This window comes from Dyadobacter luteus, from assembly GCF_003383615.1.
Lineage (GTDB): Bacteria > Bacteroidota > Bacteroidia > Cytophagales > Spirosomataceae > Dyadobacter > Dyadobacter luteus.
In genome coordinates this window covers 1-115,343 of record NZ_QNUL01000009.1, presented here as the reverse complement: position 1 = coordinate 115,343, position 115,343 = coordinate 1, and the positions used below count along the sequence as shown (strand labels likewise).

The window sequence follows — 115,343 nt, the reverse complement described above, 5'->3', positions numbered from 1 at the left end:
CTCCACCTACCGGCATTTCAAAACAGTAATTATTTAATATGAAAACAATTTCTATTGTAAACGATTGCCCGAAAAGGGCAATACAGATTTGTTGTGTCCTTTTTGTTGTGATCTTATGTAGCGTAATGCCGTTGTACGCACAGACTTTACAGGTAAAGGGACGTGTTGTTCAGGCATCCGATAAGCAAAGTGTACCCGGCGTAAGTATCCTTGTGAAGGGAACCAATGTAGGAACGCTGTCCGATGCGGATGGTAGATATGAGCTGGGCGTACCGGCTGGCGGGGTGCTTGTTTTTTCTTCTGTAGGTTTTAGCACACAGGAAATTGCTCCCGGAAGCCGCACAGAATTAAATGTCGAGTTTTCAGAAGATTCAAAGGCTCTTAGTGAAGTGGTTGTGACTGCTTTAGGGATTAAAAAGGAGTCGCGTACTGTGGGATATACCACTCAGGATGTGGCAGGAAGCGAATTGGTAAAAGCAAGGGAGTCCAACCCGATCAACTCACTTACAGGTAAAATCGCAGGACTCACTGTGGGGATTTCTTCTGAAATGCTTGCCAGACCTCAGTTGGTTTTAAGAGGAAATACCGATGTGCTTTTCGTTGTGGATGGCGTTCCGATCAATTCGGATACATGGAATATTTCTCCGGACGACATTGAAACTTACACAGTTTTGAAAGGGCCGAATGCTGCCGCTCTTTACGGCTTCAGAGGACAGAACGGAGCCATACTGATCACTACCAAAAAAGGCAGCAAGGATAAAAGAGGTTTCTCTATCGAGTTGAATTCCAGTACGATGCTCGACAAGGGATTTGTGGCATTGCCCCAGGTTCAGAATGAATACGGTGCAGGATCCAACTACAAATATAAATTCGGAGACGGTCCTTACGATGAAGGCGGTACCGACCGCCGCCCCAATGTTTGGGGGCCAAGATTCGAAGGGCAGGGAGTGGCGCAGTACGACAGTCCGATCGGTGCAGATGGCAAGCGTACCCTCACTCCATGGATTGCGCGGGGTGCGAACAATTTCCAGAACTTTATGCAGACAGGCGTGCTGACCAACAACAACATCGCCATTTCTTCATCCGGAGAAAAGTCTGATATGCGCATGTCACTTTCGCATACTTTTCAGAAAGGCACATCTCCGAACACACAATTGCAATCCGTGAATTTCAACCTGTCGGCGGGTTATGATTTTTCATCGAAAATCCGTCTGGAAGGTAATATCAATTTCAACCGTCAGTTTACCCCCAATTTCCCAGATGTGTCCTACGGACCTAACAGCTATACCTACATGTTTATGGTGTATGGTTCTGCACATTGGGACCAGGCAGATATGCGTGATTATTACAAAACGCCTGGTAAACCGGGAGTTCAGCAGTATTTTCAGGAATACGGGCGCAACAACAACCCTTACTTTATGGCACATGAGTGGCTGCGCGGACATTACAAAAATGATGTATACGGCTTTGCAAAACTGAATTATAAAGTCAACGATTTTATCTCCCTGAGCGCAAGAACGCAGATCACGACCTGGAACCTGCTCAGAACCGAGAAACTGCCCACGTCGATGATTATTTACGGAAGAGATTTGAAGCAAGGGGATTATCGTGAAGACCGCCGGAATTTATTTGAGAACAATACCGATGTTTTAGCCACGCTCAACAAAAATATTACTCCCGACATCAATGTCTCAGCTGTTGTGGGTGGTAATATTCGTAGTTTCAACTACAACTCTTCTTATGCAAGTACCGATTATCTGATCGTTCCGGGCGTATACAACCTGAGCAATTCAAAGAATCCTAAGCTGGCCTACAATTTCCAGTCGGATATGTCGGTGCTGAGTGCTTATTACAGTGCGGATTTCTCCTATAAAAATCTGTTAACACTTTCTACAACAGGCCGCGTAGATAAGCTCTCAACGCTGCCAAAAGGAAATAAATCTTACTTCTATCCGTCAGTATCTGCCAGTACGGTAGTATCTGATTACATCAACATGCCCCAGGTGATTTCGTTTGCGAAACTGCGCGCATCTTATGCCAATGTGAAGGGCGGACTAACGAATTCAACGATAGGAGCGGCGTATCTTCCATCAGGACAGGCGCGACCACTGGAATATGGATCTGAGTATTATACTTCCTACGACGGTCCGAGTTATGCCAATCAAAATACGTATACGATCAAAAACCTGTATAATAACACACCGTCAGCGGATTACACAGGAAATCTGGCCAACAGCAGTTTGCACGCTTATTCGGTTGAATCTTACGAGGCAGGTATTGATATGAAATTTTTGCGTAACAGGTTGAGTCTGGACGTGACTTATTTCCAGAACGATAACGGTCCCCGTATTTTCCAATTGGGTGTAGATCCTGCCACAGGACATACATCAAGGAATATCAATGGTTTGGTGACAAGAAAAAAGGGGCTTGAAATTTCATTGAGTGGAACACCAATCAAGACTGCGAATGGACTCAACTGGACTGTAATGGCCAACTATTCTTCTTATCAGGAGCGTATCAAGGAGATTTACGAAGGAGCCAACCAGATACTTTTGAAAGATCATTATTACCAGATCGGCGACAGACTTGATGAGATTTACGCTTATCAGCTGGTAAGAGACCGTGAGGGAAATGTGATTCACAATAGCGGAGGATTGCCACTTACATCGCCTACAGGTACTACCTATAAGCAGTTTGCAGGTCATTCCAACAGCAAGTTTGTTTGGGGCATCAATAACAGGTTTTCTTACAAAGCGTTGAGTCTGAGTTTTCAGTTTGACGGACGTGTCGGCGGAAAAATTCTGGACGAAGTCTGGAAAGATGGCTACCAGTCGGGCCGTGGTGCAGATTTGACCAAAGGTGCATTCGGCGAGGCGAGAATGAAGGAGTGGGAAGGTGTGAAAACAAGCAATGTACTTACGGGTGCATATGTAGGCCAGGGTGTGATGCTCACAGGTGGAAGTCCTGCTTTCGGCGAGAACGGGCAGATCACCAACTATGACGAGCTGGAATTTGCACCCAATACCAAAGCGGTACGTGTACAATCCTATGCGTTGGAATTGTACAATCTTTCGACTCCATTCTACATCAGCCGGTCGTATCTGAAACTGCGTGAGGTGGTGATTGGCTATTCAATTCCAGCCAGAATATTGGGTAACTCTTTTGTGAAAGGTGCTTCAGTGTCGCTGATCGGACGTAACCTGTTGTACTTCGCTGCACGCAAGGACATCGACCTGGATCAATATCCATCTGCTGATATTGTAAATCCTCCGCTGCAGTCGCCTTCGACACGCAAATTCGGTATCAACCTTAATGTAACATTCTAAGTAGTGATTCGAGTGAATCAGAAAATTTAACCGATTGAAAATGATGTTCAGAAAATATAAAATAGCTGCGGTTTTACTTTCAGGCCTGTGTCTGGGAAGTTGCCAGAACTTTGATAGTCTCGAAGTAAACCCCAATGTAGCGGGTGAAGATAAGCCTGTTCCTTCGGATTATCTGCTGGGGCGTATTTCCTATGAAATTTACAACGGCGGAGGTGTTACAGACGGTATTTCAGGGAATGTATTCGAAGGACCGTGGGGGCAGATCATGCGCTGGAATCAGTATACAGTTTCCAATGATTCTTATTACGGAGGGCAAAATACCTACAACTGGACCAATACGGCCTCCACTTACGCAATTTTGAAAAACGTGATAAAAATGGAGGAGCAGGCTCAGAAAACATTGGGACAAGAGAAGAATGCTTATGCTGCTCTGGGTAAATTTTTCAGGGCTTATCTGTTTGTATGGTATACCCAACGAGTTGGAGATATTCCCATGACAGAAGCCGGACTGGGTCTTGATAATCTTACGCCTGTCTTCAATACGCAAAAGGAGGTATACGCTCAGTCGCTTAAATGGCTCGACGAGGCAAATACTGAACTGGCAATATTGATTCCACAAAGAGGTATATCCACTGCGGCTGCCATTTCCGGGGACATTTATTTCAACAATGATCTTACCAAATGGCAGAAGGTAGTGAATGCCTTTAAGATGCGCGTTCTGATAAGTCTGAGCAAGCGTGCCACAGATAATGCTGATCTGGCAGTGAAGGAAAAATTTGCTGAAATGCTTTCCAATCCGGCAAAATATCCACTAATGTCTGGTAATGAGGATAATATGTCTTTCAGGTTTAATGCCAACTACAACCAGTATCCGCTCGGACCGGCGAGCTACTATAACAACAGAACGAATATCGGGGCTCCGTATATGGATCTGCTCACTAAATTCAAAGATCCGCGTGTATTCGTAGTGGCTACACCAGCCCCGGCCTTGCTTACGGCGGGAAAAACGGTTGCAGATTTTTCAGTATATAAAGGCTCCAATCCTGCGCAGGTATTGCCCGACTTATCAGCGGCTTCTACGGCAGGTGCATATTCCTTTATCAGTTATGCCCGTTATTACAAGGATTTTGTAGGGCCCGAAGCTTATACTATTGTAGGCTATCCGGAGTTGTGTCTGAATATTGCAGAGGGTATCAACCGGGGGTGGGCGCAGGGAAGTGCTGCTCTTTATTATACCAAAGGAATCACTGCTTCTCTTAAAAACTATGGAGTAGAAGGACAAACCACTGTGACGGTTGGAGACGTGGCCGGGGTTACATTGGGAACGGTGGATGTGAACGTGGCCGGTTTTCTGGCGCAACCCGAGGTGGCCTATAAAGGCAACAATGCTGACGGACTTAAACAGATTCTTGAACAGAAGTACATTGCATTTTTTCAGAATTCAGGTTGGGAGGCATTTTACAATCAGCGCCGCACGGGAGTTCCTGCTCTTTTGGAAGGAACAGGCACTAATGCCACTGGTAAAATCCCCCGCAGGTGGTTGTATCCTGCTGATCAGAAAAACTTCAACAGTGAAAATGCTGCGAAGGCAATCCAGAGCCAATATGCTGGTCAGGACAATTTGTATGCGGATATGTGGCTGGTAAAGTAAGCCAGCATAACTAAGGAAACAGGAAACGGGGTGGGCTTCGTATTTGGAAGCTCATCCCGTTTTGCGTGGAAAATCAGTTTTTTGCCAAATTTGAATGCATTTTGAGTAAACGTATTGCAGTTTTTGGTTTACTTAGTAACACAAAGCGAATTGTGTTTCAACCTAAAAACTGATAAAATGCTTATAGAAAGGCGTGATTTTCTCTCGACATTAACTCTGGCTGGCGCAGCGAGCCTGCTTCCTGGCACAAATCTGCTTGCGTCCATGATTCCCAAAAAAGAAAAACTGGGTATTGCGCTGGTGGGACTCGGCTATTACAGTACTGATCTGCTTGCACCGGCTCTTCAACTGACTGAGAAATGTTATCTGGCTGGAATTGTGACCGGAACACCATCCAAAGCACAGGCGTGGAAAGAGAAGTATCAGATTCCGGATAAGAATATCTACAATTACCAGAATTTTGATCAGATCAAAAATAATCCTGACATAGATATAGTGTATGTGGTGCTGCCACCATCTATGCACAGGGAGTTTGTGGTGAGAGCAGCAAAGGCAGGGAAACATGTTTTTTGTGAAAAACCAATGGCTCCGACTGTAGCGGATTGTCAGGCGATGATTGAAGCCTGTAAAGCCAATAAAGTAAAACTGGCCATCGGTTACCGCTGCCAGCACGACCCGAATATCCAGGCCGTTATGCAGGTTGCAAAAGACAAGCGTTTTGGCCCTGTCAAAATGATCACCAGCGCTGCGGGCTATTTTGATGCAAGAACCACCCACTGGAAACAAAATAAAAAACTGGGTGGCGGTGTGATGGGCGACATGGGCGTGTATGCTTTGCAGGGGGCAAGGCTTGCTACAGGTGAAGAGCCCATCAGTGTAATAGCTCAGGCGTCAACAACACGTCCGGATATATACAAGGAAGTGGAAGAGACAATGATGTTTATGCTGGAATTTCCGAGTGGGGCAAGGGCTACCTGTCAGACAAGTTTTGGAATTAACATGAATTACCTGCAGGTCAACTATGAAAAGGGCTGGCTAAAACTGGAGCCGCAGTCATCGTACTCGGGCAATAAGGGAAGTATGTCAGATGGGACGATTATAAACTTTCCACTCAAAAGTCAGCAGGCTAAACAGATGGACGAGGATTGCGCAGCGATTATCAATAACACAGATTTAATAGCGCCTGGTGAAGAGGGACTTCGGGATATCAAAGTGGTCGAGGCGATCTACAAGTCAGTTGCTACTGGTAAAAGTGTAAAGATCTAACTTGATTAATAGTCTTAGCGACAGCACGATTTTCCAAAAATGCTGTCGCTGCGGCTTTATCATTGGTTGAAATTTTTGATGGGATCAGTGCTGTTACACAGTTTAGGAATGATCATTTAACTTTCCATTCTTAATTGCTCATTCTTAATTCTTCATTGCGCCCATCGGTACAAATAAGGAGCCTTATTCGCCTTGCCGGTAAACTTCTTCTCTAAGCGTTCCAGTACATTCAAGTCCAGGATTTTCTTCTGGAAATTGCTGCGTAAAAGTGTCTTGTTTAGCACCACTTCGTAAATCTGCTGCACCTCATTCATTGTAAATGTTTCAGGAAGCAGATTAAAAGCAATCAGTTTTTGATCCAGGTTTTGCTGCAAACTCACCAGCGCTGCTGCTACAATCTGGTTATGGTCCATAATCATCGGGGGCAGATTCTGGATGTCGTACCATTCTACGGACGCGTCGGCTTCCATTTTCACCGGGATCACTTTCGTAATGTCTACAAGTGCATAATAGCCGATAGATACAAACCTTTTGGTGATCCATTCCAGCTCTTTTCGGTTAAAATGTTCAGCGACAAAGGCCTCTCCATTTAGCTCGGTAAGCCTGTCCCAAAAGCTCAGGTTACTTCTGTCTGTCTCTCCGAAAACCCTGAACTGCTCCAGATAAATGTCCTTGATGCCCGTGCGTTCTTCAAGGATGCGCCTGGCTGCCTGGTCTATACTCTCGTCCTGACGTACAAAGCCGCCCGGTAGTGACCAGAAGTCGCCTTTGAAAATCAGCTTAGGGGATAATACTTTCAATTGGTTCTGACTGAATCCGAAAATGACACAGTCTATCGATAGTTGTGGGATGTGATCGCTCGCGCGCAATGATATCATGGGTTAGGAATTAATGAACGGGCAATTTACTATAAAAACAGCTTTTTTGACACTGTATTTAAATTGTAATATGTAAATATATAAATGAAAAAAAATTATTGTATATAATTTATACAATAATGATCAGATCGTTTAACTTTGCTTTTGAATATCAAATCAATCTTATAAAACCATGAAATTTTACAGAATAGCAGGGCTGCTGACCAGTTTGTGCCTGATGATGCTCACTGGCTTTGCTCAGAGTCCGAAATACAATCTGCTGGTTTTCTCCAAGACAGCAGCTTTCAGGCATGAGTCCATTGAGGCCGGAAAGAAAGCACTTTCCAAAATGGGTGATGAAAAAGGATTTACAGTAACATTCAGTGAAAATTCGGATCTGTTTACCGAAGCGAATCTGAAGAAATACAACGCCGTTGTGTTTCTGAACACAACAGGTGATATACTTAATAACGAACAGCAGATTGCTTTCGAGAGATATATACAAGCTGGTGGAGGTTACGTAGGTATTCACGCCGCTACAGATACAGAGTATGACTGGCCGTGGTACGGAATGCTTGCAGGGGCCTATTTCCTTTCTCATCCCAGTACACCGAGTAATGTACAGAAAGGGAAATTTACTGTTGCTATGAAGGATCACTGGGCTACGAAAGGTATGCCTGATCAGTTTGAGCGTACCGATGAATTTTACAGTTATAAGAACATTTCTCCCAAAATCAATGTGCTGCTTACCCTGGACGACAAAAGCTTCATAGGTGGTGCCAATCCTGATTTTCACCCGATCAGCTGGTTTCAGGACTTTGATGGCGGAAGATCCTTTTACACCGGCATGGGGCATACTGATGAAACTTTTGCCGAGCCCCTTTTCCTGAACCACCTATGGGCAGGGATACAGTATGCCGCGGGAGGAGAAAATCCTAAAGCACTGGATTTCAGCAAAGCGCGTCCTGAGGAGAACCGATTTTCCAAAGTAGTTTTGGCGGAGAAGCTTGACGAACCCATGGAGCTGAGCGTGCTGAATGATGGCAGAGTTTTGTTTATTCAGCGTAAAGGAGAAGTGAGGCTGTATAACAGTAAAACCAAAGAGCTCAAAACGATTGCGAATATTCCTGTAAGTGTGAAGTATGTAAGCAAAGAAGGTAAGGAATCAATGGGTGAGGATGGTTTGCTGGGATTGAGCAAGGATCCTGATTTCGCTAAAAATAACTGGATTTACCTTTATTATTCTGATCCTAAGGAATCGAAAAATGTACTGGCACGCTTTGAGCTGAAAGGCGATGAACTGTTGATGGATTCCAAAAAGGTAATGCTTGATATCCCGACACAGCGCGAAGAATGCTGCCATACCGGAGGATCCATTGCGTGGGATAAGGCAGGGAACCTGTATTTGTCTACAGGTGATAATACCAATCCGCACGGTTCGAATGGCTACAGCCCAAGCGACGAGCGCGAAGGACGCAGCGCCTGGGATGCTCAGAAATCTTCTTCGAATACCAATGATTTGCGTGGGAAAATTATCCGTATCAAACCGCAGACCGACGGAACCTACACCATTCCTGAGGGTAATTTGTTTCCAAAGGGAACTGCGCTGACAAGACCTGAAATTTACACAATGGGGCACCGCAATCCTTTCCGTATTTCGGTGGATCAGAAAACAGGCTATTTGTATTGGGGTGAAGTGGGACCGGATGCTGCCAAACCTGACTCTTCCCGCGGAGCTGCCGGTCATGATGAGGTGGGCCAGGCAAGAAAGGCGGGTAACTTTGGCTGGCCGCATTTTGTAGGCGACAATAAAGCCTATAACAAATATGATTTTGAGAAAGAGAAATCGGGTGAACGCTGGAAAGTGGATGCGCCGACCAATACTTCACCTAACAACACAGGACTGAAAACTTTGCCTGCAGCCCAGAAAGCATTTATATGGTATCCTTATGATGCTTCACCTGAGTTTCCACTTGTGGGTGCAGGCGGACGAAATGCTATGGCCGGACCTGTTTTTTATTCTGATGATTTTAAAAATGCAGCGCGCTCTTTTCCTAAGTATTATGATGGGAAATTCCTGAGTTATGACTGGATGAGAGGCTGGATCATGTCTGTTACGATGGACAAAGAAGGTAACTTCAAGTCAATGGAACGGTTCATGCCAAGTTATTCCTTTTCGAATCCGATGGATATGGAGTTTGCTGAAAATGGCGATTTGTATATGCTTGAATATGGTTCGGGATGGTTTACGGCTAACGATGATGCACGTCTGATCTATATTGAATATAATGGAGGTAACCGTAAACCTAAGCTAGAACTGGCGGCTAATAAACTGGGCGGTTCGGCTCCTTTCAATTTGAAATTGACCTCAAAAGGAACTCAGGATCCCGATGGCGATAACCTGTCTTATTCCTGGAAAATCAGCTCTAAGAATGGTTTCAATAAAGTAGTCAATACGCCGGATGCCAATTTGACACTAACCAAAATGGGTGTGTACAAAGCAACCTTGACTGTGAAAGATGGAAAAGGTGGTTCAGCTTTTCAGTCGGTTGATATTACAGTAGGCAATGAAGCTCCGGTATTGGATATTGAATTGTCAGAAAACAACAAAACGTTCTTTACACCGGGAAAAGATTTTAGTTATGAAGTGAAAGTGAGCGATAAGGAAGATGGAACCTTGGGTAAAGGAATTGATGCAGAAAGTGTAGCATTTAACATCGATTACCTCGCTGAAGGATATGACAAGGTTGCGATTGCTCAGGGACATCAAACGGCGGACGCAGGCGCACTTTTGGCGACGGGCAAAAAACTAATTGAGGCCAGCGACTGTAAAGCTTGTCACAGTGTAAGCACCAAATCGATAGGACCTTCCTACAAGGATATCGCCAAAAAATACAAAGGAGATCAGTCAGCCGTAGAAAGGCTTACCAAAAAAGTAATTGCCGGCGGTGGCGGCGTTTGGGGCGAAACGCCTATGGCAGCGCATCCGCAACTGTCGACTGCTGACGCTTCAGAAATGGTGAAGTACATCACGAGCCTTTCGAGCGAAAAGGCGGGTTCACTTCCTTTAAAAGGCAGCTATACAGCCAAACTTCCCGACGGAGATAAAGGCAAAGGTGTGTTTATCGTTCGCGCTGCTTACGAAGACAAAGGTGCGAAAGGATTGCCATCTTTGAAATCTGAAAAGACGGTGGTATTACACAATGCGAAAGTGGATGTTCATGCATTCGATGCCTATGAGAATGTAAACAAGATGTCGTTTGGAGGAAACAATCTGGCGATTCCATCACGCTCGGGCGCTTATATGGGTATGAAGCAAATGAATCTGAAGGGTGTCTCTGAGCTGTTGGTGCTGGCAACAGCTCCCAAGGCGCAACTGAATGCAAAAGGTGGCAAGGTCACGCTTCATTTGGATAGCCCTTCTGGTAAGATCATCGGAGAGTCTGAGTTTTTGGAAGCATCGGATAAAGCAGGTTTTACTCCGACACCACTTCGGATCAAAATTAAAACAGATGCGTCACTGGCAGAAAAGCCACATGATGTTTACGCAGTATTTACAAATCCTAATGAGCCATCGGGTAGTCTGATGGTGGTGATGGGAACCGAGTTTATATTGGGTACGGGAAAATAGGTCCGCACCTTTAAAGATCGAAAATAGCACCCCGAGTATATTTGTAAATAAGTTAAATGAGTTGAAGACCTGGCGGGCATTGCTTGTCAGGTCTTTTATTTGGCATCAGCCTACCGTCATTATTGTCGATTTTACAGTTATTTATTATTGTTTGTTAATCAGTGGGTTACAAAGTATGCGGCGTGATGTTTGGGTATGAATAAAAAAAGTAAAATTCTTCCGGCATTCCATCAGTAGAAAAATAGGGGCATGTGATTATTAGGGTTTATTTTAGTATTCATCCAAAAATTGGGCAGGTGAACAGCTTGTCCCGATGTGAAAAAGCCCATGTTTTACAAGAAATTAGGATTACAGATTGCCCTTGCCGCCTTTTGCGCATGGGATGCAAGTGCCCAGACTGCGGCTGCTTATAGCTGGAAAAATCTTCCCAAAATCCAACAACCCGTCTTCAAAAAAGATACTGTTCGTATTACCGCTTTTGGCGCAGTAGGCGATGGTCATACGCTGAATACCAAAGCGATCAACGAAGCGATCAGTACGATCAGCAAAAAGGGTGGTGGCGTTGTGCTTGTATCTCCTGGTTTGTGGATCACGGGACCTGTAGTACTTAAAAGCAATGTGAACCTGCATATTCAGGAGTCGGCTACGCTTCTGTTTACTACCGATAAAACGCAGTATGGACTTGTTGAAGGTTCGTATGAAGGAAAAAGTGCTGCCAGAAACGAGTCTCCGATTTCAGGGTTAAATCTTGAAAATATAGCTATAACAGGTAAAGGCGTTGTAGATGGTAACGGGGATGCGTGGAGGGCTGTTCACAAAAGTCAGCTGACTGAAAGCGAGTGGAAGGAAAAAGTGGCATCTGGCGGTGTGTTGAAAGATGATGGTAAAACCTGGTATCCAAGCGAGCAGTTCAAGCAAGCCAGTGTGCAGAATAAAAGTATGCTGCTTACACCCGGCACTACTCCGAAGGATTTTGCCCACATGAAGGATTTTCTGCGTCCGAACCTTGTCGTACTCAACAACTGTAAAAAAGTACTGCTTGAAGGCGTAACTTTTCAAAATTCAGGTGCTTGGTGTTTGCATCCTTTGATGTGTGAAGACCTGACAATGAGAAATGTGCGTGTTAAAAATCCTGATTATGCGCATAACGGAGATGGGATGGATATCGAATCCTGCAAAAACTTTTTGATAGAAGGTTGCGTGCTCGATGTTGGAGATGACGCAATCTGTATCAAATCAGGTAAAGATGAGGAAGGCAGAAAACGTGGCAAACCAACTGAGAATGGTGTGATCAGAAATAACATTATTTACAAAGGTCATGGTGCTTTTGTGATCGGCAGTGAAATGAGTGGTGGAGCAAGAAACATCTTCATTGAAAACTGTACGTTCATGGGAACCGATAAAGGGCTTCGTTTCAAATCGGTGAGAGGACGGGGCGGCCTGGTTGAAAACATCTATGCGAGAAATATTTTCATGCGCGATATCGTTCAGGAAGCTATATTTTTCGACATGTACTATTTTGTCAAATTCGCAACGGACGGGGTGCGCGATATGAGTCCGGTTGTCAATGAAGGTACACCCGTTTTTCGGAATATGCAATTTGAAAACATTGTTTGTAACGGAGCGCAGAAAGGGGTATTTATCAGAGGTTTACCTGAAATGCCTATCCGCAATATTACAATGAAAAACATGACTTTAAGTGCAGATAAAGGCATTGAACTTACTGATGCTGATCAGATCAGTTTTGATAATGTACAGCTGATCACAAAGCAAGTGAGCCCGATTATTTTCAGCGATAACAGTACCAATATTTCTTTAAGCGGAATCAAATACGATAGCAGCGATCTGCTGATTTCAGTTACAGGAGAGCGGAGCAAAAACCTGAAAATCGATAAAACGGATTTATCAAAATCAAAGAAAGTAGCTCAGTTTGAGAAGGGGGCAGAGGAAAAAAGTCTGACACTTGTAAAAGGAAAGTAACCCGTTTTTATCGCTATCATCGTATGAAACATATCGTTATGGCTGGCGCTTTTACTCTGGTGATGACCGGAGTATCTGCTCAGCAAACAGTGAGTAAAGTGCAGAATGCCGATGCACCTGTATCCAAAGTATGGGTGTCTGATTCAGGCAACGGAACATTCAAAAATCCTGTACTGAATGCCGATTATTCAGACCCGGATGCGTGCCGGGTAGGAGAGGATTTTTACATGATCGCGTCAAGCTTCGATGCCGTACCCGGACTTCCGATTTTGCATTCCAAAGACCTGGTGAACTGGAAGTTGATCGGTCATGCGCTGCATCGCCAGCCGCCCATTGCGCATTTTGAAAAAACACAGCATGGTAACGGCGTGTGGGCGCCGGCGATCCGCTACCACAACGGAGAATTCTATATCTACTATCCTGATCCCGATTTTGGTATATATCTTACAAAAGCCAAAAACGCAGCCGGGCCTTGGAGCGAGCCGGTATTGGTTGAGGCAGGATTGGGTTTGATTGATCCCTGCCCTTTGTGGGATGACAACGGCAAGGTGTATCTGGTACATGGCTGGGCCGGGAGCCGCGCTGGTATCAAAAGCGTGATAACTGTGAAAGAAATGAATGCAGCCGGAGACAAAGTTTTGGATCAGGGTGCGATTGTGTATGATGGCCATGAGCTGGATCCTACAGTAGAAGGGCCTAAGTTTTACAAGCGTAACGGTTACTATTACATTTTTGCACCGGCTGGCGGCGTTTCAACGGGTTGGCAACTTGTACTCAGATCTAAAAATGTGTGGGGCCCATACGAACGTAAGGTGGTGATGGACGAGGGTAAAAGCGGCATCAACGGGCCTCATCAAGGCGCATGGGTGGATACCAAGCCTGTGAACGGGAAATCGGAAGACTGGTTTTTACATTTCCAGGATAAGGATATGTACGGGCGTGTTGTACACCTGCAGCCTATGAAATGGGTAAACGACTGGCCGGTAATCGGAGCGGATGCGGACGGAGACGGAAAGGGCGAACCTGTGCTGGTGTACAAAAAACCGAATGTGGGTAAAACCTATCCGATTGCTACTCCGCCGGAATCGGATGAATTCAATTCTGTCGCTTTGGGTAAACAATGGCAGTGGCAGGCCAATCCGAAAGGTATCTGGTTGTCGACCAGCAATACAGGATCTCTCAGGCTCTATTCTCAGAAAATACCCGAAGGTGCTGCTAACCTATGGTCTGTACCGAATGTATTGATGCAGAAATTCCCGGCTGAAGAATTCACAGCTACTACCAAGCTATCGTTTAAGCCTAATGCTAAACTTGTTAACGAAAGGACTGGGCTTGTTGTGATGGGGCAGAGTTATGCAGGGCTGGTGCTGAAAAGTGAGAAGGATGGTATAGCGCTGGTGAGTGTTGTTTGCAAAAAAGCGATTAATGACAAGCTTGAGAAGGAGACCACACTGGGGAAATTCAAATCAGGTGAAGATGTCTATTTAAGAGTAAAAATCGAAAAGAAAGGTTTGGCCCGTTTTAGTTACAGTCGCGACGGAAAACAATTTGAACAGGTAGGAGAAGCATTTCAGACTGAACCCGGAAAGTGGATCGGAGCGAAGGTAGGGATATTCTGTACCCGTGATACGCAGATAAATGATTCAGGTTACGCTGATTTTGACTGGTTCCGAATCGAGCCCTGATCACTTATTTTAACAGGCGAAGTGACGTCGGCTGGTGGTTTGCAATACGCAAGCGGCCAGCCGATTTTTTTGTTTCTGTTTGGTGAGATTGCAACAATATCCTGTAGACTGTGAAGTGTTTTTAGTCGGATTTGAATAGCTGTGTCAACGAAAATTGAATAGTATATACGTTGTTTTGTTTATTTTCAATATAAATATTCAATGAAACGGGCTGTTTTTTTGTGATTTAATTTGGTGCGGAAAATTTAAGACTCTACTTTTGGACTATAAATCATTTTTAGTCTAAAAATGAAAGTCAAAAGTGAAATACTAAGGTGTAAAATTTTGTCGGCTGCGGACTGCCTTTTTCAGAAATACGGTCTGAACAAGACTACTATGGAAGACATCGCAAGAGAGGCGGGTAAAGGAAAAAGCACCTTGTATTATTATTTCAAAAGTAAGGAAGAGATTTTTGATGCCATTATTCAGGACGAAAAAAACAAATTTTTTGACCAGGCCCAGAAGCTGATTGCTGCTGCTCCTTCGGCTCGCCAGAAAATGGAAGAATTTTGTAAGTCCCGGCTCCTGCGTATCAAAGAGGTAACCAATCTGTATGAGGTAATGATCAATGAAGTGCGTGAGATGCTTGGAAACGGTCAAATGACGGACCCGACACTCAAATACCGGACAGAGCACAATGAGAAGGAAATCAGGATTTTGAAGGGTATTCTACAATATGGTGTTGCCACAAAGGAGTTTAGGTTTTTTACTGAAAAGGAGCTGGATATCATGGCCTTTGTATTGATGAGTGCCAATCATGGCCTCGAACTTGACCTGATTTTATACAACCGTGTTGATGACGTAGATGGCAAGGTAAATTTTCTCAATGAGATGATGATGATAGGTATCATGCGGCAGTGAAGATATTTTTTTGCCCGTTAGTCGACTAAAAAACAATTTTATTCTATAATTCTAATTATTAACACATCTGAAAATGAATATTACCTTGAAAAGATCTGCTCTTCCGCTACTGGTAGGAGGGGTATTGATCGCCTGCGGACAAAAACAGGAAGAAAAGCCAAAAGACACTTCACCCGTTAAGGTGACAGTACAGCAAATCAATTCTGGGAGCGAAGCTGAGCAACTCAGATATTCCGGTACGATTGAAGCTGAAAATCAGGTTCAATTGGGTTTTGCAGTACCTGGTACGGTCGCATCCGTATTGGTTAACGAAGGGCAAATGGTTTCTGCCGGACAGTTGCTTGCCGTTCTTGATCCTACAGAATATGACAATGCGCTTTTGATTGCGTCTGCCGGTCTGGAACAGGCAGAAGATATGTATACCCGTCTGAACGGTTTGTATGAAAAAGGAAGTTTGCCTGCCAAAGATTTTATAGATATCAAATCCAAACTTGCACAGGCAAAGGCCAACCGTAACCTTTCTCTGAAGCGTGTGAAGGATACAAAATTGTACGCCTCTATGTCGGGTATCATTACTTCGAAAAACATTGAGAAAGGTGCTATGGCAGCACCGGGCGCTCCTGCTTTCACCATTATCAATACATCCAAAGTATACGCAAGGGTATCGGTACCTGAAAGTGAAATCGGAAAGATTTCAAAAGGACAGACTGCCAACGTCTCGATCGCTACGATTGGTCAGCAACTGACAGGAAAGATCGCCATTATCAATCCAATGGCCGATGCTGCTACTAAATCTTACAGCGTAAAAATACAGCTTCTTAACGGACAAGGGAAGATACTTCCAGGCATGATAGCCGATGCCGAGATTGCAACAGGTCAGAGTGTGGATGCGATTACTGTACCTACCAAGGCTGTGATTCGCGATGCCGACGACATTACATATGTATATGTGGCTAACGGCGATAACAAGGTAACACGTAAGCGCATCACAGCCAGTGGACTGAAAGGTGACGATGTAGTGATCAGCGATGGTCTGCAAAGTGGTGACCGTGTAGTGGTAACCGGTCAGACTAAACTGAAAGACGGAGCCACCGTTAGCCTGTAAGGGAGCGGAGTTTTTAAGTCAAAATTTACTTTATATCTACATGTAAATTGAAGGTTCACCCTATCATTTACAATAAAAGCTAACGGCCAATAGCTCACAGCTAATCGCTTTCAAACATGAAAAAACGTACATTAAACTTTATAGAAGCCGCTATGAAGTACAAGCAGGTTACGCTTGTTGTAACCACCTTGCTTGTATTACTTGGGGTGAATGCCTTGCTGAATATGCCCCGAAGCGAGGATCCGAAAATTGACATGCCGGTGGGGATGGTGATGGCATTTTATCCTGGAACCGATGAGGTGCAGATGGAGAAGCAGGTGACCAACAAAATTGAGCAGTACCTGTTTTCTTTCGAAGAGATCCGTAAAGAAAAAACCAAATCCGAAACCAAGGACGGACAGGTTTTTATCACTGTTGAATTGCATACCACTGTGAAAGACAGGAAGAAATTCTGGAGTTCTTTGCAGCATGGTTTGAATATGAACATGGCCGGGGTGCTTCCGAAGGGGGTTATCGGGCCTATCGTGAACAGTAACTTCGGTGATGTGGTTGCGCAGATGATCACTGTATCATCCCCTAAAAGAAGTTATGCGGAAATTGAAAAGTATCTGGATAATCTGGAAGATGGATTAAAAACAATTCCTACCGTTTCCAAGATCAACCGCTCGGGAGGTCAGAAACAGCAGATTTATGTGACGGTCGACGATCTGAAGATGCGCCAGTACGGTTTTGATATATCTGCTATTGTAGGAGCGCTTCAAACCCAGAATGTGACAGGATATACAGGTGAGCTCACGGTTGCCAATAACAACGTACCTGTGTTTGCAAGTACCCGCTATAATACTGAAGCTGACGTCGCCAATCAGATCATCTATACCAATCCGAATGGTACGGTGGTGCGACTGAAAGATGTCGCTAACATTGAAAGACGTTACGAAGAAACGTCCTCGTATATCCGTGTGGGTGAGGATAAAGTGATGATGCTTACTGTGGAAATGCAGCCCGGTAATAATATTGTAAAGTTCGGTCAGGAAGTGGAAGCCAAAATGGCTCAATTACAAAGTACCTTCCCCGACGATGTGAAAGTAGAAGCGATCGTGAACCAGCCGGAAGTGGTGGGTAAAAGTATCAGTCACTTTATGGTTGAGTTTGGTATTGCCATTGCTACAGTACTGGTTGTGATCATGCTGCTGATGCCATTCCGTATTGCAGCCATTGCTTCTCTTGCAGCGCCTATATCGATTGCGATCACGTTTGGTATTATCAACATTATCGGAATTGAGCTGCATCAGGTAACGCTGGTGGCTTTGATTATTGTGATGGGGATGGTGGTAGATAACGCGATTGTGGTTGTAGATAATTACATTGAAAAACTCGATGAGGGAATTACGCCATGGACCGCCGCCTGGCAGGCAGCAACCCAGCTTTCGTTACCTATTTTCACGGCGACGCTGGCAATTATTTTCGCTTTTGCCCCGCTTGCCTTCTTTATGAATGGTATTGCCAAAGACTTCATCGCGGCTTTGCCCGTAACGGTTGCTGTGGCTCTTACAGCATCGATGGCCGTAGCACTTTTGGTAACTCCGTATACGTGTTATCTGTTCATTAAGAATGGTTTGAAACATAAAGTATCTGACCGTCCACCGAAACTGACTATTCTCGACAGACTACAGAACGGCTTTAACAAAGTGGTTGAGCTTTGTTTCCGCAATCCGAAATCTACCATTGCGGTTGCTATTGTATCTGTGGTAATGGCATTGGTGGTAGCAGGCAACGTAGATCAGGAATTCTTCCCGACTGCCGAAAGAAATCAGTTCAACATGGAGGTATGGTTGCCGACAGGAACTTCACTGCCGGTTACTGAGGAAGCTGTGAAGAAACTGGAGAAAATGTTGAAGGAAGACAAACGTGTGGTGAGTGTAGCCAGTTTTGTCGGAGGAAGTTCTCCCCGTTTCCATATTACCTATGCACCGGAAGTACCTAGAAGAAATTTTGCCCAGATTTTCATTACAACGGTCGATGACGACGCAACCAATGAGATGGCAAAAGAATATCTCAAAAAACTGGACGGGTTTTTGCCGGATGGAGAGATAAAAGTAAGGCAGCTGAGTATGCAGGCAACTTCCCCGATTGAAGTACGCGTCATTGGTGAAAATATCCATGATCAGAAAAGAGTGGCTACTCAGGTGGAAGAGATTCTCAGAGGGGAGCCGGGCGCCAACTTTATCCGCAATGATTATGATACCGATAACTTCGGTGTTACAGTAAATATCAAGGATGATGTTGCAAGTCGTCTGGGTGTATCCAAGCAAGCGATTACCCAAACATTGGGAGCCCAATTGAAAGGTTTCAGTGCTTCCACATTGTGGGAAGGAGATAAGCCGGTTGATATTTTCCTAAGACTGGACGCAAATAGCCGGAAAGATTTCAACGATCTTTCAGATCTGTACATCAGTACGCAATTTGGTGGTAAAGTGCCATTGAAAGAAGTTGCAGAACTCGTACCGGGGTGGCATACAGGAAAAATTGCACACAGAAACGGTCTTCGTACGCTCACTGTAACCTCTGAAGCTCAAAACGGAATCCGTGCTTCAAAAGTGCAGGCCAATATCGAACCAAAAATCGCCGCGCTTGATATTCCTGAGGGTATCCAGATCCAATACGGTGGAGAGATTGAAAACAGCGGAGAAAATCAACCCGGTATGGGTGCATCCTTGGGTGTGAGTTTGATCCTGATTTTCCTGACACTTTTGTTTCAGTTCAAGAATTTTAAGAAAACGCTTATTATCCTTGCAACTTTTCCATTGAGTTTATTGGGGGCATTCCTGGGGCTTTTTCTTACAGGCAATCCGATGGGGATGACCGCTTTCATGGGAATTATATCTCTGATTGGTATCGTAGTGCGGAATGGTATCATCCTGGTCGACTATGCGGATGAGCTGGTGAATGACCACGGTTACACGATCAAAGCAGCAGCGTTGGCAGCGGCGAAACGCCGTATGCGTCCGATATTCCTGACGTCCTCAGCAGCAGCGGTAGGTGTAATTCCAATGATTCTTGGCAAGTCTCCGATGTGGGGACCGCTGGCGAGTGTACTGGCATTCGGACTGATGGTGTCAATGGTACTTACACTATTTGTAGTTCCTGTACTGTACTTCCTGTTTGTAAAACCTGAGCCGGTAGAAGAGGAGCTTGTGCAGCCAGATGCCGACGATCATATTCAATACCGACCATCCCACGCATAAACCAAGGAAATAATCATGAATGCATATATTAAATCAGGTTTTGCAGCGGCTCTGTTGATGCTTGCTCAGCAAGTAACAGCGCAAAGGTCTGTTACGCTAGAGGAAGTCAGAAGACTGGCTGTTGAACAAAACAAAAAAATAAAACAGGCGCAGCATCAGATTGATGCTGCAAGAGCTGCCCAGGATGGAACCAAAGGGTTGGATAAGCCCGCCATCGACGGTTCAATTGCAGCGTTTCATGTGGGCAAACCGTTGAGTAATCTTTTGCCTGCAGTAGGTGTGAGTCCGTCGCTGACAGTGACACAACCGATTTACGCGGGAGGTAAAATCAAGATTGGACGGGATTTAGCTACAAAAGGTGTACAGATTCAGGAAGCCCAAAAGGCGCTTACCGAAACGGAAGTGCTTTTGAATGTAGACAAAGCGTACTGGCAGATTGTGAGCCTGAAGGAGAAAATCAAACTTGCCGAAAAGTTCGAAGCATTGCTTGAATCTTTGAGTAAAGAGCTAACCAACTCGTATGACGCAGGTATGATCTATAAAAATGATCTGCTGCGAGTGCAGGTACAACGAAATGAAACAGAGCTTAATATCAGTAAAGCAACAGACGGTCTGGAGCTTTCCAAAATGAATCTTGCTCAGATTATCGGAGCGCCGTTGGATTCGGATCTGATGCCGGCGGATTCTGTAGTGGGAACATTTGATGCCATAACTGCCGGATCTGCTGCTACCGCTATTGAAGGACGTGCCGAGATAGCATTATTGAAAAAGGTAGTTGAGCTGGAAGAACTTCAGGAGAAAATGCTCAAAGCTGATTTTCGTCCGACTGTAGGTGTGCTGGCTGGTGGTTTTGTTGGTATTGGTAAAAAAATGAATATCGAAACCGGTGGCAACAGTATGGCATCCTATTTCGGAATGCTTAGCGTGAACATTCCGATCTGGGATTGGGGACAAAAGGCTAGTAAGGTTAAAGAGCAAGGTTTTAAGCTGCGTGCGCAACAGATCCAGTTGGCTGAGACCAAAGAGTTGCTCTCGCTGGAAATTCAAAATGCCTATCTGAGCTTGAACCAGGCAGCCAGAAAGATCGAACTATCTGGCGCTTCTCTGCAGCAGGCCGAAGAAAATCTCAGGTTGAGCAACGACCGCTTTAAAGCAGGAACAGTGACGGGGCAGGATGTGCTTGAAGCGCAGACCTTGTGGGCCCAGGCCAACAGCAACATCATTGATGCTCGTATTGAGTACAAAGTGAGCGAAGCTGTCTATAAAAAGGCAATAGGTGAAAATCTTAATTGATGGGGTTATTTGTAGTGTGACTTTCCGGAGGGGCTTTGTCTCTCCGGAAAGCTAATGACGTGTGAGATGGAGGAAACATTAAAGGATATTATTTTCAGATTGACAGGATTACCACTTTCCGCATTTGCTGACCATGCCTTGTTGGAACACGATTTGGGAATAAATCAGGTAAAGATGAAGGTGCTGATGCAGAGGCTGGATACAGCTTTTGGACTACAAACAGATACGAATATCTGGTGTGTATTTCAACGGGTGGGAGATATCAGGAGCTATGTGGCTGATCAATTGGAATCAAAAGGATAAACACTTCTCAACAAACTTAACTATAGCTTTCAGACATGACGACTGAAGAAAGGATACTGAACCGCTCCTCCGAACTTTTTGCCCAGTTCGGCATTAATGTAGTGCGTACGGATGATATCTCAACGGATTTGGGCATTTCAAAGAAGACCTTCTACAAATATTTCGTCAGCAAGGAGCAACTGGTAGTCAGGGTGATGGAGGATATGCTGGAAAGGTCATCCTCGGAAATGGACCAACTGGTGAATTCGTCAGAGAATCCTATTGAGCAGACTTGTGCGCTCTGGGATCTGATCACAGCATTTCGGAAAAAGCATAATCCCAATTTTATCAGAGATATGCAAAGGAGTTATGCCAGGGCATGGGAACTGGTGGAAAACTTCAGGGCTGGTTTGGTAAAAGATGTATTGATTCAAACGCTGAAAAACGGAATCGGAAAGAACTTCTACCGGCAGGATCTGAACAAAGAGGTGGTAGCCACGCTCTGGCTGGATCTGTCTTCTCAGGAAAATCAGATTCCTGGTTCTGACGAAGAGATTAAAAATCTTTTTATCAGGGGGTTACTGACTGCCGAAGGATTCAGAAGTTACGCCTGCTTATGTAATCACAACTCCTAACAAAGTGATCACAGGGGATTTTTGCAGCTATTTTCCTGTGGATCATAACTTCTCAAATTATGGAAAAATCAGATGTGAAATGTGTCGAGGGTTTTATTGAAGAGGTCTGGAACAACGGCAGACTTGATATGTTGAATCAATATTTGCATCCTGCTTTCAGAGATTTTTCCCAACCTTTTTTTGCTGTACAAAATGCAGCTGGTTTGAAAATGTATCTCCGGCAGCTCAACGGCGATTTTATTCATAAAACAGAAATTCTGGACGTGGATACGTTTGAGGATGTGGTGACATTAGAAGTGAGGTTAGTGCTGCAACTGAAAAGTTCAGATTGTGCTCAAGAAGAATGTGAGCAGTTGCTGGTAATCGAGGGAGAACGCCGCTTCACCATGCGCGACAATCTCATTTATGATCATAAAGAGCAACTTGCACTCCTGTCAGAAGTTGCTTTGAAAGCAGAAAAAATTTATTAATCCCCGTTGCCCATAGCAAGCTTAGTAGCTCTACAGACGGCTGCATCTAAGTTTTTCTGATCTTGTTTTGCAAAAATACCAGGGTAGGTAAGTGCTTTTGGAATGTCAACTGAAAGGTCAATTTTATTTTGTTCAACACAATAGCAGCGATTGTCTGTCATAAGCTTTTTACCAAGATATAGCTGCTCGGTTTGTCCTGGGGTGGGTATCAGTAATGCTTTTTTATCAAGTGCAGCCAGGTCCATCAGCGTAGAATAGCCGCTTCTGCATATCACCAGCCCGCATTGCTCGATGATGATGCCCAGTTTCTCAGCATTCAGGTGCGTGTAATAATCCAAATGAGCCGGCAAGTTTTCAGGTTTGTTCCCTGACGGGTTTCCGGCTACCAAATGAAAGTGATAACCTGTCAACGTTCCGATCTGAGTGAGCAACTTTTCTTCCAGTAGTGTCCGCATCGGTTCGGGGCCGGACAACAGAATCAGTATCTGATTATTATCGCTGCTTTGTTGGGGATGAGGTTTTTTGGTGAACTGAGATTGCAGACCAATGTAGGTAGCATTCGAAGGCACGAGTTTTGGATGAGCAAGTTTTCCTCCCAGATTATTATCTCCTTCATTGTCCACCACCCAGCACGTATCAAATTTCTCCAGTACTTTTTTATGTAGCCTCAGCATTATTTTATCAGCGAGTGTTCCTGTTCCGCTCAGGATTTGCAACTGATGCGTCATGATAATGGAGTGCAATCCGTCTATCTTCAATCCGTATCTGTTGTCTGAAATAACAAAGTTGAAACTGTGTTTTTTCTGAATCTGTTTCAACCAATTCCGCTCATTTCTGATTGCATTCAGAATTTTTGGAATCTGGGTCAGAATACGAAAAACAAAGCCAGCTCCTGTTTTGCTGTAAGTGATATTATAGCCTTTCAGAGGCAGCATATTCAGCTCAGGAAAGTTAGACTGAAGCAACATAGCAGATTTTCCCTCACCGGCCAGTGTAACGTTATAACCGTTCAGCAGTAGCTGTCTGATGATAGGTATACATCGCGTAGCATGTCCGAGTCCCCAGTCGAGTGGGGCTACGAGTACTTTTAATGGCGGTTTGGGTTGAGTCACTGGTATAAAATAAAATCCGATCCCTGAAGTCTGTTAAGGTTTTCAAAGATCGGAATATTGCCGGTAATCAGGCTATCATTAACCGTTAAAGATGTTTTTAAGCCGGCTTTTTACTTTTGACGAAAAATGCGACGATCAACGAAGTGAGCGTGCCCATGGCTAACGCGCCTATTAATCCCTGGGTAACATAGTTTTTAAAGTTGAAGAAAGCCTCAGCTTCTGCACGGGTTTTGTGATAACCGGTTTTGACAGAATATTCAATCACGTTCGGGAAAAATTCAGGTGTGATCACATAGGTCGTTATCCACTGTGTAGCAGGACTGAAAATGGTGACGATAACTGTAATGATCAATCCCGAAATCACGCCTTGCTTGTAGCTCATCTGTCCGTGATAAAACCTGCGTTTTTTGTCCTGAAGGGCCAGTACATAAGTCCATATTGCCGGTATCATAAATCCCATCGTCAGGTATTGCTGTTTGTCGATGTGTTCGGCATGTAAACCTGTGACTTTTTCCAATACCATCCACAAGAGCGAGACGATAATGAAAATCACAGCCCATTTGATCTCAATGTAATATTTCTCCATAGTTCGACAGATTAGGTTTTTACAGAATTATCACATCAAGTTATAAATTTCTCTGAAGAGTTTTCTATGTTTCAGACAGCCTTTGCCAAAGTTCTGATGTCGCCAATTTCAAGAACTTGTTTGGGGTAGGTAGTGAGCACTGTGTTGATCATTGCCTGACTAACCTCGTTAAGGGTCAGAGATTGTTTCGGGAAAAGATAAGGGTAAATGGCGATAATAGGTTTGAAAAACCAGCGTACATTTTTCTGCCCTTTAACTGGCTTCATAAATCCTGGACGAAAGTTGTACTGGCCCCGAAAGGGCAGGCGCATCAGTGCATTTTCTGTTTTTCCTTTTACATTAGCCCACATTACTTTTCCTTTTTCAGAGCTGTCGGTGTGCGCTCCGGTCACGAAATTGAAGACCATATCCGGATTGATATCGGCCAGCACTCCCGCGAAATGAAGGGTGGTATCATAGGTAATTCTGGTGTAATCCGCTTCATTCAGGCCCACAGAGCTTACACCCGCACAAAAGAAACAGGCATCGTAACCCTGCAGCTCCTTTCTGAAATCCTGTGCGCTGAAAAAGTCAGCGATCAGTAATTCTTTGAGTTTGGGATGCTGGTAATCAACATGTTTTCTGCTGACGATCAGAACCTGCTCTACTTTGTTGTTTTGCAGGCATTCGAGCATGACGCCTTCGCCTACCATTCCGGTTGCTCCTGTAATGATCACTTTCATCAGATATTTTTTTAAACAGTCAACGTTCGAAAATTGCTTATGCAAAAAACAGAAATTTGTTAAATAATACTATTTTAGGATTTTTAAATCTCTATGCTTCATCAGTTTCCCTTTTATCTGGCCATTTTGATGGTCATTGTATTTTTGGTCATGCTGGCCAATAAAATAAAAGTCGCCTATCCGATATTGCTGGTTTTGGGTGGACTATTGATCAGCTTTGTGCCTGGTATTCCCAGGATTCATATTGATCCCGAGCTCATTTTTATCATTTTTCTTCCTCCGCTGCTTTACGAAGCGGCCTGGGCCACTACGTGGAAAGAGCTGTGGCGCTGGCGCAGGATTATTGGCAGCTTTGCCTTCCTGATCGTATTTCTTACTGCTTTTGCAGTGGCGGTGGTGTCCAGTAAATTTATTCCCGGTTTCACACTTGCGCTCGGTTTTCTTTTGGGTGGGATCGTATCCCCCCCGGATGCAGTTAGTGCGGGAGCAATCCTGAAATTTGTAAAAATCCCCAAACGGCTGGCGTCTATTCTGGAAGGGGAGAGTCTTTTGAATGACGCTTCCAGCTTAATTGTTTTCAGATTCGCGCTTGTCGCTGTAGGTACCGGACAGTTTGTCTTCGAACAGGCATTTGTCAGTTTTACTTGGGCAGTTTTGGGTGGTGCAGTCATAGGTTTGGGAATTGCGTTTGCGTTTTATAAGACACATAAGCTGCTGCCCACTGATGTGAATATGGATATTGTTCTGTCATTGGTGACGCCGTATGTGATGTACATTGCGGCGGAGAGCGCCGAGACATCGGGCGTCTTGTCGGTAGTATGCGGTGGATTATTTTTGGCGCAACAGCGTCACAGATTTCTCTCCAGTAGTAGCCGCCTGAGAGCGATCAATGTATGGGAGTCTCTTGTCTTTATATTGAACGGGCTGGTGTTTATGCTGATCGGACTGGATTTACCTGAAATCACAGAAGGGCTCGAAGAAGTGAGTATACTTTCTGCGATAGGATATGGTGTTATGATCACCGTATTACTGATCGTTGGCAGGTTGCTGTCAGCTTATGGGGCTGTTGTTTTTACCCAGTTCGCCAGGAGGTTTATTACTGTTGCAGAGCAGGGACATCCCGGCTATAGGGGTCCGTTTCTGCTGGGTTGGGCAGGAATGAGAGGAGTGGTTTCCCTGGCTGCTGCACTATCCATACCGCCGTATCTTGCGGATGGAACTCCGTTTCCTCAACGCAACCATATACTTTTTATTACCTTTGTCGTCATATTACTCACGCTTGTTATTCAGGGACTTACTCTGCCGGTTTTTATTCGAAGGTTCAATTTGAAAGACACTGATCATGATTTGTCTGAAGAAGAGGAATACCATCATTTGCACCGGAGATTGGCAGATGACAGCCTTGTTTATCTTAAAAACAGAGAAGTCGCTGATGATGCAAATCAGTTTGCTGTGGGTAAAATGCTGAAGCAGCTAGAAAACACCAATACGCTGCTTGATGACGAACAGCTAACCCGGGAATGCAGGGAGGTGTACCTGCACATGCTGGACGTGCAACGATCATGGTTAAAAGAATGGAACAAGGCGTATACCACCAATGACGATGCTGTAAGACGGCATTTGCACAGGCTGGATGTAGAGGAGGAAAAAATCAGATTTATGTAGACATAAAAAGTAAATATTTATCGTCTCCCTTCCGCCATTTCTTTCAGTATCTGAAGAGCAGCAGGGAATGCCTTATTCATCTGATCTCCATATTCTTTTTGATTGTCCAGCTGAACCCTTAAACGCGTTCCTGCTGGCGTATCGGTAAGGAAATAACTTTCTCGGCTGCCTGTCCATATTTCTGATTCAGCATCAAGAGGTTGTTCCTCTTTGTTCTTCAGGTTGCCCAACAGGTTAAAAGTGAGTTGTTCGTTTTCTGCATAAATGAGAATGTCGCTGTACAAACCTTCACCCGTTGGCGAGAGCAAGTGAACTCTCTTGCCCTGACCAAATTCACCCTCAAAATAGGATCCCGCCATAAACGGACTTGTCCATTCCTGGTAGCTTTCTTTTCCCCACAATAACTCCCAGACGCGTTCTTTTGGAGCTGCAATATCAGTCTCGAAAATCAACTTCTCAATTCCGTACAAATAGTTACGTAATGAGTAACCCAGAATTTCCTTCCAGCCTGCTATATAGTTTTCCGTCGCAAACTCCGGTCCGCCATCTGCAAAGTTTTCTGTGCCGGCGTGTGTAAGGGTGAGTCTTGATGTATTTTCAGAGATGGCTTCTATATCCCAGCTAAGCACCGATATTCCCTTGGTGTGCGATGGGTGTTCCCAGGTATGTTCAAACTTTTGTCCGGAAATAATACTGCGTATCATGCACCGATGCAGAAAAGCACCTCCGGTTTCTGTTTCATAAAAGGTAAAAACGGAGCCTTCTTGCAGTTCAAAATCATGTATGGTAAAGTACCATTGCTTCATTTCATCAGGCCTGGTGATGGCATTCCAGAGTTTGTCCGCAGAAACCTGGTAAATGTAAGATAAAGTGATCGCTTCCATGCTGGCTGTGTTTTAAATCTGATTCAACTAGTTCTCTGATACTTGTTTTCAACGTATTTGATGGTTTCCTGCATCAATGTGGTTAAGTGCTCCGTATTGATATCGGCTAACTTTTTGGCATAAATACAGGCTTTCCCCATACTGTATTTACCTAGTCCGGACAGTAAGTGCTCATGCTCTTCGAGTCCGGTAAATACGTAAAGAGAAATCGCTGCCTTTCTTGGAGAGAACCCCAAAACAGGCGCATCACCCTCGTGGCCGCTGTCGTATTTGTAATGGTAATTTCCAAAGCCGACGATTGTCGGTCCCCACATGGTCGCCTCGCATCCTGATACTTGTGACATAAGTTCGATCAGTTTGTAGCTGTCGGTCTTTTTCTGATCGTTTTCCAAAGCCTCTACAAAATCTGTGACGCTTGCTGCTGTATGAGTAGTTTTAGTTTTTGCCATGTCGCTGATATAAATGACTGATATCCGGTTAGAAACGTATTTTCCCCAACACTGCTAAAAGTAAAAAATATCAGCGACAGTTTACAAATTGCTTATACTATTTACAAGGCGCTTCGGTGAGTACAATTCCATTGAATTTAATGTTGGCAGCATCTTCAAAAACCGTCTTGCCATCCACCTCTTTCAATGGGCCATATCCCTCAATCAGTACAGTATCCTTTTTTATGAAGATGACTTCTCTCACTGATTCTTTTCCTTCGGACATAAAAGTATACATTCCCCTGAGTGTATCTCCATACATTTTGGCAAGAAGTGAGCCATTATTCTGGTCTTTTTCGTAGAGTTTGTAACCCAGACTTCCCGTAACGCTATCGCCTGACATATGTGCATTCAATAGTACTGTATCTTTTTTTACCATTGAGGAAAAGCAAATGTTAAAGGTTGAATCCTTTTCTGACCGCTTTGTGTCGATGGCAGTATTTTGCGTGGGATTTGAGTTGCATGCTGCCGTAAGGAGCGCAATAGCTATAAATGGTACTGCTTTGATCGTTTTCATACTGGTGTGAAGGTAAATAAATGTAATTTGTAAAGAATTAATAGTCAGATATCTGTTTGATGATTGTTGATGTCAGACTTCGCTTTCAACTACCTCGAAATGCAGTTCATTCATAATTGTTTCTGCCACCTCGTCAATTGTATTCAGAATGATCTGCTCGGGCTGACCTGTGTAAAGTCGTCTCAGAGATACAGGCCTGTCTTGTATCAATATATGAACAAACATAGTACCTACGGGCTTTTCCGCGGTTTCGCTACCGCCGGGAGTCGTAAGACCTGTAATGGCCACCTGTATATCTGACGGGATGATTGTTTTGAGCTTCATGGCCATCTCACGTGTAACTTCAGCTGATTCGGCAGTATACCTCTCAATTAGCTCAGGCGATATATGCAAGATGTCTTCCTTCACACAGGCATCATAGCAAACCAAACCTCCTTTAAGGCACCCGCCCGAGTGGGTTGTCAATGCAAATTCAGAGGAAAGTCTTCCCGCACTTGCACTTTCAGCGAAAGCGATTGTGAGCCCCTTATCATGCAACATTTTACTGCATTCTGAAACGGTGGGAGATGCCATAGTGCGTTTTGTTAAATGGAATTACAGAAACTGATAAAATCCTGTGCCAATTTCAGCTACTTTTCACAATGTATGATATGTATCATCATTTATCCCGCCGGGCACAATCTTTGAAGCAGATAATATCTAATGTAAGACACGGGTTGAATTTTACAATCCTAAACACTATGCAACATGGAAAACCACAAATTCAAAGAGGGAGATTGGGTTAAGGAAAAAAATGGCACAACGGGTATGACCGTCGTATCCTATGTATCAGATACATCCGGCTCGGAGCCATCCGGGGAAGTAAGATGCCGCTTCAAAAATGCTACAGGTGAGGAAGTGGAGGAAAATTTCTGGGAACAGGATCTGGTGACTTTGTAGTTTAAACCGATTAGACAATTATGGAGAATCATGGATTTGCATCACGCTCGATTGGTACAGTCTCGGGTGTTTTCTTTTCGCGCAGAGATGCCGACAAGGCTTACCATAGCTTGATTTCGAGGGGACACACGCCCGATGATATCTCAGTACTGATGTCAGACGAGACCTTAAGCAGGTCGTCTGAAGAAGACCTGCAGCCTGCCGATGAAGAAAATGCACTCAGCCGGGCTGCCAGTGCTTTCACGGGCGTGATCATTTCCATTACCTCCATGATTTCAGTTCCGGGACTTGGAATCGCCATATCCCGAAAGTTACAGCAGTTGCTACCACAGGATTTTATGAAGACTGAGAAGACAGATGCCATCAGAAAATCAGGTGTTGCCGAGCAGCACATAACTTCTTATGACGGTCATATGCAGGAAGGTGGGATAATCATCAGCGTGGATCCGAGAAACGATCAGGAGAAGCATGAGATTGTGACTGACTTTCGCCTGTTTAACGGAAGGGATATTCTGGGGGATGACGGTTACTCTGAGTTGGATTAGCTATTACTATACTAACATACCAGCACGGACTAAATCCACCGTTATATTTTTGTCTTTAAGTATTCATAACTCCGGGCCAGCTCCTTATTGATCTGCGAATCAAGCTCAATGAGTTTTTCCAGGTGATCTGAAAAAATGGCGTCATCATCCTCCGAAAGTAAAATCTTTGACTGAAGAGTCCTGTAAGCCCGGATTGTCTTCTGTTCCTGATCACGCATGATACGCGCGATAGACAGTTTATCAATGGTTTTTGAGAACACGGTTGGAACGATTTCCTTACGTATTCTTTTACTGATATCTCCATCCACCAACGAGCATTTGACGCCATCATAAACCCATTGAATCTCCTTTTTAAACAACAGGGAACTGATGTATCCGTGGCTGTATATCCGGCGCAATGATCCGGCATTATCCAAAGACATCGCTTGCTTGTACAATTGTTCCCTGCGAAGATTCACATTCCAGAGACGAACAATTTCTTTGACAAAAACGGGCAGATTTTCCATAGCTGAAAAAGTAGAAAACTCCAGCCGTCTGTTGGTTGGATGTACATATTTAAGCCACAAAAAATGTGCCGGATTTTACTTGAAGTCGATGTGTAAGTAATTCACTTTTACGTATATACTCATTTTTATTGTCGTAGTCGACGTTTGGTTTATACCGTTTTTTTGAACCTGATTTCCAAAAGGTTATCAACTTGAGAAGATAGTGAACGTCTGAGGAAATATGTTCTCAGTATGAAGCAGCGATATTATTGCAGTTTTTCCTCAATAAGGTCATTTAGAACGAACACAGAATTTACGTTGAGCTAACCAGTTTATATATAATTTTTAAACAGTTTATCTGGTGGCAAGGTATTCAAAAAAGCAGAACAGGCGCTACACGAAAGGAAAGAGGATACACTCAAATCGGGATCGGTGAAGAAAGTAACTTTCCCCCAACACCCTATGGGCATTGGGCTTTAAGAGCAAAAATCAAGTTAAGAATGTGCCGGAAAAGAATCGCAGATAGCTCATGCCATATGATGAAAGAGTTATTTGAATCTTAGAAGGAATGGTTTTTTCTGGGGAAAAGGACTAAACAATAAAATTTTGATCACCAGAAAATGAAATAACCATGAAGACGATTCAAAGATATACAGGTATCCTGGCGGTTGCGGCAATGGTAACTTTCGCTTCCTGCAGCAAGGATGCGGGAGAGGCGAGCGGTTCGGATTCAGAGACAACACCTAACGATAGCTCCGGAACGGTAAGCAGATCAGCGCTGGGGCAGGATGAAGGGAAGCAAAAGAAAATAGGGGGGTATCCTAGCAATCAGTCCAACCTGAATAGTGATTCGATAAGCAGATTACACGATGATAACGATGTTGTGGTTGACAAACCTGAGAGCGAAAAGTCTCAAAAGGACAAACCGCTAAAACATGAACATCAATAAAATACAATCGGGTAGGTGATCATTTCATCTACCCGATTTATGTTTCAGGGATTTTCGTTTTTAGGAGCAAGATCCCTGAGGGCATCTCTGATTTCCATCAACAACGTTTCCTCTTTGGTCGGTGCAGGTGGATCAGCAGGTTTTTGAGCCTCCTTCTGCCTTACTGAATGAACAAGATTGACAAGCAAAAAAACCGTCATTGAGATGATCAGGAAATTGATTACGCTCTGAAGGAAATTTCCATAGGCAATAACGGCTCCTGCTTTGCGCGCCTCCTCTACAGAAGAAATACCGCGTGTCTGCTCATCCAACGGAATGTACAGGTTAGAGAAGTTAACATTGTCGATAATTTTCCCTACCGGGGGCATAATCACATCATTCACCAGCGACTGTGTGACGGTTGTAAATGCCGCACCAATAATTATACCGACAGCGAGATCAAGCACATTGCCCTTGATAGCAAAGTCTTTAAATTTTTGAAAGAACTTCATAACATTTGTAATTTAGAAAGACGGAACACTGATGCGCCTCTGAGAATAAGATTTCAAAAATTGTTCCCTCTGATTAAATCAGAGGCCTTGGCTTACATTGGAGAATTGGGGGGAACTACGGAAAACGTATAGTTTTTAAGTTCTATTTTTCTAAATTGATGGGCATACAAGAAATGCACCATACGAAATCCTATTCAAGATTTATGCAGCACGATATACGTACTCTTGAAGAACAACGAGATGAGTTCAAACAAAGCAAATTTTTAGCCACGCCCATAGCCGGTCTGATAGCCTGGACAGCTGTTCTGATTTCAGGTCTGTTTTTTTCTGATATAATTACCGTATGGGTACTTTTTATCGCTACAGGGTCGATTGTCTACTTGGGTATGGGTATTTCGAAGCTTACCGGTGAAAACTTTCTGGATAAGAACAAACCCAAAAATACCTTTGATAAGTTGTTTTTTTACACTGTAGCACAGGCTGTTCTGGTATACGCTATCGCTATTCCATTTTTTATGGAAAACTACACTTCTCTACCCTTAACAGTTGGCATACTGACCGGATTGATGTGGCTTCCATTTAGCTGGATCATCGACCATTGGGTAGGCATCTTTCACTCGGTTGTCCGGACTTTTTCGGTATTGCTACTTTGGTATCTGTTTCCGGAAGGCAGATTTATATTCATTCCGTTGGTGATCGTACTTATTTATATCATTACGATTTTTGTATTGACCAGAAGGCTAAAGGATATTAAAAAGGAATTGTGAGTGAAGAAAGTATGAAAATGCATTTATACACCTGATTATTATGTCCCTATCAAAAAAGCTGAGCGATATCTTATCCCAAATCAATGACACAACCACCAAGCTTGGCGACCTTCGGAGAATAGCCGGCGATATCAAAAAAGACCATGAGATGGCTTTGGAGCTTTGGTCGAAGGGTATCTATCTGGCTCGTCAACTAGCAATTCTGATTATGGACAAGAAATTGCTTTCGCAGGAGGTTATAGACAGTCTGGACCAGGATATTCAGCAGCATCCGCAGGAAGAAAGTCTCCAATTGATTGACTGGCTGATGGCGAATCAGCTTTCTAAAGACAAAAAAATGATCGCGTTAATGGAATCCTGGCAGAATAGTCCTTCCAAACTTCAACGGCGGATTTTTTGGTATTATCAGGGGCGCCAGCGGTGGGTAGGGCAAACACCTCCTGCAAACAGTGAAAAACTGCTTTCTTCCATTGAGGACACCATTGAAAAAGAACAGCCGGAAGTTCAGTGGGCAATGAATTTCGCGGCTGCTCAAATCGGGATATTCCAGCCTGAGTACCGTTCCAGATGCATCGCGTTGGGTGAGAACACAGGTCTTTACAAAGATGAAATCGTCGGAAAGAATTGTACTCCCAATTATATTCCGGAGTACATAGCTATACAGGTGGCTAAGATCAAAAAATAAAGTGCGACAGTTGCTCAGCATTATCTGCTAGATCAAATCCAACTCATAGAAATTCTGGTTGAAACAGATGTAGGTTGCTTTAGCAAAACGTCCCATAATCGGAAGATGTTCAAAATCTAAATCCCGCCTGTAGCTCTTACGTATTTAGTTCTTGCCCCCCCCTCAAAGGTTAAAATGAGCTCATCACCTTGAACTTCGATATACCATGTCTCAGAAGATATACAATTCGCAAACGTACATATTGGATCCATATTAAGTTTTTGTCTGGCAGGAGCATTTACCTTTTGTCCATTTATAGATAAAAATTTAGGATGGCAACAAATGGTGTACCCATTGCCATACAGTACGGCACCATCTTCGCGAAAGGTAAAGCCTCCTCCTAGAGAGTCGGGGATCGTTATCCAGGTTTTTTCGCCATTTTCAGTTTGTTCTCTTTCACTCAGTAACCATCTTCCGACTATGGGTGTTACAATAGTTTCAGGATCATCTTTTTTACATCCCAGGATAAGCGTCAGAAAAATCACAAATAGGGCAAATTGTTTCATAGCAGTTTCGGATTTGAGTTAGTATATATTAAGTAACATTTAGATGGGAAATGGTTGGGAGAGGATGAGCGATTTTACTCATTTGGCAAGGTTGGCAGAGTGCAAGAAGAGGTTGTAAAAATTAGTCAAGGCAATTCTTACCTTTGTACATGGCTAAAAATCAAAAAAGCATTTCAGCATCCGGTCTCGATTTTTTGAAACTGCTGAAAGACAATAATAACAGGGAGTGGTTTGGAGAACATAAAGAAATATACCTTGAGGAACTACAGAAACTCACTGATTTTGCAGATGCATTATTGGAACTGATGCAGTCGCACGATCTGATAGAGACGCCCTCGGGGAAAAAGGTGCTACACCGAATTTACCGTGATACCCGCTTTTCTAAGGAAAAAATTCCCTACAAGATAAACTTCAGCGGGAGTTTCACAAGGGCGACCAGAGCGCTGCGTGGTGGCTACTATTTTCATATAGAACCGGGAAATTGTTTTCTGGCGGGAGGATTTTACGGACCCAATGCTGAAGATTTGAAGCTGATCAGAGAAGATATCAGTTTCGATCCCAATCCCATTACAGCGATTTTGAATGCCGCGGACTTCGTAGAGACGTTTGGCACTTTGCAGGGAGAAAAATTGAAAACAACTCCCAAAGGTTTCAGTGCTGATGATCCGGCGATTGAACTGCTCAGACATAAACAGTTTTTATTGATCAGGAATTTTTCTGACCAACAGGTTATGCAACAGGATTTTTTGACAGAAGCAAATCGTACTTTCAAAAGTATGCGACCATTTTTTGATTATATGAGTATGGTTTTGAGTACGGATGGCGACGGAGTTACGATATAATTTAGGCGGATAGTGAAGAAAATACCTCATAAAAAAACTACTGAGAAGAAACCTGTTGCAGAAGAAAAAACCAATCTGCATCCGCGAAACCCGCACCGGTTCAGATACGACTTTCCTGCATTGATCAGTAGTTGTAAGGAGCTTGAAAAGTTCGTTGGCAAAAATGAATATGGTAACGATTCTGTGAATTTTGCCGACGCTGAAGCAGTCAAGACACTGAACAAGGCAATTTTAAGACATTTTTATCAAATCAGCTATTGGGATATTCCGGCAGGTTACCTGTGTCCGCCTATTCCCGGCAGAGCCGATTACATCCACTATATCGCTGATCTGCTATCGGTGGGCGGACAAGTGCCAACGGGGCAGCAGGTGAGGGGCCTGGACATAGGAACAGGAGCGAATTGTGTATATCCTATTCTTGGAACCCAAAGTTATGGGTGGTCTTTTGTTGGCGCAGAGGCGGATCAGAAAGCTTTCCGGAATGCAGAAAAGATTGTGGCTTCTAATACGCAACTGGTTTCCCTGATTGAGTGCAGGCTGCAACCCTCGGCTTCGCAGATTTTTAATGGTATTATCCAACCCGATGACCGATTTGATTTCACAATGTGCAATCCTCCGTTTCATGCTTCTATGGCGGCAGCAAGTGCAGGTACGCAACGCAAATGGAATAATTTAAAAAGAGGAAAAACGCCGGGAGGTGTTTCACTTAATTTTGGAGGACAGCAGGCTGAACTTTCTTATCCTGGCGGCGAGCAATCTTTCATTTTAAAGATGATCGGTGAGAGTGCCGAATACGGCGGCCAGTGTGGGTGGTTTACATCATTGGTTTCCAAAAAAGAAACCTTACCCGCAGCCTATAAGAAGTTGAAAACGTTGGATGTCTCAGATGTGAAGACGATCAGCATGTCGCAGGGGCAAAAAGTGAGCAGGATGCTCGCCTGGACTTTCAGATAAACACATCAGAAAAGCCTGATAAATGATGCGTTATCGAACCCATGGGTTGAAAATTTGATTGATGGGGGGTATATTTGTCAGAGTAACACATCTGATACCAATCATTTATTACTAAGCATGGATGTCATTGACTATTTACGTGACGAATTAAAAAATTATTATTCTGAGTCTTCTGAATTGTTGCTTTCGAGCCGTTTTGATAATCAACCAAGATTTAATTTTTACTTTCAGATTAAGGCAGACTGTCGTTTTTTACTCTATCTGAACTGGGATGGAGAGGGGCGTTATTTTACACTAAAATGCCTGGAATTTAGTGACGCAGCGCTATTGACACAACTTGCCTCGGATTATACAGAAAAAGGCTCCCGCGTTTTTAACATCGGTCAACCCAAATCTACCTTGTCGTTTATGTACCAGGGTAAAAACAAGCTGAATGGAACTGAGTTTAGAAACACCAATTCTTTCCCTTTTGATCGTAACAGCATGTCGGGACAAGATGTGATGCAGTGCGTAAACCCCGAATTTGTCTGAGGACGGCTATTCATTTCGATTTCGAATTGAACTGATAATGATCAATCCTCCAAGTTCTTTGAGGCCATCGCTGGTATCTATCTTGTATCGGATAAACACTTTTTGTTCAAGCTGATTAAAAGGCGGTGTTAGCTGAGCCCTGTACTCTGTGGTGTCGTTGTTGTTGATAACGTACACGAATTGACCGCCGCAGTAATTACACTTGGTGTGGTCAATTTGACCGATCACTGCGGCATGTTCTTTTGTATCTGGAGTGCGGCAGGCTAAGATGCTAAATACAAGCAGTGTCAGTATAATATTATTACGCATAGGATTGTAGAAGATGGTTGTCAGGATCAGGACGCTGTTGTAAATCAAAAGGTTGGAAATCTTGCAAACAAAAAACGGGATACAAACAAAGTCTGCATCCCGTTCACTATACATGCCCAAAGTAATTTAATCCTCTTTCAGAAAGGGGTATTGATAAGCTCTCGGTGAATCGAAAGTCTCCTTAATTGTTCGTGGAGATACCCAGCGCAACAGGTTGAGCATCGATCCCGATTTATCATTTGTGCCCGAGCCACGTGCGCCGCCAAATGGCTGCTGACCCACAACTGCACCGGTTGGTTTGTCGTTGATATAAAAATTCCCCGCAGCGTTACGAAGCTTTTTCAAAGCGAGTTCCACGCCTTCACGTTCCTGTGAAATCACAGCTCCTGTAAGCGCATAAATCGATGTGTTGTCGATCACATCCAGAATTTGCTCAAAGTCATCGTATACATATACTGATAGTACCGGTCCGAAAATTTCCTCTTCCATGGTCACATAGTGGGGATCCGAAACTTCAATAACGGTAGGGTCAATAAAATATCCTTTCGACTTATCGTACGTACCACCGGCTATAATTTCTGCCTCGGGAGAAGATTTAGCATTGTCGATATAGGTGGCAATACGGTCAAATGCTTTTTCTGAAATAACAGCGTTTACGAAATTGCTGAAATCTTCAACTGTTCCTACCTTCACTGTAGCCAGGTCGGCAAGCAATTTTTCTTTAACTGCCGGCCATATTGATTTGTGGATGTAAGCACGGGAAGCAGCTGAGCATTTCTGTCCCTGGTACTCAAACGCGCCGCGTAAAAGTGCTGTAGATACAACTTCCGGATTTGCCGACGGGTGTGCTACCACGAAGTCTTTTCCTCCTGTTTCTCCTACGATACGCGGGTAGCTTTTGTATTTATTGATGTTATTTCCGATGTTTTTCCAGATTGTCTGGAATACAGCAGTTGATCCCGTAAAATGCAGTCCGGCGAATTCACGATGAGAAAAAATGATTTCTCCCGCTTTGGGTCCGTCTACATTGATCAGGTTGATCACACCATCCGGTAAGCCGGCTTTCTGAAACACTTCCATAATCACCGCTGCGGCATACACCTGATTCTCGGATGGTTTCCAGACAATCACGTTACCCATCATAGCTGCGGATGCAGGCAGGTTACCGGAAATAGCAGTGAAGTTGAAAGGCGTAAGCGCATACACAAATCCTTCAAGAGGGCGGTAGTCGGTACGGTTCCAAACTCCTTTACCTGATACAGGTTGTTGCTTGTAGATCTCCGACATGAACGCTACATTGTAACGCAGGAAGTCGATCATCTCGCAAGCTGCATCAATTTCCGCCTGATATGCATTTTTAGACTGCCCCAGCATCGTAGCAGCGTTGATTTTATAGCGATAAGGGCCGGCAAAGAGCTCCGCAGCTTTCAGGAAGATCGCAGCCCTTGTTTCCCAGGTCGTATCTCCCCATGCCTGCTTGGCCGCGAGTGCCGCATCAATTGCCGCGGTAACATGGCTTTCGTCCCCTTCATGGTAATAACCCAGAATATGACCGTGCTCGTGAGGCGGTCTGATCTCCATTTTTTTACCAGTTCTGATCTCTTCTTTTCCTATAAACATAGGAATATCCACCACATGTGCTTTCGCCTCTTTTATAGCTTCTTTTAGTTTGAACCTTTCGGAACTTTGCGGTGCATAATCCAAAACAGGTTCGTTTTGTAATGCAGGCACCGTGAAAAATCCGTTTGTCATAGCCAGATCGTTTTAAGTTTGTACTTTATAATAAACCGATTTCATATAATAATGTTCCCTGTAGTACGCATTGGAATAATCATATATGGTGTCCAAAGGTAAAGCACCCCGGCTGATTAGATTTAATCGCAAATTATCCATATCTAATCAGAAATTGCGAAAATATTTATTCCTGCATTTCGTCGTTTACTTTTGAGGCAAATATGAAAATTGCGATGGAAAAAATATTCAATGATACCAGACAAGCCTTTGCGTACAAAACGAACGGACAGCTCAGAAAGGCATACTGGTTATTTAAAATGATGAAGTATAACTGGCTGATTTCTATCGGAACAGACTTTATTCTGAAAGCTATTGAGTGGCGTCTGCCTGTAAAGGGTTTGCTGAAAAATACGCTTTACAGCCAGTTTGTAGGAGGGGAGACCCTGGAAACGGCCACACCTGCTATCAAAAAACTGGACGAATACGACGTTGATGTAATCCTCGATTATGGTGCTGAAGCCAAGGAGGGGGAAGATAATTTTGATCTTGCAAGAGAAGAATTCATAAAGGCGATCGGTTATGCCTCATCTCAAAAAAGTATTCCTTTTATCAGCCTGAAAATTACCGCACTAGCCAGGTTCGAATTACTTGAAAAGGTCAATCCAGGTGTAGTGATCAATGAAACCGGCTTGCTCGTTGACCTGTCGTTACTGACCTCAACAGAAAGACAAGAGTGGGAGAGAGTACTTCAAAGAACATTTGCAATCTGCGATCATGCTGGAAATAAGGGTGTGGGCGTGCTCATCGACGCAGAGGAATCCTGGATACAGGACAGTATTGATGCAGTTGTGATGATGGCGATGGAGCGTTTCAATAAAAACCGCGTGGTCGTATACAATACAATACAGCTCTACCGGCATGACAAACTCTTGTTTCTGAAACAAAGTGCTGCTTTGGCTTCCGCGCGATCTTACACGTTGGCGGTGAAGCTTGTGCGTGGCGCCTATATGGAGAAAGAAAGAGCCAGGGCACAGGCCACAGGAAGCGTTTCTCCGATTCAGCCAAATAAAAATGCAACGGATCAGGATTTCAACAGGGCAGTAGAGTTTTGTCTCGCGCAACCGGAATCGATTGCGACAGTAGTAGCTACGCACAACGAAGACAGTAACATGCTGGCGCTGGACTTATTGAAGCAGGATCAATCGCGCCGGAGTATCACATTTTTTTCTCAGCTATATGGAATGAGCGATAATATTACTTTCAATCTTGCCAAGGCAGGTTTTAAAGTGAGTAAGTATCTGCCTTATGGTTCGGTAGAAGATGTGATTCCTTATTTGTTGAGGCGGGCACAGGAAAATAGCTCAGTTGCCGGACAAACCGGGAGAGAGCTGTTTCTTTTGACCAACGAAATGAAGAGGCGCGGTTTGTAGTAAACAGAAATTAACCTCAGTACGGACAAGATCAATTACGGTGACGCGCATACAGTTGTTGCGGTTAGCCATTCAAGATAAGCTTATGGGATTTGATGTTTAAATATCCCGGCAGGAATTTCTGCCGGGATTATTTTTGTCTCATACTTTGAAAAATCGTATTTCATTGAAAAACAGTGCGTAAGTCAGACGCTTTAAAAAAACTTGGTTACGGTATGTGGAAGTGTTTACCGATCAGGATAATTTTTAATTATAATTGGCGAATCTTAAACAAATATTAATCTGGCTGTTTTCATTGTCGGGATAAAATGATAATATTGGTAAAGAGTAGAGAAGGCCATACAAAAGATAAAAAATTAACGTGCAGATCTGATTGAGGAGATTGAGGTGTTTTAACGGGTAATTTCAGTTTTGGATTATAATATATAATTATCTGAATATTTATATTTTGATTCTGAATGTACCGGATTGTTTTACCTTATGCTGTTGAATAAATTCCTATAAATATTTGTAACCTTAACTAGTCCGTTATGAAAGTATTACAATTTACTCCACCTGTCCCGAAAGAAGATGCTGTCGTTATAGAGGAGGATCTGTTGCCTCACTTTTATAATTTCCTTCACCGGCACAAGGAATTACAGGTTACACTCATCATCAGAGGCGAAGGAACATTGATTGCGGGTAATTATTCTCAGGCCTTTAAGTCTGGTGATGTATACGTAATTGGTGCGAACCAGCCTCATATTTTTAAATCGGATCCTGCCTATTTTGATAATCTGGATAAACAGAATGCGCATGCAATTCATATCTTTTTTGATCTGGAACGCATTCCACAGGCATTTATGAATCTGCCGGAAATGGGGTCTATTAAGAAGTTTGTTGATTCCTGTACGACAGGTTTGCAGCTTCCCGTACAGCATACCGCCCATGTTGGGGAAGCGATCAAGAAAATGGTAGGAAAGCCTAATTTGGAAAGATTACTTTCATTATTAGAAGTATTTCAGTATTTCGCAAAAGAGGTCACAGGCTGGAAGTCGCTTTCCACAGGTTTTTCAAATTACCCGTTTCCTGAATCAGAAGGAAACAGAATGAACGACATTTTCCAATATACACTCGAAAACTATGCAGAGAATATTACGCTGAATAAAATTGCCTCTATTGCCCATATTACTCCCCATGCGTTTTGCAAGTATTTCAAGCAGCATACCAGAAAAACCTATAATAACTTCCTGAACGAAGTGAGGATTAATGAAGCTTGTAAGAAGATCATTAGTGGCGACTATGATGGGATTTCGACTATAGCCTATAAGACCGGCTTTAATAGTGCTATCAATTTCAACAGGGTTTTTAAGAAAACTACTGGTATGTCTCCGAGTGATTATAAAAAGGAATTCAGACATAAATCGGCTTAGTAATCTGATCTCCTTATACTTTTTGCTCAACCACTACAGGGTTGTTGTGTTAGGAAATCTTATTTGTTACCCGAACCCCGGATTTGCATCCGGGGCTAATGGTATTCAATCCCTGTGGGATTGTCGGGTGGTAAAATTGAGCCGGAAAGTGTATTTTACGCTTACTGTCTGATTATCAGGTAGAATTCATTTGCAATGATGTCGGTATTGGAGATATCAATGCCAGCGGAAATCCGGCGGGTTTCAATATGAATAGTCAGGGATGCAATCCCTGGCTATTCATATTGAAACTTACTACAACTCTTGTGTAAGGGTTGAATATCAAATTTTACGTATGTCTATTACCGTTAATTTTTCGCTATCTATTTCTTTGGCTCCACACCAGGTTGGGTGATTTTAAAACCTGCAGCTGCCTTATCCTCCTCGACTAATCTTTTTACATCGGCTAGAAGCTTCTTGGCATCATAAATAATGCCGTCTTTGATGGTATACTTTACACCCCCAACTCTTGTGATCTTGTTTTCCTTAGTCAGTTTAATGGCACCGGTACCGTAGAGCACCTGCAGATTTTTAAGCGGATTTTCTTCAACCAAAACAAAATCTGCCAGTTTTCCTACTTCTACACTGCCCAGCTCTTTATCCAGTCCTAATGACTCAGCTCCGTTCAAGGTGGCAGATTTAATAACTTCCAACGGATGAAATCCAGCTTCGCGAAGCAGTTCCAGTTCTCTGACAAATGCGAAGCCGTACAGCTCATAAATAAAACCTGCGTCGGTGCCGGTTGTTACACGACCCCCGCGGTTTTTGTATTCATTGATAAATGCCATCCATAGTCTGTAATTTTCTTTCCACTGAATTTCCTGCTCGGTTCCCCAAGAATGCCAGTAGGAGCCGTGTGAATTCCAGCTTGGCGCGTAAAAGCTCCAAACCTGAGGCATGGTGTAATCCTCATGCCACTCAGCTCTTCTGGCACGCATCAAGTCCCGATTGGCCTCATAAATATTCAAGGTGGGAGACAATGTAAAGTCCAGGGAGAGAAGTTCGTTCATTACTTTGTTCCAACGATCAGAGAAGGGTGGGGCAGCCTGTTTCCAGAGTGTGCCTGCTTCGCCAAACCGATCCTGCTCATTGGTGTAATTGTAATCCAGCGAATAATTCTGAACGGTTCTGTCCGTAAAAAGTGCCTCAGGAAGTCCGTACCAATGTTCCATAGAGTTCAGGCCTGCACGGGCACTGTTCATTACATTCCATCTGCCCACATCGGTCTGTGAATGGTGCATCATCGAGCGCAGTCCCAGTTTCTTGTTCTCGTCCAGAGCGGCAGTCATAATTTCCGGAGCTGCGCCGAAGAATTTGATACCGTCTGAACCTGCCTTTGCATTGTTTCTAACCCATTGACGGGCTTGTTCTGGTGTGGAAATGGGATCGTTACTTCCTAAACCAAAGCGGGAGTAAGCTTTGATGCGAGGCGCTGTGATCAAATTTTTGCTACTTTTCTCTTTCTGATCCAAAGTCCATTCCAGACCGTTCATGCTACCCGGTTCTGCTATGGTAGTTACCCCATGAGCCATCCAAAGTTTGAAAACATACTCCGCATGTGCCCCTTTTGAACCACCTCCGATGTGCGCGTGCGTATCTACGAAACCAGGTAAAAGGTACATGCCCTCAGCCTGTAGTTCTTTTCCTCCGGCCTTTAAAGCGGGCCTGCGCTTTGGATCAATGGGTAGCGTGGTATTTCCCACCGTGGTGATACTTACGATTCTGTTTTTCTCCACCACGATATCTACCGGGCCGATGGGAGGTGAAAGTGTACTATTGATAAGTGTCGCACCGCGTATAATGAGCTGGTTGTAGGGACCATCTCCTTCTTTGATTTCAGGCGCTTTTTTTGTGGCTTGTCCCGCTGCATTGATATGCAGGAAAAGTCCAAGCGCCAGGGCTGTCCATTTGTATAAGTTGCGCATAATAAGATTGGATTAAAGTAAAATGAGTTTGCAGCTCTTTGGCTACAAACTCATTTATTGTTTTATTAATACTTGGCAGGTTGACCTGGTTTTGGCGTCGCCTTTTTAATAAAATCGCGAAGGTCGTTGTTTGCCGATACCAGGTCTTCCTGGCGCAGATACATCATGTGTCCGCTTCTATAGCCTTTCCAGTCCATTCTTGCTTTAAGTTTTCCGGATGGATCCATTTGCCACATGTTGTTTTGAGCGTTGAAATAATCACATGCTCCATCGTAATACCCGGATTGAACCAGCAAGTGCAGATAAGGGTTTTGAGCCATCGCCTGGCGCAGATTCTCTCCTGTTTTATCGGTATCTTCTCCTGATCTTGACCACGGATGAACAGGGCCGAACATGAAATACTTCAGATCTGTCTTGTAGCCCAATACTTCACGGAAGTAATAGTTGATCGGGGGCGTGAATGAGTGCAGCCATGAAGTCAATTCAGCAGCATAATCTGGTCTGTCACCTGAGTCCTCTTTGTCAATACCCAAATAACGCGAATCCAGACGGCCAACTGTGAATCCTTTGTCTCTCAGTAGCTCTTTCCAGAAAAATTGTGGTGGGATCATCAGATTGTGCTCCATTACCACTTTTTCCGATAAGCCTGAAAAACGAGCAATTTTGGTGGCCATAGCCTTACGTTTTGCCGGATCCAGCGCTCCGCCCATAGCCAGTGCAGGGATCAATTCATTTGTTGTGAATTGCTCTACTTCGGGCAGCATCTGTACTAGATCTTTTTGCTGAAGGTCGGTGGCCAGAACTTTGTGATGCCATGCCGTTGCTGCATAGTACGGAAGCATGTTTGCAGATCCTACAGGTCCTTTGCGGTCAATTCCAAGATTCGTAGGTGATACCAGCACAACACCATTCAGATACATCCAGTTGGCGTTTTGCAATTCCAGGGCAAGTCCGGAAACACGGTTGGTACCATAGCTTTCGCCGATCAGATACTTGGGAGACAACCAGCGGTTCTTACGGCTTACAAATGTATTCAGCCAGTCGGCCAGATACTTGATATCTGCATTAACGCCGAAAAATTTGGATTTGGGTACATCCTTTCCTGCCATGCGCGAGTATCCTGTATTGACCGGATCAATATAGATAATGTCTGCAATGTCAAGAATGGAGTTTGGGTTCTCTTTTACCGAATAAGGCATTAAAGGATATCCTTCACTGTCAACATTCAGAAGCTTAGGTCCTGTATAGGCCATGTGCATCCATACTGAAGCTGTACCAGGACCACCATTAAAAGAAATAACCAAAGGCCGCGTTTTTCTGTCTTTTATGTCAGACCTTTCGTAGTAGGTGTAAAATACGCCGGCTATCGCCTTTCCAGCCTCATCCCATACAGGCTGAGTACCCACGGTAACTGAGTAAGGAATTTTAGCACCTTTGATGGTAACTGTATGGTTAAGCGTAGTAGTAGAATCCAGGATTAACTTCACTGGTTTCGGTTCACCTGCTGCTTTAATTTCTGGTTTTGGTGCGGGTGGTACTGGTTTCTGAGCGGCCAGCGGGCTTAAAGTGGCAATGGATAGCATCGCCATAATAAATATTTGCTTCATAATTTTTTAGACTGAATGTGAATTACAATTGCGACTGAATGTGACACTACCGACTGTATTTTGCCGGCTGATCTGGTTTCGGAGTAGTTTTTTTAATGAACTCTCTCACGTCCTCATTAGAGGTAACCAGGTCTTCTGTACGCAAATACATCATGTGTCCGCTTCTATAGCCCTTCCAGTCAAAACGGCTCTGGAATTTCCCACCGGGATCCATTTGCCACATGTTAAACTTCGCATTGAAATAATCACAGGCTCCGTCATAATAGCCGGATTGTGTAAGTACGTGCAGGTAAGGATTTTGTGCAACAGCCTGGCGCAGGTTTTCGCCGGTCATATCTGTATTGGCTCCTTCTCTGTCCCAGGGGCGGGTTTGGCCAGCCACGAAGTATTTTAAATCTGTCTTGTATCCAAGCACCTCGCGCAGGTAATAGTTGATGGCGGGTGTGAAGCTGTGCTGCCATGAGGTGTTTTCGGCAGAATAATCAGGTCTTTCTCCTGCTGTTTCTTTATCTATCCCCAGATATCTTGAATCCAGACGGCCAATGTTATAGCCCTTGTCACGAAGTAGTTCTTTCCAAAAGAATGGAGCGGGAACCATCAGGTTATGTTCCAGAATTACCTTTTCTGATATACCAGCGTATTTGGACATTTTAGCGGCAATCGCCTTTTTCTTTTCCGGTTCCAGAAATCCTCCTTTTGTGATCGCCGGGAGTAGTTCGTTGATCGTAAATTGCTCCACTTCCGGTAGCATCGCTGTCAGGTCTTTATTTTGTAGCTCAGGAGCCAGTACTTTGTGGTGCCAGGCGGTAGCTGCAAAGTAAGGCAGCAGGTTAGCTGCTGCCACCTGACCTCCCCGGTCTAAGCCAAGAGAGGTTGGCGACACCAGTACTACTCCGTTCAAGTACATCCAATGTGAGTTTTGCAATTCCAGAGCCAAACCGGATACGCGCGTAGTGCCGTAGCTTTCTCCGATCAGGTACTTGGCAGCACTCCATTTGTTTTTTCTGGTAACAAAATTATTGATCCACTCTGCCAGGTATTTGATATCCGCATTTACACCAAAGAATTTAGATTTCGGGATAGAATCATTGGCGGCTCTTGAAAATCCTGTGTTAACAGGCTCAACATAGACGATATCTGCCACATCAAGAATAGAATTGGGATTGTCCTGAATTCCATAAGGTTGCACAGGGTACCCTTCATCGTCAATAAGAAGGCGTTTTGGGCCGGTGTAGCCCAGGTGCATCCAGCAGGAGGCTGCTCCGGGTCCCCCATTGAAGGAGATCACTAAGGGGCGGTTTTCCCGGTTAGGTACATCTGTTCTTTCATAGTAGACATAGAAAAGGCTGGCTATAGCCTTGCCATTTTCGTCCCATACCGGCTGGTTGCCGGCCGTTGCCGAATAGGCAACTTTTTGTCCTTTGATGGTTACCTGATCTTTGGTGACCACGTCAGTGTCGAACTTAATCGTGCGGTTCTGCCCGAAGCTGGCGAATGCCGTCATCGTGCAAAACAGACCAATAGTTAAGAGTTTTTTCATACGGCTTTTGTTAAAATTTGAAATAGTATTTGGGTTATTTGCTTAGGAAACTGTCGTAGAACTGGCCTACGTTTTTCTTCATATCGACCAGCGATGGCTTGTGAATGTACATCATGTGACCCGCTTCGTAAAAGCTCATAGTAATGTTTTTGCGCAATTCTTTCGGCAAATACATATGGTCGAAAGTATATTGGGTTGCAAAATAAGGAGTTGCCAGGTCATAGTATCCATTCAAGACGGTGACCTTAAGGGATGGATTTTTTGTCATCGCAGACCGTAACGTCTCTGCAACGTTTAGATACTGGTTTTGTACGTTATTGTAATTCCAGGGGCGAACACGGAAGCCGGAAAGAACTTCGTACGGCAAATCGTTCTCATAATTCAGCTCCTTTTTTACATAGCTGTTGATAGCCATTGCGTACGGACCGGTGATCTCGTTGTTGGATGGATCCGAGGCAAATCGCTCACCTGCATTATCATATTCATGACCTGTGAAGCGGCCATCGAGCCGACCTACAACCAATCCTTCGTTTCTTCTGAGTTCTTTCACAAATCTGAAGATGACAATACGGAGATTGGTGTTGATGATGTACTGTTTGCTAAGGCCCGTATAGGTGGCGAGTTTGATGGCCAGACTTTCGACTTCAGCGTCAGTAAGCTTATCACCTTTCATTAATGCCGTACTATATTCGCCCAGTGAAAATTCTTCAACTTCCTTCAAAAAGGTTCTTAAGTCTTTGTACTTAGGATCGATTTTCTTGTGATACCATGCGATGGCCGCATAAGTCGGAAGAAATAGCGGATAAGGGAGATCGTTTCCTATGTTGAACTGCGCAGTCTGGAAATTCAGGATAGATGAGATCAGAACGATTCCATTCAGATAATAACCGTACCGATCACTGAGGTAGCCGGATAGTCCCGCTGACCGGGTAGTTCCGTAGCTTTCTCCAGCCAGAAATTTTTGAGATCCCCATCGGCCATTACGCGACGTCCACAGACGTATGAAATCTCCCACACTTTGAATATCTTCCTCATATCCAGTGAATATCTTCTTGTCTATTCCTTCTGCCGGACGGCTGTAGCCGGTTTCGATCGGGTCAATAAATACAAGATCTGTCTTATCTAGCCACGAGTATTCATTGTCTACCACCGTGTATGGAGGCTCCTCTGCTTCTCCACTATCCTGCATACGTATTCTTCTGGGTCCGAGTGCTCCCATATGCACCCACAAAGAAGCCGAACCGGGTCCGCCGTTGTAAGCAAATGTGACGGGCCTTTTGGCTGCATCCGGCTCTCCATCTTTGGTATAGGCAATCGAAAATACCTTACCCAATGCCTTTCCGTTTTCATCGTGCAGAATCGTATATCCAACTGTTGCTGTGTAGCTAATGTTTTTGCCATTGATCGTCACACTATGTTTGGTAACAGACTTGGGTGGATCGTATTTGGCCCACTGGTTATTATCTGCCTGGTGATATTGTGTTTCCGGCGCTTTGTTACTGATCTTTTCTGCGTCCTTGCCTGGTTTTTCCTGGGCAAGAACAGCAGAGAAAGAGAAAAGAAGTGCTCCCGAAAGAAGCGAAATCGATTTGATACTCATACTCTATGGATAATTAAATGCAAAACACTTGTACTAACGGTAAGCTTCATTTTGAACCAGTTTTGTGTTCGTACGCATTTCCGCCGAAGGAATTGGCAACACCTGTTTGCCTGGTATACGAATCGAGTAAGAAGGTAAGCTTCCTTTTGATCTTACCACATTGGCAAATACCGTAAGCGCATTTCCGCGGCGTATTACATCAAACCAACGGTGCCCTTCACCTACAAACTCCAGTTTGCGCTCTTTGATAATTGCATCAATCAGTGCATCTTTTCCCGAGGCGGCTGAAGCTGTAACACCCGCTCTTGCTCTTACCACGTTCAGGTCTGCAAGTGCTCCGCTCAGATTATTTTGCTCGGCTCTTGCCTCGGCACGGATCAGGTATTGCTCGGCACGTCTTAAAATCTGGATGTTATCAGCATTTTGTGCAGTGTTCCATTTGGTAGTATAATAGGTGTTAGTAATTGAATTCAGGGCAGTCAGCTTCCCTCTGGCATCTGCAGGATCAGCAGTCATTTCCCTGTAAGTGGCATCGTGAAGCGCAGTACCACCCCGTCCGCTTAGGTTAGATGGGTAATACCATTGTCTTAGTCCGGCGCCATCAGTAGCGTTGAATTGCAACTCGAACAGGGACTCTGCTGTATTTTTACTTCTGAAAGCTGTTTCAAATGCTACGCTCAGAGGAAGGTTTCCAATCGCTTCAGTAGCATATTGTTCTGCCTTATCCCATTGCCGGTTGTAGAGATAGTAACGGGCAAGTAGCGCACGGGCAGCAGGTTTTGTCGCCTTGGCTTTGCTGAGTTCATTGGAGCTTCTTGTCTCTGGCAATTTGGCAATGGCTTCCAATAAATCCCTTTCAACCTGATCGTAAGTCTCGCGCAGTGTATTACGGGGTACGAAATCTTCATCTGTTATACCTACAGATGGAGTCAGCTTCAGTACCACACCGTCAGTTCCGTATACATTGGGTATGCCACCAAAGAAACGGGCAAGATCAAAGTAGGAGAGAGCACGCACAAAATACCCTTGTCCCATCAGGTCATCTTTGTTGGCCTGTGCGATGGTCATGCCCGGAACGTTCCCAATAACGCTATTGGCTATATCGACACAACGATACAAGGAAGTGTAAAGGTCATCCACTTCAGAATTGTCTGCGCTGAAGTTGAATTCGTCTGCAGAATTCAAGGCATCCCAGGTATCTATTTGCTGTGACATATCAGAGGCTACATCACTGATTACCTGTACACGCCACATGTACACAGTTTGCAGGTTGTTGTACATTCCGTTCACGACTCCTTCAGCATTATTCAGGCTTGTGAAAGCCTGATTGCTACTAATTTGCGAGAGTGGTTCGATGTCCAGGACATTACATGCTGAAACCGATCCAAGTATGATTGCTGCTGTGATGAATTTTTTCATGATCCTGTTCATTAAAAAGTTAAGTTGATTCCCCCCATCCATACACGTGGCTGTGGCATTACACCCTGGTCGATTCCCTGAATCGTTTCAGACGGACTTACAGAAACTTCGGGGTCGAGTCCTGTGTACTTGGTGAAGGTGAGCACGTTCTGTCCTGACACATATACTCTCAAACTACCGATTCCAATTTTTGATGTCAGAGACTTAGGTACTGCATAACCAAGTGAAATGTTTTTCAGTCGCAGGTACGAAGCATCTTCAATGTGGCGTGAGGGGCGGAAGTTGGTATCGTAGTTCTTACGGGCAAGACGTGGAATGTCTGTTTTATCGCCCGGCTGCTGCCAGCGGTCAAGCTGCTGTGCGCTATATCCGGTTGTACGTTCTCCACCATGCTCGAAGAAATAACGGTTGTAGTTGAATACATCATTGCCATAGCTATACTGAATGAATGCCATCAAGTCAAAGCCTTTGTAGTTGAAAGTATTAGTGAGTCCGCCCTGGAAATCCGGCCATGCATTTTGTCCTGTCAGGAAGCGGTCAGTGTTTACATTGAAAACTTCGTCATTTCCGGTGTTCCAGATGATGTCGCCGGTTTGCTCATCTACACCGAGCTGCTCATGAACATAGAAGGAAAACAAGGGATAGCCTTCTTCGATCCGCACGTATTCACGGGAGAAAAGTGTGATGGGTGCAGCCAGTTTTTTAACAAGGTTCTTATTTCGTGATAAGTTAAACGCAATGTTCCATGAGAATTTTTCGGTTTGAACAGGGGAAGCATTAATTCCAATTTCAAATCCTTTGTTCTCCATCTCTCCATAGTTTTGAAGCAATGTACTGTAGCCGGTTGAACGCGGCACAGGTACCTCCAAAAGCATGTCTTTGGTTTGTTTGTTATAATAATCGAATGTTACGTTAAGCTTGTCGTGGAATAATCCCACGTCCACCCCAAAGTCAAGCTGTGCGGTTGTCTCCCATTTCAGGTCCGGATTGGCCAGCTGGATCGGGTTAAAGCCCGGGTAATCCGCATAAGCCGCTGAGCCGCCAGCTCCCGGCGTTACACCACCTCCACCACGAAGACCACCTCTTTGGCCTCCCCACAGTCCCAGAGATGCAAAGTTGCCGATACCTCCCTGATTACCTGTTACACCATAACTGGCTCTTACTTTCAATTCTGAAATAGCTTTTACATTCTTCATGAAATTTTCCTCGGAAACAGCCCACCCCACAGATGCTGACGGGAACATACCCCAGCGGTTGTTAGCTCCGAAACGAGAAGACCCGTCGTAGCGCAGGTTACCGGTAAACAGGTATTTTTTGGCAAAATCATAATTCACCCGCCCGAAGAAAGAGGAAATACCCCAGGCAGTTTCGTCGGCAGTGCTGTTTTTTACGGCTGCAGCAGCAATGGTTCGGAAACTGTTACTCGGAAATCCGCTACCAGTCGCTGAAGTGGAATTGCTTACATTTTTTTGGAGTGTATTACCGATCAGAATGTTCAGGTTATGTTTGCCGGCAATTCTGGTTTGGTAGGTAAGGACGTTCTCGTTTATCCAGTTGAAGTCTCTTACAACACTGTTGGTTGCAGTACCGCCAACACCCGCACCTGCGGTCAGATTGGTATTTGAATATTGATTTTCAGATATATAGTTGTTGTCAAGGCTCCAGTTTGTTCTGAAGACAAGCCCATTTGCTATTTTCCAGTCACCATATACATTACCGATGATACGGTCTGTATTCATCAAATAATCCGTTTCGTTTACAATCGCAACCGGACTTTCCCAAACCGGACGGTTGTAGGTACCGTCTGCATTGTAGATCGGAATGTTACTTGGGTAGAAAAAGGCATTTGCTAAAGCTGAGTTGATATTATTTCCATTCTGGATACGGTTACGTTTGCTGGTCGAGTAGAATATACTCGTCCCCAGTTTGATCGCATCTGAGGCGTTAAAGTCAAGATTTGTTCTAAATGTTTTACGGTCAAATAGCGTGGGTTTCATAATACCCTCTTGTTTGAAAGTGTTCCCTGAAACCAGATACTTGATTTTCTCATTTCCTCCTGACACTGATGCGTCTATGTTGTACAGAGCACCGCGTTGCATGATCGGATCAATCCAGTTCGTATTGATCGCACCATCCGGATTTGCATAAGGTGCCCGGTAAGCTGCACCTGAAGGATTGAGCGCTGTGAGTGACCCGTAGGTGTCCACCCAGTTATTAGCCGATGCTTCATTTTGTAGTCTCTCAAAAGTAGGTCCATCTACCCTCAGATCGTTAGGGTCTTTCCATGCCTTAGATGTTCCGACGTAGGAGGAAATGGATATGGTAGGTTTCCCTGCTTTACCTCTTTTCGTTGTAATCAGGATAACCCCGTTCGCGGCGCGTGCACCGTAAATAGCTGTTGCAGATGCATCTTTGAGAATCTCCATGGATTCAATATCAGATGGGTTCAGGTCGGCAAGCGGGTTGCTGGGTTGGCCGAAAGTGGATCTGGCCAGGTTTTGAGATACGATAGGTACTCCATCGATTACGTAAAGAGGCTCTGAACTTGCGTTGATTGAAGTAGCGCCTCGCACGCGTACCATAATGGCACTTCCAGGCTCACCTGAACCGGCACTTACCTGCACGCCCGGGCTTCGTCCTTGCAGAAGTTGGTCAGGACTGGGACTTGGGATATTTTTGATTTGCTCTGCGGATACGGATGAAATAGCGCCTGTCACTGTCCGGCGGTTTTGCTCTCCATATCCTACAACAACCAGTTCTTGTAGCGCTTTGGCTTCAGCCACCAGCGTAATCTTGTAGTTGGTTTGGGATGTGACGGGAATTTCCTGGGTTGTGTATCCTATAAAGGAAGCGACCAGTTTTGCACCTTGCGAAACGTCGATTTTGAACTTGCCGTCCACATCGGTTTGTGTTCCCGTCGAAGTTCCTGAAACACGTATTGTTACCCCCGGCATAGGTAAGTTATCTTCCTTCGCCACAACCACACCGGAAATTGAACTCGTCTGTGCTTTCACGACCGTTGTCATGAGAAGTAGCAACAGTAACCATGGTAATTTAGCTCTCATAAGTCTTTCTGGTTTATGTTTACTTTGGTTAAAGTAACTAAAAAGAAAAATGACAATTTGCTCTGTTACAGGCTACTTGCGGCTTTCAGTTAATATCGTTTTAAGATGCGATAATTTTGGTAAAAGGAGCGTAATATTTGTGAGGTTTTATTTTGGGTATTTATGTAATTGAAAAATTAAATTTTGAGTAAACGGTTATGTCTAATCTATTGTATTTTAAGTTTTGAAATTGTACTTAAAATATTCTGTATTTATTAGGAATCATTTTAACCAATGAATTATTTAACTTTTCAAAGAAGTACAGGTGGCTTCAGATATTTTGGAAACTATAGTTAGCAGGTGATTTAATGCAGAAAGGTGAGAGATGAAAGCGGGTTAATATGTTACAGGAAATGGAGTATATCTGTTTATTTTGATCCATTGAAATACGCAGTCACTTGCTTATATTATTGCCTGATAAAAGGAGCGGTCCTGCTGTTTGGATCAGCAGGACTTTCAGGCCTAAGTCTTAAATATTAATGAGCCTGAGAAGCTCCTTTTTTCTGGAAACTGTAAATCAGATAGAACAGGGCGGGTAAGATTAAAATACTACCCAACAGCAGAGCCATACCCAGTGTGTACACCGTCTTTTCATGTCCGCTATGTTCGAGCAGTGAGAGGTATCCCCCGTTTTTAAGAAGAACAATATTTGGGAAGTGTCTGTATGTAGTTGTAATCAGAATCATCGTCACCTGAAAACCGGCAAGCGGTCTGAGCAGACCAATCCTGCCCTGGTAGAGCAAATACCACATCAACACCAGCGAGAGCGTAGCAAAAAGGATTGCAATCCTGCCTACCCAGTTTCCGAATACCCAGTCGAGCAAGGGAATGTTTTCCGCGAAAGCAGCTGCGAATACCAGAATCCCGCACAAAACAGCAGCGATGTTAAAGAACTGGGCTTTATGCGCAAATCTGAGCCGGTCATGATCGTTATCTGTTTCTCCGATCAGATATACAGAAGCAAGAAATCCGCAGATAGCTGCCGTAAACAAGCCGACCGCAACAGCAAACCAGTGCAGCCATGAGAATATGTAGGCGTCAAGAAAGCTTGTCGCCTTTGTATCTATATGTCCGGAAACCGCACTGCCGGCAATGATTCCTAAAAACAACGGAGTGATGAAGCTGGACCAGGCGAATATAGGATTGTACAGGTTTTGCATGTCGTCCTCAACGGCATCATAATGTCTGAATGTAAATGCAGTTCCTCTCGCGATAATTCCCAGGAGCATTACCGTGAGCGGAATATGCAGGTGCACCGACATGGTAGTGTAGATAACAGGAAAGCCTACAAAGAGAATCACGATGGCAATAATGAGCCACATGTGGTTCGCTTCCCAGATAGGTCCAATGGCAGAATAAAGCGTTTTACGGGTTACTCCTTTATTTTTTCTGGAGGTAAAAAGCTCAATAATCCCAGCACCGAAATCTGCTCCTCCCAACAGAAGATAAAGCAAAATCGAAGCCCATAGGTAGGTAATGACTACGTATAACACCTTTTTTAATGGTTAGTTGTTAATGCTGACCATAGACGACGGACTATTGTCCACACATCCTGGCACTTTCTAAATTGGAAAACACCCCGGAAATGGCTACGTGGTTATTCGCCGTTCCGGAACTGTCTTTTAAATTCTGTAATCTCTCGATAGCCGATAGCTAATCATTATACAGCCTTCCCACCATCTTAATCTGCCTGTAAAGCATAAATGCAACAAAAACGGCCAGTGAGGCATACACTGCGGAAAAAGTATAAAACGAATAGACAATACCAGGCATAGGCGTTACAGCGTCGGCGGTACGCATGATGCCGTTGATAATCCAGGGCTGTCTGCCTACCTCAGTTACGGTCCATCCGGCTTCCACGGCGATAAATCCAAGTGGGGTTGCAATTACAAAGAGTTTAAAAAGCAAAGGATGTGAAAGCCAGTCCCTTTTTTTCCATAATGCCAGAAAGTAAATGGCCGCAACAAGCATCATCAGCATACCCGTTCCTACCATAATCTGGAAGGCGTAGTGTGTGATGGCGACAGGCGGGTGATCCTTTTTAGGTATGCGGTCCAGGCCCGTAACTTCGGAGCTAAAATCTCCATGCGCCAGAAAACTCAGAAATCCCGGTAGTTTGACAGCATATTTAACTTCCTGTTTTTCTTCGTCAGGAATACCACCCACAATCAGCGCAGCAGACTTTTCAGTATGAAAGTGTGCTTCCATTGCAGCGAGCTTGGCAGGTTGCCTTTCTGCAACATCCTTGGCAGATATGTCGCCGCTTAATGGTTGTATTAAAGCGGCTGTACAGCCAAAGAGCGCTGCAATTTTAAATGATTTACTATGAAAGAGCACGTTGTTCCCTTTGAGGATCATCAGTGCATGAACGCCGGCTACCGCAAAACCAGTAGCGACAAACGCCGCAATTGTCATGTGCAGCGCCTGAGAAAACCATGCATCATTAAACATGGCTTTGATAGGGTCAATGTTGATATATTCTCCGTTTACGTAGTCGAATCCGGCAGGACTATTCATCCACGCATTGGCTGCGACCACCAAAATACCGGATGCGAGTCCGCTGACGCCAACGATAACACCAGTGAACCAGTGAAACCATTTGTTGAATCTGTCCCAGCCATACAGATAAAAGCCAAGAGCAATCGCTTCGATAAAAAATGCTGTTCCTTCCAGGGAGAATGGCATTCCGAAAATGGGCCCGGCATGTTTCATAAACTCGGGCCATAGCAGCCCGAGCTCAAAAGAAAGTACGGTGCCCGATACTGCGCCTGTAGCAAAGAAGATAGCTACGCCTTTACTCCAGGCTTTTGTTACATTTTTGTAAACGTTCTCGTTTGTTCTCAGATAGTAATAGTGGGATACGGCCATAAAAAAGGGCATCACCATACCAATGCAGGAAAATATAATGTGAAAGCCCAGAGAAAGAGCCATCTGCGAGCGGGCAGCTATGAAATCGTCCATAAGATACAAAAGTGAAGTATTCGCCATGCTTGCCAGAGCCCTTTTGAGGTCCTCCAGACAATCGTTCAAAGCTACTCAAGGATACCCAGAAGAACCACTTAAAATTCCTTTTTGTGGGGATAATTACACTATTTCCTTACAGACTGAAATCGGGCACAAAAAAGCCTCCGAAACATTGTGTTCCGGAGGCTCATTATTGGAATGCGAATGGAAATCTACCGTGTCCAGCGATCTACTTCGCTCTCAACTTCTTCCCTGGTTTTGCCCAGTTTCTTTTGAAGTTTACCAAGCAGCTCATCTTCCTTTCCCTCTTCATATAGCAGATCATCGTCGGTCAAGTCAGCATACTGCTGCTTAAACTTTCCTTTCAACTCATTCCAGTTTCCTTTTACTTGTTGTGTGAACGCACTCATGATTATTTGGTTTTTAGTTTTTTAATATTTGGTTTCAGCTTGTTAATAAAGCGTCTTTGCAAATAACTATAAATAAACTGTTCCAATGACTGCATTAGGAATTCTATAGCTGGTTAAAATTGACTCAAAATGTTATTTTTCAGTACTTTATCTAGTTTACATGAGCGTTTGGAATGATTAGTACAGACATTTATTTACGAAAATATGAGCATATTTTTCCCAATTTTGTCTAAAATAATTCCTGATCATTTCTTGTAAATGGCTGTTCAGGATTCAATCTGTATCAGTTTATCCAACCTGATGATTCCCTGTACCATCGATCTGACCGAATGGTAATTCACTTTCCAGGAATGGCTCATGTGTTTCCATATAGGCTCACCTTGCCTGGTGAGCAGCGGTAGCCATTCACCTACCTGATGTTTAATCATTTTGTCGAATACAAATCTGTGTGTGCTCTCATATGCGTTCAGATAATCACTTTTACCACATACCCGATAGGCATCCAGCATACCGATGAGCACCTCTGCCTGCTGCCAGAATTCTTTTTCACGATCGTAAACAGTTCCATCGTGTGACCCTTCCACATAAACTCCCCCGTGCTCCCAGTCAATACCATATTGCACGGCATGGTCCAGCGATTTCAGAAGTTGTGTTTCATACTGAGAATAAGGTACTCCCGCTATATCCAGCGCGTGCATCAGCAGCCAGGCAAACTCCACATTGTGTCCGTAACTGGTGTTGTCTTCTGCCGAACTTTTGAATCCATCTTCAGAAAAACGGTCCCAGCCCCAGATGATATCAAATTTGATTTGCGGAGCTACCGACCAATCTGCCCAGAATTGCGGAATACCAGTGCCATGTACAGGATGCATAATTTTGTGCACCAGTAATTCGATTATTTCCAGCAATTTGCGCCGGTGAACCTGTTTGCCGCTGGCTTCATACAAGGTAGTGAATGCCTCCATCAGGTGCATGTGTGCGTCTAATGTCTTGCGGTCGCCACCAGCTGATCCAGCTCCTTTCAAGTCCCAGTTCCTGTGAAACATTTCGAAGTAGCCTCCAAAATATGTGTCGGCTCCATGTTTTTGGAGCAGGTCGAAAACTTTTTCGGCATAGTGCAATCCGCGGGCATCTCCCGTTGCAAGGGTATATTCAGCCAGACTGTAAATAGCAAAACTATGACCGTAAACAATTTTCTCGTCAATTTTAACATTGCCTTTGCGGTCCATGAGCCAGTAAAAACCTTCATGTTCTGCATCCCACATTTTAGTGATGAGAAAATCGACACCATGGCGGGCAATTTCAGCATAGCGACCTTCACCGTAGCCGGCACGATGCGCGGCCGAAAATGTATAAACAGTGCGGGTTTGGGCTATCAGAGATTTTTCGTCTTCGCCGGAATCATTACCATCCGTATCGAAATGTGTAATGAAGCCGCCGTTTACTGTGTCCACACATCGGTTCTCCCAAAAAGGTAATAGTTCGGTGGTTAAATGCTGATGGGCTTCATCGCGCCAGGCTTTCAGTTGGTCAGAAATCATAAGGATGGAATAGGGTATTGTTAAATATTCAGTTTTTTCTTGTACTGAATAAAGGGGAGTATGGGCTATTCCTAATGATGTGGTTTTCAAACCTTGCTTCCGGTCAGAAATACTTACTCATTCCCGCGCTACCTGCTACCATTTTGTTTTGTTCGCATTGAGAAATAAACGTATTGAGCCGTTTTTCGAATACCGCGCCATCTTTTCTGGCCGTTTCTATGGAGGCAACTTTCAATCGTTTATAAGCCTCAGGAAATGATTGAAAATGCCGCCATGCTTCTGGACTATTTTCAATCGCTTTTAATATATCAGGTGCATATACAAACGGTGCGTCAGCTATCTCTTTTAATGTTTGTGTGAACCTGGGGTGAACCAGGCCTTGCGAGAGTATGAGTCTGATACGTTCGATGTTTAGCTGCGAAAATCCGGCCTTGCTACGGCGCGGACTCATCCGCTGGGCAGTGTAGTTTTCGTCCAGGGTTTTGAGTGTGCTGTCAATCCAATTGTAACACAATGCTTCTTCAATGATATCATTGTAATCCATTGTCTTTTCTTTTTTGGGAATAGCCACCCACACTTCGCTGGCTGAATCGAAGTGCTCCTGAAGCCAATTCCGCCATTCATTTCTGTAGTTGGGATAGATCACATCGGTTATCTGAATACCTGCCATGATGTTATATTCATTTGAATTTTGAATCAGAAGCAGACCTGATCATATTAATACTGTTCGCTATTGCGGTTTCGGCTTCAAAACTCGTAATTCGCGTATCATTATTATTACTTCCGTATGAGCAATTCCGAAATCGTAGAAATATTTGAACTCACCACCAAACTGCTGGAGCTCCACGGCGCAGATCCCAATAGGGTCAAAACCTATGGTGTTGCAGCCTTTTATCTTGACAAATACAAAGATGGGGAGTTGCAATTGATGAGTCAGGATGAGCTCACAAAACTGCAAGGGGTAGGAAAAAGCACAGCCGGGAAGATTATTGAGATCGTACGGACCGGGACTTTTCCCGAATTGGATGAGCTGCTGAATAGCACGCCTCCCGGTGTGATGGAGATGTTCAATATTAAAGGGATTGGACCAAAGAAAATTGCTGTGCTCTGGAAAGAACTCGGTATTGATAACCTGCATGAACTGGAATTGGCATGCCTGAACGGAACAGTATCCAAAGTCAAGGGTTTTGGAGGAAGTACGCAACAGAAAATCCTCGACTCCCTTGCTTTCATTAAAGACCAGGCTGGTAAACTCAGAATGGATAAAGCAGAATTGGTGGCGCAGAAGATCACGAATGCTTTACAGCAAAGTTTTCAGCAGGTAGAAATAGCGGGAGATATAAGACGCAGGTCTGAAATCGTAAACTTGGTAAGGATTCTGGTGAAAACGGAATCTGCAGGTCAATTGCAGGACGTGCTTAGAAATATAGACTGGTTGGTTCAGGATGAAAAGAATTCTTCACCATTTGTGTGGAAGGGGAAAGTTCAGGATGTAGCGGTTCAGGTCGAGATTGTCGCGGTTAAACCTGAACGTATGGTCAATGAACTGTTTATTGAATCTGCCGGACAGGATCACCTGGGCTATGCTACCGTTGCGGGAAGTACAATCTGGAAGCATGCTCATTTTGGTGCTGTTGAGAGTGAAGAAGCCATTTACCGGAGCGCCGAATTGCCGTTTATAGTGCCTGAAATGAGAGAAGGAGCAGGGGAGTTTGCCTGGGTGCAAAATCATACTTCTGATCAACTCGTTACATGGGATGATCTTAAAGGCATCCTGCATAATCACAGTACTTACTCAGACGGTCAGGACACGCTCGAACAGATGGCATTGTATTGCAGGGAACTGGGTTTTGAATATCTGGGAATAGCTGACCACTCCCAAACGGCCACCTATGCACAAGGCCTGAAAGTGGAAGACGTAATGCGTCAGCATCAGGAGATTGCCGTGCTCAATGCCCGTTTCGCTGAGGAAAATCCTGATAAACCTTTCAAAATCCTGAAAGGAATAGAATCTGATATTTTGGGTGATGGTTCTCTGGACTATCCGCAGGAAGTGCTGGCAAGCTTTGATTACATTGTCGCGTCCGTACACAGCAATCTGAGTATGCCCATTGAGAAGGCTACAGCAAGGCTGATTAAAGCAATTGAGAATCCTTACACAACGATATTGGGTCATCCTACAGGTCGTTTGCTACTTTCCCGGGAAGGATATCCGATTGATCATAAAGCCGTGATTGATGCGTGTGCAGCGAATCAGGTGGTGATGGAGATTAATGCCTCGCCCTGGCGGCTGGATCTGGACTGGCGCTGGATTGAGTATTGTCTTGAAAAAGGGGTGATGTTGAGTATTAATCCGGATGCCCATGCAAGAGAAGGCTATCTGGATATGCATTATGGCGTAGCAGTTGCACGTAAAGGCGGACTTACCAGTGATATGACATTTAATGCACTTTCGCTGAAAGAAATAGAGGAGTACCTTGGAAAGAAATCGGGGAGATAAGAATATATAGGAAATCGAGAGAGAACGGGTTATTTAACAGCCCGTTCTTTTGTTTTCATGTCGGTGCGCTGTTTGAGCACAGTCATCACACTGTTGAAGAAAGGTTCAGCGATAATACTTGGCTTGATGTCCCAGCCGCGATCAAAGTTGACGATGCAGGAGCCAATAAAGCTTCCGGTGCTCTCCATCATTTCCGGGTCCCAGATCGAAAGCTTGGAAATACGTCCTTTTTCAATCGCAATTTTCGCCGGAATTTTCAGGATTAATGCTGAGAACTGATATCTGTCCACTTCTCCCGACACCCAAACGGCACCCTTCATATTTTCAGCCGGTACGGATTCTTTTATTTTTGCTACAATTTCGTTAGCCTTCGGGGGCACGAATTCCACCTTTTGCTTCGACAAGTACTCGTCAATAGCTCGCTTTACGTGCTCCACCGGATCCAGTCCGTCAAACGCACTGAGTTCGTTCAGTTTTTTGCTTTGTGTTACCGTAAGGCTCACACTTTTCCTAAGTCTCTTTTGCTGTATCACATTTATCAATATTGAGCCAATTTCAAAAGTACACAGCTTAAAAAGGGATTAAAAGATTACCCGAAGATTTATGCAGTTTGAGACAAAATTTGGATTTATTCTTAGTACAGATACAAAATAAGGGCAAGGAGATTTTGAGTTTCGTAAGGATAGTTTATTGATAATGAAGTCTTTATTGAGTTTTAGGATTTGCCTCGGGGTATGCCTCGACGATTACGAGACATGAGTTGTAGTCGCAATCGTTTCGGCATCACATAGTGCTGGAAGCGGGCTTTGTAGTTTACCTAAGTTATTTATCACTTCAAATACAATGAGATATTAGTGTGAATTTTCAACTTCTGTGATTCAGGCTGAATATGGCAGAGTTCAATCCATTGCTGGAGCATCTAGTTATGTAGATAACAAGAAACTAAATATGTTCTCCTATCGCTACTATTTGATTTTTATAACTGAAATAGTTGACTTGGGTAATCCTCCAATTTCACAAAAGTTACCAAAAGTAAGTCCCGGGGTATAAGAAAATTGCAGAACATCTCCTGTTATTTGCCGGTCAACCGGTACGTTTCCAACAAGCACACTATTTTCATAAGGGTCAGTTTGGAAAGAGGAACTAAAAAAAGATTTCCAATCCTCACCTTTCACGTCACCGTCAATCACTTGCATAACTGTCCCGCCACATGTTGGTTGTATGATTTTCGCTGTAACCACCTCGGAAAACTGACTTTCAGGATCATTGGAAGTGCAATTTGCGAGTGTCAATGGCAACGCTAGGGCAATTATGGTTAATTGTGATTTTTCGTATAATTTATAAGACATGAGATTTACGGTTTTAAAATAGGGATTAACGGCATTACCGGCAATATAAATCTGTAGACGCATTAGTGTTATAAATAGTTGTCAAACAGACCAGTAAAATATTTGCGTACTTGCCGAATTCAGTGAATCTATTTGAGTGGTGAGGGAAATAGTCAGCTGTTAGTTCTCACAAAATCATGAATAGATACATTTTATCATTTGAGTTTATCGCGTTTCTCGTAATATTGTTTTACAAAATCAATCCAGTCATTTTCGGTTGCCGGAATTCTTACATCAGGCTTGAAACCTACATTATCAATGCGGAAATCTTTGACCCAGCCATTCCGCCCCCAGGGAGTCGCCAGACTATAAATGCCGTCGCAGATCCTGAAGTCCTGATCGCTTCCGTAGTCCATCACACCATGTGAATTCTCTCCAAATACTGTCACTTTGGTACTCTGCTTTCCTTCAAAAATGTAGAACTCCGTTGCACTTCCGCAGCCTTTGTCAATCAGAAATGCAATGTGCCTGGGATAGCTGGCCAGATTTACATCTATCTCGCGGACAAGGTCTCCTGAGTCTTTCACCATTTTTCCGGGATTTGCCTTCATCGCATTCAATAATTTAACTGATCGTAAATAATAAGGATCCGATTTATCCTTTGTTAATTTCAGTTCACGCTCTTTTTGTTTGATATGCTCATCACTGCTGCGGTAGTCCCACGCAGGATATACCATGGGATTGGTATAAATGAGCCGGGCCATTTCATCCGATGTAGCTGTATTGCCTCCGCCATTGCCGCGTAGGTCAATGATCATGTATGGTGTTTTAGCCAAAAGATCTTTATTTGCAATAAGCATACTATCGAGCTTGCTTACTTCGCGCTGATCAAAAGCAGCCAGTTTTGCGTATAAAAAGTTTTCGTTAAGCGGTTTGAAAGCAACCAGGTCTGTCCGGCTTTTATTGGCCTCCATTGTGGTAACGATGTTCTGTGCACCGCCCATCCAGTGAATGTTCACGTGGCTATCTTTAAAAAATGAAGTGTAAGATTTCAACAGCGTAATACATGTTTTAGAATCAATCTCTTTACCAGCTTTTTTTCTAAGGCCAGCGATCAGCTTCTCGTAGGCGGGAAGCGTCTGAGGGGTGACTTTGTCTTCAAATCCCGCATAGATACGGGTAACTTTGTCTATGGTTTGCTCCAGTGCTTGCGAGCAGCTGCAATTAGTGGTATTCACAGGTTGCGACCATGCAGTCAAAAAACTTACATGAAACAGAGCCAGTAAAAGAGTAAAAGCGAAGTGATTTTTCATTTTCATGGATGATGACAAGTTAATGATTGTGATTTTTGGAATTGGTTTGTTACTTAACCGTAGTTGATCTTCAATACAGTTTATTTTTTAAGCATAATGATGATGGCTGACACGCTGAGATGTGTGATTATAGAGGATGAAGCACTGGCGCAGGAACTGCTCGAAAAGTACATCCGGCGTGTGGCATCGCTGGAGTTGGTTGGCACTTTCGATGATGCGGTAGATGCTTTTGACAGGCTTCCGTTGCTGCGCCCGGATGTTGTGTTCCTTGATATTAATATGCCTGAAATGACTGGTATTGAATTCCTGAACGTATATCCCGTACCTCATCCGTCGGTTGTGATTACTACTGCCAATCCGGCACACGCGATAGATGGCTTTGAGCTGGGCGTTACTGATTATCTTTTGAAACCGGTTACTTTCGATCGTTTCCTGAAGGCAGTAGGAAGGATTAGAGAAAGAAATAGTGTGGAAACTGTTCAACCTTCTGCTGTACGTTCTCGTCTTACCGAAGAGCGTGGCGCTATTGACTTTGTTTACTTTAAGACCGATAAAAAACTGGAACAGGTTCATTTTGATCAGATCGTCTTTGCCGAAGCATTGGGTGATTATGTGAAAGTCTTTCTTGCCGACCGGTTTCTTGTGACGCTATTAACCATGAAAAAGCTTGCTGAAACGCTTCCTGAAGACCGGTTTATGAGAATTCATCGCTCGTGTATTGTGCAGTTGCGACACATTCGTTCGATGGAGGGCAACACGCTGGTAACTTCAACAGGACAGGAATTGGTGATCGGCCCCAATTACCGTGACGATGTAAAAAGTGCATTGAAAAAGTGGCTTGCTGCATAACGGTATTGTTTCGTCAGCAAAGGTAGAAGGCATGTTTGCAGGCAAATCATTTATTCGATGAAAGCTGGCTTTTATCCGATGAAACAGCAGCTTTATTTTTATCGGATAAAAGGAGATGTTTGTCGAAAAAAAGAAAGTATAGATTGATAAACCCCTTTGTTTTGCAATCATTGGCACGATTCGACAGCATTCAAATGCATTGAGGAGATGATTAAAACAGTTCTGATTACTGATCCGGAAAAATATAAGGGATGGACCCGTGCAGGTTTCCATCTGATATTGCTGGCTGGCATCTTGCTACTGACAATCTCGGCTTATCTGCCATGGTTCTTTTATCCATCCTCGGCGCTCGCCTATCCGTTCCGCCTGTATGCGAGTCCTGTGCTAAGAGACAGTATTTGCATAATATTCCAGTACTATTTTCTTGTATTTCTTTTCCGCAATTATATCAGGAAACCTTGGTATCTCACTGGCGGTTTGGTGCTATTTTATATTCTGCTTTTTACGCTTTACTACTATCTGTCGCTTGCTGTCAAACAATATGGCAGTTTGCCGGATGATTATTCCGGCGCAATCACTCATTTTGAAAATTATTCTTATTGGGATGCATTGGCTCATCCTACCACCTTTTTTCATTTGCTATTTATCATCGAAAGAGCATTTTATCCACTGGCCATAAAGCTGCTGATAGAGATTTATCGAAGGCAGGTCCGGAATGCAAAATTGCAAGAGAAGTACGTGCGGCTGGAGCTTGATTTTCTGAAAAGTCAGGTGAATCCACATTTCCTTTTTAATGTACTCAACAGTATTTATTCTCTGACGGAAGAGGACAACCCAAGAGCCGCCCAGATTGTACAACAGTTGTCGGTGATGATGAGGTATTCACTGTATGAGACATCGGGAACATTTGTCCCTTTGGAGAAGGAGCTTGATTTTATCAGGAATTACGTGGCTTTGGAACAGTTAAGAACGTCAAAAAGGCTGACGCTGGAGACCCACTTTCCCAAAGGAGTAAACCAGGCTGTCGCCGTCGCTCCCTTCATTTTGATCACGTTTGTAGAGAATGCATTTAAGCATGGCGTGGAGGCCACCGCGAAAAAGTCCTGGGTGACAATTGATATCAGACTGAATGGTACAGAGCTGGAGCTGTCTGTGAAAAACAGCAAACCGGTTAGGGGCAAATCTGATAATGGCGGGCTCGGACTTGCTAACGTCGGCAAAAGGCTAGCGCTGTTATATCCTGAACATGAGCTGAATATCAGGGAAACAAAAGAAGAATACGCTGTTTTTTTAAAACTGACACTTACCGCAATTTCCTCCGACAGTTTTGAAAATAAAACCGGCATTATCGGGAATGATAAACTGGTTGTGGTATCCTGATCAACACGATCTGGTTTCTACGCCATTTCAGTACAAATCTCAACCAAAAATCCATCAAGGTCTCGGACATAAGCCACTACCTGCCCCCAGGGTTTCGTTTTTGACTCTGCTGCCAATGTTGCTCCGGCTTGTAAAGCAGCATTCAGCGTCTTTTGCACATCGTCTGTAACAAACCCGATTTCAATGGCTGGTGCTGGTTTGGTCGGGTCGCTTTCAGTGAAGCCTTCTGGTAGGTTTGATTTGGCCAAATCCAGTGAAGCGAAAGAAAGTGTGGTAGCTCCTGTAATAAGTTCGGCATAGTCATTATCAGGAGAAATGAATTTTCTCTCAAAACCAAAGGTGTTTTCGTAGAAAGCTACTGAGCGGGCAACGTCTCGTACATACAGGATCGTATAGGCAAATTTTATCATGGCAAGTAATGATTATCTTAAAGAAATGTGCTTTACAAAGCTAGCAAGTTTGGCTTTCTTCTTACGTTAAAGGCTATTTTTTCTCAATAGTAGAAGTGATTTTAACCAAGTCTTTACCAATTATAACAAGATGATATTCAGAGCTGGATTGGCCTTATGAGTTGTATGCTGAATCTTTATTTTTGAAAAGATTTACCAGCTATCAAAACAGATGAAACTGACACTTATCCTTCCTTTCCAAAGAAAGTTTTTTTATCTCAGAGCATTCTTACTGATTACATTACTACTGAGGTTCGCCCTACCAGGATACAGCCGGACGAGCGATGAAGTATCCTTCACAGTTACGATGGAAAATCCGGCACACCAGACCTTTCATGTCGTCATGAAACTGAATACAGAAAAGCCAGGTATACAAAATTTGAAAATGCCCATGTGGTCGCCGGGATACTACCAGTTGATGGATTATGCCGATGCAGTTTCAGATTTCACAGCAAAAGATGCTTTAGGAAAGGGGCTTGCTGCGAAGAAAAATGGCAGAAATGTTTGGGCTATTGAGCAGCAACAAGCTGGGGAAGTGACGATTGAATATGATGTAAAAGCAACCAAACAGTTTGTTGCTAACAGTTTGCTGGACAGTGAGCATGGCTACATCGTGCCAACAAGTTTGTTTCTATATCCCGAACATGGAATCTCTCGTAGTGCCAAAGTAACTGTGATTCCGCCGAAATCGTGGGCTCATGTGGCAACGGGTTTGGATAAATTACCGGGGCGGGGGCACGTTTTTACCGCTCCTGATTTCGATGTGCTATACGATAGCCCGATACTGATCGGTAATCTGGAGGAGCTGCCTGCATTCGAGGTTAAAGGGATCCCTCACCGCTTTATTGGCTTTAAAATGGGAGATTTTGATAAGGTCAGACTGATGCAGGAGATTAGAAAAATTGTTGAAAAATCTTCGGAACTGATTGGTGACATTCCTTATAAACATTATACTTTCCTGGCCATCGGTCCCGGGAGAGGAGGGATTGAGCATTTAAACTCCACAACGATCAGTTTTGAAGGTGAGAGTCTGGCCACCGAAGAAGGCAGGCTGCGTATGCTGAGTTTTATTACGCATGAATATTTTCATCACTATAATGTCAAACGAATACGTCCGGTTGAACTTGGTCCGTTCGACTATGACAAAGGAAGTAAAACCAACTCATTATGGGTTTCTGAGGGGCTTACTGTCTATTACGAATACATCGTGCTCAACAAGGCCGGACTTATGAGCCGGACCCAGGTGCTGGATGCATTTAAAGCAAGTATCCGGTCTTTTGAAACACAACCCGGCAGACTTTTTCAATCGCTGGCTCAGGCGAGTGCCGAAACCTGGTCTGACGGTCCGTTCGGCAGAACTGAGGATGAATTCAATAAAACGATTTCCTATTACGCTAAAGGTCCTGTGGTGGGACTATTGCTGGATTTTTGCATCAGGCATGAAACCGGCAATAAGAAGTCGTTGGATGATGTGATGAGGATGCTTTATTATACTTACTATAAAAAACAAGACCGGGGTTTTACGGAAGATGAACTGAAAGCGGCGATTGAAACGACTGCCGGAAAGAAAATGGATGATTTGTTTGCATACATCTATTCAACAAAGGAATTAGATTATGAAAAGTATTTCGCTTACGCAGGATTGGCTATTGATCTGGCGGATGTGGCCCAACCAGGTGGTTATCTGGGAATTAAAGGAAAACAGGAAGGGCAAGTGATGAAGATAGTCTCCGTAGATTATGATTCACCAGCTTGGAAAGCAGGTGTACGGAGAGGTGGGCTGATTACACAGGTAAATGACGCTGTAGCATCAACAGATCTTGTGTTGCCAGTTCTGGCTCAGAAAAGAGCAGGAGAAACCCTGAAACTCAAAATAACTGATAAGGACAAGATCCGGGAGATAAGTGTGACTTTGGGTACCAGGACAGAGAAAACTTTCAATATAACCGAGAAAAAAAATCTTACCTCGCTGCAAACCAGTATACTCAACAGCTGGTGCACCAGGTAGTTTAGCAATGAAAAATAAATGCTGCTGAAAAGTGTATCCTTTTGGATAATATTGCGTCTTTAGAACATCACAATTAAACATGGGTTATGAAAAAGTACGTATTCTCTCTTATCGCAGTTTTGAGCCTGTTGGCCTTCTCTGCTCAATCTTACGCTCAGGGACTATCGGTAGAAAGTTTGCTTGATAAAGCGGTTTCACTTTCTCAAAAAGGCGACAATGCCGGTGTTGCAGACGCTTTGAAGCTTGGAAGCAGCGCATTGGAAAAAGAAGCAAATTCCTCTGGTGGCGATCTTAAATCAAAATTGCTTGGTAAAGCCGGAGATTTAAAATCTTTAATTCCTTTGGCATCCACTGGTAAATTGTCTTCAGGAGTACTTGGTAAAGCTGTGAGCGCAGTGAAGATGTTGATCGGTGCTAACCGTATCAGTAGCTTACTTGGCAAAGGTGAGTCTGGATTATTAGGTAATGCTGCAAGTCTTACAAGTAATCTGGGATTGATCAAAGCTGGGTCTTCCATATTGGGAGGCAGCACTCAAAGTTCTCTTACAAGCCTTCTTGGTGATGCAACCAAGAGTGTGAGCGGTCTGGATAAAGGTGGTATTGCAGGAAAACTGGCAGCGACTGCTTCGTCCAAACAGTTGGGTAGCATTGTGAAACTGGTAGGTTCTGCACTTTAAAATTTGGCATCAGTTATATTTCAGGGCTGTCTGAGCGTATCCAGGCAGCCCGTTTTTTTACGGTTGGAGCAGTAAATTGAGTTGTTCTGCATACATGTTGCCAACCGGGATCAGGTGCTTGTCGAGCCTGAGCTGCCCTTTTTGTATACCTGTAACCCGGCTTTTGGAAACAATAAAAGAACGATGAACCCTCACAAAGTCAGCTTCGGGCAACATAGCGAGTGCTTGCTGAACAGTAAGCCGGGTAACAACCTTACCCGATACCAGGGTGAAAGTCATGTAGTTTCCTGCACTTTCTATGTAAATAATCTCCCGGGTAGCAACGCGAATCTGTTCGTAACCTGACTTCAGAATCAGTACCTGATCTTCTTCAATAGCAGATTGTTGCAATGTCAGCATTTCCTTCGCTTTACGACAGGATTTCTCAAACCTTTCAAAGGAAAACGGTTTAAGAAGGTAGTCGAGCGCATCCAGCTCGTAGCTTTGCACAGCATGCTGCTGATAAGCCGTAGTGAATATCACCAAAGGACGATAAGGAAGTTGCTGATAGAAATCCATCCCTGAAATATCCGGCATTTTAATATCAAGAAACAGAAGGTCAATTCTATTTTCTTTTATAAACCGGTCCGCTTCCAGCGCATTGGTAAATGTTTTTGCGAGTTCTATGAAAGATATTCTGCGCGCAAAATTATCGATAATATCAAGTGCAACAGGTTCGTCGTCTAAAGCTATGGCTGTGATCATGTCCATTTAAACAAATACCGTAAGGTGTACGAAATACTCTGTTTTTGATTCCCGGATAATCAGTTCGTGTTTTTGCGCATACAAAAGTTGGAGCCGTTGTTTTACGTTCTCCAGTCCTATGCCTCCGTGGAATTTTTCAGTATCATTTTCCTGACGCACGTGGATGCTGTTATGCACGTCAAAATCAATACGGTTGTCTTCACAATGCATTGTCATAGTAATCCATGAGGGATTTTGCAGACTGATGCCATGCTTGAAGGCGTTTTCTACAAAAGGAATAAGTAGCATAGGGGCGATCACGTGGTGACAGGGATCGTTCGTGATATTGACTTGAATAGCAATCTGTGGTGAATGCGCAATGCGAAGGGATTGCAAATGAATGTAGTCTTTCAGATAGTCAATTTCACGAACAACAGGAATAAATTCAAGAGTATTTTCATGCAGCATAAAGCGCATCATATCACCGAGCCGTTGAATACCTTCGCTGGTCCTGTCTGCACTTTCTTGTATCGCTGTACCATAAAGCGTGTTGAGGATATTGAAAAGGAAATGTGGATTGATCTGAGAGCGTAGAAGTTGCAGGTCTGCGGATGATCTGCCCAGTTCGGTTTTCAGAGAATGTACCTGCTGAGATTGTAAACTTTGCTGATGAGCATACACGGCTATGCACATGGAGCAGAAAAATGCAAAGATTGTCAACATCACGTAGGATGTGGTAGACACTCCATGCGTAACGGCTTCACGGATCAGAAAAAAGATGATCCATAACACCACGACTGTAGCCGCCAGGCGCAAACCAAACAGAACGGTTTGAGAGGAATCTGCATGATAGTCTGGTAATAACCAGTATCGATTCAAAAAGTAAATGAGAATACCGAAAGGTATGGCAGTTATCCAAATCGGACCAAAGTGAGAGTTATCATTTGCGATCAATAAGAGTAATACTACCAGCCATACTCCGGCAACATACAACATCTCGATAACAAATTTGCGTTGTCGGGTCTGCTGCGAAATTTTCAGTTGGATCAAATAGTATTTGATAATGATATAAAAAGCAAAGGTTACTCCAATCCAAAAAGTAACAAAGAGTTGCTCGAAAATGCTGTGTTCAAAACTTTTGCCAGGCCTGTAGATTTGATCTGCGGTCGTTAACACGGCCAGTAACATTATCATCACCGCCGTGGATTGCCAGCCCATTTTGTTCCAGTTACTATCGGGTAGATTGCGAAATACGATTTCATTATTGATCACCAGAAACGCAAAGTATATTCCCAACACGGTTAAAATAGGAGGTAGTACGCTGCGCAGAAAGAAATCATCTGATCCGCTATACACCGATGGTAAGTTGATAGACAGGACAAGCACACTTGCTGCAGTTGCAATCCAGAATTCGAGTCGGTTTAGTTTCATCATTGTTTTTGTTTTTTCACAATGTTAAGCCGGCTTCGGATGTGGTAAAAATGAGTGGTACAGAAACCTCGATTGCTGTGACAGAATTGCAAATTAGCTCAATATAGTGTGAATCCGAACGTGATTCTAATATTTGTAATGCTACTTGTATCATTCTCAAATTACTTTTCACAGATCCGGCAGGTAGCAAAAAGGAGGTGACCGCGCAAGGGCGATCACCTCCTTTGGTTAATCTCAGGCAAGCTAGTTTTGTACAGCCAGCGGATTGTATAGTAATTCGTCTTCAGGAATCTGAAGCGTCATATTGGCGACAGGATAAGTCATTTTAGCGATGTGGTTTGAAGAGCTGGCGCGGTCAACAGGGATATTCCATCTCTTATTGTTGTAGAACTCACGGCCGCCTTCACCCCATAATTCTATACGTGTCTGCAGATATACCATTTGTAAAGCGGACAAACCTGCCATCGCCGGATATGTGTCACAGGTAAGTGCAGTGGTGCCGGTTTTTGTTCTCGCAGCAAGCAATTTGTTAAGCGTTGTCTTTGCCTCTTCGGCATTGTTAAGCTGTGCCTGCGCTTCTGCTTTCATCAATAATACTTCCGAAGTACGCATGTAGTAACATGTTACGGTACCTACTTCCACTTTGTTGGTACTGCCAAGTCCGTGTGTGGCAGCGAACTTTGTATTGGTGTAGGCGGGTATAAAAGCTTTGGTGCTGTTTCTTGGATAAGTATAGTCGCCAAAATCCTTTTCCATAAAACATGTTTTACGATAATCATTGGCAGCAATTTTTTCGTAAAGCCGGTTGTCTATTCGTTTGTAATTTCTCAGCACTCCGCCATTTCCTTCACCAAAAGGATTGGTATAGGCATTGAGGTATGTCTTGGAAATCCCGACTGGAAAGCCAAGTATCACTTCCGGATTAGATGCATTATTGAGAAATCCGTTGGTTTCCGGTAAGTATACAGGGTTGGTGGCTGTACCGGTATTCTTTCCTCCATATTGAGCTTCGCTCATCAGGGTCGGGTATTTATCCAAAATGGTGTTACAGGCCGTGATGGCTGTATTCCAATCGCCCGTCCAGATAGAAACTTTTGCCAACAGAAAATTGGCTACTGCAAGGTCGATATCTGTCAGGTCAGCTGTGTGACCGATACCTGCCTCGGTAAAAAGGCGAATGGCATTGTTCAGGTCTGCTTTAATGAAAGCATAGGTTTCCGCAGCTGTAGAACGAGGCTTACCAGGTTGGGTAGGAGAGAACATATCATAAAGCATGACACCTAGCTTACCATTGCCACCCTGTAAATAAGCATTCTGGTAATTTTCCATCAGGTAGTTATACCCATAAGCCCTCACAACCAACCCACGTGCTTTGTAGTCCATCAGGAATTTATTGATACCTACAACAGGGTCGGAAAGAAAATTAAGCATTTTATTAGCCTGATTAATACACGTCCACCCGTAGTTCCAATAAACTACATTTTTGTTAGAATTAGCGGAAATGAAGTTATCAAAGCCGTATTCAGGTGCTCCCACCAAAGCAGAAAGTCCGGAGACGTCACCAAGAACCATATCGTTACCTTGCAGGCTTCGCATCATGTCCATACCCTGATTGCTGTAATACATATCTGCATTACCTACACCGCTTGTTCCGGCATAATTGAACATCAGCGGCATGTTGTTGGCCATACTGCCCATCACCAGCCTGATGGATTCTTCATTACCCGAAGCCAGTAGCTGTTGAATCTGTTCATCGGTAATATTATTTGGCGGCGTTATATCAAGTTTGTCCGCGCAGGAACCCAGTGTGAGGGCGGCTGCAAGCATAATTATATACTTTTTCATTTTGATGTCGGTTAAGGTTTTTAGAATGAAAGGTTTACACCCATAGATACTGTACTCATGTAGGGGTAGGCATAAGCACCTACTTCCAGACCACCCACAAGAGACATGCGTGGATCGAAACCGGAGTGTCCGCTGAACATGGCAATGTTATCTGCTGAAGCAAATATCCTGAAATTGCTTGCTTTGAACTTGTCGAGAAGGCGAGTAGGAACATTATAGCCAATAGACAGGTTTTTTACATTCAGATAAGACGCCTTAAAAAGAGCCAGATCGGAGTACATCCAGCTTCCCATGGTGGCACCGTCAGTGTAATAGCTTGTTGGATACAAAACCATAGGGAATTTGGCATTGGGATTGTCGGGAGTCCAGGTGTTGCCTACCAATTCAGCTGACAATGCGCTTCCGATGTTCGAGTTCCGGTAGAGTGAGTTGGCGTACTCCACACTAAGGAATTTACCACCGATCTGATAGGCCAGGATGGCTGAAAAATCAAACTGTTTGTAACGGAAGGATGTGGTAAAACCTCCAATCCATTTCGGCAGGGCACTTCCCATTTCGTATCTGCTGGCCTGGGAGTAATCGGTTGTTTTAATATCAGACCCGATCTGAGTTTCTGTAAATTTCCCTGCTGTATGGTCAGCCTGGGTAACTCTGTGGTGGAACAAGGGAAGTCCGCTGTTAGGATCTACTCCTCCATACTTAAAGAAGTACATGTTGTAGTAATCTTTACCAACGCCGCGCAGGTACGCTATCTCAGCCGTAGAAGCTCCACCGCCTGCAGCCCATCCGTCCACACCGGCAGTCCAGTTTCCGTTTAGTTCAGCTGAGCCAACTCCCGGTGGAACCTTCGTAAGTACGGTGGTGTAATGCGTCCCGTTTAGTCCCACTGTCCAGTTGATGTCTTTTGTTTTAATTACATCAAAATTGACATCTACTTCAATCCCCCGGTTACGTATTCCTGCGGAGTTTTTGATAAGGCTTCCCTGTCCCATTGAATAGGCAATGGGTTGGTTATAGACCGCATTGACGGTGTGCTTATTGTACCAGTCGAATGAACCATGGACACGTTTGAAGAGTGTAAAATCCACTCCGGCATCCAGCGTTTTGGTGTTCTCCCAGGTCAAACCGTCGTTGACAAATGCACCCTGTGTAAGTGTAACTGATGCCGGTATACCGCTACCCGCTGTACTTGATGTGTAGGTCGCACCGTAACTCCACAACTGATAACCCGAATAGTTGGCAATCCCACTCTGGTTGCCGATGATACCGTAACTCGACCGGATTTTCATATCATTAAGCCAGGAGTTGGTTCCCTTCATGAATTCCTCGGCAGTTACTCTCCAGCCTCCGCCGACAGACCAGAATGTTCCCCAGCGGTTTTCACGGTGTTTGAATTTGGACGAACCGTCTCGTCTCAGCGATGCTTCCAGGTAATATTTCTCATCAAAAATATAGCTTAGCCGACCAAAGTAACTTTCCATGGCAGTCTTAATAATGTCCCCGCCGGGATTAGGGAAAGTTCCGCCGGTGTAGCGGCCGGCAAAATTGGCGTAAGCCGGAAATCCGTCGATAAGTCCGTATGCAGAGTTATAGTTAAGATTGTCAAGATCATACTGATAGTACTCATGGCCAGCCATAGCTGTGAGCGAGTGCCTGCCGTAAGTGTGGCTCCAGTTCAGTAGCTGCTGTGCATCCAGCACTGCAACGTTTTGGTAGGTTTTTCCAAATGCACCGACTTTCACATAAGGACCCGTACCACTATTTCCGTAGCGTGTACGCGTTTCGGAAAAACGATCATAGGAGATATTGGCAGTGAAGCTGAAATCTTTAAGGAAGCTGATAGTTGCATATCCTTTCAGGTTAAGGTCATTCGAAGCCCGTGTGTCAATATCGTCATCAAGTAGTTTGATCAGATTGGCCTCGGAAGTAGGGATTTTAGTCTGTCCTACAGGCGAATAGGTATCGCCCAATTTGACGTGTACCATGTCAGTGCCGTCCGGGTTCTTCTTAATATTCCCCTGCTGATCTCTGGCAAACAGGGATATAAGCGGACTTTGCCCATTGATCCAGCGGAATACATTCGCTGTCGCCGATCCCGGATTACGACCAAAGCGTGTGGCGGGAGATTGGGTTGTTCTGTTGGTGTAGCCCAGGTTGGCACCGACTTTGATCCAGTCATAGAGCTGTGCATTCACGTTGGAGCGGACATTGTATCTGCCAAATTTAGATCCTCTTATGTACGAAGGATCTTCCAGGTAGCCCAGTGAAGTAAAGTAGTCGATTTTTTCCGTGCCTCCACTTGCAGTAATGTTATATTCCTGGCGTAGTTTCTTTTCCAGAAAATAGTCGTCATAACTGCCTGCATCGAATAATTTTCTCGCATTGGGGTTCAGTTTTCCATCAGGGTTCACCAGATAAGCACCCGACATGGTTGAGCTTGCCTGTGTTCCCGATCCCGTTGGTGTATATACGGCGCCCGGTACATCGTAGAGCATCCAGTTGCCAAGCAGGTTGGTTTGGAAAGTAGTTGTTGATCCTGTGTAATCAAATAAATGCGCACTGGCGAACTCAGCTGCACTTTCATGAGACATATTCGGATTTTTCAGGTTTGTTGTATTCGTGCCGTTCGTGGAAGCTGTCCCAGCCACACCGTATCTGACAGAGTTGTAAATGGCTTGCCAGGCATACTCGTAGATATCCTTCGCGTCTGTGATTTTATCATATTTAAGTGCACCAGCATAGTTAACACCCCAGCGGCCTTCGAATGAGATCCTGGTTTTTCCTGCTGTTCCTCGTTTGGTAGTGACAAGAACCACACCGTTAGCTCCCCTTGATCCATATACGGCCGTAGAGGCAGCGTCTTTCAAAACGCTGATGCTGGCAATATCCTTCGGGTTAATAGAAGAAAGCGCGTTGGCATGTTCTGCGGGGACTCCATCAATTACGATCAGTGCATTTGAGCTGTTCTGACTGGTGGAACCCGCTCCTCTGAGACGAATACCCATGTCTAAACCGGGCTGGCCATCTACAGAAGCGACCTGCACACCCGGTACAACTCCTTCCAATGCTCTTGTGACCGTTGAATTGGCCTGAACGGCGATTGTTTTGGAGTCCAGTGTGGAAACAGCTCCCGTAAGATCTTTCTTTTTGGCTGTTCCATAGGCAATTACGACAACTTCATTCAGCTGTTTGTCATCAACAGCCATTGTAATGGCAAGCGATTTTCTATTACCTGCCGTCACTTCCTGGCTCAGATAACCAACAAATGAAAAAACGAGTACAGAATTGGTTGATGGGACATTGGATATTTCAAATTTACCTTCCTGATCGGTGGTAGTGCCTGTGGTAGTGCCTTTCACTACGATACTCACACCAGGTAACGAACCACCGGTGGCATCACTGACTTTTCCTGAAACGGTAATCTGTGCGAAGGCTCCCCATCCAAGGAGCATACAATACAGTAAGAGTAAGGGTACTTTTTTCTTCATGGTCATCGAATTTTAAGGTAGGTGAATACTGATTTAAAAGAATTGGGAAATGAGCATCCTGCAACATAGAAATCAATTTCTATGCGCCTGATATTTTGAAAGTTGCATTTACGGTAGCGTTAACGTAAAAGGGCCAGGAAAAAGAATATTCGCGTTGCCTGCGATTTGAAGTCTTGCTTCAGGTGGGGGATTAAAAAGCGGAATTTTACTGAAATGTAATGATGTTTCATGGCGCCGGAATTTTAGTGAGTTAATGTGTGGTAATTTTTAGAGAAGTAAATTGTTGGTCTAATCTAACTATAATTCTGCTAAAACTTAATTGTTGAATCTTTTATACTTTCAAATCGAAGAAAGGTACTCTTTCATTTTGAGGTTTTTTGTAAACATAAGAATAAAAAACACCCGCTGCAGGGCGGGTGTTGGTGAAGTTGTCCGGCAGCAGGGCTAGTCAGCAAGCTCAGCACCGGTGAGAATATAGTTCAGGTGCTCCACATCGGCAGGATTCAAAACAAGCCGTCCTGTGACCGTTCTTACATCATCAGTCTTGAATCTTTGTTTTCTGTTTTTGAGTTGCAATTCTATAATGGATTCAGGCCCGGCCCCTCCGCAGAAGAAGCACATGGCCATGGGCTTGGCAGAGATTACATAGATGTTGTTTTCTTCATCAACAGGAATCATGTAGCCGCGAATTTGTATTTGTTTGCCTTTTAAAGCCTGTACCGACGGGCCGAAAGTGGGATAAAGAAAATACATACTCAATTCAGAATTGAGCTTTCTCGTGAACTTGACGTCTGTGAGTCTTTTCCAGTCAATAGCAACAGGCGGAGTGCCGGACAGCATTCCGTAAGCAAGTATAACTGAGCCGATCAGATGTGTAATTGATTGCATAACAACGGTCACAACTTTAAGTCATTGAATGATTTTTCCAGTTCACGTATGGCGGTATGCGCGTTTTGCTGGTATTCCAGCATGGATTCATCCGTCATTGAAGGAGCCGGTTTATGATGATGATGTTCTCCACTATGGTCGTGTTCATGCTCAAATCCGGGAACTTCGATCATGGATTCTTCCCACAATTCCACAAGGTTGCTCAAACTGTCAAGCATTTTGATCCTGAAGGAATCATGCGTGGCCGTTTTAGCGGAATCCAATTGATTTTCCAGACGATGATGGATTTCTGAGGCTAGTAAATGAACGCGGTTGGCTTCCGAGAGTACATCACTTTTGTCTTGTTGTGATGAACAGGCGAAGGTGGCGATGACAAAAAACAGGATAAATATCTTTCCGATGGTTTTCATAAACAATGAACTTCTTTAAATGCAACAATGTTGCAAATAATAAAAAAATGATTGAAATAAACAATCCTGTTTAAGTTTATGTTTGGCCGCACCATTTATTCTTTTTCGTTTTCCGTTCTGATAAGTTCTTTACATATAGGATGTTGTGTTCTTCCTCTTTTCTCGGTAGCTATCGGTTCTTCTTCCGGTTTTCAGATCCTTAATCAGTACAAACCACTGATTACGACATTTCAGGTGATGCTTTTAATGTATATTCTGGTAAGTCTGTTGAGTCATTACACCGGTATCCGGGTTTACCATAGCCGCAGGAGTTTGCTGATGGGCAAGTTGAGCCTCGCAGTGGTAGGGGCAGGGCTCCTGATTGGATATACCGAACCATTCAAAACTGAAAATCAGCGACTGGCAGAACAGCAGTTCAAAATGTTTCAGACACACAGACAGATGACCCTGCTGGTTTCCGGTGAATTTGACCAGGCAGCACTCAAAGGTGAGCTTTCCAAAGTGAACGGGATCAAATCAAAGCGGATTACATTCAACAGAGATTCTGTTGAGCTTACCTATAGCAGCGAGCTCACAAGCAGACAGCAAATTATGGCGCACCTGAGAAAGAAGGGCTATGAAGTTACAGATGAAATCAGGTAATGCACTGTTGTACTGAGAAAGGTGGTCAATGACAGAAGAAAGAAAACATAAAAATGGCTGGCAGCTGTGTCAGTCATTTTTTATGCTTTTTATAAAATGATATTTGTCATTTTGATTTTAATAACTTTACTTTGTCTATTAGTTAAGTAGAGTTAAAAATGTTATAAAAACTGAACCCCTGATGAAGTTACTTATCCCCATGAATTGTTGTCTTCGCTGTTGTTGCTGATTTGTCCTGTCCCGGCAACTTAAAATCCCGTAGTAAAGAAACCGCTCTGCCGGTTACCGATCTGGAACATCGGTAGGACAGAGCGGAAGTTGATCTAATCGTCCAAAATTAAATCTGACAAATGTATGCATTTTACTCCTAAGGAGTCAATATCCGTTGTGCGGATACTGACCCCCGTCAAGATTATTCTAACCTCACTATTTATTTTTTTTCTTACAGTAGCCAATAGTGCATTTGCGGAGGTAATTTCTGTGAAAGGAAAAGTTTCAGACAATGCCGGAGAAGGTATCCCGGGCGTAAGTATTGTGGTGAAGGGAACTTCCCGCGGTACACTCACCAATGAATCAGGCAATTATGAAATTAATGTAGACCAGCCCGGTGCAGTGCTGGTCGTTTCTTATGTTGGCTATGTAACCCGGGAGGTGAAAGTAGGTATTCAATCTACTCTGGATATTAAACTATCAGCGGATCAGCATCAGCTTAGCGAAGTAGTGGTTGTAGGATATGGAACGCAGGAAAGAAAAAATCTGATCGGCTCTATTGCGAAGGTGGATCCGACTGATGTTAAAAGCATTCCGGTTGGTAGTTTCGATGCCCAGCTACAGGGAAAAGTGCCCGGCGTGCAGATTACATCCAACACAGGTGTACCCGGGGAGACGGTCACCGTCAGGGTGCGTGGGGCGACATCTATCAATGCAGATAATGATCCATTGTATGTGGTTGATGGCGTGTTTATCAATAGCAACAGCTTGCAAACGGTCGGTACCGGAGGTAAGGCAACTTCCCCGATTGCAGATATCAATCCTGCAGACATCGAAAGTCTTGAAATACTGAAAGATGCCGAAGCAACGGCATTGTACGGATCCCGTGGAGCCAATGGTGTTATTCTGATTACGACTAAAAGAGGTAAGTTCAATCAGAAGGCGAGAGTGAACCTGAACGTATCACACGGGATAGCGAAAGCTGCGAAATTGTGGGAACTGACAACAGGACCTGAACATGCGCAGCTGGTGAATGAATGGTGGATTAACACAGGTAAGGACACGCCATCATTGAACAGAACTGAAGCAAACCGGCCATTTCGTCCGGTCTCTGAAGGCGGGCGCGGCTTACCTTCGGAGCAGCAAACCTACGATAGGCTAAATCAGGTTTTCAGAACAGCCAGTTTGAAAAACTATGATCTTTCTGTAGCAGGCGGAACAGCTACAACCAAATATTACCTTGGTGCAGGCTACAGCGGCCAGGAGTCGATTCTAAGGCCTATAGATTTCAACCGTGCCAGTTTGAAATTCAATCTGGATCAGAAAATATCTGATAAAGTGCAGGTTGGTATCAGCAATACTTTTTCGAGAACTTTCAGAAACCAGGCCAGAGCCGGAGACGGACCAGCAGGTGGACTTTTGCAGGCAGCATTGCACACTCCTACCTATTTATCTCCATACAATGAAAACGGCGAGCTTGTAGGGCGTGCGGGTTTTGATAACGTGGATCTGCTGCTTCAGCATTATGATGTGAAAGCAGTAAGTTTGAGGTATATCGGGAATTTGTACGCTGAAGCGGATCTGCTTCCAAACCTGAAGCTGAGATCAAGCTGGTCGTTGGACTTTAATAACTATGATGAAAATGAGTACTGGAATACATTCCTGATATCAGGTAGTCCGAATGGTCTGGCGACAGCAGCCAATACACAGGCTACAACATGGATCAACGAACAGACACTTTCTTATCGCAAGAAATTCGGCACAAGGCATACCCTGGGTGTTCTGATCGGTAATACGATTCAAAGTAATATTATCACCGGTACCTCTTCTACCGGCAGGGGGTTTGCCAATAACGCGTTCACACTGGTTTCTTCGGCAGCTACCACAACCGGATCTTCATCCTGGTCAAAGAATAATTTGTCTTCGTTCTTTTCAAGAATTGACTACAATTATGCCGGACGTTATCTGATTGATTTCAGTATCCGTGCAGATGGTTCTTCGAGCTTCGGGGCTGACAATCGCTGGGGTTACTTTCCTTCGGTTGGAGGTGCATGGCGCGTAAAGCAGGAGAATTTCCTGAAAGACGTCAGCTTTTTGAGCGACCTTAAGATCAGGGCAAGCTACGGTGTTACCGGTAACCAAAACGGATTGGGGAGCTTTGCAGCACTCGGTCTTTGGAGTGGCGGTTCATCTTACCAGGGTGGTGCAGGTATCGCGCCTCAGCAGCTTGGGAACCCCAATCTGAAATGGGAGAGAACCAACCAGTTTAACATTGGAACCGACATATCGTTCTTCAATGAGCGGCTTGGTCTGGAGTTTAACGTTTACAGCAAAAATACAAGCAACGGTCTGCTTTCATTGGCTTTGCCGGGAACAACCGGGTTTGCCACCTACCGAAGCAATGCTGCCGAGATCAGCAATAAAGGTTTTGAGCTGGCGATTCATTCGGTCAATTTTCAGGGAAAAGATTTTACCTGGAATACCAGCTTTAATATCTCTCAAAACAAAAACAAGATTGAGCGTCTGGAAAACCCGCTTGAATATGGAAGCCGCAGCCTGATTCTTCAGCAGCAGGGTAATCCGCTTTATTCATTCTGGGTATACAAACAATTATATGTAGATCCTCAAACCGGAAATACAGTCTATGAAGATGTAAATGGCGATGGCAGAATCACGATTGCTGACCGTCAGATTGTGGGTAGTATCTGGCCTAAGTTCTTCGGAGGATTGACCAACAATTTCACCTACAAAGGTTTCGATGTGAATGCTTTCCTTGCTTTTTCATATGGCAATAAAGTATATAACCACAACAAGTTCTTCGGCGAAGGAGGTGGAGCAAGAGATGCAGCAAGGATTATTTTTGCAAGTAATAACGACCGCTGGCAGCAGCCGGGCGATATCACTGATGTGCCCCGTCCCGATGGAGTGAATGTAAATAACTACCGCGACGGTGGTAGCCGTTGGCTGGAAGATGGCTCATTTTTAAGACTTCGCTCGCTGACGATAGGCTATACGGTGCCGGTAAGAAAAATCACTGCGCTACGATTGTATGTAACAGGAGCTAATCTTTTCACACTCACCAAGTACACTGGGCTCGATCCCGAATCTAGTTCAAGCAGCGGACAGAATGAGCAAGGAATAGACTTGGGTACGCCGCCTCAGCCACGCAGTGTTCAGGTTGGTATAAACATCACTTTGTAATCGAATTTTGCATGAAAGCATTCAAATATTTTCTAGCCACAGCCCTGACATTTTCTCTGGCATCCTGCGGGAATTTTCTGGAGGTGGAACCAAGAGCATCTATCTCTGACCAGCAGACCATTGTCGACAAAGTTTCCTCTGAAACCGCCATACGCGGAGCTTATGACTCCTTCAGAAGTTATTACAGCGTTAATTTGCAGTCGATCGGGTATTTGTCTGGAGATAATATCCAGTGGACAGGCTCCCAATCTCAGGTGCAGGAGTTTATTAATCACAGTGTCAATGCTGAGAACTCTACGATCGCCAGTGTCTGGAGTGGTATTTACACGACATTGAACCGGATCAACCACGTTATCGACAAGGTTCCTACAGTATCTGATCCGCTGCTGACAGATGCTCTGAAAAATCAGATTATCGGCGAAGCCTATTTTCTGCGTTCTCTTGCCTATTTTGATCTTGCACGTATATGGGGTGGAGTTCCGATTATTACCAAACCTACACTCTCTCCCCAGGACAACCGCGGTATAGCGCGGGCAAGCCAGGCTGAAGTGTACGCGCAGGTGATTGCCGATTTGGAGCAGGCTGAAACATTACTTCCTTCTACTACAGACCGCTTCAGAGCAACGAGAAAAACAGTGTGGGCGCTGAAAGCAAGGTACTATCTCTATCAGAACAATTATGTAAAAGCAGCGGAGTTTGCAGATAAAGTAATTGCCGATGCGGGTTATAAACTTGTGAAGCCTTACAATGCGTTTTTTGCCAATGATGCCAGAGGTACGGAGGAATCTGTATTTGAGATTTTTTATAGCATCAACGAAACCAATGCACACCGCGGACAATGGCAGCCCCAACAAAACGGAGGGACGCGCCAGTGGGCACCAAATGACGCATTTGTAGCTTTGGTAAATAATCCGGCTATCGGTGGAACGAGAAGCGCGCTGGTGGCAAAAGACAATCAAAATCGCTGGTACGGGAATCTGTATTACCGTAGCCCTGCCACTGACCCGACTTTCGTAATCCGCATTGCAGAGCTGTATCTGATTCGTGCTGAGGCACGTGCCAATACGGGCAACACTACCGGAGCCATATCCGATCTGAACGCGGTTCGCGAGCGTTCGGGAATTGCCAGTGTAACGCCATCAGGCAAAGATGCCATTCTATTGGCCATTGAAAATGAACGCCGCATTGAGTTTGCTTTGGAACCTCACCGATGGTTCGATCTGGTAAGAACGGGGCGCGCTGCCGCTGTTCTGAACATTTCTGATCCCAACAAGCTTTTGCTCCCGATTCCTGCTGAGCAGCTGCTGGCTGATAAAGCTTTGAAACAAAACCCTGGCTACTGAACCACATAACAATATAGCTATGTCAACTACAATTGATCAGAAAGTTCGGGACACCCGCTCTGCCACACTGGCAGAGGCCGGCTCCTGGACGGCGCTTGAAAAAGCGTCTTTTAGAATAGCTTTTATCTATTTTGTTATTCAGTCTGTTCCCTTGGACTGGAAATACTACAGAGACTTGTTTAAGATTAACTGGCTGAACCCCGGTTACGGGGATATTTTCCGTTTGGCCAGGTATTCTCCACGCTTTTTCGACGGGTCTGATACTTTTGCCAACTGGTTGGTCGTGCTGGTAATTGCAGTCGCAGGTGGTATCTTTTGGGGAACCCGCGACAAAGAAAGTCAGGAATACAACAAGCTTTATTATTGGCTAAGAGTGATTGTTCGCTACCGGCTGGCTGTCGGGCTGATCGCTTACGGATTTATCAAGTTTTTTCCGTTGCAGTCACCTTTTCCGTCTATCAGTAATCTTAATACGGCATACGGAGATTTGTCGGCATGGAAACTGTTTGCACTTAGCCTTGGTGTGGTGCCCGACTACCAGTCTTTTCTGGGCGCGGTGGAAATTCTGGGCGGCTTGCTTTTGCTTCACAGAAGAACGACAACTATTGCTACGCTGATTATCATTCCGTTTACAGGCAATGTTTTTATTTCCAATCTGGCTTACGAAGGTGGCGAGTATGTTTATAGTTTTTATCTGATCGTGCTGGCTTTGTTTCTTTTTGCTTTCGATGCCAAAAGACTCTACAGCGTGCTTTCTCTGGAACAGCCAACACTCCCTAACCGTTTTAATCCCATATTCACCACCGAATGGCAGAAATATGGCCGACTTGTTTTGAAAGCAGGCTTTATATTCATTTTTGTTTTCCTCTACGGAGTGAAGACTTACGCAGGTTACCGCCAGAGTCCTTACCATTATCCGCAAAAACCAGGGATTGAAAATACAGCTGGTCTATATAATGTAAGAGAATTTTCTATAAACGGTCAGCAGTTGCCCTACTCGCCGCTGGATTCGGTAAGATGGAAAGATGTGGTATTCGAAAAATGGGCAACCATCAGTGTACGTTCCGGTGCTCCTGAAAAAATAGATCAGGCGTTGGAGGAACAGATTCACGCTGAAGACGAGAAACGTAATTTTGAGCAGGCAGGGGCAGGTGGCCGACACTATTATTCCTACACATTTGATCAAGCTGGCCGGAAGTTGACGCTTACCAATAAGGTTGCTCCTTCTGATCAACTGATTTTGAACCTCAGCCGCCCCGATTCCTCGACCATTCTTCTGTCTGGCGTTAATGCAAAACGTGATTCAATTCATGTGGTTTTGGACAAAGTGCAGAAAAAATATCTGTTCGAAGAAGTTAAAAAGGTAGGACGCAGAGGAGAATTCAAGCTTTAATAGTCACGATATCATTTTCAATAATATGTCAACTATCAACATCAATCAAGGAGCGGGTGTTCTGGAAACACCACCCGGACAGATCGCATCTGATAATAGCCATTCTGTAGCAAACGGGCGCGTATGGTCTGAGTTTGAAAAAATAGCTTTTCGTATAGCTTTTTTGTTTTTCATCAGCATGTCGCTTCCGAATAGTCCGGAGTGGTATAAAAATCTCTTTGAACTTTATTGGGCGCATCTGCATTACCGCGATCTGTACGATGTGGCGCGCTTTGGAAGCGGCCTGGACTGGTTCGGGAGAACCATTTTTGGAAGTCCTCTTAACGGTTATGCTACGTGGATCATCACATTTCTGGTTTCTATTGCCGGCGGACTGGTGTGGACGGGCATTGCAAAGCTTAAAAAGCCTGAAGTAGCACAGTACAACCTGCTTTACTATTGGCTTCGTGTGGTGGTCAGATACCGTGCGGGGATCGGTATCATCGGTTTTGGTTTTACCAAATTATTGCCCACTCAAATGCCTTACCCATCTCTTGGTTTGCTGAATACCAATTTCGGAGATTTCACTTTACAGAAAATCTACTGGCTTTCGATAGGGATCGTTCCCTGGTATCAGGTTTTTGCCGGTGTAGTGGAGCTGGCGGCAGGGATCTTGCTGTTTTTCAGAGGTACTACCACATTAGGGGCTATTCTGCTTTTGGGCGCGTTGGGCGACATCGTGTATGTAAACTTTGCCTATGATGGCGGTGTACATGTGTACAGTTCGTACTTTGTTTTGCTGGCTGCATTTCTATTGCTGAAAGATATTCCTGCTTTGTACAAACTTTTGGTATTGGAAAAATTTACTGTTCCGTACAAATTCTATCCATCCTTTCCCAAAGCCTGGCAGCGTTACGTGCGTTATGGATTGAAGGCTGGTGTGATCGGTTTGTTTGTATTCTTTCTTTTCTATCTTCAGTACATCAACTTCAGATATGATCCTTACAAACAACCGGCAACCGCAGGTGTAAAGTCGCTTCGGGGAAATTACGAAGTAGCAGAGTTTAAGATCAACAATCAGGAAATAGCTTATTCGCCTACAGATACGCTTCGCTGGCAATGGGCCACTTTTGAAAACTGGACCACGCTCACATTTAAAGTCAATAAACCTACAGCACTTGATCTTTCCAATGGCGGAGGCTCTCCGATGCGCGATGTGGAGCGGACTTTTGAACTTACCGGTACCGGTGGGGGCCAACGCGTTTTTCATTATTATGCTGATACGATCCAACATGTGCTCTATCTGCGTGACAAATATAACCGTGGCGGGTATCGCGATGGCATTGGAGCGGGTCCTCAGGGACAGAGCCAGGGAACAGGACAGCGTGATACAGCGGTTCGTAAAGGCGAAGGTGGTCCAAAAGAGAAAAACCAAGATAACAACTGGATCAGCAAAGAGGCATGGGCGAATATAGGAGATGAGAACCGTATGATCGACCCGAGAGGAGCTTCAACCCGCCGTGATCGTGAATTCGCTGGCAAAGCGCGGAAAGACAAACGTAACAAGCTGACATTAAGCTATACAACCACAGATGGTTCTCAGGTGATTCTGAAAGGAATAAACGAAAAGAAAGATTCTCTTTATGTGGTTTTGAACCGTGTAGAAAGACCTTATTTATTGTCAAAAAGTACTTTGAATGCTGGTAAATACGATTAAGCCGTTTCTGCTCGCAGCAGCGTCAGCGACATTTCTGGCTACCGTTCCTCATACTGATCCCGGAACTGTGTCATTTGAAACAAGGCGGACTGATACCTTACACTATCCGGAACGTTTTGGGTTTGGAAAACCTGTATCTGCTGAAAAGATTGCAGCCATTGATATAGATGTCCGTCCCGACGGAAAAGGGCTTCCGGCCGGTAAAGGCAATGCGGTAATTGGCAAGCAAATTTATGCTGTTAAATGCAGTGCTTGTCACGGAGCATCCGGTACTGAGGGACCTAATGACAGGCTAGTGCTGGGCGATACCACTTCTGCAAAAAACAGAAGAGTAAAAACAATTGGCAATTACTGGCCCTATGCAACTACCGTATTTGATTATGTGCGCAGAGCCATGCCATTTAACCAGCCCGGCTCATTAACTGATGAAGAGGTGTACAGTCTCACGGCTTATTTGCTACATGCCAATGGCCTGATCAGCGAAAAGACTGAGTTGAATGCCAGTACACTTCCGAAAATAGTGATGCCGGCAAAGAAGTATTTTGTGCCTGACGACAGGGAAGATGGTCCGGTAGTTAAGTAATTTTTATCGAAATGGATATCGGGAAAGATAAGCCGTTAAGCGGACGAATCAGCAGAAGAAAACTATTAGGTGGTGCGGCTACAGCTGCAGTAGTATTAGTACAAACAGCGACTGGAAAAGCGTTTCAGGCGGGAGTGTCGGTGGCGGAGCTGGACGACCCAACAAAGATTCCGGGCGTGCTACCCGGAACCGTAGGTACACGTTCGTCATTTGAGCAGCCTGTAAAAAAGCCGTCGCCTACGTCATCACGGACACCCTTGCAGGATTTGTATGGTACGCTGACACCCTCGGACCTGCATTATGAAAGACATCACGGAGGTGTGCCCGCGATTGATCCTGCCAAATTTGAATTAGTAATTCATGGTATGGTAGAAAGGCCTATGGTTTTTACTTTGGCAGATCTGAAACGTTTCCCTTCGGTATCGCGGCTTGCTTTTCTGGAATGTTCTGGTAACTATCGGGGCGCGAATGATGGTAAAATTACACCTCAGGATATTTGTGGTCTTACCAGCCAGAGCGAATGGACCGGCGTAGCGCTATCGACCCTATTCCGTGAAGTCGGGGTCAGCGAGAAAGCTACATGGTTTCTGGCTGAAGGTGGCGATGCTGCTGTGATGACGCGCAGCGTCCCTATGAGCAAGGGCTGGAAAGATGCCATTATAGCCTATGCGCAAAATGGCGAGGCCGTCAGACCGGAACAGGGTTATCCGGCACGTTTGTTTCTGCCGGGATGGGAAGGAAATACCAGTATTAAGTGGATACGCCGCATAGAGATCTCTGATCAGCCGTTTATGACCCGGGAAGAAACTTCCAAGTACACAGAACAGGTAGGGCCGGCCAAAATCCGGCAATTCAGTTTCACGATGGATGCGCGCTCGATCATTACCTATCCGTCTTATCCGGCAAGAGTAGAAAAGGGCTGGATCGAAATCCGAGGGATAGCCTGGAGCGGCAGAGGGAAAATCAGCAGGGTAGAGGTAAGTACGGACGCCGGCAAATCGTGGCATCTAGCAGCTTTGCAGGAACCAGTTCTGGATAAGTCGCTCACTGCCTTTCGCTACTTATGGCAATGGAATGGCGGGCCAACTGAGATTATGAGCAGAGCTGTGGATGAGACAGGTTATGTTCAGCCATTTTATAAACAGCTGTTGGCTGCACGCGGAGGAAATATGGGTTATCATTTCAATCCGGTTACGGCCTGGTATTTGCAGAGCGACGGGCAGGTACTTTTCCGTTCCACTTGATTTTGCGTTGTTTTAGAGCAATCCCCGGTACATATTTGTAAGAAGACAAGATTCTAGTTAATCCTAATATTTTCAGCGTGGCAAATCAGCAGTATGATGCAATCGTGATAGGTTCAGGTCCAAATGGTCTGGCGGCGGCAATCACATTACGCAGGCAAGGCCTTTCAGTGCTGCTGATAGAAGGCAAAGAAAAAATTGGTGGTGGTATGCGCTCTCAGGAGCTAACACTGCCTGGTTTTGTGCATGATATCTGTTCTGCGGTACATCCGATGGCGACCATGTCCCCGTTTTTTACGGATTTACCATTGAAGGATTTCGGGCTTCAAATGGTGAATCCCACATTGGCTGCAGCGCACCCTTTCGATGGTGGTGGAGCAGCGGTACTGCAACATTCAATTTATGAGACTGCGCAAGGTCTGGGTGTTGACAAAGAGACTTATCTTCGGTTAATGGAACAGACAGTTCTGGATTTGCCCAAACTGCTTCCTGATCTTTTAGGACCCTTCCCTTTTCCGACTCACCCGTTGGCACTGGCTTCATTCGGGCTTAAAGCACTTACCTCGTCAAGCTGGCTGGCTGGCCGCTTCAAAACCAAAGAAGCCAGAGGTATGTGGGCTGGTATGGCAGCGCATGGCATTCAGCCTTTGACCAACATCAGTACTTCTGCCATAGGTTTGATGCTGATGGCGGCAGCGCATGTAGGAAACTGGCCTATTCCGAAGGGAGGATCTCAGTCAATCGCCGATGCACTCGTAGCCTATTATCTATCCATTGGAGGACAACTCGAAACGGGCCATTTTGTGAAATCTTTGCAGGAGCTTCCGTCTGCCAGAGCCGTATTGCTGGATGTTACCCCGAAACAGCTTATAAGTATTGCAGGTGATAAACTCAGTCCGTCTTACCGAAGCCGGCTTGAAAAGTACCGCTATGGAATGGGTGTATTTAAAGTAGACTGGGCGCTGAGTGAACCAATTCCATTTACTAACGCGGATTGCCGAAAGGCAGGTACTGTGCATCTGGGTAATACGTTTGAAGAAATCGCGGCAGCGGAACAGCTGACCTCAGAGGGGAAACATCAGCAAAAGCCCTTCGTTCTGCTGGCTCAGCCCAGCGTATTTGATGCAACCCGTGCTCCGCAAGGTAAGCATACAGCCTGGGGTTACTGTCATGTTCCCAATGGGTCTATAGAAAACCAGACCGCTGCGATTGAAAACCAGATAGAAAGGTTCGCACCCGGTTTTAAAGATACCATTGTGCATCGTCATACCATGAATGCGATGCAAATGCAGGAATATAATCCTAACTATATAGGCGGAGACATTAATGGCGGAATTCAGGATATCTGGCAGCTCTATAGCCGGCCTGTGTTAAGCCTGTCGCCATACCGGACATCTGCAAAAGGCATTTATATCTGTTCTTCTTCAACTCCTCCCGGAGGCGGCGTACATGGTATGTGCGGATATCATGCTGCACAGAGGGCGATAAAGGATTTGTTCAGTTGAAACTTCCGCTGCTTTGTCCTCAGTGTTGGTGGAAGATGGAACAGCAGAAAGCCGATACGAAGTACATGCCCTGCATTACCGAAATGTCCTATGGGTTCTTATTCTGTTTCGGGGAATCATTGCTTGATAACCTTTAAAACAGTACTGGCATTTTTCTCTTCAATATTTATTAAATAGATGCCTGGCGAAAGAGCTCTTAAATCTACTTCTTCATCTTTTCCTGTTGCTTGTTTTGTCTGAAGTGTAATGCCTCTCAAATCTGACAGCTTGATTTTGCGCGATGCAGCGGACGCAAATTTAAGAATCACCTTGTCGCTGGATGGGTTGGGGCCAAAAGTAACCATGGGACGAACCGGTGAGGGCTCTGCTGTTAAAACAGAAACCGTAATACTCGCCGGACTTTTAACCGTACCCGCTCCGCAATCATTGTAAACATTCACAAGTGTATAGGTTTGGCCTGGTGATGCCTGTGTCAAATAAACGGAATCAACAGCATTTGAGCTATATCTGGTTTGAATAATACTGCTATTCCCTGATGACAATCCGTATCGCCAGGGACCTCCACCTTCAAGCAAAACGATCACGAGAGGGTTATCAATTCCATTGTAAAGCGCGGATTCGGAGGCGAAATGAGCAGATGACTTGTTAGAAACTACAAAAGGATATGCATATGCACTGCTGGCAGTTCCGGGATCTGAAGCCACTATGCGCAGACGGTAATGCTTTCCTGCAGACAAGTCACTTGGAATCAGAGCCCGTAAAGGCGACTGCGTGCCGTTTGTCACAAGGGATCTGAAATTTTTCCCGGTTGTATCAGACAACTGTATTGTCATGGCGTTATTTGCTGTAAATGCTCCCCTGGCAGTAAATTGGACAAACAGGGAGTCGCCTGTACAAAGCCCCATTGAATTAGAAGAAAAACCATTAACAACGATTGTTTTGGTACTCTCCGGATTAACCTCCACTGTAACAACACCCGATACCTTGCCAGCTCCACAGCTGTTGGATACAGAAGAAAGTGTATAGGTTGTTGTCACAGCGGGCCTTACTTCAATATATGAAAAACCAGATCCTCCTCCTACAAAACTGCCTGTGCTACCATTGGAAAGTACATAGCTAACCGTTTCCGCAATCGCGCTGTTACTCCTGACAGCAAGTTGGGTTCGCTCACCATTGTTGATAGTTGTATTTCCCGTCAGAGTGACTTCCACAGGACGTGTCAGTGCTATATATATTAGGGTTGAAAGCTTAGTGTTCCGGACTGTGCAGTTGATCTGATAATGACTGCCTGTGAGATTTACGGGTATCTTCAGTTCTATTTTACCTTGTCTGATTTTTGTACTATCCAACAATATGCTTTTCGAAGTTGCAGGATCAAAGAGCTCGAAGCGGATGTAGTCATCAGAAAGGTCAACGTCACCGACCAGTTCATAATTAAGAACGAAATTGTTCCCTTTGCAGGCAGTTTGCTCATATGTCGATACATTGAGTGCAGCGTTGACTTTAACCGCCACTGACCCTGATACAGGACCGTAACCACACATATTGTAAACAGTTTTTAACTCAAAATTCCGCCCCGTCTTCACCAAAGCTTTTCTTATGTCAGGATTCAGGTTTGTGGTCTGGCTGCTATTGTCTTCAAAAACGGCAGTCCATGGACTGGAGCCTGTAAAGTCTAACTTCAGATCAACAGAGGTATTATTTTCTGTTGAAATTGGCTGAGGAAGAGGACTGGAAATGGTAGCTCCCGGCAATACAACAACATAAAAGTTAACCACATTAGACTCTGCACCACTGGAAGAGATCACCTTCATTTTATAGTCACCCGCGGATAGGTCTGATGGTAATTTTGTGTTGAATATGCCTGAGCTTTCCACAGAAGCAATAGTTTGATAATTGATCTCATCTTTTTTGGAAATCTGTAAGGAAAATGATGATGAACCAAGAGTGCCATTTTCAATACCGAATGGAATACTGATTTGGCTTCCACTACAAAATATATCTCTGGATGTAACAAAACCTGGTAATTGGATCTTAAATGGAACGACCTTCACGTAGGTGGAAACAGAGCCATATTGTGTTCCGCAACTGTTAGTAATTGATTGTAATGTATACTTAGTTGTTTTGCCAACCGGTGGAGTAATTTTAAAACCCAGGTTATCGGGGTTCTCAAACTGAGCGGATTTTTCAGTGAGATCTTCTAAATAGGTTATGGAGGTAACATTTCCTCCGGATGCACCGAAATACAACATGGGGTCGGAAGATTCCAGCATCAGAACAGGCTCTTTTTCTGAGCCTTCCCTGGAGACGGTAAATTTTTTCAATGGTGTGTTCACCTTAATCTGGCGCGTCTCGCTAGTAAAAAAAGGGTTGACCGAAACCACTTTAAATGAAACAGGATGGGGGTACTCCTCCATGCCGGCTGGTAGTTTTACTTTGTAGGTACCACCCGAGCGAACAGTTTTCAAAGTGGTGAAATTACAACAGTTGATAGCCACCTGTATATGAAAGAAATTTTCCTGAGTGAAGTTTCCAGGAGCGGAAAAAGTAACTTCAATACTGTCGCTATAGCATACCACCGGCGTTAAGGGCTCCAGATAAAGCCCTGGTGCTGAGTCGCTGGTGAGTGTGATACGGGTCGGGGGAATGTTTTCTGTCTTAAAACAGGAATTACTAATTGATTTTATCTTGAACTCTTTCGTTTTATCCAGATAAATTTCAGGCCTCCACCAGTCATTTTGAACTGTAGTAATGTTACCTTTTTCATCTTCAATTTTGAAGGGCCATTTTCCGTAAATATTAAATGATAAGGGAACAAGTTGTGGTTCATCGTACACATATTTATTATATTCCGACGGGACCATAGATGGCTTGCTCTGAATCAGATAATTGCCATATTGGGAAGATCGATGGGACGGATTATTGCTGGAAACATAAAAGCCATTCAGACCATCATAAGACATGGAAGGATCTGTACCGGCAGGTAATTCCGGAATCACGAATTCAAGGTACTCTCCGTTTCTGCTTGCAGGAAAATTATATTGTTTAGAAGGGCCATAGTAGGCGTGGACGGTATAGGAAGTGTTAGGTCCATAACTTCCACTGGCTTTGATCCGAATTTTGGAGGTACTTCCTGCACAGTATATCTGAAGATTTTGCTCCCGCATCATGGCGATGCCATCAAGTACCCGAACCGTCATCACTTTAGGGGCAGCAAGGTTTGTAATACCACACCCTGTTGAGAAAGATTTGATAGTATAGGCGGTTGTCTTGTCAGGTTGTTTATTGAGATATACCTCTCCTGTATACGATGCTGATATGACAGAACCATCGCTAAGTTCTGCAGAGAAAGGTGGCACTCCTTTAAAGATGACGCCAACGCGGGTTTCATCTCCCACGTTGATTATCGGATCAGGTGTATAGAAATCAACTGCTGGTTTAGGGTAAACAGTCACGATATAAGTGCCGGGAGAGCCCACTATTTGCTGATCGTCTGCAAGTATCATTACCTGGAAACTGGTTTGAGTGTTCAATTTCAGGTTTTCGGGAAAGTGTGTTATGATCCTGCCATTTTTTAGTTCAGCTGGTGCTTCAGCTACGAATGGATTCTCTGGCCGAAACCGATTGGGAACGGATCGGAAGCGGACTCTGTATTTCCCGTTTTCCGGTAGTACGCGCCCGACGAGTGAATACGAGATACTGACCTGGCTCCCCTCACAGATACTCGCGGCGTTTGTCGAAGTGGTTTGAATAGAAATCGGATTGGCAACAGGCTTAATTTGACCGCTTGTGAGCATTGCGCCACAATCGTTCGTGGCCGTTTTAATATAGAACGGTTCGTTGGTGTGTGCCTTAATTTGATGGAAACTTATGTAGTCGGAGGGGGAGTAAGATGTGAGCTCAAAAGATGAGCCATCGTTAAGCGTAACATCCACCTCTGTGCTGCTTCTGGTAATGAATTTGATCGGTAACTCTTCACCGAGGTTAATCGTATCTGATATTGCCGGGCTAAGCTGTATGCGTCCTTTGGTATGAATCGTAGTGTTGCTCCATGTACTTTCAGTGCTGGGAGATGAAGCAACAATTCTGAATTCTACCGATGAATAAAGCGACAGGGTCGAATCCCGGAAGGTAACTTCCATGTTCTCACTCTGCAAAGTTGCCGGCAGCGTAGCCAGGATTGGCGAGGTGGCTGTCTCTCTTATCTGAATCGTAAACTTGTTGTCTGGCGCAAAGTTTCCCGAAAGAGTCACAGGTATTTTATGTACGTTGCCCAGGCAGGCAGATTTAAAGGCATACCCGACAGTGATTGTGTTTTGGGCTTTTGCAACAAGCGGAATTACAATCAGTAGCAGAAGCAGACGAATAGTGAGTTTCATTATATAAAAGTTCATGAAGGAGAGGTACTTATGTTAGCTGTGAATAAAAGTAGAGTAGCTGTTACTGTTTTAGAATTTTATGCACAGATTTTAAGTTTTTACCTTCAATATTTAGAATATAAATTCCTGATGGTAAGTGATGTACACTGATTTGTTTTTCCTTGACAGCTATTTCCTCCCGGAGTACAACGACGCCCGTGGAATTTATCAATGTGATTGTCCGGATAGTAGGATCCGGAAATTTTATAATCAGCTGATCTTGTGTCGGGTTGGGGGCCACCAAGATCTGAGATGGCGTATAACCAGCTTCACCCGTTATCACCGACAACCTGATTGTATTAGGAGTTCCTATCACCCCGGGGCCGCATTGATTCGATACGCTGAAGAGTTTATAATATTCAGCTGTGGAATTTTGCGGGAAGTAAATCGTATCAACGGGGGTGCGTGAATATTCCATATTACTGTGAAGATCACTGCCATAAGTGTAGTCCCATGGTCCTGTTCCGTCTAGCAATACTACTGCTTTCTGAATATTGGAAGCATCCGAAATTACTGATTCTGATGCAAACCGGATTGTTGCCTTCCGGCCTGCAGAGAGTGGAAATTCATAAGCACCACTGGCTGTGCCTGCGTCGGAAGCTACAACCCTGATCCTGTATTTTTTGCCAATAAATAAATCTGCAGGCACTGTTGCTCTCAACGGAGAAGAATTACCAATTGTCGTTACTGATTTAAAATTCCTACCGGTTGTGTCCGAAATTTGAACAGTCATGGTATTACCGGAAGAAAAACTGCCTTTTTGAGTGTAGGTGACCAAAAAAGCATCTCCCAAACAAAATGCCGATCCTTCATAGGCATCCCAACCCGTTGTTGTTACGCTTTTACTGCCTGATGGATTAACCTCTACAATAGCCGCTCCCGATTTTTTTCCCTCTCCGCATCCGTTATTGGCAGATACAATAGAATAGATTGTTGTGACAGATGGTGTTACTCTAATATCGGTTTCTCTATTGCCTGAACCTCCGTAAAAAGTACCTGCTGTTCCATCCGATAATCTGTACTGGATAGGTTCATTTGCCTGCTTATTGCTTTGTATTTGAATTTGGGTAGCATCACCGGCATTTATGGTGGTATTTCCGGAAAGTGTTACATCTACTTTGGATTTAATAGTCAATTTCGCGGTAGCCGTCAAACTGTAACTCTGAACTGTGGCGCGGAAATCGTAGAAATTCCCCGTAAGGATCGCTGGCAATTTCAAGGTAATGCTTCCGGATTTGATTCTTGTTGAATCCAGATTGATCACCTTGCCGCTTTGAGTATCTTCTAATTGAAAACGAATGTAGTCGTTCGTAAGCGTTGCATCACCGCGCAGGTCATATCGCACATCCACGCTCTCGCCTTCACACACCTCCTGTGCGTCAGTATAAATGTTCAGATCGGGATTCACTTTTACCGCAATTTTACCCGACACAGGTCCATAACCACAATTATTATAAACCGATATAATGGAAAATTCTTTCGCATTCTGGGCTGATAGGATTCTTGTATAAGGGTTTTCGCTGGTAACCTGCTTATAACCGTTTTCATAGATCACGGTCCAGTAAGGAGTACCGGTAAAGGTTGTTGCGGAGGCTATACCTGACCCCGAATTCAGCACAATCGGATCTTTTTCGGTAGTGGTCAAAACTGCACTTGGAGAACTCCCGATTCTGAGATTCACAAGATTTGATACCCCTCCTTCTGACGATGTGACTCTTATTTGATATAGACCCGTAGCGAAATCCGTAGGAATTTTTACATCAAACTGACGTGCGGTAATATTCTTTGCCAAATCTGTAAATTCCGTGCTCTTGTCCTTCGCAATTTGTAATGAAAAGCTGGCTTTCGCAGCATCACCTCCGGTTGTAACAAAAGGAATACTAAGATGACCGTTTTGACATGCATCCAGGTCCCTTGGAGATATACCGCCCACTGTGATACGATAGGGTACAGTGCGCAGGTAGGTTGTGATGTTGACGGGAAATGTGCCGCACTTGTTTGTCGCCGATTTAATAGTGAAGGCTGTGGTACTTCCTGCTGGCGGATTGGGCAGATATACTGTTCTGTCATATCGGGGAAAGTCCAGCGTTTTTTCTGTGACCCCATCTGAATAAGTAAAGGAATATAGCCTGTCGTTACGCTCATTAGTTACGGTAAGGGGAAACTGTCCACTACCAAGCAGTTCTGCGGGTTCGGATGGTGTTCCGAATGGACGTATGCTGAAATTCTCTAAAGTCGAATGCAGTTCAGTCTGAATCGTTTTGCTCAACATAGCGGGATTGGACGAAGCTATTCTAAGAGACGCCGTGCCGGCCTGACTTGCCGGTATCTTAATTTTGTAAGTGCCAGGCTTATTAACTGTAGCAAAAGTCTGAAAATTACAGCAATTGGTATAGCCCTCAATTCTGAATGTATTATCGTGCTGGAACTTACCTGTTGTCAGAAATGTGATTTCGACACTGTCCTGAGCACAAACTGATGAGTTTAGTGGCTTAAGATGTATTCCGGTGGCAGATCCTGTTGTATCAAGTGATAGGCGAATTGTAGGTAGCGTTTCATTTCGGGAACAGGCATTGCTTATTGATTTAAGTTTAAAGTCCGAGGTTTTCTCTACATAAAACTCAGGATACCATGCTTCCGCGCCTTCTATGTAGTGCGTTTTGTCAAATTCGTCTACAATGGTAAAAGGTCCTTTGCCGTGTAATGTATAGCCGAACATTGCAAGGGAAGGAGTTTTATATATCAATTCTGAGTGAGGCAATACTGTAGCACCAGGTTTACTTCGCAGTACGTATCCGTCGGATCTTTCAGAGGTGTATTCCGGGTTTGTTGTCGAAATACTCAGTCCGTTCACCTTGTCATAGCTCAAAGTACGGTCAATATTTTCCGGAAGTGCCGGAATGCGAAACTCCAGATAATCACCAACTTTAGTGGCGGGGAAAGAATAGGCAGTGGTATTGCCGACAAGTGCATTCACTTTAAATGTCGCATTTGCATTAAAGTCCACATTCGAAAGCACTTTCACTTTCACCAATGTTCCTTCACACAGGTTTTTGGTTTCTTCGGTGGGATCCATATAAATTCCGGGTCGGACAGTCACCAGCATTGCTGAAGACGGAGCTGTAACAGGTGTCATTCCACAGCCCGAGCTAAAACTTTTTACGCTGTAAGATGTGGTTTTGGCAGGTCTGACTTCAGTCTGATAATTGAAGTTAGCTGCAATCTCAGTTCCGTCCTGAAGAGTTGCGGAGAAAGGAGGTATACCTGAAAAGGATACACCTACCTGTACTTTCTCACCGATGTTTATTGTTTTGCTGGTTGTATTAACAGACGCTCCGGCCTTGGGATGAACATAGAAAGAATAGTCACTCTCCAACCCCACAATAGCAGGGTTATCTGCTATAATTCTTAGCTTGTATTCGCCTCTGGATGATACATTGAAAGACGTTGGAAAAGTGGCGGTAAGTAAGTTATCTTTCAATACTGCCGGTACCTCTACAGTTTTGCTGTCGCCAGTGTAAACGGTAATTCTTAATTTATACTTTGCTGAAGTGGGCAGAGCCTGGCCGAAGGTTGAATAACTAACTTTTATTTCGCTTCCTTCGCAGGTAGTTTCCGGATGTACGGATATCACTTTTAAGGAGGTAGGATTAATGTACGCCTTCGCTTCTCCTCCTGACTTCATCACACCACAAATATTCTCGGCTCTGGCAATCGTAAAAGGGGTAGAGACATTTGTTGCTTTTCGCCGCATATGGTCAACATAACCAGATAGAAATGAATCAAGACCGTATGATGAACCGTCGTTTAGTACAATCTGTGCGGAGCTGGAACTGAATGTCCTGAACTTCAGCAGAAGGTCTTCTCCGGCGTTGATAGAATCTGGTTGAAAGGTTGATAACTGAACAATCCCTTTTGTATGAATCTTCGTATTGTACCAGTTGCTTTCCACCTTTGGTGAAGTGGATAGGATTCTGATCTGGATATATGGGGGAACGGATAAGCTCGAATCGGAATACATGACATGAATTTTGCCTTCGATGAGTTCCGCTGGAATTTCTGATAATACTGGTGTATTGTCAGAAATTCTGACCTGAACCGTGAACTTGTTGTTTGAGTTGAAGCTGCCTGCGATAGCAACCTGAACCTTCTGAACGGAATTCAGACAAACGGGTTCCGGGTAAGTGATTGTTATTGAAGGTGCCTGAGCAAATAGTTTAACTTGTAAGCCGAGTAACATCAGCAACAGCAGGAAGAAGTTTTTCATGTAGAGGCGATCTATTTTATCCAAAAATAAGTAAAATGTATACAACTAGTTTGGAATTTGTCGAATGAAAGTTTCAAACGGTTACTACCCGGTTCCCATTTAATTATGTTGTATCCATTTAAGAAAAATGCCGTAAGCATATGCTGTTATATGCTTACGGCAATTAGACTTTAATTTCAGTGTTTTACGATGATTAATCGGCTTGTTATACCTAATAATGACTTTTAAATCCGGATCAGATCACCTCCAGTATCTCAAAATGCCTTAGTCCGGATGGCATTTGCCATTTTACTTTTTCTCCTTTGCAAAGCCCGATCAGCGCCGCTCCCATGGGTGTCAGTACAGAGATTTTCCGTTGATTCATATCGGCCAATGAAGGCATCACTATTGAAAATTCCATATCCTGATTGGCCGTGAGTTCACGTACCTTCACTGTTGAATTCAGTCTTACGCAGCCTTCCGGTAACTCATCATTTTCTACGATAACAGCCCGGTTGAGCTCATACGATAGCGTCATTTCTTTATCCTGTCCGTGAGCCGGAAATTGTTCTGCAAATTGTTTGAGTAACTTATAATCTCCTTCCGAGATGATTACAGGTGTTTTAGATAAACTCATAGTATTTCTGTTGTGCTGCTGCACATGAATGTAAAAAGAATAAAAATTGTTGAGCATGCTCAAAAAGCAAGCAAACAGCCTGATACAAAGACGGATTAAACAATTGAGCTGACAACGAACGCGTATGAGCCAGCAGCTATGGTCTTAGCCATACTGATACGTTATTTGTCAGAAAGTGATGCAGGCTGCGATGTTCCCCGAATCCTGAAAATCAGATTAGGTCCGGGGCCAGCGTATTGAAGTCCTTGAAATTGGAAACGTAATAAAGCCTGGTACAGAAGATGGTAGCCGGCATAACGCAGAAGACAGTACTGTTCCAGCCTGTCGCAACTTTGCGCAGTGTAAAGGATTTTTCAGTCGTGGATGTATTGATCTCACTTGCCATGTCGGCTAAGTTACCATCAAATTCCCGAACAAGGAAGTTTTAGGCCGGATTTATCCTGTCAGTCCGTAATTCTATTCCCGTCTTTCGGTAGCGCACGTCCAGGTCATAGTCGGAGCATAATTGACGATATCGGCGGCTATACTGCTGACATACATATTGCCCGGATTGCGGTTACCATGGGTGCCCATAGCGATCAGGTCCGCATTCATTTCCCGTGCGAATTGTAGAATGCCATCTTTTTCGATAGCGCTGTGTACAACATGTATATTGAAATGATGCAGCTGGTATTGGGAAGCAAGCTTTTGTAAATGCTGCATACTTTGCTGATTATCACGGCGCGGATGTGTATTGACATACAAAAGATGTAGTCGCGCGTCAAAAAACTCCTGTAACATTTTAACCTTACTGAGTAGTTGCTCTTCCTCAGGCTTCATACCGCAAGGGAATACAATGTTCTTTATCCTGGAAAGCGTCGTATCATTTTTAACTGCAACCACAGGAATAGGGCATGTACGCACCACTTTACCAATGTTGGATCCCATAAATGCTTCCTGCCAGCCACGTGAGCCCTGAGTTCCCATCACTACGAGATCAATCGCAAGGGCTTCGACCAGCTCTGATACAGCTACAGTAATTTTGCCTGCGTGTATATGATGTTCCACCGGTACGTCTCCGGGATTGATCCTCATGATGAAATCTGCAAATTTTTCGCGCGCAATCTCTTCGCTCATGGAACTCTTAGTCGGAAGGGCATCCGGCTCACTGATAATGGTGCAAACAAATAGACGCCCTTCGCTTTTCTCTGCCAGCTGCAATGCAAATCGAAATGCTTTTTCAGCGTAGGAAGAAAAATTACAAGGCACTAAAATTCTTTTCATAACGAATTAAAAAACGATCACAAGCCGGCAAAGGTATACGGTAAAATGCATAAAAAAGAGGAGATTCGTCATGAACCTCCTCTGTGAAATATAAACAAATGCACTATTTGATACTAAGCTCCACAACAACAGGCAGATGGTCGGAGGCATACTTTTCATCAATGACTCTGGTTGAAATTGCTTTCACCATTTGAGCCGGCCTGAACATGATAAAATCAATCGTGCGGTTAGGCTTTTCTACAGGAATGGTAGGAGCGCAATCTTGTAGGCAACTTCTGGTAAAAGTCTGATCCAGATAAGCCATTGCAGGACTGTCCGGCTTTGCATTGAAGTCGCCTCCGATAATTATTGGTAATGATGTATTTCCAAAATATTTCACGATCAGTTCAGCCTGAGTTTTGCGGTTCTGCTCCTTGAGATCCAGGTGCGTACAGGCAAAGGTTACTTTTTTACCACGAGCGATTTCAGCAGTAATAGCCGCAATTGTTCTGGGCTCTCCGCCAATTGTCTTATCAACAGGTAGCTCATACTGCACTGAATCAAGGATCGGAAATCGTGAAAGGATAGCCACGCCATAGTCGCCGCCCTGGTGATCAATCGCTTTCGCAAAAAAGTAATTCATTCTCGTCAGCTCGGCCAGGAGTTTGGCCTGATGGTTTCCTTTGCCCGAACGTTCCGTATTCACATCCACTTCCTGTAAGGCGACAAAATCAGGTTTTTCTCTGTTAATAACAGAAGCGATTGCTTCAATATCAATTTTGGTGGCCTCCGAAGGCGGATTACAATGATGAATATTGTAGGTCATCACTTTCAGATTGGGCTTGTCTTTAGCCAAAACTGAAATCGCTGCTGAATCCGGCTCTGCTGCCAAAGCGACAGAAACCGGGATCAGAAAATACATGAAGAAAAGGTTTCGAATTGACATCGATCGGGTGTTTAAGATTTATTCCCAGCCCGGGTTTTGCCCCAGCGCCGGATTACGTTCAATTTGTACTAATGGCACTGGCCAAAGGTAATGTTTATCTGCAAAGGTTCTGCCGCTGAAAGCCAGTATATAGCCTTGCGCATCTGTCCTCAGATTGGCTACGTCAGCAGGAACTTTGGCCCACTCTTTTTTCATACCAGTAACGTCAGCTGCCAGTAAAGCGCCTTGTTTCCATCTTTTGATGTCAAAGTAACGCTGACCTTCCAAAGCAAGCTCTACACGGCGTTCCCTGCGAATCTCGTCGCGTACATTCATTCCTGCAGCTGACAGTTCGGTTAAAACCATCTTTTTCATACCCACGCGGTCGCGGAGCAGATTAATGGAAATGTCCAGATCTGCCTGTGTGAGCGTTCCCTGTTCCATTTTAGCTTCTGCATAAGTCAGCAGGACTTCGGCATAACGCAGTATATGGATATCATTTGCATCACGGCTCACCTGCGCTACGGTAGACGGCTCAACGTATTTTGTAAAGTAGTAACCGGTGATGGTCACTGAACCCCTGCGGTCGGACCGAAACTTGGGAGCGGTGAAAACATCAGGATTGGTGTTTTCCGGATTACCGTCAAACCGGCCGCCCCATCGGCTGTTGGGTGCTAGCACAGTCTGAGTCATCCGTGGATCACGATTGCTAAATACATCCTGATAACTGCTCTCTTTGTAAAGAGGGGATTTGTCAATGGGAAGACCGTCAGAGCATAAATAGGTATCAACAAGAGATTTAGTGGGGTTCCATCTCGCATTCTGATCCGGTACCTGGATTTCACGGCTCAGGTTATGCATATTCAGATCTTCCAGATGCGTTCTGGCAATAATTGTCTCTTTGTTATTACCCCGGGATAATTTACCACTGTAAGTAAAAAGACTATTGTAACTGGTTGCTTTGTTACCGTTACTGAAAAGCTGATATACATTCAGGTCCATTAAATCTTTGGCCGCCTTTTCTGCCACAGCATATTTCCCGAAATATAAAGCGAGTCTGGCTTTCAATCCTAAAGCTGCTCCTTTACGAAGGCGCCCCAGATCTTTTCCTGTCGCGATCTCCTTGGGCAATACCGCCGCAGCTGCATCCAACTCGGAAAGGATGAAATCTTGTACTTGCGCTGCCGGAGTTCTGGGGTCATACAGTTCGTCAATGTTCAACGGTTTTGTAATCAGCGGTACATCTCCCCAAAACAATGTCAGATAGCTGTACATGTATGCTCTGATCACTCTGACTTCAGCCGCCAGAATTTCCTTTCGAGCTTCCACAGGCACAACTGCTTTCTGATAATTTTCAAGAAAGGTATTGCACTGTCGTATAGCGGTATACATGCTGCGCCATTCCGTAGTGAACATACCCAGATCAATGTTAAAATTGCCACTTCCGATCTGCTGGAAGTCGGTTGTGGAAGGCCAGAGCGTATTGTCGCCCATGTTTTCCATATCCACTGTGTTTTTCGCTTTAATATTTCCATAACAGCCATTGGCAGCCAGGATCAGTTGCTCTTCGGTATTCCAGAAAGTTTCATCGGCGATCTGGTCAAGGGGTAATCTGTTGAGATAATCTTCATTACAACTCGTGGAAAGTACCGCAAGCAGGGAAAAAAGATATATGAATTTCTTTTTCATGATGATGGCTTATTTAAAATTTACGCTGATACCTCCGACAAATGTTTTAACCTGAGGATAGAATCCGCCACTGGTTACCGGTGATTCAGGATCATAACCGTAAAAGAATTTCGTTTTGGTAAGTAGGTTATCTGCTGAAACATAAATACGCAAACGACTTACGCGGGCTTTCTTTGTGAACTTTTCAGGAATGGTGTAACCAAGCTGGAAATTTTTCAATCTCAGATAGGCCGCATTTTCGAGCCAGAAGGTCGACAAACGCTGGTTGTAAGCCTGCTGGTAGGTAAGTCTCGGGTAACTTGCATCTGTGTTTTCCGGCGTCCAGCGGTCGCGGTGTATCTCCTGAGGCAGTGAACCTTCGTTGATCAGCGCATGCCGGGCAGCTCCTTGTATGTAACCATCCGCTTTGCCAACCCCTTGCAGAAAGAAACTGAAATCAACCCCTTTCCATCCCAATTCTCCGCGGAAACCGTAATTGTAACGTGGAATAGCATTTCCAATCACCTGACGGTCGTCGTCGAGGGTAATACGGCCATCTCCATTCAGATCCTTGTAGACGATATCACCGGGAGCAACCGGGTCACCCGTATATGCTGGGAACTTAGGTGTATATTTTCGGGTTCCCGCGTCGTAGTCGAAATCTTCAACCTGCGCTATTCTGTCTGCCACAAGTCCGTAAAAAGCATCTATCGGTTGGCCTACAATCCTCACACGATCTCCATAGGTAGGAGGTACTCCACCCAGGCTGGTCACCTTGTTTCTTACATCTGAAAGGTTAAAATTAGCCCCGTACCGAAAATCATTGATCTGGTCTTTCCAGGATACCTGCAATTCCCACCCTCTGTTTTCAACCTTTCCGGCATTTTGTGGAGGGTAGGTTGTACCTACGCCTAATACATCCGGAAGAGGGACATTCAGCAAAATATTGTTGGTATTCTGAACATAGTAATCAAAGGTGAATCCCAGACGTCCTTTTATCATGGCCAGATCAATCCCGGCATTTTGCTTGACAACAGACTCCCAGGTCAGAAACGGGTTAGGAATATTAGCCTGGCGATAGCCTATCGTTAAAGCATTGCCAATAGGAAAGGTGTTGTTTACAGGTCCGAGTGTGGGCAGATAACCGAAATCCAATATATCGCTTGTACCACCTACGCGAACTTTATCATTACCCTGTGTACCATAGGATAACCGCACCTTTCCGGACTCAATTACATTTCTTAGCCGGTCAAAGAATTTCTCTTCAGAGAAAACCCAGCCCAGCGAGCCCGAGGTAAACCAGTTCCAGCGGCGGTCAGGGGCAAATCGCGACGAACCGTCATAACGGAAGTTAAATTCAGCCAGGTACTTTTCATCGAATCCATAATTGAACCTTCCAAAGAAGGAACGTAGTGCATTCTGAGAAGCACTTCCACCGTTTAGCTGATTTTCCGTTCCCAGGTTAATTGATTCCACATCCTGGGAAGCCAGGTTGGTACGCGTAGCAAAAAAGTAGTTAGAGACATTTTCTTCCTGAGACACGGCTAACAATCCCTTTACCGCATGTTTGGCAGAGAAAATTTTATCGTATTCCAAAAAGCCCAGCATGGTTTGGTACAGATTGGTGTAGTCTCGCACATCAATCTTGTTTTGCGGGTTCGTCTGGTAGATCAAGGATCCGTCGGTTGGACTGTAATAGTTGATGGTTTTGCTGAAAATGGATCTGTACGAATTAGAGCGAATCAGACCATATTGCCCGCGCAGTTTTAATCCGTCAAACAAATCCAAAGTAGCGCTCAGGTTTCCAGTGAATTCCTGCGAATTGAACCTGTTCGTTCCTCCATCAGTAGTAACAGCCACCGGGTTGCGTTGCCCGCCAATATAACCCCAGCCTCCGGTGGTGAACCGCACAGGTACCAGAGGGAGTATCTGATGAGAGGCATAAAGTGGACCGGAATCTCCATCTATGCTTTCAGCAGAGCCGGAAAAGCCTCTGTCGATGTAACCTAAATTCGCGTCCAGATGCAGCCTGTCGATCAGGGTGGTGTTCAATCTGAGTCTGACGTTGTGGCGCTGTGCATTGTAATTATCTCCTGTGATCATACCACCTTCTTTCAGATAACCGTACGAGACATAATAGTTGAGGTTTTTGGCTCCACCGTTGATGCTCAAGTTATGATTTTGTTGAGGAGCGCTCTTTTTGTATATCTCGTCAATCCAGTTGGTATTGGCAAAGTAGTTAGGATCTGATCCGTTTCTGGCAATTTCGATATCTGTATCCGTATAGGTCGGGTTGCGGCCCACATTCACCTGCGACTCATTCAAGAGCTGCATGTATTCGGGAGAGCCTACGAACTTAGGCAGGGCTGTAGGCGTTTGCATCCCGATATAACCATTATAGGATATGTTGGGAGCGGAATCCTCTTTACCTTTTTTGGTCGTGACCAGAATAACCCCGTTTGCACCCCGGACACCATAGATAGAGGAAGAGGCAGCGTCTTTGAGAACCGAAATGCTTTCTATATCGGACGGATTGAGGATATTGAGATCTCCTCCGGGAATTCCATCCACTACCACAAGTGGATTGGCATCACCCAGGGTTCCTACACCGCGAATCCGGATAGAGCTTCCATTTTGCCCCGGCAAAGCAGTAGAGTTCACCACCGTGACACCGGCCATTAATCCCTGCAAACCCGTGCTGAGGTTTCTGACAGGCCGGCTATCTAGGTCTTTGGCCTCTATAGCACTTACAGCTCCCGTTACATTGATCTTTTTCTGTGTGCCATAACCTATAACGACAAGTTCTTCGAGTCCGGCAACGTCTTCAAGAAGCTGAATATTTAGTGCAGATTCGCCGCGGTACGTGATTTCTTTTTTCAAAAATCCAATGAATGATATCACGAGCACCTCTCCGTTATCCACGTTTATCGAAAAACTTCCGTCCACATCTGAAACTGTTCCTCTGTCTGTACCTTTAACGACCACTGAAGCGCCGGGGAGAGGTTGGCCACTTTTGTCTACCACCTTGCCGGAGAAGATATTGATTTCAGGTTCTTCCGGCATTTCTTCTGTAGTTTCCTTTTTGGGAACCGGAACAATTATTGGTTTAGCAGGAGCGTGTTTGAGAATAATAATCGACCCTGAAGCGGTGTAGGTCATTTCATAGGGAGCGAGTAGTTTGTCGAGTACCTTGCCCAGCTTTTCGTTTTTTACATTTACTCTTGCCTTTTTAGCGGATTCTTTCTGGCTGGCCAGTACAAATCTGGTGTCAGATACTCTGGAAATTTCGTCCAGTACAGCCGGTAAGGGCATTGTGCCGGTAGATAGTGTAATCGGTTTTTCCAGAACCTGACTATAGGTGTGTTCTGCCAGACCGACCGTGCTGCAGAAGCCGATCAGAAAGGATAGGATAGTGCTGTATTTCATGATCTTACAGACAGTATCAAATAATGTTCCCCGGTAAATAATTGTCTTCATATTTAGGAATGATTAAGGTAACCGGACATCCGTTAGTGATGTCCTTTATAGTCGGGTAATTTTATTTGCCTTTAGTAGGGCAAATTGATTCGTGTTTTGTCAGTTGGTGATGTCTAGGTCATGAGCTCAGATCTTTTTGATAGTTGATATTTTTACTGACATCCCTTTCCGGTAATGAGGTATTGGTTGTTCTTGTCTTTGATTATTTTTCCTTCCAAAGAGATAGCGAGCTGATCCAGCACAGATTCCAGTGTATCTCCCGGAAGTACGTCTGCGTAAATCAGACAGTCTGTTAAGTGGGCTTCAGCAATGATTTTTGTATTGAATCTTCTTTCCAGATCACTAATTACTTCGGATAGCGGGTTCTTTCTGAATGACAGCTTGCCGCTCGCCCAGGCCATGGAACTGGTGCTATCTATCTTGATCTTGATTTTAAATTGTCCTGATGCATTATCAGCAGTAAGCTCCTGTAACGGGGCGAGTACTGCAGAACCTTTGACATTGGCACCCGACACGGCAACACGCCCACTCAGGAGAGTCACTTTGCTTTGGGCATCAGAAGGATAAGCTTTTACCAGAAAGTGAGTTCCCAAAACCCTTGTATCCAGATTTTGGGTATGAATAACAAAGGGTTGCTTCGGATTGTGTACCACTTCAAAGTAGGCCTCGCCGGTGAGCGTGATGTAACGGGCCGAATCAGGAAATTCTTCGGGGAAGCAGAGGGTACTTTCAGAATTCAGCCAAACAGCGGACCCGTCCGGCAATTGTTTTTTGAGCAGTTTGCCTTTCTGAGATGTGATGGTGATCATTTGTACAGGGAAAAACCGGCTTTGCAGGCTTGTCCGGAAGGTGTAAAAGGCAAAGGCACAAAGCAGTAGAACAGAAGCTGCTGTCATATATCGCCAAAACCGCGGTTTACTATTCAGCGGGCGTACATTGTCGACCTCGGCGTTATGAACCTCTTCAACGATCCGATCAAAAATCCGTTTTTTAACAGCCAGCTTCTCGTCCATTGTAGCAGGATCCCATTCACTTGTTCTGTTTTGTAAAATTTCACATGCCTCCAGAAACCGGAGTTCTTCCTGTCCGGTTAGCGTACCGGCGAGGTATTTATCAGTAAGGGCTAAAAATTCTTCTTTTTTCATAGTTCTACCTGTATGTGCCAAAACGGACACACTACACCTAAGCCGGATATGAAAATTTTAAAATTTATTTCAGGGATCGGTTAATCCCAGATAGAAGGAAGTGTAACAGCAATCCAGAATAGGAATTCTCCCATGCTGATTCTCAATCTGCCGAGTGCATTGGTGATGTGATTTTCGACAGTCTTTGTGGAGATATGCAGCATATCTGCAATCTCAGCAATCGACATATTATTCTTTCTGCTCAATATGAACACCTCCCTGCATTTTTCCGGGAGCCGGGCGATGTGCTTGTCCAGTAATTGATTCAGATCTTGTGCAGCCAGAAGATCTTCCGCCTCTGTTCGTTCGGAGGTAAGCACGATTTCATCTGGAAGCGAAAGAGTTGTCTTTCCTGATTTTACTACCTTGAAAACCTGATAACGGACTGCAGAGTGCAGATAAGCCTGTAAGGAATCAATTTGAGCAGTACCTCTTTTTAGCCATAGCTGAACCAGAACATCCTGTACAATATCCTCACAAGCCTGTTTGTCGCGTAAAATGCTGTAGGCTGAAAGATAGAGTTTCGACCAGTAGTCGTCATAAATACGTTCGAAACTCCCCCAATCTCCCTCTTGAAGGGATTGCAGCGTTTCTGTATCTATGTGACTGGTAAGTTCCTGATTCATGGTAATTTGGCAGAGCAGCTCAGAGCGCAAGGCATTCACTGATTCTTTTTACAATATAGTGCCAGTTCGGTCAATTCTGCAAAGCAAGTTTAAAAAGAGGAGAATTGGCAGACGACCGGATTAACTTATTTTTAAATTTACATAATTCATTGCATCACGGGATTTTACTGTTGCTGCTACAAAAATCTTTTATATGTAATTCATCAGTGTGAGCTTAGCTGGGTATCTTTGATTCGTCAACCGGACTCGTCGGGCACGAGTTGCGCGATGGATTATTGTAACCTGTTGACGTTGAAATGAAATTCAAAGTATGAACAAAACAGACGTTTTACTGCAACGTTATTTTCCCTGGCTGTTGCTGATCGGGATTCTATTGAATGTGCCGGGCTTGTGGTTGCCTATTATTGAACCCGACGGTGCTCTTTACGCAACTATTGCAAAGCGTATAGCGATACATAACAACTGGCTGGATTTGTATGCTCATGGAGCTGACTGGCTGGATAAACCTCACTTTCCGTTCTGGTTGGCAGCTTTGAGCTTTAAGATCTTTGGAATCAACTCATTTGCCTATAAACTCCCTGCATTTCTATTCTGGCTTGTCAGTATTTATTATACTTATCTCACAGCACGTGATCTTTATAATAAGTCCGTTGCCCGGATCGCAACGCTGGTATATACCGTGGCGTTACACAGTGTTCTGGCTAATTTTGACGTACGGGCTGAACCGTTTTTGAGCGCGTGTATCGCAGGAGCGATCTGGCATATGATTAAGTTGTATCAGGGTGGGGCAAACAGACATCTGGTACTTGCCGCATTGTTTGCAGCCTGTGCCATGATGACCAAGGGGATTTTTGTGCTGATCACTATTGCAGGAGGATGGGTACTTTACTGGGCGTTTACGAGTCAGTGGAAACAATTTGCCGGTGTACGCTGGTGGTTGCTGCTGATCCTGTCATTCATTTTCATTCTTCCTGAACTGTATTCCTTGTATGCACAGTTTGACCTGCATCCTGAAAAGATTGTTTTCGGAGAGACGAATGTCTCAGGCTTGAAGTTCTTCTTTTGGGACAGTCAGTTCGGGCGTTTCTTCAACACCGGACCTATCAAGGGGAAAGGCGATCTTACATTTTTCATACATACCTCTCTGTGGGCATTTTTGCCGTGGTCAATCGGACTCGTAGGAGGAGTGGCTTATCTTGTCCGGTTTGATAAGGATAAAAATCCGCTTCGATGGGTCATTTATGGTAGTACGCTGATAACGTTTGTAATGTTCTCGCTGTCCAGTTTTCAGCTGCCTCATTACATTGTGATGGTATTTCCTTACTTCTCTATTATCACTGCTTATTTCTTTTATCAACTTGCTACAGCAGGTAAATTGAAGGCACTTGTGATCAGTCAGAAAGTGGTATTCGTTTTACTTGCCGCAGCTGTTTTAGGCTTGATTTATCTGGTCAATTTGCCTAATGGTTTACTAGCCGTTGCCATAACGAGTGTGCTGCTTGTTGGCGGATTTTTGATAAAAGCGCATGATCCGTTACAAAAAGTGCTTTATATAGGTTACGCAACGGCAGGAGTGCTGTATGTTTTTCTGTTCATATTCTTTTACCCATTTCTATTCCAATATCAGTCAGGATCAGAGCTGGTCGAGGCTATTCCGGGTGATAAAAGGGACCTGCCCATGGCGACTTACAAGACATTTTCTCCCTCATTCGAATTTTATGCTCCGGATGAAGTCCGGGTCTTAAAAGAGGAAGCGCAGTTGTCTGCCTTTATTTCTCAGGGGCCATGTCTTGTATACACGACTGAGGTCATGGGGGACAGTCTGATAAAGGCGGGTGTGCAGGCAGAGGTTATGACCCAGCCCCATTTTCATATTACCATGCTTAAGGCCAAGTTTCTGAATCACAAAACAAGGGAGCAGGCTTTACAGCAGCGGTATTTGCTTTACATCAAAGAGTAATACCGGCTTCATCCACAGGTGTGGGATGGATATAAAACTAGCGGCCCGATTGAGATTGTCAATCGGGCCGCTAATTTTTCGTTTTGGAAGGTGCATATCAGTTTACTGATGCACGTATTTTTTCGAACTCTTTGAGCGTATTTCTGATTTGCTTTTCAGACAGACCACTGTATTTGATCTCGATCAGCTTTACTTCCCGTGGATTCAGCTTCTTCAACTTCCAGTATTTGGGGTGGGTTTCCCCGATTGGAGGATGAAATTCTTCTTCCTTTGGCTCTTTAATCAATATGTCAAAGTCTTCCTTATTGAACGGAATCTCGTTCTTTGCAGTTGGTTCTGCGATGATTTTTACTGTTCTCCCGGTAGGCAGGAGAAATGTTTTTTCAAGCTTCATTTTACTCTTCGTTTGCGGCGTTCTGCAAAGATACCGAAGAGATCATTGCAGAACATCGCTTTAACAATTTATTAATCTGCATAATTGCCAATTGTTGGGAATTTACTTTCGTTAATTCTGTCTTAATATACCCACCCGGAAATTAACAATACGGTAAAATAGGCTTACCTAGTTTTGCGGTATAAATAAATGGGGTCCGGAATCTGTCAAATCGCTTTCAGAACCATCAATAGTTCAGCATATATCCTTAACAGGGTAGTATACAATTTTATTTTTAATGAAAAAGTTAATTCTATCAGTTTCTCTGATTGCCGCAGGACTCTCCGTCTTCGCGCAATCGCCAGGTAAAGGCAAACAAAAGCAGCCTAAAAATGTGATTTTTATGGTGGGCGACGGTATGGGTGTATCGCAGATTTATGCCGGTATGGTGGCCAATAAAAATACACTTAATCTGGAAAGAGCCCATTTTATCGGGTTTCATAAAAACCAGTCAGCAGATAGTTTTATCACAGATTCGGCTGCCGGAGCTACCGCGTTTTCGATTGGTAAGAAAGCAAAAAATGGTGCTATAGGTGTGGATGCAGACGATAAGCCACATCGTACAATTCTTGAAATAGCAGAAGATAAAGGTCTTGCTACAGGATTGGTAGCGACCTGTTCGATTACGCATGCTACGCCAGGGGCTTTTATTGGCCATCAGCCAAAGCGTGCTATGACTCAGGAGATCGCCCGTGACTTTCTGGCTACTGATGTTGATGTGTTTATCGGCGGCGGCCGCGCAGATTTCAACCAGCGTAAGGATGGAGCCAATCTGATTGACAGTCTTAAAGTACGTGGTTATCAGATTGCCAACAGCATTGCCGAAGTAGAAAAAGTAAAGTCCGGTAAACTGGCGGGTTTTCTGGCTGACAAAGAACAACCACGTTTCTCAAAAGGAAGAGGGGATGAATTGTCAAAATCGTCTAAAACTGCTCTGGAGATTTTAAAGCAGAATAAAAAAGGTTTCTTCCTGGTGGTTGAAGGCTCACAAATTGATTGGGGCGGTCATGCCAACGATACGGATTACATCGTGGAAGAAATGAAGGATTTTGATAAGGTGATCGGTGAAGTATTCGATTTTGCTGCAAAGGATGGAGAAACATTGGTTATTATCACAGCGGATCATGAAACAGGCGGCTTCTCAATCAATGGCGGAAGTACTGAAACGGGTGAAGTGAAAGGTGCGTATACTACTGGTGGTCACACGGGAGTGATGATACCGGTACTTGCCTTCGGACCAGGAGCAGAGGCTTTCTCAGGGTTTTATGAGAACACCGCCATTTTCGATAAAATGATGAATGCGCTTAAACTGAAGAGGTAAGCATTGTCATTGAACCGATTTTGGTAATCAACAATACAACGAAAGGGGACATCAGGCCGATAAGCCAGGTGTCCCCTTTTACACTAACAGAGTTATATCTGATTATTTGTTGACAGCAGGAATTGCCCAGAAAATACTGGCCTGAATAACGCTGTTCTTAAAGTCCGGATCGATGTTATTTCCTGAGAAATTACCCACTTTGCTCAGACCGGCAATATATCTTACACCAATACCGAGTCCGATGTTTGACTGATATCCAATACCTCCGGCTGCTGCGAGGTCAAGGTTATTTGCGAAGTTTTCGATGGTTTGATTAGGGATATTTGTTGAAGTCCGGAATCCCACCTGCGGACCAAGTTCAATGTAAAAACCACCGGTTGTTTTAAGTTTCAACATCACAGGTACTGTAACGTAGCTCACCTTAAAATTATCCTTATTGCCTGCTCTGTCTACTTTAGCCCCAACCGTAGAGAAAAGCACCTCAGGCTGTATTGCGAAGTGATTGCCAATACCGAAGTTAAGCAAACCCCCAAGGTGATATCCAACTCTTGCATCCGATTCAATATTACCGCCTGTGTAGTTACTGATGTTGAGACCTGCTTTAGGTCCGAAGCTGAATGACTGTGCCATCGCGAACGAGCTGATGGCGGCAAACATGATCGTAATTGCTAATTTTTTCATTTTAGTAAAGTTTAATTTAATGAATTTAAACCAGGTTGATGAAGCACGTGATGGCGTGAAAATTACCCGTTCTGTAAAGCCATATACAATATCATACCAGCTTATTTGATGACGCGCAGGCATGAAATTGAAGAAATAAATAGACCAACTGTGGAATTTGGTCTATACATAAGAGGAGTAAAGTGTAGCAGTCAGGAGCTTTAAAAGGAATGTTATGAGTGGGATTGATGAGCTGTAGAGAGTGTGTTTATTTGCTATTAAATTGTTAATCAGTGATTTGTGAAATTTACAATATGAAGATGATGAAGATGATCATTGCTTCCCTGGTGGGATTGTTAATTGCGACGTTTGCTGATGCACAACGTGTACCGAAAGATATGGACCTCTATCTGCTGATCGGACAATCGAACATGGCAGGGCGGGGAAAGCCGGATGGACAGTCCGAGCCGAAGAGTGACAAAATATGGGTGATTGATTCCCGTGGAGAATGGGTGATAGCTCAGGATCCCTTGCACTATGATAAACCCGCAGTGGTAGGAGTGGGGCCAGGGCTTTCTTTTGCACAAGCTGTGCTTGCAGCGCATCCTAACCGTCCAATAGGTCTCATCCCGTGTGCAGTAGGCGGAAGTGGAATCGATGATTGGGTGGCTGGCAGGAAGCATGAGCAGACGGGTATTTATGCCTATGACGCAATGAAAAGCAGAGTGGCGCAGGCTGTTCAGAATGGAAGCATTAAAGGAATTCTGTGGCATCAGGGCGAGTCAGATAGCGACTCTGCGAAGGCAGCTGTGTACAAGGAGAAGCTGACGGCATTTTTCTCAATGCTTCGCAAGGAGCTGAAAGTGAAGCGCACCCCGTTGGTAGTGGGTACGCTTGGAGATTTTTATGTCGTTAAAAATCCGACTGCAGCATTGATTAATCAGATAGTAACCGAATATGCTACCAGTACAAAAAACACATCTTTGGCAATAGCGGCGGGACTGACAGATATCGGCGATGCGACCCATTTTGATACAAAATCTGAACGAGAAATAGGGAAAAGATATGCCGAAGCGTTTCTTAAAATGCGTAAATAAAGCGATGAAGTAAGTTTTTTCGACAAAATGAAAAATATTTTCGGCTCAATCTGATTGATACTCAGCACATGTTAAAAAAATGTGAAATTTTTAGAAATCTTTTGTTTGACAATAAAGAAAAATGCTCTAAGTTTGCACCACGTTAAACGATAACGATCGGCAACGAAATCTGGTTTGGTAGTTCAGTTGGTTAGAATACATGCCTGTCACGCATGGGGTCGCGGGTTCGAGTCCCGTCCAGACCGCCAGAAAGCTTAAAATAGTCTAAAAAGCCTCCTAATGCGGGTGGCTTTTTTTGCTTTATACCTATTGCTCACCATAGTTACGCTTTGATGGCACATTCGGTGGCACCTTTTTTGCCCAGGTGGCACCACGTAATTTTACGTGTATGTTCGCGTAGTCTTACTTAAATGCATTTCTTTCCTTCGGTAACTTCAGGATCACGTTCGTCCTTGTGGTTTTTACCCACTAGTACGAATGAAAATTAAATCTAACAGAATGGAAATCCTTTTTTGGAGGCATTCAACGGCCGCTCAAAAAAAGCATGGAAGCTGTACTTTGTATCTTCGCATCACTGTGAATGGTGAGCGCGCTGATCTTGGCAGCACCGGCATTAAGGTTTTTTCAGGCCATTGGATCGACCAAGCTCAACGCATCAACGGAAAAGATCCTTATGCGAATTTCAAGAATGAACAGGTTGCTCTAGCTCAAACCAGGCTTCTGGCTATTTATAATGAGTTACTTCGGAAAAATCAGGGAATCAGTGCTGATCGGATCAAACGACTGCACCAACGCCCCGAGTCTGTTACATACTTGACAGCATTTGATTTGTTCGAAAAGGAGTATTATAAGGACTCTTCTATCGCAAAATCCACGAAGGATCGGTTGAAAACTGTGAAGCAAAGTATAGTCTCCTTCTTGCTTGAACAGAGACTGCAGAACATTCTAATCGAAGAATTCGACACAGCCGTCATGAATAATTACCGGCAATGGTGTAAATCTCAAAATTTTAAGGAGGGCTACTATCTAAGAAATATGAGAGAGGTAAAACGCATTACAGAGTTTGCTAAATCGAAGAAGCTGATTGATTTTGATCCGCTGGAAGATTACAAAATAGGTCGTGAGAAAATTGCGAAGCCTGTATATCTCGACTCTGTTCAGCTGTCAATTTGGAAAAGCCACAAGTTTCAAAATTCTTCAGCACAACAGGTAGCAGACCTGTTTGTTCTTTACGCACGCACCGGCTTCCATTACCGGGATCTCATGCAGGTTATCAAAAAACCCAAGGATTATGTAACAACCGGTATTGATGGCAAACAGTGGGTGATGAAGCCACGTCAAAAAAATGAAATCGATGCAAAGGTACCGGTCCACGAGTTTCCCGAAGTAAAAGAGATAGTGGATAAGTATGGCGGGTGGTCGAAGCTCCCAACTATGGCAAACTCAACCATCAACGATTGGTTGAAAATTTGTGTTGCAGATTTTAATATGCACGTTGAGCCATTTTTCAGAGTTTATAATGGACTTTCGGTGAAACATGGCCGCAGCAGCTTCTGCGATTACTGCCTCAATGAATTAGTACTCCCGGAGAAATCAATTCTTACGATGATGGGTAGGGAAAGCGCTTCAGAATTAAAACGTTATGCTCGTGCCGACGAGCGTGGCATTGTGAATGGCTTCCTGATCAGCAAAGCTGCTCTGGCGAGCTAAAATGTTAGATAACTATGGTAATTATGAAGGTTTGGAATTTTATTGGTAAATATGAGTGAATTTAAATGAGGTAGAAATGAGAATGCCGACAAACTTTTATCTGAAAGCACATAAGCCTTTAATTAAGGAGATGTTTGATTTTTTTACTTTTTACATAAATAATGTAGCGAGTTCTGAGTTGCTGAAAGAGACTATCTTAGAAGATCCCATCGGACAACTTGAACAAAATCATAAGGTTTTCATCAACATGGGTTATTTGACCAGAAGGAATTTTGAGCATTGGCATTTTTCCGAGGCAAATAGTAATCGACTGGTCGGTGGCCTAGATTCCCATGCAGTTGATGAAACTCTTAAGGCATTTGTAGATATAGACGTACTCAAGTATTATTATCTTCCTTCTCATCACAAGAGTTTCTTGTATACGGTGAACAACATATACCTCGCTTTACTGTATACCGACGAACAACTACTTTTCAATCGCTTGTTCGGTTTTCAATATATATCGAAGACTTATACTGCGAGTGTTTTTAAAATAGTGAATTTTAAAGATGATGAACAAAGTATTGGAAATGGGTTCTTAATCATGATCGATCAGTCACCTAAAATAGTAACTAATTACCACGTACTTGAAGGTGCAGACAGAGTTGTTGTTTATACAGATAACGATAAAGTTTTGAATTACGAGATTGAAAAGACGGATAAAGACCTCGACTTAGCCCTTCTGAAACTCGAAACTATACCGGACGCCACTCCTTTCAGAACATTGGCAGGAATTAGTATACTTGACGAAATTTTAACTATTGGATATCCACCGGTGTCCTGCGCTTCAAATGCTCATCCTGTTTATCATTTGGGTGAGGTAAATTCCGACTTAGAAGATTATTGGGGAAGAACATTATTCCTATTTTCAGCCAAAACGAACCCGGGAAATAGTGGTGGCCCCATTATCGGTTCTGACGGTCGTGTTGTTGGAATAATAACTGAGCAATTGGAAGAATAGAAAGGATTTGAGAAAGGAAAATCACCATATTTTGCTGCAATTCCTTCGATTGTAATCGAAAGATTTCTTGGTATCAGTAGCCATCCAACCATTGAGTATCCTTCTTTAAATACCATGTATGCGTCCGATAAAACCATATTTTAACAGATCCTTATAGTCCGTAATCTTGTTTCATGAAAACTGAGACGAAAAAAATGCGTGAGCTGTACGATCAATGGCAAACGCAAGGCATAAGCAAACAGGCTTTTTGCAATCGGAATGGTATTGGCTACCATAAATTCAATTACTGGGTTAAAAAATTTCGCCGCAAGAATGTCGCTCCTGTCGAACCAACCCGCGGGTTCAGCCAGATACCGGTTCAAAAACGAGATTTAATTGAGCAAAATCAACAAGTGCTAGCGGCCATTACTTTTCCATCTGGATCGCGTATAGAGCTGTTCGGATCTCTTGACGCTTCTTTTATTAAGAAGCTCATCCTTTAATATGCTAGCGTTATCTCACAGCTGCCGGTACTTTTTGTACCGGAGTCCTGCTGACATGCGGCTGGGAATCTACAGCTTAGCCGGTCT

Annotated in this window: 88 protein-coding genes and 1 tRNA gene; 44 read left to right on the top strand and 45 right to left on the bottom strand. The window is 44.2% G+C overall.

Translation table 11 applies throughout. The annotated features are described in order from the left end of the window. The first annotated feature begins 38 nt into the window (after positions 1 to 38). The 3 genes from DSL64_RS13480 to DSL64_RS13470 all read left to right on the top strand — a co-directional run bounded on the left by DSL64_RS13480 (position 39) and on the right by DSL64_RS13470 (position 6,243). On the top strand, positions 39 to 3,326 hold the full coding sequence (locus DSL64_RS13480) for a SusC/RagA family TonB-linked outer membrane protein (RefSeq protein WP_115831429.1): 3,288 nt from the start codon (positions 39 to 41) through the stop codon (positions 3,324 to 3,326). A gap of 40 nt (positions 3,327 to 3,366) precedes the next feature. Further along, complete coding sequence (locus tag DSL64_RS13475; protein WP_229217076.1) at positions 3,367 to 4,977, top strand: SusD/RagB family nutrient-binding outer membrane lipoprotein; 1,611 nt, start codon at positions 3,367 to 3,369, stop codon at positions 4,975 to 4,977. A 177-nt stretch (positions 4,978 to 5,154) separates the two neighbouring features. Continuing rightward, positions 5,155 to 6,243: a Gfo/Idh/MocA family protein gene (locus DSL64_RS13470; protein WP_115831427.1), complete on the top strand. Its 1,089-nt coding sequence runs from the start codon at positions 5,155 to 5,157 to the stop codon at positions 6,241 to 6,243. A 152-nt stretch (positions 6,244 to 6,395) separates the two neighbouring features. On the opposite strand, the gene DSL64_RS13465 is transcribed toward DSL64_RS13470, so the two are convergent. After that, positions 6,396 to 7,121 carry an NUDIX hydrolase gene (locus tag DSL64_RS13465; protein ID WP_115831426.1) on the bottom strand — a complete coding sequence of 242 codons (726 nt, stop codon included), beginning with the start codon at positions 7,119 to 7,121 and terminating at the stop codon, positions 6,396 to 6,398. 172 nt (positions 7,122 to 7,293) lie between these two features. Here DSL64_RS13465 and DSL64_RS13460 point away from each other — a divergent pair, with 172 nt between their 5' ends. From DSL64_RS13460 to DSL64_RS13415, 10 genes are all read left to right on the top strand, one after another. Then, positions 7,294 to 10,731 carry a ThuA domain-containing protein gene (locus DSL64_RS13460; protein ID WP_115831425.1) on the top strand — a complete coding sequence of 1,146 codons (3,438 nt, stop codon included), beginning with the start codon at positions 7,294 to 7,296 and terminating at the stop codon, positions 10,729 to 10,731. 327 nt (positions 10,732 to 11,058) lie between these two features. Continuing rightward, positions 11,059 to 12,711 (top strand): glycoside hydrolase family 28 protein, encoded by a 1,653-nt coding sequence (locus DSL64_RS13455; RefSeq protein ID WP_115831424.1) that lies wholly within the window; start codon positions 11,059 to 11,061, stop codon positions 12,709 to 12,711. 62 nt (positions 12,712 to 12,773) lie between these two features. After that, positions 12,774 to 14,396, top strand: coding sequence for a glycoside hydrolase family 43 protein (locus tag DSL64_RS13450; RefSeq protein WP_229217084.1), 1,623 nt, complete (start codon positions 12,774 to 12,776; stop codon positions 14,394 to 14,396). 288 nt (positions 14,397 to 14,684) lie between these two features. Beyond that, on the top strand, positions 14,685 to 15,296 hold the full coding sequence (locus DSL64_RS13445) for a TetR/AcrR family transcriptional regulator (RefSeq protein ID WP_115831422.1): 612 nt from the start codon (positions 14,685 to 14,687) through the stop codon (positions 15,294 to 15,296). A 73-nt stretch (positions 15,297 to 15,369) separates the two neighbouring features. Further along, entirely contained in the window at positions 15,370 to 16,401 is a 1,032-nt protein-coding gene (locus tag DSL64_RS13440) for an efflux RND transporter periplasmic adaptor subunit (RefSeq protein ID WP_115831421.1), read from the top strand. Between the two features lie 116 nt (positions 16,402 to 16,517). Then, complete coding sequence (locus tag DSL64_RS13435) at positions 16,518 to 19,646, top strand: efflux RND transporter permease subunit (protein WP_199539389.1); 3,129 nt, start codon at positions 16,518 to 16,520, stop codon at positions 19,644 to 19,646. Positions 19,647 to 19,661: 15 nt separating this feature from the next. Continuing rightward, positions 19,662 to 20,939 (top strand): TolC family protein, encoded by a 1,278-nt coding sequence (locus tag DSL64_RS13430; RefSeq protein WP_115831420.1) that lies wholly within the window; start codon positions 19,662 to 19,664, stop codon positions 20,937 to 20,939. A gap of 66 nt (positions 20,940 to 21,005) precedes the next feature. After that, entirely contained in the window at positions 21,006 to 21,242 is a 237-nt protein-coding gene (locus DSL64_RS13425) for a hypothetical protein (RefSeq protein WP_115831419.1), read from the top strand. A 35-nt stretch (positions 21,243 to 21,277) separates the two neighbouring features. Continuing rightward, on the top strand, positions 21,278 to 21,856 hold the full coding sequence (locus DSL64_RS13420) for a TetR/AcrR family transcriptional regulator (protein WP_115831418.1): 579 nt from the start codon (positions 21,278 to 21,280) through the stop codon (positions 21,854 to 21,856). Between the two features lie 59 nt (positions 21,857 to 21,915). Further along, entirely contained in the window at positions 21,916 to 22,326 is a 411-nt protein-coding gene (locus tag DSL64_RS13415) for a hypothetical protein (protein WP_115831417.1), read from the top strand. Here the strand turns inward: DSL64_RS13415 and DSL64_RS13410 are convergent. The 3 genes from DSL64_RS13410 to DSL64_RS13400 all read right to left on the bottom strand — a co-directional run bounded on the left by DSL64_RS13410 (position 22,323) and on the right by DSL64_RS13400 (position 24,746). After that, positions 22,323 to 23,438, bottom strand: a complete 1,116-nt coding sequence (locus DSL64_RS13410; protein WP_115831416.1) for a glycosyltransferase — start codon at positions 23,436 to 23,438, stop codon at positions 22,323 to 22,325. The genes DSL64_RS13415 and DSL64_RS13410 overlap by 4 nt on opposite strands. A gap of 97 nt (positions 23,439 to 23,535) precedes the next feature. Further along, entirely contained in the window at positions 23,536 to 24,024 is a 489-nt protein-coding gene (locus DSL64_RS13405; protein WP_115831415.1) for a DUF4199 domain-containing protein, read from the bottom strand. 71 nt (positions 24,025 to 24,095) lie between these two features. Next, positions 24,096 to 24,746 carry an NAD-dependent epimerase/dehydratase family protein gene (locus DSL64_RS13400; protein WP_115831414.1) on the bottom strand — a complete coding sequence of 217 codons (651 nt, stop codon included), beginning with the start codon at positions 24,744 to 24,746 and terminating at the stop codon, positions 24,096 to 24,098. Between the two features lie 93 nt (positions 24,747 to 24,839). On the opposite strand from DSL64_RS13400, the gene DSL64_RS13395 reads away from it, so the two are divergent. Further along, positions 24,840 to 26,411, top strand: coding sequence for a Na+/H+ antiporter (locus DSL64_RS13395; RefSeq protein ID WP_115831413.1), 1,572 nt, complete (start codon positions 24,840 to 24,842; stop codon positions 26,409 to 26,411). Positions 26,412 to 26,428: 17 nt separating this feature from the next. On the opposite strand, the gene DSL64_RS13390 is transcribed toward DSL64_RS13395, so the two are convergent. The 4 genes from DSL64_RS13390 to DSL64_RS13375 all read right to left on the bottom strand — a co-directional run bounded on the left by DSL64_RS13390 (position 26,429) and on the right by DSL64_RS13375 (position 28,873). Beyond that, the gene (locus DSL64_RS13390) at positions 26,429 to 27,295 is read right to left on the bottom strand and encodes an SRPBCC family protein (RefSeq protein WP_115831412.1); all 867 of its coding nucleotides are present in this window, start codon (positions 27,293 to 27,295) and stop codon (positions 26,429 to 26,431) included. Positions 27,296 to 27,318: 23 nt separating this feature from the next. Beyond that, on the bottom strand, positions 27,319 to 27,744 hold the full coding sequence (locus tag DSL64_RS13385) for a DUF1801 domain-containing protein (RefSeq protein ID WP_115831411.1): 426 nt from the start codon (positions 27,742 to 27,744) through the stop codon (positions 27,319 to 27,321). Between the two features lie 97 nt (positions 27,745 to 27,841). Further along, complete coding sequence (locus DSL64_RS13380; protein WP_115831410.1) at positions 27,842 to 28,300, bottom strand: hypothetical protein; 459 nt, start codon at positions 28,298 to 28,300, stop codon at positions 27,842 to 27,844. Positions 28,301 to 28,372: 72 nt separating this feature from the next. After that, complete coding sequence (locus DSL64_RS13375) at positions 28,373 to 28,873, bottom strand: CinA family protein (RefSeq protein ID WP_115831409.1); 501 nt, start codon at positions 28,871 to 28,873, stop codon at positions 28,373 to 28,375. A gap of 174 nt (positions 28,874 to 29,047) precedes the next feature. On the opposite strand from DSL64_RS13375, the gene DSL64_RS13370 reads away from it, so the two are divergent. Together DSL64_RS13370 and DSL64_RS13365 are read left to right on the top strand one after the other, a co-directional pair. Further along, complete coding sequence (locus DSL64_RS13370) at positions 29,048 to 29,239, top strand: YodC family protein (protein ID WP_115831408.1); 192 nt, start codon at positions 29,048 to 29,050, stop codon at positions 29,237 to 29,239. Between the two features lie 20 nt (positions 29,240 to 29,259). Then, a complete protein-coding gene (locus DSL64_RS13365) occupies positions 29,260 to 29,784 on the top strand; it encodes a hypothetical protein (RefSeq protein WP_115831407.1) in 525 nt (174 codons plus the stop codon). A 41-nt stretch (positions 29,785 to 29,825) separates the two neighbouring features. Here DSL64_RS13365 and DSL64_RS13360 read toward each other — a convergent pair whose 3' ends face one another. Continuing rightward, entirely contained in the window at positions 29,826 to 30,290 is a 465-nt protein-coding gene (locus DSL64_RS13360; protein ID WP_115831406.1) for a hypothetical protein, read from the bottom strand. A gap of 610 nt (positions 30,291 to 30,900) precedes the next feature. Here DSL64_RS13360 and DSL64_RS13355 point away from each other — a divergent pair. After that, positions 30,901 to 31,218, top strand: coding sequence for a hypothetical protein (locus DSL64_RS13355; RefSeq protein ID WP_115831405.1), 318 nt, complete (start codon positions 30,901 to 30,903; stop codon positions 31,216 to 31,218). A 44-nt stretch (positions 31,219 to 31,262) separates the two neighbouring features. Here DSL64_RS13355 and mscL read toward each other — a convergent pair whose 3' ends face one another. Beyond that, entirely contained in the window at positions 31,263 to 31,709 is a 447-nt protein-coding gene (mscL, locus tag DSL64_RS13350; RefSeq protein ID WP_115831404.1) for a large conductance mechanosensitive channel protein MscL, read from the bottom strand. A 158-nt stretch (positions 31,710 to 31,867) separates the two neighbouring features. Between mscL and DSL64_RS13345 the strand changes: the two genes are divergently transcribed. Then, entirely contained in the window at positions 31,868 to 32,476 is a 609-nt protein-coding gene (locus DSL64_RS13345; RefSeq protein WP_229217075.1) for a DUF7010 family protein, read from the top strand. A 40-nt stretch (positions 32,477 to 32,516) separates the two neighbouring features. Continuing rightward, positions 32,517 to 33,161 carry a DNA alkylation repair protein gene (locus tag DSL64_RS13340; protein ID WP_115831403.1) on the top strand — a complete coding sequence of 215 codons (645 nt, stop codon included), beginning with the start codon at positions 32,517 to 32,519 and terminating at the stop codon, positions 33,159 to 33,161. Between the two features lie 116 nt (positions 33,162 to 33,277). Here DSL64_RS13340 and DSL64_RS13335 read toward each other — a convergent pair whose 3' ends face one another. Further along, positions 33,278 to 33,706: a hypothetical protein gene (locus DSL64_RS13335; protein ID WP_115831402.1), complete on the bottom strand. Its 429-nt coding sequence runs from the start codon at positions 33,704 to 33,706 to the stop codon at positions 33,278 to 33,280. Between the two features lie 149 nt (positions 33,707 to 33,855). Here DSL64_RS13335 and DSL64_RS13330 point away from each other — a divergent pair, with 149 nt between their 5' ends. The 3 genes from DSL64_RS13330 to DSL64_RS13320 all read left to right on the top strand — a co-directional run bounded on the left by DSL64_RS13330 (position 33,856) and on the right by DSL64_RS13320 (position 36,033). Further along, positions 33,856 to 34,548 (top strand): DUF2461 domain-containing protein, encoded by a 693-nt coding sequence (locus DSL64_RS13330; RefSeq protein WP_115831401.1) that lies wholly within the window; start codon positions 33,856 to 33,858, stop codon positions 34,546 to 34,548. 12 nt (positions 34,549 to 34,560) lie between these two features. Then, positions 34,561 to 35,502 carry a 23S rRNA (adenine(1618)-N(6))-methyltransferase RlmF gene (gene rlmF / locus DSL64_RS13325; RefSeq protein WP_310587843.1) on the top strand — a complete coding sequence of 314 codons (942 nt, stop codon included), beginning with the start codon at positions 34,561 to 34,563 and terminating at the stop codon, positions 35,500 to 35,502. Between the two features lie 117 nt (positions 35,503 to 35,619). Beyond that, positions 35,620 to 36,033 carry a hypothetical protein gene (locus DSL64_RS13320; protein WP_115831400.1) on the top strand — a complete coding sequence of 138 codons (414 nt, stop codon included), beginning with the start codon at positions 35,620 to 35,622 and terminating at the stop codon, positions 36,031 to 36,033. A 6-nt stretch (positions 36,034 to 36,039) separates the two neighbouring features. Here the strand turns inward: DSL64_RS13320 and DSL64_RS13315 are convergent, their stop codons facing one another. Next, on the bottom strand, positions 36,040 to 36,456 hold the full coding sequence (locus DSL64_RS13315; RefSeq protein ID WP_115831399.1) for a hypothetical protein: 417 nt from the start codon (positions 36,454 to 36,456) through the stop codon (positions 36,040 to 36,042). A gap of 12 nt (positions 36,457 to 36,468) precedes the next feature. Further along, positions 36,469 to 38,094, bottom strand: a complete 1,626-nt coding sequence (gene pruA / locus DSL64_RS13310) for an L-glutamate gamma-semialdehyde dehydrogenase (protein ID WP_115831398.1) — start codon at positions 38,092 to 38,094, stop codon at positions 36,469 to 36,471. 215 nt (positions 38,095 to 38,309) lie between these two features. Here pruA and DSL64_RS13305 point away from each other — a divergent pair, with 215 nt between their 5' ends. Together DSL64_RS13305 and DSL64_RS13300 are read left to right on the top strand one after the other, a co-directional pair. Then, entirely contained in the window at positions 38,310 to 39,506 is a 1,197-nt protein-coding gene (locus tag DSL64_RS13305; RefSeq protein ID WP_115831485.1) for a proline dehydrogenase family protein, read from the top strand. A gap of 530 nt (positions 39,507 to 40,036) precedes the next feature. Then, positions 40,037 to 40,918: an AraC family transcriptional regulator gene (locus DSL64_RS13300; RefSeq protein WP_115831397.1), complete on the top strand. Its 882-nt coding sequence runs from the start codon at positions 40,037 to 40,039 to the stop codon at positions 40,916 to 40,918. A 362-nt stretch (positions 40,919 to 41,280) separates the two neighbouring features. Here the strand turns inward: DSL64_RS13300 and DSL64_RS13295 are convergent, their stop codons facing one another. From DSL64_RS13295 to DSL64_RS13245, 11 genes are all read right to left on the bottom strand, one after another. Continuing rightward, complete coding sequence (locus DSL64_RS13295) at positions 41,281 to 42,882, bottom strand: amidohydrolase family protein (RefSeq protein ID WP_115831396.1); 1,602 nt, start codon at positions 42,880 to 42,882, stop codon at positions 41,281 to 41,283. A gap of 65 nt (positions 42,883 to 42,947) precedes the next feature. Next, entirely contained in the window at positions 42,948 to 44,489 is a 1,542-nt protein-coding gene (locus tag DSL64_RS13290; protein WP_115831395.1) for a S10 family peptidase, read from the bottom strand. Positions 44,490 to 44,535: 46 nt separating this feature from the next. Continuing rightward, on the bottom strand, positions 44,536 to 46,029 hold the full coding sequence (locus DSL64_RS13285) for a S10 family peptidase (RefSeq protein ID WP_115831394.1): 1,494 nt from the start codon (positions 46,027 to 46,029) through the stop codon (positions 44,536 to 44,538). Between the two features lie 34 nt (positions 46,030 to 46,063). Then, complete coding sequence (locus DSL64_RS13280; protein WP_115831393.1) at positions 46,064 to 47,629, bottom strand: S10 family peptidase; 1,566 nt, start codon at positions 47,627 to 47,629, stop codon at positions 46,064 to 46,066. A 33-nt stretch (positions 47,630 to 47,662) separates the two neighbouring features. Beyond that, positions 47,663 to 49,048, bottom strand: coding sequence for a RagB/SusD family nutrient uptake outer membrane protein (locus DSL64_RS13275; protein WP_158547916.1), 1,386 nt, complete (start codon positions 49,046 to 49,048; stop codon positions 47,663 to 47,665). A gap of 11 nt (positions 49,049 to 49,059) precedes the next feature. Next, entirely contained in the window at positions 49,060 to 52,113 is a 3,054-nt protein-coding gene (locus tag DSL64_RS13270; RefSeq protein ID WP_115831391.1) for a SusC/RagA family TonB-linked outer membrane protein, read from the bottom strand. A gap of 515 nt (positions 52,114 to 52,628) precedes the next feature. Further along, the gene (locus DSL64_RS13265) at positions 52,629 to 53,645 is read right to left on the bottom strand and encodes a cytochrome d ubiquinol oxidase subunit II (RefSeq protein WP_115831390.1); all 1,017 of its coding nucleotides are present in this window, start codon (positions 53,643 to 53,645) and stop codon (positions 52,629 to 52,631) included. A gap of 160 nt (positions 53,646 to 53,805) precedes the next feature. Beyond that, the gene (locus DSL64_RS13260) at positions 53,806 to 55,113 is read right to left on the bottom strand and encodes a cytochrome ubiquinol oxidase subunit I (protein ID WP_115831484.1); all 1,308 of its coding nucleotides are present in this window, start codon (positions 55,111 to 55,113) and stop codon (positions 53,806 to 53,808) included. 215 nt (positions 55,114 to 55,328) lie between these two features. After that, complete coding sequence (locus tag DSL64_RS13255) at positions 55,329 to 55,526, bottom strand: CsbD family protein (RefSeq protein WP_115831389.1); 198 nt, start codon at positions 55,524 to 55,526, stop codon at positions 55,329 to 55,331. 266 nt (positions 55,527 to 55,792) lie between these two features. Further along, positions 55,793 to 57,067: a beta-1,2-mannosidase gene (locus DSL64_RS13250; RefSeq protein WP_115831388.1), complete on the bottom strand. Its 1,275-nt coding sequence runs from the start codon at positions 57,065 to 57,067 to the stop codon at positions 55,793 to 55,795. Between the two features lie 103 nt (positions 57,068 to 57,170). Further along, on the bottom strand, positions 57,171 to 57,737 hold the full coding sequence (locus DSL64_RS13245) for a YdeI/OmpD-associated family protein (protein WP_115831387.1): 567 nt from the start codon (positions 57,735 to 57,737) through the stop codon (positions 57,171 to 57,173). 117 nt (positions 57,738 to 57,854) lie between these two features. On the opposite strand from DSL64_RS13245, the gene DSL64_RS13240 reads away from it, so the two are divergent. Then, complete coding sequence (locus DSL64_RS13240; RefSeq protein ID WP_115831386.1) at positions 57,855 to 59,567, top strand: DNA polymerase/3'-5' exonuclease PolX; 1,713 nt, start codon at positions 57,855 to 57,857, stop codon at positions 59,565 to 59,567. A gap of 29 nt (positions 59,568 to 59,596) precedes the next feature. Here the strand turns inward: DSL64_RS13240 and DSL64_RS13235 are convergent, their stop codons facing one another. From DSL64_RS13235 to DSL64_RS13225, 3 genes are all read right to left on the bottom strand, one after another. Further along, positions 59,597 to 60,100 carry a DUF7678 domain-containing protein gene (locus tag DSL64_RS13235; protein WP_115831483.1) on the bottom strand — a complete coding sequence of 168 codons (504 nt, stop codon included), beginning with the start codon at positions 60,098 to 60,100 and terminating at the stop codon, positions 59,597 to 59,599. A 432-nt stretch (positions 60,101 to 60,532) separates the two neighbouring features. Beyond that, positions 60,533 to 60,916 (bottom strand): hypothetical protein, encoded by a 384-nt coding sequence (locus DSL64_RS13230; protein WP_147300362.1) that lies wholly within the window; start codon positions 60,914 to 60,916, stop codon positions 60,533 to 60,535. 194 nt (positions 60,917 to 61,110) lie between these two features. Further along, positions 61,111 to 62,214: a S41 family peptidase gene (locus tag DSL64_RS13225; protein WP_115831384.1), complete on the bottom strand. Its 1,104-nt coding sequence runs from the start codon at positions 62,212 to 62,214 to the stop codon at positions 61,111 to 61,113. A 90-nt stretch (positions 62,215 to 62,304) separates the two neighbouring features. Here DSL64_RS13225 and DSL64_RS13220 point away from each other — a divergent pair, with 90 nt between their 5' ends. Together DSL64_RS13220 and DSL64_RS13215 are read left to right on the top strand one after the other, a co-directional pair. Further along, positions 62,305 to 63,057, top strand: a complete 753-nt coding sequence (locus tag DSL64_RS13220; protein WP_115831383.1) for a LytR/AlgR family response regulator transcription factor — start codon at positions 62,305 to 62,307, stop codon at positions 63,055 to 63,057. Between the two features lie 207 nt (positions 63,058 to 63,264). Next, on the top strand, positions 63,265 to 64,437 hold the full coding sequence (locus DSL64_RS13215) for a sensor histidine kinase (protein ID WP_115831382.1): 1,173 nt from the start codon (positions 63,265 to 63,267) through the stop codon (positions 64,435 to 64,437). Between the two features lie 17 nt (positions 64,438 to 64,454). On the opposite strand, the gene DSL64_RS13210 is transcribed toward DSL64_RS13215, so the two are convergent. Then, the gene (locus DSL64_RS13210; protein WP_115831381.1) at positions 64,455 to 64,847 is read right to left on the bottom strand and encodes a VOC family protein; all 393 of its coding nucleotides are present in this window, start codon (positions 64,845 to 64,847) and stop codon (positions 64,455 to 64,457) included. 211 nt (positions 64,848 to 65,058) lie between these two features. Between DSL64_RS13210 and DSL64_RS13205 the strand changes: the two genes are divergently transcribed. Beyond that, entirely contained in the window at positions 65,059 to 66,894 is a 1,836-nt protein-coding gene (locus tag DSL64_RS13205; RefSeq protein WP_115831380.1) for a M61 family metallopeptidase, read from the top strand. An 86-nt stretch (positions 66,895 to 66,980) separates the two neighbouring features. Next, positions 66,981 to 67,571, top strand: coding sequence for a hypothetical protein (locus DSL64_RS13200; protein WP_115831379.1), 591 nt, complete (start codon positions 66,981 to 66,983; stop codon positions 67,569 to 67,571). 57 nt (positions 67,572 to 67,628) lie between these two features. Here DSL64_RS13200 and DSL64_RS13195 read toward each other — a convergent pair whose 3' ends face one another. The 6 genes from DSL64_RS13195 to DSL64_RS13170 all read right to left on the bottom strand — a co-directional run bounded on the left by DSL64_RS13195 (position 67,629) and on the right by DSL64_RS13170 (position 76,356). Beyond that, the gene (locus tag DSL64_RS13195) at positions 67,629 to 68,315 is read right to left on the bottom strand and encodes a LytR/AlgR family response regulator transcription factor (RefSeq protein ID WP_199539388.1); all 687 of its coding nucleotides are present in this window, start codon (positions 68,313 to 68,315) and stop codon (positions 67,629 to 67,631) included. Positions 68,316 to 68,321: 6 nt separating this feature from the next. Then, positions 68,322 to 69,728 (bottom strand): sensor histidine kinase, encoded by a 1,407-nt coding sequence (locus DSL64_RS13190; protein ID WP_115831378.1) that lies wholly within the window; start codon positions 69,726 to 69,728, stop codon positions 68,322 to 68,324. 240 nt (positions 69,729 to 69,968) lie between these two features. Beyond that, positions 69,969 to 71,570 carry a RagB/SusD family nutrient uptake outer membrane protein gene (locus DSL64_RS13185; RefSeq protein ID WP_115831377.1) on the bottom strand — a complete coding sequence of 534 codons (1,602 nt, stop codon included), beginning with the start codon at positions 71,568 to 71,570 and terminating at the stop codon, positions 69,969 to 69,971. Positions 71,571 to 71,590: 20 nt separating this feature from the next. After that, on the bottom strand, positions 71,591 to 75,058 hold the full coding sequence (locus DSL64_RS13180; protein WP_199539387.1) for a SusC/RagA family TonB-linked outer membrane protein: 3,468 nt from the start codon (positions 75,056 to 75,058) through the stop codon (positions 71,591 to 71,593). Between the two features lie 444 nt (positions 75,059 to 75,502). Then, positions 75,503 to 75,946: a DUF3299 domain-containing protein gene (locus DSL64_RS13175; protein WP_229217074.1), complete on the bottom strand. Its 444-nt coding sequence runs from the start codon at positions 75,944 to 75,946 to the stop codon at positions 75,503 to 75,505. 8 nt (positions 75,947 to 75,954) lie between these two features. Further along, positions 75,955 to 76,356, bottom strand: coding sequence for a hypothetical protein (locus DSL64_RS13170; protein ID WP_115831375.1), 402 nt, complete (start codon positions 76,354 to 76,356; stop codon positions 75,955 to 75,957). A 78-nt stretch (positions 76,357 to 76,434) separates the two neighbouring features. Here DSL64_RS13170 and DSL64_RS13165 point away from each other — a divergent pair, with 78 nt between their 5' ends. From DSL64_RS13165 to DSL64_RS13130, 8 genes are all read left to right on the top strand, one after another. Continuing rightward, the gene (locus DSL64_RS13165) at positions 76,435 to 76,998 is read left to right on the top strand and encodes a hypothetical protein (protein WP_115831374.1); all 564 of its coding nucleotides are present in this window, start codon (positions 76,435 to 76,437) and stop codon (positions 76,996 to 76,998) included. 354 nt (positions 76,999 to 77,352) lie between these two features. Then, on the top strand, positions 77,353 to 80,409 hold the full coding sequence (locus tag DSL64_RS13160; RefSeq protein WP_115831373.1) for a SusC/RagA family TonB-linked outer membrane protein: 3,057 nt from the start codon (positions 77,353 to 77,355) through the stop codon (positions 80,407 to 80,409). Positions 80,410 to 80,420: 11 nt separating this feature from the next. After that, positions 80,421 to 81,752, top strand: a complete 1,332-nt coding sequence (locus tag DSL64_RS13155; RefSeq protein WP_115831372.1) for a RagB/SusD family nutrient uptake outer membrane protein — start codon at positions 80,421 to 80,423, stop codon at positions 81,750 to 81,752. 19 nt (positions 81,753 to 81,771) lie between these two features. Next, positions 81,772 to 83,145, top strand: a complete 1,374-nt coding sequence (locus DSL64_RS13150) for a DoxX family protein (protein WP_115831371.1) — start codon at positions 81,772 to 81,774, stop codon at positions 83,143 to 83,145. A 25-nt stretch (positions 83,146 to 83,170) separates the two neighbouring features. Beyond that, a complete protein-coding gene (locus tag DSL64_RS13145; RefSeq protein ID WP_115831370.1) occupies positions 83,171 to 84,841 on the top strand; it encodes a hypothetical protein in 1,671 nt (556 codons plus the stop codon). Further along, positions 84,822 to 85,424: a c-type cytochrome gene (locus DSL64_RS13140; RefSeq protein WP_115831369.1), complete on the top strand. Its 603-nt coding sequence runs from the start codon at positions 84,822 to 84,824 to the stop codon at positions 85,422 to 85,424. Before DSL64_RS13145 ends, DSL64_RS13140 begins: the two co-directional genes overlap by 20 nt. Positions 85,425 to 85,435: 11 nt before the next feature. Continuing rightward, positions 85,436 to 86,668: a sulfite dehydrogenase gene (soxC, locus tag DSL64_RS13135; RefSeq protein WP_115831368.1), complete on the top strand. Its 1,233-nt coding sequence runs from the start codon at positions 85,436 to 85,438 to the stop codon at positions 86,666 to 86,668. 77 nt (positions 86,669 to 86,745) lie between these two features. Next, on the top strand, positions 86,746 to 88,170 hold the full coding sequence (locus tag DSL64_RS13130; protein WP_115831367.1) for a phytoene desaturase family protein: 1,425 nt from the start codon (positions 86,746 to 86,748) through the stop codon (positions 88,168 to 88,170). Positions 88,171 to 88,286: 116 nt separating this feature from the next. Here DSL64_RS13130 and DSL64_RS13125 read toward each other — a convergent pair whose 3' ends face one another. The 9 genes from DSL64_RS13125 to DSL64_RS13085 form a co-directional block, all read right to left on the bottom strand. Next, positions 88,287 to 92,549 (bottom strand): T9SS type A sorting domain-containing protein, encoded by a 4,263-nt coding sequence (locus DSL64_RS13125; protein WP_158547915.1) that lies wholly within the window; start codon positions 92,547 to 92,549, stop codon positions 88,287 to 88,289. 61 nt (positions 92,550 to 92,610) lie between these two features. Continuing rightward, positions 92,611 to 96,855, bottom strand: a complete 4,245-nt coding sequence (locus DSL64_RS13120) for a T9SS type A sorting domain-containing protein (protein WP_115831365.1) — start codon at positions 96,853 to 96,855, stop codon at positions 92,611 to 92,613. A gap of 235 nt (positions 96,856 to 97,090) precedes the next feature. Further along, positions 97,091 to 97,471, bottom strand: coding sequence for a GreA/GreB family elongation factor (locus tag DSL64_RS13115; protein WP_115831480.1), 381 nt, complete (start codon positions 97,469 to 97,471; stop codon positions 97,091 to 97,093). A gap of 456 nt (positions 97,472 to 97,927) precedes the next feature. Next, complete coding sequence (locus DSL64_RS13110; RefSeq protein ID WP_115831364.1) at positions 97,928 to 98,734, bottom strand: universal stress protein; 807 nt, start codon at positions 98,732 to 98,734, stop codon at positions 97,928 to 97,930. Between the two features lie 103 nt (positions 98,735 to 98,837). Beyond that, entirely contained in the window at positions 98,838 to 99,659 is an 822-nt protein-coding gene (locus DSL64_RS13105) for an endonuclease/exonuclease/phosphatase family protein (protein WP_229217073.1), read from the bottom strand. An 18-nt stretch (positions 99,660 to 99,677) separates the two neighbouring features. After that, positions 99,678 to 101,327, bottom strand: coding sequence for a RagB/SusD family nutrient uptake outer membrane protein (locus tag DSL64_RS13100; RefSeq protein ID WP_115831363.1), 1,650 nt, complete (start codon positions 101,325 to 101,327; stop codon positions 99,678 to 99,680). Positions 101,328 to 101,336: 9 nt separating this feature from the next. Further along, the gene (locus DSL64_RS13095) at positions 101,337 to 104,783 is read right to left on the bottom strand and encodes a SusC/RagA family TonB-linked outer membrane protein (RefSeq protein ID WP_115831362.1); all 3,447 of its coding nucleotides are present in this window, start codon (positions 104,781 to 104,783) and stop codon (positions 101,337 to 101,339) included. A 152-nt stretch (positions 104,784 to 104,935) separates the two neighbouring features. Further along, positions 104,936 to 105,928: a FecR domain-containing protein gene (locus DSL64_RS13090; protein ID WP_115831361.1), complete on the bottom strand. Its 993-nt coding sequence runs from the start codon at positions 105,926 to 105,928 to the stop codon at positions 104,936 to 104,938. 80 nt (positions 105,929 to 106,008) lie between these two features. After that, positions 106,009 to 106,593, bottom strand: a complete 585-nt coding sequence (locus DSL64_RS13085) for an RNA polymerase sigma-70 factor (protein ID WP_115831360.1) — start codon at positions 106,591 to 106,593, stop codon at positions 106,009 to 106,011. 310 nt (positions 106,594 to 106,903) lie between these two features. Here DSL64_RS13085 and DSL64_RS13080 point away from each other — a divergent pair, with 310 nt between their 5' ends. Beyond that, positions 106,904 to 108,553 carry an ArnT family glycosyltransferase gene (locus DSL64_RS13080; protein WP_115831359.1) on the top strand — a complete coding sequence of 550 codons (1,650 nt, stop codon included), beginning with the start codon at positions 106,904 to 106,906 and terminating at the stop codon, positions 108,551 to 108,553. 97 nt (positions 108,554 to 108,650) lie between these two features. On the opposite strand, the gene DSL64_RS13075 is transcribed toward DSL64_RS13080, so the two are convergent. Next, positions 108,651 to 108,947 carry a hypothetical protein gene (locus tag DSL64_RS13075; RefSeq protein ID WP_115831358.1) on the bottom strand — a complete coding sequence of 99 codons (297 nt, stop codon included), beginning with the start codon at positions 108,945 to 108,947 and terminating at the stop codon, positions 108,651 to 108,653. Between the two features lie 277 nt (positions 108,948 to 109,224). Between DSL64_RS13075 and DSL64_RS13070 the strand changes: the two genes are divergently transcribed. Next, positions 109,225 to 110,307 carry an alkaline phosphatase gene (locus tag DSL64_RS13070; protein ID WP_115831357.1) on the top strand — a complete coding sequence of 361 codons (1,083 nt, stop codon included), beginning with the start codon at positions 109,225 to 109,227 and terminating at the stop codon, positions 110,305 to 110,307. A 102-nt stretch (positions 110,308 to 110,409) separates the two neighbouring features. Here DSL64_RS13070 and DSL64_RS13065 read toward each other — a convergent pair whose 3' ends face one another. Further along, entirely contained in the window at positions 110,410 to 110,988 is a 579-nt protein-coding gene (locus DSL64_RS13065; protein ID WP_115831478.1) for a porin family protein, read from the bottom strand. 299 nt (positions 110,989 to 111,287) lie between these two features. On the opposite strand from DSL64_RS13065, the gene DSL64_RS13060 reads away from it, so the two are divergent. From DSL64_RS13060 to tnpA, 5 genes are all read left to right on the top strand, one after another. Beyond that, positions 111,288 to 112,064, top strand: coding sequence for a sialate O-acetylesterase (locus DSL64_RS13060; RefSeq protein WP_229217072.1), 777 nt, complete (start codon positions 111,288 to 111,290; stop codon positions 112,062 to 112,064). Between the two features lie 171 nt (positions 112,065 to 112,235). Continuing rightward, a tRNA-Asp gene (locus tag DSL64_RS13055) sits at positions 112,236 to 112,312 on the top strand. Between the two features lie 250 nt (positions 112,313 to 112,562). Beyond that, the gene (locus tag DSL64_RS13050; RefSeq protein ID WP_158547914.1) at positions 112,563 to 113,774 is read left to right on the top strand and encodes a phage integrase SAM-like domain-containing protein; all 1,212 of its coding nucleotides are present in this window, start codon (positions 112,563 to 112,565) and stop codon (positions 113,772 to 113,774) included. 76 nt (positions 113,775 to 113,850) lie between these two features. Continuing rightward, complete coding sequence (locus DSL64_RS13045; protein WP_115831355.1) at positions 113,851 to 114,774, top strand: S1 family peptidase; 924 nt, start codon at positions 113,851 to 113,853, stop codon at positions 114,772 to 114,774. A 173-nt stretch (positions 114,775 to 114,947) separates the two neighbouring features. Further along, positions 114,948 to 115,256 (top strand): IS66 family insertion sequence element accessory protein TnpA, encoded by a 309-nt coding sequence (gene tnpA / locus DSL64_RS13040; RefSeq protein WP_115831354.1) that lies wholly within the window; start codon positions 114,948 to 114,950, stop codon positions 115,254 to 115,256. Positions 115,257 to 115,343 lie beyond the last annotated feature (87 nt).

Bases quoted from the DNA above. Each gene is read 5' to 3' on its own strand.
- DSL64_RS13300 (WP_115831397.1), top strand. From the start codon at position 40,037: ATGAAAGTATTACAATTTACTCCACCTGTCCCGAAAGAAGATGCTGTC.
- DSL64_RS13405 (WP_115831415.1), bottom strand. From the start codon at position 24,024: ATGGAGAAATATTACATTGAGATCAAATGGGCTGTGATTTTCATTATC.
- DSL64_RS13205 (WP_115831380.1), top strand. From the start codon at position 65,059: ATGAAACTGACACTTATCCTTCCTTTCCAAAGAAAGTTTTTTTATCTC.
- DSL64_RS13455 (WP_115831424.1), top strand. From the start codon at position 11,059: ATGTTTTACAAGAAATTAGGATTACAGATTGCCCTTGCCGCCTTTTGC.
- DSL64_RS13080 (WP_115831359.1), top strand. From the start codon at position 106,904: ATGAACAAAACAGACGTTTTACTGCAACGTTATTTTCCCTGGCTGTTG.
- DSL64_RS13180 (WP_199539387.1), bottom strand. From the start codon at position 75,058: ATGAAGAAAAAAGTACCCTTACTCTTACTGTATTGTATGCTCCTTGGA.
- DSL64_RS13095 (WP_115831362.1), bottom strand. From the start codon at position 104,783: ATGAAGACAATTATTTACCGGGGAACATTATTTGATACTGTCTGTAAG.
- DSL64_RS13160 (WP_115831373.1), top strand. From the start codon at position 77,353: ATGCATTTTACTCCTAAGGAGTCAATATCCGTTGTGCGGATACTGACC.
- DSL64_RS13170 (WP_115831375.1), bottom strand. From the start codon at position 76,356: ATGAAAACCATCGGAAAGATATTTATCCTGTTTTTTGTCATCGCCACC.
- DSL64_RS13340 (WP_115831403.1), top strand. From the start codon at position 32,517: ATGTCCCTATCAAAAAAGCTGAGCGATATCTTATCCCAAATCAATGAC.
- DSL64_RS13285 (WP_115831394.1), bottom strand. From the start codon at position 46,029: ATGAAAAAACTCTTAACTATTGGTCTGTTTTGCACGATGACGGCATTC.
- DSL64_RS13065 (WP_115831478.1), bottom strand. From the start codon at position 110,988: ATGAAAAAATTAGCAATTACGATCATGTTTGCCGCCATCAGCTCGTTC.
- DSL64_RS13330 (WP_115831401.1), top strand. From the start codon at position 33,856: ATGGCTAAAAATCAAAAAAGCATTTCAGCATCCGGTCTCGATTTTTTG.
- DSL64_RS13125 (WP_158547915.1), bottom strand. From the start codon at position 92,549: ATGAAACTCACTATTCGTCTGCTTCTGCTACTGATTGTAATTCCGCTT.
- DSL64_RS13430 (WP_115831420.1), top strand. From the start codon at position 19,662: ATGAATGCATATATTAAATCAGGTTTTGCAGCGGCTCTGTTGATGCTT.
- DSL64_RS13240 (WP_115831386.1), top strand. From the start codon at position 57,855: ATGAGCAATTCCGAAATCGTAGAAATATTTGAACTCACCACCAAACTG.
- DSL64_RS13465 (WP_115831426.1), bottom strand. From the start codon at position 7,121: ATGATATCATTGCGCGCGAGCGATCACATCCCACAACTATCGATAGAC.
- tnpA (WP_115831354.1), top strand. From the start codon at position 114,948: ATGAAAACTGAGACGAAAAAAATGCGTGAGCTGTACGATCAATGGCAA.
- pruA (WP_115831398.1), bottom strand. From the start codon at position 38,094: ATGACAAACGGATTTTTCACGGTGCCTGCATTACAAAACGAACCTGTT.
- DSL64_RS13370 (WP_115831408.1), top strand. From the start codon at position 29,048: ATGGAAAACCACAAATTCAAAGAGGGAGATTGGGTTAAGGAAAAAAAT.
- DSL64_RS13305 (WP_115831485.1), top strand. From the start codon at position 38,310: ATGGAAAAAATATTCAATGATACCAGACAAGCCTTTGCGTACAAAACG.
- DSL64_RS13480 (WP_115831429.1), top strand. From the start codon at position 39: ATGAAAACAATTTCTATTGTAAACGATTGCCCGAAAAGGGCAATACAG.
- DSL64_RS13230 (WP_147300362.1), bottom strand. From the start codon at position 60,916: ATGTCTTATAAATTATACGAAAAATCACAATTAACCATAATTGCCCTA.
- DSL64_RS13190 (WP_115831378.1), bottom strand. From the start codon at position 69,728: ATGATGAAACTAAACCGACTCGAATTCTGGATTGCAACTGCAGCAAGT.
- DSL64_RS13345 (WP_229217075.1), top strand. From the start codon at position 31,868: ATGGGCATACAAGAAATGCACCATACGAAATCCTATTCAAGATTTATG.
- DSL64_RS13150 (WP_115831371.1), top strand. From the start codon at position 81,772: ATGTCAACTACAATTGATCAGAAAGTTCGGGACACCCGCTCTGCCACA.
- DSL64_RS13195 (WP_199539388.1), bottom strand. From the start codon at position 68,315: ATGATCACAGCCATAGCTTTAGACGACGAACCTGTTGCACTTGATATT.
- DSL64_RS13400 (WP_115831414.1), bottom strand. From the start codon at position 24,746: ATGAAAGTGATCATTACAGGAGCAACCGGAATGGTAGGCGAAGGCGTC.
- DSL64_RS13355 (WP_115831405.1), top strand. From the start codon at position 30,901: ATGAAGACGATTCAAAGATATACAGGTATCCTGGCGGTTGCGGCAATG.
- DSL64_RS13445 (WP_115831422.1), top strand. From the start codon at position 14,685: ATGAAAGTCAAAAGTGAAATACTAAGGTGTAAAATTTTGTCGGCTGCG.
- DSL64_RS13385 (WP_115831411.1), bottom strand. From the start codon at position 27,744: ATGGCAAAAACTAAAACTACTCATACAGCAGCAAGCGTCACAGATTTT.
- DSL64_RS13100 (WP_115831363.1), bottom strand. From the start codon at position 101,327: ATGAAAAAGAAATTCATATATCTTTTTTCCCTGCTTGCGGTACTTTCC.
- DSL64_RS13290 (WP_115831395.1), bottom strand. From the start codon at position 44,489: ATGAAGCAAATATTTATTATGGCGATGCTATCCATTGCCACTTTAAGC.
- DSL64_RS13450 (WP_229217084.1), top strand. From the start codon at position 12,774: ATGACCGGAGTATCTGCTCAGCAAACAGTGAGTAAAGTGCAGAATGCC.
- DSL64_RS13215 (WP_115831382.1), top strand. From the start codon at position 63,265: ATGATTAAAACAGTTCTGATTACTGATCCGGAAAAATATAAGGGATGG.
- DSL64_RS13270 (WP_115831391.1), bottom strand. From the start codon at position 52,113: ATGAGAGCTAAATTACCATGGTTACTGTTGCTACTTCTCATGACAACG.
- DSL64_RS13390 (WP_115831412.1), bottom strand. From the start codon at position 27,295: ATGGAAGCGATCACTTTATCTTACATTTACCAGGTTTCTGCGGACAAA.
- DSL64_RS13420 (WP_115831418.1), top strand. From the start codon at position 21,278: ATGACGACTGAAGAAAGGATACTGAACCGCTCCTCCGAACTTTTTGCC.
- DSL64_RS13060 (WP_229217072.1), top strand. From the start codon at position 111,288: ATGATGAAGATGATCATTGCTTCCCTGGTGGGATTGTTAATTGCGACG.
- DSL64_RS13070 (WP_115831357.1), top strand. From the start codon at position 109,225: ATGAAAAAGTTAATTCTATCAGTTTCTCTGATTGCCGCAGGACTCTCC.
- soxC (WP_115831368.1), top strand. From the start codon at position 85,436: ATGGATATCGGGAAAGATAAGCCGTTAAGCGGACGAATCAGCAGAAGA.
- DSL64_RS13085 (WP_115831360.1), bottom strand. From the start codon at position 106,593: ATGAATCAGGAACTTACCAGTCACATAGATACAGAAACGCTGCAATCC.
- DSL64_RS13380 (WP_115831410.1), bottom strand. From the start codon at position 28,300: ATGAAAACGATCAAAGCAGTACCATTTATAGCTATTGCGCTCCTTACG.
- DSL64_RS13165 (WP_115831374.1), top strand. From the start codon at position 76,435: ATGTTTGGCCGCACCATTTATTCTTTTTCGTTTTCCGTTCTGATAAGT.
- DSL64_RS13075 (WP_115831358.1), bottom strand. From the start codon at position 108,947: ATGAAGCTTGAAAAAACATTTCTCCTGCCTACCGGGAGAACAGTAAAA.
- DSL64_RS13375 (WP_115831409.1), bottom strand. From the start codon at position 28,873: ATGGCATCTCCCACCGTTTCAGAATGCAGTAAAATGTTGCATGATAAG.
- DSL64_RS13335 (WP_115831402.1), bottom strand. From the start codon at position 33,706: ATGAAACAATTTGCCCTATTTGTGATTTTTCTGACGCTTATCCTGGGA.
- DSL64_RS13425 (WP_115831419.1), top strand. From the start codon at position 21,006: ATGGAGGAAACATTAAAGGATATTATTTTCAGATTGACAGGATTACCA.
- DSL64_RS13115 (WP_115831480.1), bottom strand. From the start codon at position 97,471: ATGAGTTTATCTAAAACACCTGTAATCATCTCGGAAGGAGATTATAAG.
- DSL64_RS13260 (WP_115831484.1), bottom strand. From the start codon at position 55,113: ATGGACGATTTCATAGCTGCCCGCTCGCAGATGGCTCTTTCTCTGGGC.
- DSL64_RS13050 (WP_158547914.1), top strand. From the start codon at position 112,563: ATGGAAATCCTTTTTTGGAGGCATTCAACGGCCGCTCAAAAAAAGCAT.
- DSL64_RS13470 (WP_115831427.1), top strand. From the start codon at position 5,155: ATGCTTATAGAAAGGCGTGATTTTCTCTCGACATTAACTCTGGCTGGC.
- DSL64_RS13395 (WP_115831413.1), top strand. From the start codon at position 24,840: ATGCTTCATCAGTTTCCCTTTTATCTGGCCATTTTGATGGTCATTGTA.
- DSL64_RS13140 (WP_115831369.1), top strand. From the start codon at position 84,822: ATGCTGGTAAATACGATTAAGCCGTTTCTGCTCGCAGCAGCGTCAGCG.
- DSL64_RS13475 (WP_229217076.1), top strand. From the start codon at position 3,367: ATGATGTTCAGAAAATATAAAATAGCTGCGGTTTTACTTTCAGGCCTG.
- DSL64_RS13145 (WP_115831370.1), top strand. From the start codon at position 83,171: ATGTCAACTATCAACATCAATCAAGGAGCGGGTGTTCTGGAAACACCA.
- DSL64_RS13090 (WP_115831361.1), bottom strand. From the start codon at position 105,928: ATGAAAAAAGAAGAATTTTTAGCCCTTACTGATAAATACCTCGCCGGT.
- DSL64_RS13220 (WP_115831383.1), top strand. From the start codon at position 62,305: ATGATGATGGCTGACACGCTGAGATGTGTGATTATAGAGGATGAAGCA.
- DSL64_RS13365 (WP_115831407.1), top strand. From the start codon at position 29,260: ATGGAGAATCATGGATTTGCATCACGCTCGATTGGTACAGTCTCGGGT.
- DSL64_RS13275 (WP_158547916.1), bottom strand. From the start codon at position 49,048: ATGAAAAAATTCATCACAGCAGCAATCATACTTGGATCGGTTTCAGCA.
- DSL64_RS13415 (WP_115831417.1), top strand. From the start codon at position 21,916: ATGGAAAAATCAGATGTGAAATGTGTCGAGGGTTTTATTGAAGAGGTC.
- DSL64_RS13320 (WP_115831400.1), top strand. From the start codon at position 35,620: ATGGATGTCATTGACTATTTACGTGACGAATTAAAAAATTATTATTCT.
- DSL64_RS13120 (WP_115831365.1), bottom strand. From the start codon at position 96,855: ATGAAAAACTTCTTCCTGCTGTTGCTGATGTTACTCGGCTTACAAGTT.
- DSL64_RS13210 (WP_115831381.1), bottom strand. From the start codon at position 64,847: ATGATAAAATTTGCCTATACGATCCTGTATGTACGAGACGTTGCCCGC.
- DSL64_RS13315 (WP_115831399.1), bottom strand. From the start codon at position 36,456: ATGTATAGTGAACGGGATGCAGACTTTGTTTGTATCCCGTTTTTTGTT.
- DSL64_RS13045 (WP_115831355.1), top strand. From the start codon at position 113,851: ATGAGAATGCCGACAAACTTTTATCTGAAAGCACATAAGCCTTTAATT.
- DSL64_RS13435 (WP_199539389.1), top strand. From the start codon at position 16,518: ATGAAAAAACGTACATTAAACTTTATAGAAGCCGCTATGAAGTACAAG.
- DSL64_RS13280 (WP_115831393.1), bottom strand. From the start codon at position 47,629: ATGAGTATCAAATCGATTTCGCTTCTTTCGGGAGCACTTCTTTTCTCT.
- DSL64_RS13245 (WP_115831387.1), bottom strand. From the start codon at position 57,737: ATGGCAGGTATTCAGATAACCGATGTGATCTATCCCAACTACAGAAAT.
- mscL (WP_115831404.1), bottom strand. From the start codon at position 31,709: ATGAAGTTCTTTCAAAAATTTAAAGACTTTGCTATCAAGGGCAATGTG.
- DSL64_RS13255 (WP_115831389.1), bottom strand. From the start codon at position 55,526: ATGAGTGCGTTCACACAACAAGTAAAAGGAAACTGGAATGAGTTGAAA.
- DSL64_RS13185 (WP_115831377.1), bottom strand. From the start codon at position 71,570: ATGAAAAAGTATATAATTATGCTTGCAGCCGCCCTCACACTGGGTTCC.
- DSL64_RS13175 (WP_229217074.1), bottom strand. From the start codon at position 75,946: ATGCAATCAATTACACATCTGATCGGCTCAGTTATACTTGCTTACGGA.
- DSL64_RS13105 (WP_229217073.1), bottom strand. From the start codon at position 99,659: ATGTCAATTCGAAACCTTTTCTTCATGTATTTTCTGATCCCGGTTTCT.
- DSL64_RS13460 (WP_115831425.1), top strand. From the start codon at position 7,294: ATGAAATTTTACAGAATAGCAGGGCTGCTGACCAGTTTGTGCCTGATG.
- DSL64_RS13200 (WP_115831379.1), top strand. From the start codon at position 66,981: ATGAAAAAGTACGTATTCTCTCTTATCGCAGTTTTGAGCCTGTTGGCC.
- DSL64_RS13250 (WP_115831388.1), bottom strand. From the start codon at position 57,067: ATGATTTCTGACCAACTGAAAGCCTGGCGCGATGAAGCCCATCAGCAT.
- DSL64_RS13295 (WP_115831396.1), bottom strand. From the start codon at position 42,882: ATGCGCAACTTATACAAATGGACAGCCCTGGCGCTTGGACTTTTCCTG.
- DSL64_RS13110 (WP_115831364.1), bottom strand. From the start codon at position 98,734: ATGAAAAGAATTTTAGTGCCTTGTAATTTTTCTTCCTACGCTGAAAAA.
- DSL64_RS13155 (WP_115831372.1), top strand. From the start codon at position 80,421: ATGAAAGCATTCAAATATTTTCTAGCCACAGCCCTGACATTTTCTCTG.
- DSL64_RS13360 (WP_115831406.1), bottom strand. From the start codon at position 30,290: ATGGAAAATCTGCCCGTTTTTGTCAAAGAAATTGTTCGTCTCTGGAAT.
- DSL64_RS13440 (WP_115831421.1), top strand. From the start codon at position 15,370: ATGAATATTACCTTGAAAAGATCTGCTCTTCCGCTACTGGTAGGAGGG.
- DSL64_RS13225 (WP_115831384.1), bottom strand. From the start codon at position 62,214: ATGAAAATGAAAAATCACTTCGCTTTTACTCTTTTACTGGCTCTGTTT.